The sequence below is a fragment of the Pseudomonas triticifolii genome, assembly GCF_014358015.1.
Lineage (GTDB): Bacteria > Pseudomonadota > Gammaproteobacteria > Pseudomonadales > Pseudomonadaceae > Aquipseudomonas > Aquipseudomonas triticifolii.
Window position 1 is genome coordinate 115,344 of sequence record NZ_JACONV010000006.1, and the last position, 115,343, is coordinate 230,686.

Consider the following 115,343-nt stretch of genomic DNA (forward strand, 5'->3'; position numbering starts at 1 on the left):
CGGCTCATCCACTTCAATGGGCTTCACGATCTTTTCGACAGCATCCACGGCGACGATAAAGCAGTCGAAGACCTGCTGAATATCATTTGCAAAGAGACATAGCTCTTTCCAGCTGAATATCCACCCTGTGTCCAGAGCTTGTATACGGTCCTCAAAGTCAGCCATGTGCAACCCGGCCGGCGCGATGCCCGCTCCGTAGAATTCAAGCACAGCCCGCACCCAGTCGTTTTCCGGGACAAGGGAGGTGACATCCTTGAGATTGGCTATGTAGCCTGAACGTGAAGAAGCAGGTAATTTTAGTGAAACCATCACTGCCTTAAACTTCTACGTTGTGTGGAGTTAACGTTCAAGCCTTGCACAACGTCACCCAAACCTCGTCAAGCTCGTCATCGACTAACAGTTTAGCCTCAAAACCTGAGCCAGGAAATTTCATATTGAGTTTCAACTCCCAGCAACTGCGCACAACACTTCCTACCTTAATAGCTTCCTCATAGCTTATATCGCCAAATAAATTCGTGACTTCGACCCTATTCAACCAATATGAAATCTCGGGCACATCCGCTGTGTGCGCTACAGCGTCGTCATATCGAGCCTGTGTGTAGTTCTCACTAACAAAATACCCGCCATCAAGAAAAAATATTGTCGGATCATACAAGGAAGCAAAAATACACATAAAATCGTCATGAAGCTGCCGACTTTCCTTTACACGATAAAGGTATTTGAATTTTGACACCCTCCCCCTGTTAAGAGACAAGTAGTCGGCATAACCGATATCTGTATTTAATTCACTCATCACTCGGGCATCTCATCTGGCTTCGGACAGCGAGCATAGAAGCGACGTAGGCTTTACAGGCTCGTCAGGCCTCGGCGAATAGTTGCCTCTGGTGTCGTAAACACCCATGACAGCGAACTCCTTGTATCAATGATCGCATCCATGCGCTGAGGCAGTGCCGTTCAGTTGGCCGTGAGGCTTTGAACGAACGGAAGCAGATGAAAAACAGCCGGCGAGTTTATGGGCTGGCGCGAGGGCGTCCAGCGTCAAAAAGTATCGGCAGATTTCGGTTCGGCGTGCTGAAACGCATTCAGCGCGATGCCGCCTGGGGATAGCGGCAGTCGTCAGTAGAGAGGGTTAAAACGTATCAAAAGATGAATCAGCGGACCGCTTCAAACTCATGCCCACACGCCAGGCAGTGGCTCAGCCATTCACCCAAAAACAGGTTGAGCTGGGCTTTTTCGTCCGGCTGGTGCATGTCGGCGTTGGGGTACGGATAGATTCCCCGGAAGCGGCGAGCGTGTTCGGCGCCGATGACTTCGGCCATTCTCGCGTCGTGGTAGACCTGCACTTCCAGCTTGGGCACCGGCAGCCAGGGCAGGCTGTGTTCCTGTCGCACTTGCAGGGTGGTGGTGTACGGGCAGTCGAGCAAAACTTCGACAGCCAGTACGCCCAGCATTTGATCACCCTGAGTCACCGCCACACGGCGTGAGCGCTGTTCGTTGCGCATGTCCGGCAGCAGACGCATCAAGCGCGCGTAGTTGGCCTCGCAGGCAGCCTGCAGCCCGGCGAGATCAACACGGTAGCGCTCGCGCAGTAGATTCACGACCATAACCCCCTTATTTCAGCGCGGTTCAACGCCAGCCATTGCAAGGCGATGATGGTTGCCGCGTTCATGATTCTTCCATCCGCTACGGCCTGCATCGCATCGTCGAACGACCAGACTGTCACGCGGATGTCTTCGCCTTCGGATTCAAGCCCGTGCAGACCGCCTACCCCTTGGCTGTCGCACTGCCCCATGAACAGGTGAACGAACTCGTCACTGCCGCCCGGCGAAGGAAAATACCGGGTAATTGGCCATAACGCACCGAACACAAGCCCAGCTTCCTCTTCTGCCTCACGATGAGCAACTTCTTCCGGCTGCTCATCCTTGTCGATCAGTCCGGCCACCAGTTCGATCAACCAGGGGTTGCCGGTCTTCTCGACCGCGCCCACACGAAACTGCTCGATCAGCACCACTTCATCACGCTTGGCGTCATAAGGCAGGACGCAGACGGCGTCGTGGCGAACGAACAGCTCGCGGCTGATTTCCTGACTGGTGCCGCCATCGAACAACTCGTGGCGCAGGTACAATTTGTCCAGCTTGTAAAAACCTTTGAAGCAGTTTTCCCGCCTGGTGATCTCAAAAGCCGTCGGTACCGATCGGGTGGTCTGGGTCATGGGTTTCTCGCTTGCGGCTATCTTTAACTTGCGGCCATCCTAACGCGCATTGACCACCCGATGCAGCCCCCTTAAATAAGCAGGGTAGACGGCTGCCCTGTAAAACAATTCTAATCCGCCCAGTGGCGAACCGAACCGGGCGTTTGCAGTCCAACCAGCCTGGATACGCACAACACGACCGCCTTTACTGACTCTGCCAAGGATCAACATGTCGTTACTGAGGATCACTTCACTGGCTTGCCTGGCCCTGTTGCTGGGCGCCTGCCAAAGCCTCTTCACGCCCAACATGCGCGCACCATTGCCGGTCCAGCGTGATGCTTCCGAGCTTATAAAGCCGGGCTGCACCAGCGCTGATTGCCCGCTGGTGAACATCGACACCGTGCATTTCCCTGATGAGCCGAAGCTGGACGCCATCGTTCAGAAGACGCTGTTGCAACTGACCGTTGCCGACAGCAGCGCGCCGCCACCGGCGTCGATCAAGGCCTATCAGGAGCAGTTCCTGAGCCGCGCCCAGGGCCGCAACAGCAGTTATCTGCAAGCCAAGGTACGCGAGCAGCATGACGGTATCGTGGTCGTCGAGCTGTCCAGCTATCTGGACAATGGCGGCGCTCACGGCAATCCCGGTCGGGCGTTCATCAACTATTCGCGCCAGCAGCAGAAGGTGCTGACGCTGGCCGACATGGTGATTCCAGGCAAGGAGCAGGAGTTCTGGCAGAAAGCCGAGCTGGCTCATCAGGGCTGGCTGGTGTCGAGCAAGATGATTGAAGACGCCACGTTCGTGCAGACCTGGCCGTTCAAGCGCACGCCGCATATTGCCCTGACTTACGGCGCTGTGATCCTCAAGTATCCGGTGGAAACCATCGCGCCCTACTCCATGGGCCACATCGAGCTGAAGATTCCGTACCCTCAGCTCAATGGCATCCTCAAGCCGGAACTGTTCCCCGGCCGCGGCTGATCGCACCGCCGATCAGCAGTTGCAGCACGCCAGCGACGATGAGCGCTGGCAGTGTTGCCCCCACATCCGGGTACAGATTGGCCAGCAGGTGGTAGGTGCTGATACCGCCCAGCCAGGCCAGCAGATTCATCCAGCGCAAGCCGTTCGCCGCCACCTGACGGCCGCGACGCCTCAGGATGAAGTGGTCCACCAGCACCACGCCGAACAGCGGCGCGAACACCGAACCGATCAACAACAGAAAATTCTGGTACTGCGCCAACGGCGCGAGGCAGGCGATCAGCGTGCAGACGATGCCGATGGTCAACGCCAGGTGCTCGACCTTGATCCGCGTCAGAAGCGCCGTCGACACTGCGGCCGAGTGAATGTCAGCGAAGGCATTTTCCGACTCGTCCAGCAGAATCAATAGCAACGGAATCCCCAGACCTGCACCGGCCAGCGCCAGCAGCAGCGCATTGGTCTCGCCGCTCGGCGCAAACGCCAGGGTATAGGCGACGCCAAGACCCATCAGCCAGAAGTTGCCGATGAAGAATCCTAAGGCCGTACCGCCAAACACGTTGCGTGCGCGCTGGCCGAACCGGGAGTAATCGGCAATCAACGGCAGCCAGGACAGCGGCATGGCGATGGCGATGTCGAACCCCACGGCAAACGGCATCGACCCGTCACCGGTACGCGCCCAGAGTGCGGCCAGGTCGGCTTTGGTCAGCAGGTTCCAGGTCAGCCACAGGCAGGCGGCGAGTAACAGCCAGATACCCCAGCGACGCAGAATCTGACGCACGAAGGTCAACGGCCCGCCGACCGCCAGCAGCGTGGCCAGCGCGCCGAAGAACAACGTCCAGAGCAAGGGATTGGCCCACAGGCTGCCTTCTGCAAAGGCTCGAGCGCCCAGCAGGCTGGCGGCATCGCGCATCACAATGATTTCGAACGAGCCCCAGCCGATCAGTTGCAGCAGGTTCAACACCGCGGGTAAGGACGCACCCTTGCTGCCAAGGCTGAGCTTGAGGGTTGCCATGGACGACAGGCCGGTGTCAGTACCGATCACCGCCACGCTGGCCAGCAGCATGACACCGACCAGCGTGCCGAGAACGATCGCCAGCAACGCGCCGGACATGCCCAACCCCGGAGCCAGCAAGGCTCCGGTCTGCAGCACCATCAGGCCGATGCCTAACGAGAACCACAGGGAAAACAGATCGCGCCCGCCGAACACCCGCTGGTTGGCAGCGATGGGCGTGTCGGGGGAATAGGTGCCGGGTGTGTTCACGGTGCTGTCTCGGTAAGAAATGAGTGATGTATCGTCTTGTGGTCCGCACGCGGAGCGTCCTGAGCGGCATCCCCACGCGGGAGCGTGGGAGGCCTCACCACGTCTTCGACGTAACGCTGTCGCGCAGCAAACTCAGTGGGAGCGGACCGGGCGGCGTTCCGCTTGTCCGCGAAAAGGCCATTACATCCGATGAATATTCATCGACTGAACTACAGCATTCGCGGACAAGTCCGCTCCCACAAAATCGCGTTTACTCAATGGGTTACAGGTTGTTTGATAAAAGCGATCTGTGTCAGTGCGCGAGCGCGCGCACTGACAACCGGCGTGTCAGACCTTTTTATAGAGCTGACTGCCTTCCTGTTTGAAGCGCTCGGCCTGCTCCGCCAGCCCCTGAGCGACGTCCACGTCCACCGCCTCGATCCGCTGATTGGCCGCGTATTCGCGCACTTCCTGAGTGATTTTCATCGAACAGAATTTCGGGCCACACATGGAGCAGAAGTGCGCGACCTTGGCCGAGTCCTTGGGCAGGGTTTCGTCGTGGTAGGAGCGCGCGGTATCGGGGTCAAGACCCAGGTTGAACTGGTCTTCCCAACGGAATTCGAAGCGTGCCTTGCTCAAGGCGTTGTCGCGGATCTGGGCGCCCGGATGCCCTTTGGCCAGGTCCGCCGCGTGGGCGGCGATCTTGTAGGTGATGATCCCGGTTTTCACGTCATCCTTGTTCGGCAGGCCCAGATGCTCTTTTGGCGTGACGTAGCAAAGCATGGCGCAACCGAACCAGCCGATCATGGCCGCACCAATGCCCGAGGTGATGTGGTCGTAGCCCGGCGCGATGTCTGTGGTCAGCGGGCCGAGGGTGTAGAACGGGGCCTCGTCGCAGCATTCCAGCTGCTTGTCCATGTTCTCCTTGATCAACTGCATCGGCACGTGACCCGGGCCCTCGATCATGGTCTGCACATCATGCTTCCAGGCGATCTTGGTCAGTTCGCCGAGGGTTTCCAGCTCGCCGAACTGCGCCGCATCGTTGGCATCGGCAATCGAGCCCGGACGCAGACCATCGCCCAGCGAGAAGCTGACGTCGTAGGCCTTCATGATTTCGCAGATGTCTTCGAAATGGGTGTAGAGGAAGTTTTCCTTGTGATGCGCCAGGCACCACTTGGCCATGATCGAACCGCCACGGCTGACGATACCGGTCACGCGCTTGGCCGTCAGTGGTACGTAGCGCAACAGCACGCCGGCATGGATGGTGAAGTAATCGACGCCCTGTTCGGCCTGTTCGATCAGCGTGTCGCGGAACAGCTCCCAGGTCAGGTCTTCGGCCGCACCGCCGACCTTTTCCAGCGCTTGATAGATCGGCACAGTGCCGATGGGCACCGGCGAGTTGCGGATGATCCATTCACGGGTTTCATGGATGTGCTTGCCGGTGGACAGGTCCATGACCGTGTCCGAACCCCAGCGAATGCCCCACGTCAGCTTGGCGACTTCTTCTTCGATGGAAGAACCCAGTGCGCTGTTGCCGATATTGCCGTTTATCTTCACCAGGAAGTTGCGGCCGATGATCATCGGCTCAAGCTCGACGTGGTTGATGTTGGCCGGAATGATCGCGCGGCCACGGGCGATTTCTTCACGCACGAACTCGGCGGTGATTTCCTTCGGGATGCTGGCACCGAAGCTGTGCCCGGCGTGTTGCTGAGTCAGCAGGCCAGCGGCACGGGCCTCCTGAAGCTTCATGTTTTCGCGGATGGCAACGTATTCCATCTCGGCGGTGATGATGCCCTGACGCGCATAGTGCATCTGACTGACGTTGGCGCCCGCCTTGGCCCGGCGCGGGTTGCGCACGTGCGCAAAGCGCAGCGCGGTCAGCTCGGCGTCACTCAGACGCTGCTGGCCGAAGTGGGAACTCAGACCCGGCAGGCGCTCAGTGTCGTTGCGCGAGTCGATCCAGGGCGAGCGCACGTCGGCCAGGCCTTTGCGCACGTCGATGATCACGTTGGGGTCGGTGTAGGGGCCAGAGGTGTCGTAGACCGTGACCGGGGCGTTGATTTCACCGCCGAAGTCAGTCGGCGTGATATCCAGGGTGACTTCGCGCATCGGCACGCGGATGTCGGGACGTGAGCCCTGAACGTAGATCTTCTGTGAACGGGTGAACGGCTGTACCGATCCGGAATCGACCTGCGCCGACTCGCTCAAATGGGGTGCGTTTTTTGGTTTTATGCTCATCACGGTCTCTCCAGACATCCACTGTGGATTTATTGTCGGAGTAACCTGATCGGGACGGACGGGTGCACTGAAGCAGTGCTGAGTATCGAGAAGGGTGTACTGTTCATTTTTTGAACAATCGACCCCGGACGACACTCAAGAGGACTCGCCGGGAGACGAGAAATCTTGTTCCCTACGCAGGCGCTAACCTGATCAGGTTCAACGGGATCCGGTTTAACCGATCTCAGCCTCACAGCAAGGCACCCCGACAAGAACGGCGTCAGTCTATGCCGCGTCGAGGCTGTAACGCCAGCGCAATTGCGCGGCCATCGATAAATGGCTGAAATGTCCGATTGTTGCGTAAAGCGTCTGGCTCTACACTCGCTATCCCGGTTTTTTCGTCAGACCGTGACTATTTTCTTCATGAACAGGGAATGCCTCATGTTGCGCAAGCTTTCGTTGCTCGTGGTTGTTTCGTGTGCGTCCAGCGGACCGACCTGGGCAGCCGATGTGCCACTGCCGACCAAGACCGGCCTGGTTAACGTCTACGAGCAGGCGGTGGACAACAACGCCGATCTGGCTGCAGCACGCGCCGATTACGCTGCGCGCAAAGAGGCCGTGCCGCAGGCGCGGGCCGGTCTGCTGCCCAATATTTCCGGCAGCGCACAAGCCAATAACACCCGCACCAGCATCGACCAGCCGCGCGCGACCGCGACCCGCAGCGGCACGGTGTATCAGGCAACCCTGAGCCAGCCGATCTTTCGTGCCGACCGCTGGTTCCAGCTTCAGGCGGCTGAAGCGGTCAACGAACAGGCCGCGCTTGAGCTGTCGGCCACCGAGCAAAACCTGATTCTGCAATCGGCGCAAAGCTATTTCAGCGTGCTGCGTGCACAGGACAATCTGGCCGCGACCAAGGCCGAGGAATCGGCGTTCAGACGGCAGCTGGATCAGGCCAACGAACGCTTCGATGTCGGCCTTTCCGACAAGACCGATGTACTGCAGGCACAGGCCAGCTACGACACCTCGCGTGCCAGCCGCATCCTGGCCCAGCGGCAGGTGGACGATGCGTTTCAGGCGCTGGTGACCCTGACCAATCGCGAATACAACTCCATCGAAGGCATCGTCCACACGCTGCCGGTGCTGGCTCCGACGCCCAACGATGCCAAGGCCTGGGTCGATACCGCCGCGCAGCAGAACCTCAACCTGCTGGCCAGCAACTATGCCGTCAACGCCGCCGAGGAAACCCTGCGCCAGCGCAAGTCCGGGCATGCACCGACACTCGATGCGGTCGCAACCTATCAGCGTGGCGACAACGACGCGCTGGGTTTCAACAACCCCAATTACACCGGGCAGAATTACAGCGGCGACGTCGAGCAACGCACCATCGGCGTTCAGTTGAACATCCCGATCTACAGCGGCGGCCTGACCAGCTCGCAAGTGCGCGAAGCCTACTCACGGTTGAGTCAGAGCGAGCAGCGTCGTGAAGCCCTGCGCCGTCAGGTGGTGGAAAACACCCGTAACCTGCACCGCGCCGTGAATACCGACGTGGAGCAGGTTCAGGCACGCAAGCAGTCGATCATCTCCAACCAGAGCGCGCTGGAGGCCACGGAAATCGGCTATCAGGTGGGGACACGCAACATCGTTGACGTGCTGGATGCCCAGCGTCAGCTATACGCATCGGTGCGTGATTACAACAACACGCGTTACGACTACATCCTCGACAACCTGCGCTTGAAGCAAGCCGCCGGAACGCTGAATCCTGGCGATCTGCAGGACCTGTCGCGTTATCTGAAATCCGACTACAACCCGGACAAGGACTTCCTCCCGCCGGACCTCGCAGCCGCAGCGCGCAAGAACTTCGAAAGACAGCCACAGCGCTGAGTGCGCGCCAGGACCGGACGCGCAGCATCCTGTGAGGCGCTCCCACGCAGAGCACTCATCGTGATACACGTCTGAACTGACGGAATGCAAAACCTGTGGGAGCGAGCTTGCTCGCGAAGGGGTACGTCCGCCCAATCGAGAGGTTGTGCTTGAAACACAGCCTTCGCGAGCAAGCTCGCTCCCACTGGAACTTCGTTGTTCAGCCGGTTGCCTGTCGAGTGATCAGTTTGATCGCTGCCAGAAAACACCATGATCTTACGGACGAAATACACAACCTGTGGGAGCGAGCTTGCTCGCGAAGGCTGTGTTTCAAACACAACCTATCGATTGGACGGACGTGCCCCTTCGCGAGCAAGCTCGCTTGTATGGTTAGACTTGAAGGGGTGGTGGGACGAACAGTTCGCATCTGACTGCTGTAACAGTACAGACCGTGGGAGACCTCGCCCCACCCCTTCCACCAAAAGCGCCGATAAAGAATGCTTCGTTCAAGCGACGATAGAAACAAGCCTGCGCCTCTGGGTGAAACCCCTCCAAGCCGTAAAACCTTAACGTGGAGAACTGTCCATGGCAATGCGCGTTTCGAAGTCAATCGTGGGCGTGGATGTCGCCAAAGTTGAACTCGTTATTTATGAGCCAGATCAGGATCTGCTCACCTCGATAACCAACGACAAGCCCACCATAAAACGCTGGCTTAAAACGTTGCCGAGGCCTGCCGCGGTTGCAGTTGAAGCAACAAATGTTTATCACATCGACCTGATCGAGCTGGCTCACGAGGCGGGTCTCGACGTTTACATCATTGATGGCTACCAGCTGAGTAATTACCGTAAAAGTGTTGGCGTGCGCAGTAAAACGGACGCCTCCGATGCTCGTCTTCTTGCCCGCTATCTAAAGAACGAAGGCGAAGATTTACACCCCTGGACGCCACCTCCCGCCGTCTACGGCAAGCTGCAAAGTCTTCTGCGGCGCAGGGCTTCGCTGGTTCAGGCCAAAACCAGCCTGACCCAGAGCTGGGCAAATGACGCCAGTTTGAAAGCTGTGTTTGCCACTTTTCTCAAGTCCGTTGAACGCCTGGACCTGCTGGTCCAGAAAAAACTTAAAGATGTTTTGCGCGAAGCCGGTCTGCTCGAAGAAGTCGCTCGCTGCCAAGCCATTGAAGGTATCGGTTTTCTGACTGCAACTGCTTTGGTCATGGCGTACAACCGAGGCGACTTTAAAAGCAGCGATTCTTTCATCGCTTTTTTGGGCATGGATCTGAGGGTGAGTGACTCGGGCCAAAAAAATGGTCGTAGATCCTTAACCAAGCGAGGGTGCTCGGAAGTTCGTCGATTACTGCACAACGCAGCCATGTCGGCCTGCCGATCAAGTACCTGGAAAGGGTTCTACAACGAACACCTGAGCAGCGGAAAAGCGACTACCCAGGTGCTTGTCATGCTAAGCCGTAAGCTCGCTCGGATCGCGTTCTCCCTGATGAAAAATCAGAGCGAGTACCAACCGAAAGGGCTGATTATGGCTTGATGACCACCATAGAATCTCCCACAGGTTGTGTATTTCGTCCGTAAGATCATGGTATTTTCTGGCAGCGATCAAACTGATCACTCGACAGGCAACCGGCTGAACAACGAAGTTCCAGTGGGAGCGAGCTTGCTCGCGAAGGCTGTGTTTCAAACACAACCTATCGATTGGACGGACGTGCCCCTTCGCGAGCAAGCTCGCTTGTATGGTTAGACTTGAAGGGGTGGTGGGACGAACAGTTCGCATCTGACTGCTGTAACAGTACAGACCGTGGGAGACCTCGCCCCACCCCTTCCACCAAAAGCGCCGATAAAGAATGCTTCGTTCAAGCGACGATAGAAACAAGCCTGCGCCTCTGGGTGAAACCCCTCCAAGCCGTAAAACCTTAACGTGGAGAACTGTCCATGGCAATGCGCGTTTCGAAGTCAATCGTGGGCGTGGATGTCGCCAAAGTTGAACTCGTTATTTATGAGCCAGATCAGGATCTGCTCACCTCGATAACCAACGACAAGCCCACCATAAAACGCTGGCTTAAAACGTTGCCGAGGCCTGCCGCGGTTGCAGTTGAAGCAACAAATGTTTATCACATCGACCTGATCGAGCTGGCTCACGAGGCGGGTCTCGACGTTTACATCATTGATGGCTACCAGCTGAGTAATTACCGTAAAAGTGTTGGCGTGCGCAGTAAAACGGACGCCTCCGATGCTCGTCTTCTTGCCCGCTATCTAAAGAACGAAGGCGAAGATTTACACCCCTGGACGCCACCTCCCGCCGTCTACGGCAAGCTGCAAAGTCTTCTGCGGCGCAGGGCTTCGCTGGTTCAGGCCAAAACCAGCCTGACCCAGAGCTGGGCAAATGACGCCAGTTTGAAAGCTGTGTTTGCCACTTTTCTCAAGTCCGTTGAACGCCTGGACCTGCTGGTCCAGAAAAAACTTAAAGATGTTTTGCGCGAAGCCGGTCTGCTCGAAGAAGTCGCTCGCTGCCAAGCCATTGAAGGTATCGGTTTTCTGACTGCAACTGCTTTGGTCATGGCGTACAACCGAGGCGACTTTAAAAGCAGCGATTCTTTCATCGCTTTTTTGGGCATGGATCTGAGGGTGAGTGACTCGGGCCAAAAAAATGGTCGTAGATCCTTAACCAAGCGAGGGTGCTCGGAAGTTCGTCGATTACTGCACAACGCAGCCATGTCGGCCTGCCGATCAAGTACCTGGAAAGGGTTCTACAACGAACACCTGAGCAGCGGAAAAGCGACTACCCAGGTGCTTGTCATGCTAAGCCGTAAGCTCGCTCGGATCGCGTTCTCCCTGATGAAAAATCAGAGCGAGTACCAACCGAAAGGGCTGATTATGGCTTGATGACCACCATAGAATCTCCCACTGGGTATACATCAGCACCTCGCGAAGCGGCCTGTTTATCCGCTAGCATGACGCTCTGTTTCCCTGCCTCTGCGACACGCCATGCCTTCCCCACGCACGTCTGCCGTTAAACGCATCACTCTGGCCAACGGCCTGAGCGTGGTGCTGTGTAATGAACCACGGCTCAAGCGCTGCGCCGCTTCGTTGCGGGTCGCGGCGGGCAGTCATGATGTGCCGCGGGCATGGCCGGGGCTGGCGCATTTTCTGGAGCATCTGTTCTTTCTGGGCACCGAGCGTTTCACCGACGAGCAGAACCTGATGACCTACGTGCAGTGCCACGGCGGTCAGGTCAACGCCAGCACGCGAGAACGCACCACTGACTTTTTCTTCGAGCTGCCGCCCGCCGCTTTTGCCGATGGTCTGGAACGCCTGTGCGACATGCTCGCTCAACCGCGCATGGCCATGGCGGACCAATTGCGTGAACGCGAGGTGCTGCATGCCGAGTTCATCGCCTGGCGCGGGGATGCCGAGACCCGCCAACAACGCCACCTGCTGGCCTCGATCAACCCACACCATCCGTTACGCGGGTTTCACGCGGGCAATCGCTACAGCCTGTCGGTGCCCAACCCTGCGTTTCAACAGGCATTGAGGGACTTCTACCAACGGTTTTATCAAGCCGGGCAAATGACGCTTTGCCTGAGCGGCCCGCAGTCACTGGCTGAACTGGAAAGCCTGGCGACCCGTTACGGCGTGTTGTTCGCAGCGGGCAAGCGCGTCGAACAGTTGCCTGCACCTTCGCTGACTGAGCACGCCACTCCAGTGCTGGAAACCGATGCGCAGCGCCTGCATCTGCTGTTCGCCTGCGACGGCTTGCCGGAAAAGGCTGACGAAGCCGTGGCGTTTCTGTGCCATTGGATGAACGCCGCCAAACCGGGCGGGCTGGTGGCCACGTTGAGTGAACGAGGCCTGACTGACGCGTTGAAAGCCACGCAGCTGTACCTGTTTGGCGGGCAATTGTTGCTGGAGGTGACCTTTGAAAAAGGCTTCGCGAGCAAGCTTTCGCCCGCAAAAGCGGCGGGACTGTCACTCCATTGGCTCGCTTTTTTCAAATCGAAATGGTCGTCTCTGGTAGAGGAATACCGGCGTATTCAGCACCGTCAGTTGCAGGTCTGCGGTGCCTTGGCGCTGGCGCATCATTATTGCCGCGATCTTCCGACAACGCTCAGTGAGCAAGGCGGCGAGGCGTTGCGAGTGTTGCTGGATCAACTCGGCCCTGAAACGCTGATCAATGTGCAGGGTGTGGATAACCCGGCAGGCGAGCCTGGCGACTGGCACCTGCCTGCGCCCAACCCGTTTTTACTGACCGATTCAGAATCTAGGCCGGCCGCCGTCGAGGCCGCTGTGTACCTGCGCTGGACGTTGCAGCACCCACAACCCAGGCTCTGGCAGGTACTCAACGACAGCCTGAAAGACCTCATTGAGGAGGCCCGACAAGCCGGGGTTGCGCTGGCGTTCAGTGAATATGGGACGTACTGGCAGCTCAGGCTGAACGGCCTGCACGAGCCATTCGCTGCCATTATCAAACACTGCCTGCATTGCTTGCGGCATCCGGCACCGGAAGCGCTGGCCCGTTACGCAGAGCCTGCAAACGAACCGGCGTTGATCCCGATTCGTCAGTTGCTCAAACGCTTGCCTGATTATTTTTTAGCCAGCGGGTCGAGCCAGGAAACCGATGACCTGCACAGCGTCTGGGCCGGTGCAAGCTGGACACGCTTCGCCACAGGGTTGCCCACCGACGCCCGGAACCGTGTCGAAGCGGCGCTGCAAGGCATGCCCGGCAAACCGCAGGCACAGCCAGCGATGTCAACAACCCGTAACCCGGGCAAGCATTGGCAGACAGAAGCCTCGTCTTCCTCAGAAAGCGCCGTGCTGTTGTTTTGCCCCGCACCCAGCGCATCGGCCCGGGATGAGGCCGCCTGGCGCCTGCTCGCGCATCGAATTCAAGCGCCTTTCTACCAACGGCTGCGGGTCGAATTGCAGTTGGGTTACGCGGTGTTCAGCGGCATCCGGCAGATCGACGGGACGACAGGGCTGCTGTTTGGCGTGCAATCGCCGTCGTGCAGCGTCGATCAACTGGTCGCGCACATCGAGGCTTTTCTGGAAGGGCTGCCTGAGCTGATACGCAACGCCGATCTGGCCGAACAGCGCCAGGCCTTGATCACGCAGCAGGACGTTTCCACGCTGCCTTACGAGCAAGCCGCAGAAACGCGCTGGCAGGCGCACCTTGCTGGCCACACCGAGGGGCACGGGCTTGATCTGCACGGTGCGCTGTCAAATCTGGATACACACTCTTTAAACACGGCCGCCCGCGCCCTGTGCGATGCCAGCGCGGGCTGGCTGATCCTGGCCAATCGCCCGCCAGCCGCGGCTTTCAAGGATCGTTACCTGAACGGTAACGGTCTTTCATAAAGATTTGAGCGCTGCCAAATTGTTAAATTGAGTAACATAGCTCCCTAAGCATCTGAACGTATGCCGTTGCTGGCGCACTAAGATGTAGTCACCAACCGCTGCACTATCTGAAGGAGTATTTTTATGTCGTGGACTAAACCTGCTTACACTGATCTGCGTATCGGCTTCGAAGTCACCATGTACTTCGCCAGCCGTTGATTTCAGTGCGCTGCAAAGCCTCGGTTCGCCGGGGCTTTTTTTATTGTCAGACTGCTTTTGTTTTTTGTTTCGGGTCATGTGGTAGGGAGCTGACATGTACATCCAGATTCTAGGTTCCGCTGCCGGCGGTGGTTTTCCCCAGTGGAACTGCAACTGCGTCAACTGCGCAGGCTTTCGCGACGGCAGCCTGCGGACGCAGGCGCGCACTCAATCCTCTATTGCGCTGTCCGACGACGGCGTGAACTGGGTGCTGTGCAATGCCTCGCCGGACATCCGCGCTCAACTGCAGAGCTTTGCGCCGATGCAGCCGGGCCGTGCGCTACGCGACACCGGGATCAGCGCCATTGTGTTGATGGACAGCCAGATCGACCACACCACCGGCTTGTTGAGTCTGCGTGAAGGCTGCCCGCATCAGGTATGGTGCACCGACATGGTCCATGAAGACCTCAGCACGGGCTTTCCGCTGTTCGAGATGCTCAAGCACTGGAACGGCGGCCTGGACTGGCACCGCATCGAGCTGCAAGGCAGCTTCGTGATTCCGGCCTGCCCGAACCTGCGGTTTACACCGTTCCCGCTACGCAGCGCCGCGCCGCCTTACTCCCCGCACCGTTTCGACCCGCATCCGGGCGACAACATCGGTTTGCTGGTGGAGGACACCCGCACTGGCGGCAAGCTGTTCTATGCGCCGGGCCTGGGCAAGGTCGATGAAGCGCTGGCCGACAAGATGCGCGACGCCGACTGCCTGCTGGTCGACGGCACGATGTGGGACGACGACGAAATGCAGCGTCGCGGTGTGGGCACTCGCACCGGCCGGGAAATGGGCCATCTGGCACAAAACGGTCCTGGCGGCATGCTCGACGTGCTGGAAGGCTTCCCGACCCAGCGCAAGGTGCTGATCCACATCAACAACACCAACCCGATCCTCGACGAAGACTCTCCCGAGCGCGCCGAACTGGTCCGCCGCAACGTTGAAGTTGCTTTCGATGGCATGAGCATCGAGCTTTAGGAGCCGACATGAGCGAAGCCACTGCGCTGTCCCCCGCCGAGTTCGAGCAGGCCTTGCGGGCCAAGGGCGCGTATTACCACATCTACCACCCCTATCACGTCGCGATGTATGAAGGCCGTGCGACCCGCGAGCAGATTCAAGGATGGGTCGCCAACCGCTTTTATTATCAGGTGAACATTCCGCTCAAGGATGCCGCGATTCTGGCCAACTGCCCGGACCGCGAAATTCGTCGCGAATGGATTCAGCGTCTGCTCGATCACGACGGCGCGCCCGGCGAAGACGGCGGCATTGAGGCCTGGCTGCGTCTGGGTCAGGCGGTCGGCCTGGACCCTGATCAGTTGCGCTCCCAGGAGCTGGTGCTGCCGGGCGTGCGCTTTGCCGTGGATGCCTACGTGAATTTTGCCCGCCGTGCCAACTGGCAGGAAGCGGCCAGCAGCTCGTTGACAGAGCTGTTCGCGCCGCAGATTCACCAGTCGCGCCTGGACAGCTGGCCGCAGCATTACCCGTGGATCGACCCGCAGGGTTACCACTATTTCCGCACGCGCCTGGGCCAGGCACGTCGCGACGTAGAACATGGCCTCGCGATTACGTTACAGCACTACACTACGTATGAAGGCCAGCAGCGCATGCTGGAGATCCTGCAGTTCAAGCTCGATATTCTGTGGAGCATGCTCGATGCCATGTCCATGGCTTACGAATTGAACCGCCCGCCCTACCACAGCGTCACAGACCAGAAGGTCTGGCATAAGGGAATCGCGCTATGAACGTTCTTCACGAGAAAGACAAGTCGAACCCGGAACGCCTGTCATTTCGCAACAAGGTCCCACACTGGCGTCAAGGCTATCGCTTCCAGTTCGAACCGGCTCAGAACGGTAACGTGTTGCTGTACCCGGAAGGCATGATCAAGCTCAACGACAGTGCTGGTTTGATCGGCGGTCTGGTCGATGGAAAGCGGACCATCGCTGCCATCATTCAAGAGCTGGAGCACAAATTCCCCAACGTCCCCGAACTGGGCATGGATGTCGATGACTTCATGAAGGTCGCCCAGGAAAAACACTGGATCACCCTTGACTGAACTGACACTCGCCACCGCCAACCCACTGATACCGCCCAGGCCGGAAACCGGCCTGCCGCTGTGGCTACTGGCTGAACTGACCTACCGCTGCCCGCTGCAATGCCCGTATTGCTCGAACCCGCTCGACTTCGCGAAACAGGGTCAGGAGCTGACCACCGAGCAGTGGTTCAAGGTGATGCAGGAAGCCCGGCAGATGGGTGCCGCGCAGATCGGTTTTTCAGGCGGCGAACCGCTGGTGCGCCAGGACCTGGCCGAACTGATCGCTGAAGCGCGACGGCTGGGCTTTTACACCAACCTGATCACCTCAGGCATCGGCCTGACCGAAGAGAAGATCATCGCGTTCAAGGAAGCCGGTCTGGACCATATTCAGATCAGCTTTCAGGCCAGCGACGAGCAGGTGAACAACATGCTCGCGGGCTCGAAGAAAGCCTTCGCGCAGAAGCTGGAAATGGCCCGTGCGGTGAAGAAGCACGGCTACCCGATGGTGCTGAACTTTGTCACCCACCGGCACAACATCGACAAGATCGACAAGATCATCGAGCTATGCCTGGCCCTTGAAGCGGACTTCGTCGAACTGGCCACCTGCCAGTTCTATGGCTGGGCGCACCTGAACCGTATCGGCCTGTTGCCGACCAAGGATCAACTGGTACGCGCTGAAGCGGTGACCAATCAGTACCGAGAACAGCTCGAAGCGGAAAATCATCCGTGCAAGCTGATCTTCGTCACACCCGATTACTACGAAGAACGCCCCAAAGCCTGCATGAACGGCTGGGGCAGCATCTTCCTGACCGTCACGCCGGACGGCACCGCACTGCCTTGCCATGGCGCACGTCAGATGCCGATCCAGTTCCCGAACGTGCGCGATCACAGCATGCAGCACATCTGGTACGACTCGTTCGGTTTCAACCGCTTTCGCGGCTACGACTGGATGCCCGAGCCCTGCCGTTCCTGTGATGAAAAGGAAAAGGATTTCGGCGGCTGCCGCTGCCAGGCCTTCATGCTGACCGGCGACGCGGCCAACGCCGATCCGGTGTGCAGCAAGTCCCCGCACCACGGGATGATCACGCAGGCTCGCGACGAATCCGAGACCGCTACCCAAACCATCGAAGAGCTGGCCTTTCGCAATGAACGAAACTCACGACTCATCGCCAAATCATCCTGAACGGCTTTCTGCCGCCCAGGCGGTCGCCGCGGGCGTAGATTTCGCCGAACTGGATGTCAGCTCGGCGGGCCTGTTCTGGAATGAATACCGACCCGCAGACGGCGCGTGCCGCCTCTGGCATTGGTACGCGGGCACCACGCGCTGCCTGACGCCTGATGGCTTCAGTGTGCGCAGCCGTGTCTATGAGTATGGCGGCGGTTCGTTCTGCCTGGCCGATGACGCTCTGGTGTTCGTCAACGAACGCGACCAGCAGCTCTATCGCCAACCCCTGGATGGCAGCACGCCTGTTCCGCTGACTCAGGGCGATAAGCGTTATGGCGGGGTGTTTTACACCAACGGCCAGATTCTCGCGGTCGAGGAAGACCACAACATTCATCGACTGGTCGGCATCGAGCTGGCTGACGGCCAACGCGAACTGTTGGCTGAGGGTGCGGACTTCTATGCCTCGCCCGTGGTCAGCGCCGACGGCAAGCGACTGGCGTGGATCGAATGGCAACGCCCACATCAGCCGTGGACATCGACCCGACTCCTGTGTGCACAACAACAGGATGACGGCAGTTGGGGCAAGGCACGCTGCATCGCTGGCGATGAGACCGAAGAGTCGCTGCAACAGCCGCGCTTCGACGCTCAAGGCCATTTGTACTGCCTGACGGATCGGGCCGGGTTCTGGCAGCCGTGGGTCGAATCATCGACAGGGTTTGCGCCCTTGCCCGCCGCTCAGGCGGACCACTCCCCTGCCCCTTGGCAGCTCGGAGGCTGCACCTGGTTGCCACTCAGCGACGGTTTTCTCGCCAGTTGGTCGCAGAATGGCTTGGGGGTATTGGGACTGAGTCAGGGCGAGGGTTCGGTCACTGATTTCAGCGCTGGCTACAGCCGCTTTCGCAGCCTGGCGATGGATGAGGAATACATTTATTGCATCGCCGCCTCTGCCGTGAGCACGTCGGCGGTGCTGGCCATTTCACGAAGCGACCAAAGCGTGCAGGTTCTGGCGGGCGGCGGTGCGCCGTTGCCGCCGGAACAGATCAGCCGACCCGAACCGCTTCGCTATCCGAGCGGCGGCTCAGAGGCCTTCGGCTATTTCTATCCAGCGATGATGGACGCAGACACGCCGCCGTTGGTGGTCTTCATCCATGGCGGGCCTACCTCTGCGTGTTACCCGGTTCTGGATCCGCGCATCCAGTACTGGACCCATCGCGGGTTTGCCGTGGCCGATCTCAACTACCGGGGCAGTACCGGTTATGGCCGTGACTATCGCCAGAGCCTGCACCTGACCTGGGGCATAGCTGACGTCGAAGACGCCTGCGCGGTTGTCGCCCACCTGTCGGAGCGAGGCTTGATTGATGCCAGCAAGGCATTCATTCGAGGCGGCAGCGCCGGGGGCTACACCACGCTGTGTGCGCTGGCGTTTCAGAAGGTTTTCCGTGCAGGCGCAAGTCTGTATGGCGTCAGCGATCCAATCGCACTGGCACGTGCAACACACAAGTTCGAGGGCGATTATCTGGATTGGCTGATCGGTGATCCGGTGAAGGACATCGAACGCTACAAGGAGAGAACGCCCTTGTTGCATGCCGACACCATCAATGTACCGGTCATCTTCTTCCAGGGAGAGCTGGACGCCGTCGTCGTTCCCGAGCAGACCCGCGACATGCTAAAAGCCTTGCAGGACAGAGGCATCAAGGCTGAGGGTCACTTTTACCCGGACGAGCATCATGGCTTCCGTAAGGCTGCCAACCTGGCAGATGCACTGGAGAAAGAGTGGCGTTTTTATCGTGAGGTGTTAGACGGGGCCGTTTGATCGTTCCCGCATCGGGAACGATCAAACCTGGTGCAGCACGGCGCAAGGCCGGGCTGCTGCACCACAGGCTACTTACGCGAAACGATGATGTAGATCGCGTGGATGATGCCCGGGATGTAACCCAGCAGGGTCAGCAGGATGTTCAGCCAGAAAGCACCGCCCAGACCTACTTGCAGGAACACACCCAGCGGGGGCAGCAGAATAGCGAAGATGATACGAATGATGTCCATGGGAAGCTCCTGATTGATTGGCTCTGATTGGCCATACAGCTAATCGACCCTGGGCATCAATGAGGGTTCCACCCGCTCTGGCACCAAGCCATTATTCTTGCGAATAAGAGGCTCGAAACGCCTGCTTTTCAGTACCTAAAACGCCGCGACAAGCGACCTGCAAAAAACGCAGACAAAGAAAACCCCGCATAAGCGGGGCTTTCCAGACTGTTTCCCTGACATCCCTTTCTCCCCACCATCCTGGCAGGCATCCCTACGTGTCCCTTTTATGTCTTATTGCGCATCCTGCGCTACGTCCATGGATTTAGAGTAACTTTGGATCCTACCTAAGGGAAGAGGCCAATTGGCAGCACGACGTGTAAGCATTTGCTTACACGTCGTCATATTTCAAAACTGCTCGGCCTTCAACATGAACAATGACTCGCTACCCGCACGCACCGACGCGTTCAACGAATGGATACGCGGCAGCAGACGTGCGAAGTAGAAACGCGCCGTGCCCAGCTTGCTGACGTAAAAATCTTCCTGCGCTTCCTTGCCGACAGCGGCTTTGGCCATCATCGCCCACATGTAGGCATAAGCCGTGTAACCGAACAGATGCAGATACTCCACAGACGCCGCACCAATCTCGTTGGGGTTGGTGCGTGAGCGATCCAGAACCCAGTCGGTCAGTTCGTCGAGCATGTCGAGCGCCACAGCCAGCGGGCGAGTGAGTTCGCCAAGCGAGCTGTCGGCACCGGAAATGAACTGACGCACTTCATCGGAGAACAACTGGTAGAACGCGCCACCGGAACCGACGATCTTGCGACCGACCAGATCCAGCGCCTGAATGCCGTTGGTGCCCTCGTAGATCTGCGTGATGCGTACGTCGCGCACCAATTGCTCCTGGCCCCACTCGCGAATGTAGCCATGACCACCCAACACCTGCTGACCATGCACGGTGGTTTCCAGTCCCACATCGGTGAGGAAGGCCTTGGCGACCGGCGTCAGCAGCGCAACCAGATCGTCGGCGCGCTTGCGATCCGCGTCGTTCTCACTGAACTTGGCGATATCCAGTTGCAGCGCAACGTAGCTGGAGAACGCACGACCGCCTTCGTTGAAGGCTTTCATGGTCAGCAGCATGCGCCGCACGTCTGGATGAACGATGATCGGATCAGCCACCTTGTCCTTGTTCTGCGCACCAGTCGGTGCCCGGCTTTGCAGACGGTCGAGGGCGTACTCCACGGCGTTTTGATACGAACGCACGCCAGAGGCCAGGCCTTGAATGCCAACACCCAGACGCTCGTAGTTCATCATCGTGAACATTGCCGCCAGCCCCTTGTTGGGCTCGCCAATCAGGTAAGCGGTGGCGCCATCGAAGTTCATCACGCACGTGGCCGACGCCTGAATACCCATCTTGTGTTCGATGGAGCCGCAGCTCAAGGTGTTGCGCTCGCCCACGCTGCCGTCGTCACCGACCATGAACTTGGGCACCAGGAACAGAGAGATGCCTTTCGGGCCTGCAGGCGCGTCCGGCAGCTTGGCGAGGACCAGGTGGATGATGTTTTCGGTCAGGTCGTGCTCGCCGCCGGTGATGAAAATCTTGCTGCCGGTGATCTTGTAGGAACCGTCGGTCTGCGGATCAGCCTTGGTGCGGATGATGCCCAGATCGGTCCCGGCGTGGGCTTCGGTCAGGCACATCGATCCACACCATACGCCCGAATACATGTTCGGCAGGTACTTGGCCTTGATCGCTTCAGTGGCGTGGGTGTCGATCGAGACACAGGCCCCTGAGGTCAGCATCGGGTACAAGCCGAATGCAAGGCTTGCCGAGTTGAGCATTTCCTCGACCTGGGCCGAGACCACCTTGGGCATGCCCATGCCGCCGAACTCGGGGTTACCGCCAACACCAACCCAGCCGCCTTCGGCGTAGGTGCGGTAGGCTTCAGGAAAACCCGCCGGGGTGGTCACGACGGTATCTTTCCAGTGGCAGCCTTCCTCGTCGCCACTACGACTCAATGGCGCGATGGTCTTGCTGGTGACTTTACCGGCTTCTTCAAGAATGGCGTCGACCGTTTCAGCGTCGACCGTGTCGGCCAGGGCCGGCAGTTGAGCCCAGAGTCTGGAAACCTCGAACACTTCATTGAGGACGAAGCGCATATCGCGCAGTGGCGCTTTATAGTCAGCCATGGCAAACCTCGTGAACACGGAGCAGGAGACCTGTAGGTGCTGATCTGCCCCGGTCAGGAATGCGGATCAGCCGTCGTTAGTCACGAGTCTACCCGAACAACATTTCAGACACATAGGGTCGTGTCATGACTATAAAGTCATAACAGGTCACTGCCTGGAAACACTGTATTCAGGTGGCGGCTTCCGTGGTTCGTACGGCGCCACGGCGGTTTTGCTGCTGGTGAGAAATGACGCAGTTGCGCCCGGCACCTTTGGCGGCGTACAGCGCCTGGTCTGCTGCTTTCAGGACCTCTTCGGGCGTGCGGTGCTCCGGCTGACGTTCGGCGACGCCTATGCTGACCGTCACCGATACCGTGCCGGAATGCGCGCCGCTGCGGCGCTGCCTTCCCTGCTGGTCATCCTGAGGCCGACTGTCTTTGTTGCGCAGTTGAATTTCGTAATTGGCGATGGACTCGCGAATCGCTTCCAGATGCGGCAAACACTCATCGATGGTCTTGGCAGCAAACACGATGGCGAATTCTTCGCCGCCGTAGCGGTAGGCCTTGCCGCCGCCATTGCTGATCTTCGACAGCTTGCTGGCCACCAGACGCAATACCTGATCGCCTACGTCATGGCCGTGGGTGTCGTTGAATTTCTTGAAGTGGTCGACGTCACTCATCGCCAGCACGTAATTGCGCCCCAGGCGCTGCATGCGCTCGTTGAGCGCGCGACGTCCAGGCAAGCCGGTCAGCTCGTCACGGAAGGCCATCTGATAGGCCTCGTGGGCGACAGCAGCGGCAATCATCAGCATCACCTGGCTGCACAGAATGTTCAGCGTGAAGGGCAGGATAAAGGTCTTGGGCAATGCCCAGAACAACCCCAGCAGCCCGACGATCTGCGCCGCATGCAGCGGCCGGGGCTTTTCCAGGTACTGCCAGATCAACACTGCGAACGAAATCAGAAACATCGCGTACGACAACTGGATCAGGCTCATCCACGCGCCGTGCAACGCCGGCCAGCGGATGTCGGCCAGCCAGGCCTGCAATTCCACCGGATAGCTCTGCTCAAGCCCCAGCGCCACACTGCCTAAAGCCAGCAGCACAGCGATCCGGGCAACCATGTCCTGGAACAAATGCGTGCGCTCCTCCCAGGCGGCATACAACCCGTAGAGCACCGGCAGCAACAGGCAGATCAGATGGAAGATCACTGCGGCGTCTTCGCGAACCTTGCCGAAGTCGCGGTAATAGTCAGTCTGGGTGTCGAGCAGGTAATAAGCGATGTACACGGTGATCATCAGGAACAGTTCGCGCTGACGCCGGTAAACACCACAGTAGGCACCGCCCAACAGCAGCACCAGCGTGGGCAGCACGTTGAACAGTGAGGTGAAGAACACGTTCAGGTCTTTGACGTAAGCAGCCGCCAGCCCCGCCACCAGCAACGCCAGTGACGGTAGAAAATGACTCAGTCGCGCAGCAGATGGACGTAACAAAAGAGGCTGTCTCCTTGCCTGAACCCGAGTCATCACCCGAATTAATAGCATTGTGCCTTCATCCTGAAAACAATGCATTCAGCAGGATTGATCAGTGACTGAATCTGTAACGGCAGGAGAGTGAAAAGGTTTATGAAACGAGGGCAGATAGCCATATCACGCTGAATGATTACAGACTGGAGGCGTCAGTCCGTTCCTCACGCGCTGAGCGCAATCAAAACCAAACGCCCATAAAAAAGCCGCCGGATCAGCGATCCGGCGGCCTGGGTGAATCGGACCGGACTCAGTAAGCCAGACCGAAATCCTCTTCTTTCATGTCCATCAGGTTGCCTGCACCCGAGAGGATGGCGGCGACGTGAGTGCGGGTGCGCGGCAGAATGCGCTGGAAGTAGAAGCGCGCGGTCTGGATCTTGGCGCGGTAGAACGCTTCGTCCGACGTGCCGGCTGCCAGCTTCTCGGCGGAAAGACGCGCCATGTCAGCCCAGAAGTAGGCAAGGCACGCGTAGCCCGAATACATCACGTAATCGACCGACGCAGCGCCGACCTCTTCGCGATCCTTCATGGCGGCCATGCCCACTTTCATGGTCAGTTCGCCCCACTCCTTGTTCAGCGCCGCCAGCGGGGTCACGAATTCCTGGACGGATTCGTTGCCTTCGTTGTTCTGGCAGAACTTGTGCACGATTTTGGTGAAGCCCTTGAGCGCCTCGCCTTGAGTCATCAGGACCTTGCGGCCCAGCAGGTCAAGTGCCTGAATACCGGTGGTGCCTTCGTACAGCATGGAAATACGGCTGTCGCGAACGTTCTGCTCCATGCCCCACTCGGCGATAAAGCCGTGGCCGCCGTAGACCTGCACGCCGTGGTTGGCGGCTTCAAAGCCCACTTCGGTCATGAAGGCCTTGGCGATCGGGGTCATGAACGCCAGCAGTGCATCGGCTGCTTTGCGCTGGTCGGCGTCTTCGCTGTATTTGACAATGTCGACCTGCTTGGCCGTGAAGTACACCATGGCACGTGTGCCCTCGGCGAAGGCCTTCATGGTCAGCAGCATGCGACGTACGTCCGGGTGGACGATGATCGGGTCAGCGGCTTTTTCCGGCGCTTTAGGGCCAGTCAGCGAGCGCATCTGCAGACGCTCGCGGGCATATTTCAAGCCGCCCTGGAACGCGATTTCAGCGTGCGCCAGACCTTGCAGTGCAGTGCCCAGACGCGCCGTGTTCATGAACGTGAACATGCAGTTCAGGCCCTTGTTGGCAGGGCCGATCAGGTAACCGGTAGCGCCGTCGAAGTTCATCACGCAGGTGGCGTTGCCGTGGATGCCCATCTTGTGTTCGATCGAACCGCAGTTCACCGCGTTGCGCTCGCCAACGCCGCCATCGGCAGCCGACAGGAACTTGGGCACGATGAACAGCGAAATGCCTTTGGTGCCCGCAGGAGCATCCGGCAGGCGCGCCAGCACGATGTGGACGATGTTATCGGCCATGTCGTGTTCGCCAGCGGAGATGAAGATCTTGGTACCGGACACTTTGTAGGTGCCATCAGCCTGAGGCTCGGCCTTGGTGCGCAACATGCCCAGGTCGGTGCCGCAGTGTGGCTCGGTCAGGCACATGGTGCCGGTCCATTCGCCGGACACCAGTCGGGTCAGATACGCCGCTTGCTGCTCGGGCGTGCCGTGCTCGGAAATGGTGTTCATCGCGCCATGCGACAGGCCTGGGTACATGCCCCACGACCAGTTCGCTTCGCCAACCATCTCGCTGACCGCCAGACCCAGCGACTCAGGCAAGCCCTGACCGCCATGCTGGACGTCGTGCGCCAGGCTCGGCCAGCCGCCTTCGACGAATTGCTGATACGCCTGCTTGAAACCGGTCGGCGTCTTAACGCCCGACTCGCTCCAGGTACAGCCTTCGGTATCGCCTACCCGGTTCAGCGGAGCCAGCACCTGTTCACAGAACTTGGCGCCCTCCTCAAGAATGGCGTCGACCATATCGGGGGTAGCGTCCTGGCAGGCGGGCAGACTCTGATAGTGCGCTTCGTAGCCGAGCAGTTCGTCACGAACGAAACGAATATCACGCAAGGGGGCCTTGTAATCAGGCATAGCGATAAACCTCTGCTGATGAATCCTGGAACGAATGACCGGGCGGTGACTGGAAGCATACTCCCAGGACCAGACAATCTCGTATGCCTTACGGTCAAACAGGTGTTTGAAACATACGTTTACGCCCAAATCTTGTCAATAGCCACACATGAACCATTCGTCCACGCTGCTGCAGACCGCGCAGGCAAAGGCGCGCCACGTCATGCGGACGATAAGCGAAAGTCTAGTCGAGTGCAGAAGGGTTGCAGCGGCGATACAGGGCGGTGATACAGGGAGATTCAGAAGATAACGCCGTGCACGGAAGGCACGGCGCGAGGGCAGGACAAGCCGTTACTCAGGCAAAGGTGTCGATCAACGTGCCAAGTGCTTCATCGCTGGCGCGCTGTGAAGCGAGCCCGGCTTCGATCTGCGATTTGCCCGCAGCCATTTCAACGATGTTGGCAGGCAGGTCGGAGCGCTGGCTACGGTCGACCGAACGCAGGTTCTCGAGCTGGAAGTCCGAAGACTGGCTTCTGCCCGACACTTCGATGTTGCTGCTGGCGATCTGCGTGGCCGCCTGATCGACACGGCTCTGCCCGACCTGCATGGCGCTCAGACCTGGGTAGAGGGTGTTGTTCATGGTGATTTGCATAAGCCGATCCTCAGTTCAAAAAGCGAACACGTGCCATTGAACCAGCAAATGCCCGGAAACGCTCGACAAATAGACTAATGGCACTAGGCCTGTTAATAGCCTCAGTCTTGAAAATTTCAAAACAGTCATACGCGTCAGCAACATAGCCGTGCTGTCAGTCGAGCAGCTCAAGATGAAGACATTGCGCCACATTGTCGGCGCTCGCCTTCTTCAGTCGCGGCACACGCCCCAGACAAGGCGCAGGCAGACGCTCGGCCAGGGTGGCGAGATTCTCTTCGAGACGCGAGGTCTTGCCATCCGTGACGTTCGCGACCCAACCAGCCAGGTGCAGCCCGTCTCTGGCAATAGCCTCGGCCGTCAACAATGCATGGTTGATACACCCCAGGCGCACGCCCACCACCAGAATCACCGGCAGGCCCAGCGCGATGGCGAGGTCGGACAGGTTGCTCTGATCGGCCAGCGGCACTCGCCAGCCACCAGCGCCTTCGATCAGGGTGAAGTCCGCCTGCTTGCTCAGAATATGTTGCATGGGTTGCAGCAGGGAACGGACGGTCAGCGCCACGCCAGCCTCGCGAGCTGCCAGATGCGGGGCGATGGCCGGTTCAAACGCCACCGGGTTGATCTCGTCGTAGCTCAGCGGGATGGAACATTCGGCCTGCAACGCCAGTGCGTCCGCATTGCGCAGCCCTTGAGGCGTGACCACGCAACCTGACGCCACGGGCTTGCCTGCAGCCGTACTCAGGCCGTTCAGTCGCGCGGCATGCAGCAACCCCGCCGCGACCGTGGTCTTGCCGGCATCGGTGTCGGTTCCGGTGATGAAATACGCAACGCTCATCTCGGCGGTCTTCCCTTGTGACGTGAACCCGGTCAGGGCTTTTCAAGTACCGCGTAGACCACTTGATACGTGGCGGGCAGTCCTGCGTCCTGGCGAAAGCGCTCGTACGCTCGCACCAAGCCTAGAATCCGTTGACGTCCCGTCAAGCCGCTGGGCCTTCCCGGGTTTAAATTGTGTGCACCCAGTGCCTTCAGTTCATGAGTCAGGCTGCGCACATCAGGGTAATGCAGCACGTGCGGGCGGACCTCAAGGCGGGAAACACGCAAACCACTGGCGGCGCACAACTGACGATAGTCGTCTTCATGCCGGAAGCGGTTCACATGTACGCGGCCATCGACGGCCTGCCAGCTTTCACGCAGCTCATACAGCGTGCCGGTACACAGACTGGCGAAGGCAAACACGCCGCCAGGTTTGAGCACCCGAAAAACCTCGCTGAGTACCGCCCTGAAATCCGCACACCATTGCACGGCCAGGCTTGAGAACATCAGCTCGCAGCTCTGATCGGCCAATGGCAGGCGCTCGGCATCGCCTGCCACGAAGTGACGCGCGCCACCCAGCGGCTGGGCATGGCGCAACATGCCTTCGGCGATATCCAGCGCGACGCCTTCGCTTTCAGGGAAGGTCTGGGCCAGCACTCGACTGAAATAACCGGTGCCGCTGCCCAGGTCGAGCCAACGTGCGGGGCAGAATTCGGCAGGCAGCCGTGACATCAACGCGTGACCGACCGAGCGCTGCAATTCGGCGACGCTGTCGTAACTGCCCGCCGCACGGGAAAAGGAAGCCGCCACCTGGCGTTTGTCAGGCAGACCCGTCGACAATACGGCCTGTGAAAGGTCAGTCATGGTCCGACTCGTGTTCCGATTCATGTAGAAAAGCCTGGATTGCAGCCGCCACGCCGTGGGGGTTTTCGAGGAGAAACGCGTGGCTGGCCTGCTCGATCACGCCGACTTCGACGTCCGGCAGCAGGTCCAGCAGATCGCTTGCGGCCTCGGCAGGCACGAACGCATCGAGCCCGGCGAACACATGCAACTGCGGTCCACGGTAGGTCTGCAAGGCGCTGCGGGTATCAAGCTGTTGCAATATTTTCAGTCCGTCGACCAGCGCCGTGGGCGAGGTATGCGGCGCACCGGCCTTGAGCAGACGGGCCAGACCACGCGGATCCTCTGCGCCTTGGGTACACAGCAGACTGAAACGCTTGAGGGTAGCGTCGGGATCGGCAGCGCAGCCAGCCAGAAACGCCTCGAAGTCCGGCACCGGCATCGCATGCGGCCAGGCACCCTGCGTCACGAAACAGGCATTGCTGGCCAGCGTAAACAGACCGCAACAACGTTCGCCCCGGCGTGCCGCCAATTCTGCTGCGAGCATGCCGCCCAGCGACCAGCCGCCCAGCCAGGCGTCATCCGACAGGTTGGCGTCCAGTTCATCGAGCCAGTCCGCCAGATCGCAACTGTCGATGTCAGGCAACGGTTCGACCTCGACACGCAAATGCTCGTCCAGTCCGCGCAACGCAGCCGCCAACGGTTCGAGTGGCGAAACACCCAGGCCCCAGCCCGGCAGCAGGATCAGACGGTCACGCATGATCGGGCTCCTTGGTTTCAATCGCATCCAGCAGCGGGTAGCACTGCTCCAGTGCATTCAACAATAGCTGCACCTGCGCTTCGGTGTGAGCCGCTGACAGCGTCACCCGCAAGCGGGCGCTACCGACCGGCACGGTGGGCGGACGAATCGCGGTCACCAACACGCCCCGCTCGCGCAGCAGCTGCGACAGGCGCAAGGCGCGCCCGGCATCGCCAATCAGAATCGGCTGGATGGGCGTGAAGCTGTCCATCAGTTGCAGGCCAAGCTGCTCGGCACCCTGACGGAACTGGCGGATCAGGTTGGCCAGGTGCTCTCGACGCCAATGCCCGGCGCGCAGCAATTCCAGACTTTTCAGCGTGGCGCAGGCCAACGCAGGCGGCTGGCTGGTGGTGTAGATGTAGGGCCGGGCAAACTGGATCAGGGTTTCGATCAGCTCTTCACTGCCCGCTACGAACGCCCCGGACGTACCAAAGGATTTGCCGAGGGTGCCGATCAGCACCGGCACATCTTCCATGCTCAGGCCAAAGTGCTCGACGAGCCCGGCACCGTTGGCGCCCAGCGGACCGAAGCCATGCGCATCATCGACCATCAACCACGCGCCTTTGGCCCTGGCGGCACGCGACAGCGCAGGCAGGTCGGCCACATCGCCGTCCATGCTGAACACGCCGTCGGTGACCACTAATGTATCGCCCACGGCTTTTTCCAGGCGGGATTCGAGGCTCGCCACCTCGTTATGCCGATAACGGGAAAACCGCGCGCCACTGAGCAGTCCGGCGTCCAGCAACGAGGCATGGTTCAGACGATCTTCCAGCACCGTATCGCCCTGCCCGACCAGCGCCGTGACGGTGCCCAGGTTCGCCATGTAGCCGTTGGAGAACAGCAGCGCACGTGGTCGGCCGGTGAGGTCAGCGAGGGCTTCTTCCAGCTCATGGTGCGGCGTGCTGTGGCCGATCACCAGGTGCGATGCGCCGCCGCCCACGCCCCAACGCTCCGCCCCGGCCTGCCACGCAGCGATCACCTCGGGGTGATTGGCCAGCCCCATGTAGTCGTTGTTGCAGAACGCCAGCAGCGGTTTGCCATCGACCACCACCTGCGGACCTTGCGGGGTCTGCAGCAGCGGTCGCTGGCGATAGAGGTGTTCGTGACGACGAGCCTCAAGTCGGGTACGCAGATCGAAAGACATGCAGGCTCCGTTGCAAAGATCAGGCGGACGCGGCGTCGTAGAACATCGCGCTGCTTTGCTGTTCGACCAGTGCCTGCTCGATGGCGGCCTGATGCACTTCGTCAGGATGCTCTTCGCCCGCTTCAGGCTTGATGCCCAGACGGGAGAACAGCAGCATGTCCTTGTCGGCTTGTGGGTTGGCGGTGGTCAGCAGTTTGTCACCGTAAAAAATCGAGTTGGCACCGGCAAGGAATGCCAGCGCCTGCATCTGCTCGTTCATCGCCTCGCGACCGGCAGACAGGCGCACGTGGGATTTGGGCATGAGAATCCGCGCCACGGCCAGCATGCGGATGAAGTCGAACGGGTCGACGTCTTCGGCATTTTCCAGCGGTGTACCGGCGACCTTCACCAGCATGTTGATGGGCACGGATTCCGGATGCTCTGGCAGGTTGGCCAGTTGAATCAGCAGACCGGCGCGATCGTCGAGCGACTCGCCCATGCCCAGAATACCGCCCGAGCAGATTTTCATCCCGGCATCACGCACATACGCCAGGGTTTGCAGGCGCTCGCTGTACGTGCGGGTGGTGATAATGCTGCCGTAGAACTCAGGCGAGGTGTCCAGGTTGTGGTTGTAGTAATCGAGCCCGGCGGACGCCAGTGCGGCGGTCTGATCCTGATCCAGACGGCCCAGGGTCATGCAGGTTTCCAGGCCCATGGCCTTCACGCCTTTGACCATTTCCAGCACGTACGGCATGTCTTTGGCCGAAGGGTGTTTCCAGGCCGCGCCCATGCAGAAACGCGTCGAGCCGATGGATTTGGCGCGAGCGGCTTCTTCCAGCACTTTCTGTACTTCAAGCAGCTTCTCTTTTTCCAGACCGGTGTTGTAGTGGCCGGACTGCGGGCAGTACTTGCAGTCTTCCGGGCACGCACCGGTCTTGATCGACAGCAGGGTCGAAACCTGGACGCGGTTGGCGTCGAAATGAGCGCGGTGCACGGTCTGCGCCTGAAACAGCAGGTCATTGAATGGCTGTACGAACAGCGCCTTGACCTCGGCTAAAGTCCAGTCGTGACGCAGAGTGGCGGTGATGCTGGCGCTCATCGGGCGGCTCCTTGGTGTTTCTGGGGGGGCTGTGCGCAGCGGCACAAAGACCACAAGCGCGACACGGATGTTCGGCATATTTAAGGAAGAGCGATGCGCTGTCAACCAAACAGCAAGCAAGAGGTTTACATCTGGTTAAAAAACAAACAACCCTGTTTGTTATGCGATGAGGTTACCGACGTTGCACTGCCCATTTGCGTACCGTGCGAAAGCGAATTGCCGTGGCTGGGTGACCAGTGCGAGTCCTGCGCCCTGCCCTTGCCGACGTTCGGGATGAGCTGTGCGCAGTGCATCAGCAAGCCGCCAGGCTTTACCCAGGTCGTCGCGCCCTGGCGGTATGACTTTCCGGTCGACAGCCTGATTACCCGCTTCAAGCACCACGGCAAGTGGCCCATGGGCCGCCTGATGGCGCAATTGCTTGGTCAGTTTTTACAGCACCGATTTGACGAAGGCCTGCCTCGTCCCGACTGCCTTGTGCCGGTGCCACTGGCCAACAAACGCTTTCGCCAGCGCGGCTACAACCAGGCGGCCATGCTCGCCGGATGGCTGAGTGAACCGCTGCAATTACCGGTGGATGAGCGCCGCGTGCTGCGCAGCCGGGAAACACCCAACCAGCAGGGCCTGGACGCCAAAGCCCGCAAGCGCAACCTGCAGGGGGCGTTTACCTTGATCGACCCCGAAGGGTTACGTGGCAAGCACCTGGCGCTGGTGGACGACGTGCTGACCACGGGCTCCACAGCGCACGCTCTTGCTCGCTTGCTGACCCGCGCTGGCGCCAGCCGTGTGGACGTCTACTGCCTGGCCAGAACCCCGAAACCCCGGGATTGATCATAGCGCCCAAGCAGACGGATCCTGCGCATGCTCCGCGCGGGGACGTTCAGTGCTAAGGCCTTTTCGCGGACAAGTCCGCTTTCACGTTTTACACTCGCGTGATCTGCCAGAGCGTTCAAATCACAATGCCTTTACCACCCCTGCTCACCCAACACATGACCCGTCGCCCGCAACGCATCGCGCTGTTGCAGCACATTGCCGAACAGGGCTCTATCACCCGCGCAGCAAAGAGCGCCGGGCTTAGTTACAAAGCCGCGTGGGATGCCATTGATGAGTTGAATAATCTGGCGCACCAACCTTTGGTCGAGCGCAGCGTCGGCGGTCGTGGCGGCGGTGGCGCGAAGCTGTCGGCCGAGGGCGAGCGCGTGCTGCGTCTCTACCAACGCATCCAGGCGCTACAGGCTCAGGTACTGGAAGCGGCCGAGGACAGCAGCGATCTGGAGCTGCTCACTCGCCTGACCCTGCACACCAGTGCGCGCAATCAATTGCTGGGGCGAATCGTGAGCATCACTCGCCAGGGCCATAACGACACCATTCGCCTGCATCTGGCTGATGAGGTGTTCATCGACGCGCAAATCACCCATGACAGCACCCTGCGCATGGACCTGGATATCGATACGCAAGTCGTCGCCTTGATCAAGGCAGGCTGGCTGGAACTGTTCGCTGCGGACCATCTTGAAACATCAGGAAACAATTACCTTTTCGGCCAGATCGAGGACGTCATCGACGCGCAGGACGGCCCCAGCGAAGTGCGCATTCTTTTGCCCAGCGGCCATACGCTGTGCGCCCTGGCGAGCCGCGACGCATTGCTGGCGCAGCAGTTGGGAACCGGCAAACCGGTGAACGTCAGCTTCGCTCCGTCACGGGTGCTGCTGGGCACGCCGCTCTAGCGATTCGGGGTCATCGCCGCGACACAATTCCGTCATACACGCGCTTTAAGGTAGCGACCACATTTGTGGGAGCCGTGATGATGAAACTATTAGAAGAAAATCAAACCACCGATCTGGAAAACATGGTCGGACTCACCCGCCGAGGCTTTATCACCGCTGGTGCCCTGTGCGGCGCAGCGATGTTTCTGGGTGGCAACCTGTTGACCCGTAGCGCACTCGCCACCGGTATCAGCGCGGCTTCCGGCAGACTGCTGGGCTTTGAAAGTATTCCCACCGCAACGGCTGACAGCATCAGCCTGCCGCCAGGCTACAACGCCTCTGTACTGATCAGTTGGGGCCAGCCGTTGCAGGCAGGCGGCCCGGCGTTCGACCCGAGCGGCAAAGGCACGGCCAAGGCGCAGGAAGTCCAGTTCGGCGACAACAACGACGGCATGAGCCTGTTCCCGATGCCGGGTCACAAGGATCGCGCGTTGATGGCGATCAACAACGAATACACCAACTACCGCTACCTCTTCGATCACGGCAAAGAGCCACAGTCGGCCGAAGACGTGCAGAAAGCCCTCGCTGCAGAAGGTGTCTCGGTGATCGAGATCCAGCAGAAGAACGGCAAGTGGCAGTTCGTGCAGGGCTCGCGCTACAACCGCCGCGTGCACGGCAACACGCCAATCACCCTGAGCGGACCGGCCGCCGGGCATGAGTGGCTCAAGACCGACGCCGACAAGACCGGCACCCGCGTGCTGGGGACCTTTCAGAACTGCGCCAACGGCAAGACGCCTTGGGGCACCTACCTGACCTGTGAAGAGAACTTCACCGACTGCTTCGGCAGCAGCAATCCAGAGCAGACCTTCGACGCGGGCATGAAGCGCTATGGCGTGGTCGCGGCCAGCAAGGACATCAACTGGCATCAGCACAACCCGCGCTTCGACATCGCCAAGAATCCCAACGAGGTCAACCGTCACGGCTGGGTCGTCGAGATCGATCCGTTCGCACCCGATTCCACGCCGGTCAAACGCACCGCGCTGGGCCGCTTCAAGCACGAAAACGCCGCCTTCACCCTGAGCAAGGGCGGTCGTGCCGTGGTGTACATGGGCGATGACGAGCGCGGCGAGTTCATCTACAAATTCATCAGCCGCAACATGATCGACCGCATCAACCCGAAGAATAACCGCAGCCTGCTGGACCACGGCACGCTGTACGTGGCGCAGTTCGACGGCGGCGACAGCAACCCGGATCACCCGAAAGGCAAAGGCCAGTGGATCGAGCTGACCCACGGCAAGAACGGCCTCGACGCGGCAGCGGGCTTCAACAGCCAGGCCGAAGTGCTGATCCATGCACGCCTGGCGGCCAGCGTTGTGAAAGCAACGCGCATGGACCGCCCGGAATGGATCGTGGTCAGCCCCAAGGATGGCCAGGTCTATTGCACGCTGACCAACAACGTCAAACGTGGCGACGACGGCCAACCGGTCGGCGGCCCTAACCCAAGGGCGAAGAACCAGTACGGGCAGATCCTGCGCTGGCGTGAAAGCGAAGATAACGCGTCGGCCATGACGTTTGAGTGGGACCTGTTCGTGGTCGCGGGCAACCCGACTGTGCATGCTGGCACGCCGCAGGCTGGCTCCAGCAATATCAACGCACAGAACATGTTCAACAGCCCGGACGGCCTGAGTTTCGACGAAGCCGGACGCTTGTGGATCCAGACCGACGGCGACTCCAGCAACAAGGGCGACTTCGCGGGCATGGGCAACAACCAGATGCTGTGTGCAGACCCTGCAAGCGGAGAAATCCGTCGCTTCCTGGTCGGCCCGGTTGGTTGCGAAATCACCGGCATCAGCTTCACGCCGGACTACCGCACGATGTTCGTCGGTATTCAGCACCCCGGCGAAAACGGCGGCTCCACCTTCCCCGAGCACCTGCCCAACGGCAAACCGCGTTCCTCGGTGATGGTGATTACCCGTCAGGACGGCGGCGTTATCGGCGCCTGACAGAGACTGATCGCTTCCACGCTCCAGCGCTCATCGTTATACGCACGTATTGATGAGTGCTGGAGCGGGGACGGTTTCAGACCTCCTGTCGAACACGACGCAACTTGCTGAATAAAGGCGCTTTTCGTGGGAGCGAGCTTGCTCGCGAAAGAGCCAGTACATCCGACAGACATTCAGCGACTGAAACACAGTATTCGCGGACACGTCCGCCACCCGCATCCCGAGCGTTGGCACGATCAGGTACGGCCAACCTCAGTCAATCAACCCGTTCACATCATAGAACGGGTACGGCCCTTCATACTCCCCGAACACTGCGTTATGGCTGACCAGCCCTTCCTGGGGATGCCAGCGGTGCAGCACATAACCGGCAGGCTCCAGGTTGAAATGCGCAGGCGCGGCGGCATCCAGGTCGAGCACGATCTGATGCGAAGTGCCGGGGCAGACACAGGTCAGGCTGCCGCCGAACCGACGCTGCATCGGCCGGTGCAAATGCCCGCATAACAGACGCTCCACCTGCGGATGCCGAGCGATGATCCGCTCAAGCTCCATGGCATTGCCAAACGGCTGATGATCCATATGGCCAATACCGGACATGAACGGCGGGTGATGCAGAATGACCACGGTCGGCACATCAGGCCGACGCGACAGTTGCGCATGCAGCCAGTCGAGCTGGCAGAAATCCAGGTGCCCGCCATGCTCGCCCGGAATGGTCGAGTCCAGGCCGATCAGCCGTACCGGGTGCTGTTCCACCACCCAGTCCAGCGGGCCGGTGGCCGACAGCGGCAGGTACACGTGGTCCGCAAAGGTAGCCAACAGGTGTTCGCGGTCATCGTGATTGCCGGGCACCAGGTAGAACGGCATCTGCAAGCGGTCCAGTTCCGGCTTGAGCACCGCGTATTCGTCGGCACGGCCAAAGTCCACCAGGTCACCGCTGATCACCACAATATCGGGGCGCTGTTTGCTGGCATTGATGTGTTCGACAGCGCGGCGAAGCGCGCCCAGCGTGTCGACGATGCCATAGGTCAGGCGGCCGTCGGCCTTGAGGTGCAGATCGCTGATCTGGGCGATAAGAAACGGACGATTCAAAATAATCTCTCGACAGAAAACGGCTTACGAATTCAGGGTGAACAGCACGCTGTGGTCGACACTCAGTCCCAGGTGCGCGCCTGCTGCATGGATCAGGTTGTCAGGGCTGTCGACCAGCAAGGGCTGAGCGCCGCCGACGTCCACCAGCAGCCGACTCTGCGCGCCCTGGAAGAACTGACCGACCAGCAGCCCCTGCAACTGCCCGCGCTCGGGTGTCAGGCGTAGATGCTCGGGACGGCAATACACCGTGCCCGGCAGATCAACACGCGACCACGGCAACTCGCCGCCACTGACCTTGAGGCCAGACGCCGTGCGCCCGAGCACGCTGAACGCGTTGAGGTTGCCCACGAAGCCGGCCACGAACGCATTGGCAGGCTGTTGATAGATTTCCCTGGGCGTTGCCAGTTGCGACACACAGCCTTTGTCCATGACCAGAATCCGGTCACCCAACGCCATGGCTTCACCCTGATCGTGGGTCACGAACACCGAGGTGATGCCCAGCCCGCGCAGCAACTGATCCAGCTCGCTGCGCAGGCGCTCGCGCAGTTGGGCATCCAGAGCGGCCAGCGGCTCGTCGAGCAGCAACACCCGAGGACGCGGCGCCAACGCACGCGCCAGGGCAACGCGCTGGCGCTGGCCGCCAGACAATTCGTGAACACGGCGCTTGCCGTGATCGGTCAGCCCGACCAGCTCAAGCAATTCATCGCAGCGCTTGTTCCGCTCGGCGTGCGACAGGCCTCGAATCTTCAGGCCATAGACGATGTTCCCCGCCACATCGAGATTGGGAAACAGCGCGTAGTTCTGAAACACCATGCCGACGTCACGCCGCTCGATGGGCAGGCGCGTGACGTCCTGATCGTCGAACAGCACCTGCCCGACATCGGGGCGCTCAAGACCGGCGATCAGGCGCAGCGTGGTGGTTTTGCCGCAGCCGGACGGACCGAGAATCGCCAGCGTTTCGCCGGGCTCAATGGTCAGGTGCAGGTCCTGTAACGCAACGGTGCCGTCGGCAAATGCCTTGCGGCAGCCCTTGAGGCGAATGGTCGTGCCGCTCATCGGCTGTCTCCTCGAGCAAGTCGGGCGCTGATGGCCTGCAACGCAATCAGCAGCGGCACAATCAGCAACAGAAAAAGAAGGGTGTAGGCGCTGGCGACTTCCAGCCGCGCCGAGGCATAGCTGTCGGCAAGGCCGACCGGCAAGGTCTTGGTCATGGGCGTGTGCAACATCCAGGTCAGGTTGAATTCGCCCAGCGACAACGTCACCACCATCAGCACACCCGCCAGGATCCCGGCGCGGCAGTTGGGCACCACCACGCTGAAAAATCGCTTGATCGGCCCGGCACCCAGGCTTGCCGCAGCCTCTTCCAGCACCGGCAACTGCTGGCGCTGCATCACGGCCATCACCGGACGCACAAGAAACGGCAACGTGAACAGCACGTGGCCGACCAGAATGAACAGCCAACTGCCTCGAAAGCTGCCGAACTGGCCGTAGGTCAATAGCAGCGCAAGGGCACTGGCCAGGCCCGGCATGGCGACGGGCAACACCATCAGTTCTTCAAAAGCGCGACTGAAGCGATTGTTCATGCGCACCAGCGCATACGCGGCCGGCACGCCAATCAGGCATACGCACAATGCACAGGCCACGGCCAGTTGAAGCGACAGCCAGACCGTCGGCGAATAGGCCTGCCAGACCTGCACCAGCCAGTCAAAGGTCAGCCCGCTCGACAGGCCCTGAAAGTAATTGCGCGTCAGACCTGCCAGCAGCGACAGCACTACCGGGACCAGCATGAACGCGCAGACCAACAGGGTGAACAGCAATTGTGCAGCAAACAGCGGAGAACGTTTCACAGGGCGATCCCCGAGTGTTTGACCAGACGGCGCGCCAGCAACAGCACCGCCCAGGTCACCAGGCCGAGAATCACCGACAACGCAGCGGCGACCGTAAAGTTGGCGTAGTTGGTGAACACGTTGTAAATCGCCACCGGCGTGACATTCAGGCGCGTGCCCAGGGTGAAAGCTGTACCGAATGCGCCCATTGACGTCGCAAAGCAGATCGCCCCACAGGACACCAGTGCAGGCATCAGGCCCGGCACGATCACGTCGCACACCACACGCCAGTGTCCGGCACCGAGTGAATGCGCAGCTTCCTCAAGACTTCGGTCCAGACTTTCACACGCTGCCATCACCGTAAGGATCACGCGCGGAATCGAGAAATACAGGTAGCCAATGAACAGCCCGGTCAGCGAATAGGCGAAGATCCACCGCTCGCCGGCCAGTTCCAGACCGAGCGCGGCGAAGATGCCTTGCCGACCGGCCAGCAGGATCACCAGAAAACCCACCACCACGCCGGGAAACGCCAGGGGGAAAGTCAGCAACGCAACCAGCGCCGAGCGGCCGAAGAACTGATTGCGGGCAAGAAACACACCGCTGATCCCGCCGACCAGCAAGGCCGCCAGCGTCACTACGGTAGCCAACACACAGGTCTGCGCCAGACTGCCCATGTATTGAGCGCTGCTCAGCACCTGCCAGTAACCGCTGCCATCGACTTCGTTGCCCTGCGCGCCGAGCACGATCAAGTGCGTCAGCGGCAGCAGCCAGAATGCGAGCAAAACCGCCATCGCCGGGGCAAGCGCCACGGCAGCGGACGGGCGCAGACGCAGCCTGGACAATCCGCTCGAACGCAAAGCAATGACACTCCCCAGCGAAGCGGACATTACTTCACCTCTCGCAGGTAACGAGCCGCGAACGCTTCCTGCACGGCCGCCATGTGCTGGTAATCCACCACACCGGCGCGGGCGTAGTCGCTGTCCGGCAGGAATTGCGCTGCCACATCAGCAGGCATGGTGGAACGTACCGGACGCAGATACGCCTTGGCCCACAGCGCCTGACCTGCGTCGGACAGCACGAAGTCCAGTACCTTCTCGGCATTGGCACGATGCGGTGCCTTGGCGACCAGGCTCATCACGTACGGCACGCCGATGGTGCCTTCCTTGGGGATCACGAACGCGACGTTAGCCTTGTCCTTGTAGCGAGCGCGATAGGCATTGAAGTCGTAGTCGACCAGGATCGGCAGCTCACCGGACAGCACGCGGGCATAAGCCGTCTGTTTGGGCACGATGGGCGAGTTTTTCGCCAGTTTCTGGAAGTAGTCGATGGCGGGCGCGAAGTTGTCCAGAGTGCCGCCCATGGCCTGGTTGATCGCTACGGCCGAGACGTACCCGACGAATGCACTGGAAGGATCCAGGTAGCCGACCATGCCTTTGTACTCAGGCTTGAGCAGGTCCGCCCAGCTCTGCGGCACAGGCAAACCGCCCAACGCATCGACGTTGACCATGATGCCCAACGTCCCGGAATGGATGGCGAACCAGTGCCCGGCCGGGTCTTTCAAACCTGCGGGGATTTCATCCCAGTGCTTGGGTTTGTAGGTGTCGACCACGCCAGCCTTCTGTGCCTGCAGGCCGAAGGTCACGCCGTAATACACCACGTCGGCCACCGGCGCGGCCTGCTCGGCGACGATTTGCGCCAGCGCCTGCCCGGAGTTCTTGTTGTCCAGCGGCACCTGCACGCCCGTGCTGTCGGCAATCGCCTTGAGCTGCGAACCCCAATCCGCCCACTCGGGCGGGCAGTTGTAGCAAATCGCGGTTTCGGCGGCCTGGGCAAGGCTGGCCGCACCACACAACAACAGTGCCGCGAGGGTTTTACTGAAGCTGAGCATGAAGCATCTCCTGATAGGACTGGATACTTTCGCCGAGCCGGATATGGCACGGCAGGCAATGGGAAACCGGCGCAGCGCCGGCAATCTGGGCCAACAACTGGTCAATGAGGGTGTGCGCCAGTTCGGCAATGGGCTGAACGACGGTGCTTAAGGTGGGGTGCATCTGGGTGCCCAGGGCGATGCCATCGAAGCCCATCACCGACACGCGCTGAGGCACCTCCAGCCCGTTGCGTCGCAACTCGGCAATCAGGCTGATGGCCAGCAGGTCGTTGGAGCAGACCAGCGCCGTCGGCGCATCGGGGCCGCGCAGCAGGGGTTCGAGCGCGGCAAAATCAGCCTGGGTGTGAGCAGGCATTTCGATGACCGGCAGTTGCTCAAGGCCATGCTCGATCATCGCGTCGCCATAGCCCGCATAGCGCAGGCGAGCGCGATCCGACTGCATGGCCGGACCTGCGACCATGGCGATACGCTTGTGCCCCAGCTCAATCAAATGGCGGGTGGCCAGCGCCATGCCTGCACGGTTATCCACCGAGACAGCGCTGTAGTCCGGGTTGTCGGTCTGGTGGTAAGCCAGCACGAAAGGCGTGTCTTCGTTGATCAGGCCTTGCAGCACCTGATTGTGCTCGGCGTCGGTCACTGTCAGCACCAGCCCGTCGACCCGTTGGCGCAGCAGCTCTTCCACCACGTCACTTTCACGCTCGCTGGCGTAGTCGGTGGTGGCCAGCAACAGGTTGTAGCCGCGCTGACGAGCAGCACTCTCCATGGCCTGAAACTGTTCGGCAAAAACGGGGTTGTGAAGATTGGGGACGATCACGCCGATGAGGTTGGTGGTCTGCAGGCGCAACTGACGACCCAGCCGGTTCGGCCGGAAGCCCAGCTCGCGAGCGGCAACGAATACCTTTTCGCGGGTATCGGAACGCACCACATCAGGCGTGGCAAAAGCACGGGCAGCCGTGGCCCGGGAAACCCCCGCCAGGCGTGCCACCGTTTTCAGATCCGTCATTGTCGCCCCCGTTTGAGATCGATCTCATTGGCGGCGACTGTAAAGCCCCAAGATGGCTGAATAGCGAACGGACGATGACCGTTTGGTGACAAACCCGCCTTTGCACAGATTAAACATCCAGGCTTTTAGCGAACCGGGACCGGTCTGCGTTAACATCAGCGGTCCGACGCGGCAACCTGCTGCGCGCAGGAGTAGTCATGGCTCATCCGTTCGCAACACTTACTCCCGACCTGGTCCTCGATGCTGTCGAAAGCATCGGTTTTCTCAGCGATGCGCGCATTCTGGCGCTCAACAGTTATGAAAACCGGGTGTATCAGGTCGGTATCGAAGACGGCCAGCCGCTGATCGCCAAGTTCTACCGCCCGCAACGCTGGACCAACGAGGCGATCCTCGAAGAACACAGCTTCACCCACGAGCTGACCACGGTCGAAGTGCCGGTGGTCGCCCCCATGGTGCACAACGGTGAAACCCTGTTCGAACATGCAGGCTTTCGCTTCACGCTGTTTCCGCGTCGTGGCGGACGTGCGCCCGAGCCGGGCAATCTCGACCAGTTGTACCGTCTGGGGCAGTTGCTCGGCCGCATTCACGCCGTGGGCGCAACCAAGCCATTCGCGCACCGCGAGGCGCTGGGCGTGAAGAACTTCGGTCGTGATTCGGTCAATTACCTGCTGGAGAACGACTGCATCCCACGCAGCCTGCTGCCCGCCTACGAGTCCGTGGCGCGTGACCTGCTCAAGCGTGTCGAGGACGTTTACGCCACAACGCCCCACACCAACATCCGCATGCACGGCGACTGTCACCCCGGCAACATGATGTGCCGCGACGACGTGTTCCACATCGTCGACCTGGACGATTGCCGCATGGGGCCTGCGGTGCAGGACATCTGGATGATGCTGGCTGGTGATCGTCAGGAACGCCTTGGCCAATTGTCCGAGTTGATGGACGGCTACAACGAATTCCACGACTTCGATCCGCGCGAACTGGCCCTGATCGAACCGCTGCGCGCCCTGCGCCTGATGCATTACAGCGCATGGCTGGCCAGGCGCTGGGATGACCCCGCGTTCCCGCACAGCTTCCCCTGGTTCGGCACCGAGCGTTACTGGGGCGACCAGATCCTGGCCCTTCGCGAGCAAATGTCAGCGTTGAATGAGGAGCCGTTGAAGCTGTTTTGAACGTTCCCCTACACGTATACGCACATCTGGGCGAATCGACGCGGGCGTTGGTGGGAGCGAGCTTGCTCGCGAAGAGGCCGGAACAGCTCCGGAAGAAGAGTCGCCTGAAGGCTGGCCTTCGCGAGCAAGCTCGCTCCCACAAGTCCTTGTATCTATCGAGCAAAACTGTTCAAGAGCCTCGGCGCGAAGCCTGGGTACAGTCAGCAACTCACTACTAAAAACCGGAACAACCTGCTTTTAAGGGACGACCCATGCAAGCTGCCAATCCGCGCCGCGGATACATCCTCGGCCTGAGTGCTTACACCATCTGGGGCCTGTTCCCCCTCTACTTCAAAGCCATCGCCGCCGTACCCGCCATTGAGATCATCATCCACCGGGTGCTGTGGTCCGCGCTGTTCGGCTCGATTGTGTTGATGTTCTGGAAGCATCCCGGCTGGTGGCGCGAGCTGCGGGACAACCCGAAGCGCCTCGCGGTGCTGGCCCTGAGTGGTTCACTGATCGCCGCCAACTGGATTGTGTACGTGTGGGCGGTGAACAACGGACGCATGGTCGAAGCCAGTCTGGGCTATTACATCAACCCGCTGGTCAACGTGCTGCTCGGCATGGTGCTGCTGGGCGAGCGGCTCAGGCGTCTGCAATGGCTGGCGGTCGGGTTCGCCGCAGCGGGCGTCGCGCAACAGGTCTGGCAGGTCGGCAACCTGCCCTGGGTCTCGCTGGTGCTCCCGCTGACCTTCGGGTTCTACGGGCTGATCCGCAAAAAAGCCCCGGTGGCCGCATTGCCCGGCCTGGTCGTGGAAACCTGGATGCTCGTGCCGCTGGCGTTGATCTGGCTGGCACTCAACCCGACCGCGCTCAGCGCACAAGCCGAATTCTGGACCACCTCGCAAGCCATCTGGCTGGCTGCTGCAGGTCCGGTGACGCTCATACCGCTGGTGTGTTTCAACGCCGCGGCCCGTCACCTGCCCTACACCACACTGGGCTTTCTTCAATATCTGGCGCCGACGCTGGTGCTGCTGTTGGCCGTGCTGCTCTACGATGAGCACATGAGCGCCAGCACCATCATCACGTTCGCCTGCATCTGGGCGGGTCTGGCGATTTACAGCATCGACGCCTGGCTGAGTTTACGCCGGCGAGCCTGATCAAAAAACATACAAACCTTCGCAAGCCACGTTCTGCGTGGCCTGCAAAGGGTTCTCCAACGGTTATCCACAGGCAGGCTCACGCTATTTGTGCACAAGCCGTTGAAACTGTTGGTTTTTTGATCAAATTCCGCAAAGCCTTGCCACGTCTGGCATACAAGGCGATTCCCCCAGCTTATCCACAGGCAGGCGCAGGATAAGCGTGGATAAGCTTGAGCATGACTCAAGCGTCCGTGCGCAGCACCAAATCCACCATCAAATCATCCGCCAGCGTTTCCAGCCGCGCCTGCAAGTCGTCCAGCGCCAGACTCACCGGCACGCCCAACACGGCCTCGGCGTGGAACAGCAGTTCGCTGCTCATGGGCGCGGGCGAGACGTCGGTGATCAGCCGTTCGACGTTGACGCCCTGCTCGGCCAGCACGCGGGTGATGTCGCGCACGATACCGGCGCGGTCGTTACCGACCAGTTCCATGCTGATAGGACGGGTCTGGCCTGCGGTCTCGACCACGCTTTCGGCCAGCAGCATGCGGATGCCATGGGCCGAGAGTGCATTCAACGCGGCGATAAGGTCATCGTATTGTTCAGGCTCTACACCCACTTTCAGGATGCCTGCGAACTGCCCGGCCATGCGCGACATGCGGCTCTCCAGCCAGTTACCGCCCTGCTCGGCGATGCACTGAGCAATGCGCTCAACCAGCCCGGGCTTGTCAGGGGCAATCAGCGTTACGACGAGATGATCCACGGTCAATTCCTCTTCTTGTTCACAATGTGGGGGGTTGGATGAGTATAGGCACGGTTGCGCAGCGAACCTGATACGGCAAATCGTGTACCGTTCAGCATGACTTATGGAACAATCCGGCCTGTTTTTTGAGTACAGACCGGAAATCGTGACTGGATCGGAAAATCCAGTCGTTTTAATGACATATTCGCCAGCGTTTTCACAACGCTGTTGCTCATGTAGTATTCCGCGTCGCGCACTACATAACATCAAAACCAATGACAGAGCGCTCCTTGAGTGAGCTCGACCCTGCTGAGCAGAGTGAGGCAAGTGCAATGACTGAGTACGTTCAAGTCGGTGACCTGCGGGTTGCCAAAGCCCTGTTCGACTTCGTGCAGAACGAAGCCATCCCCGGAACCGGCGTCGATGCCGGCGCATTCTGGGCCGGTGCGGACAAGCTGATTCACGATCTCGCCCCCAAAAACAGGGCTCTGCTCGAAAAACGTGACGACTTGCAGGCAAAAATCGATGTCTGGCACCAGTCCCATGCCGGCAAGGCCCACGATGCCTCGGCTTATAAAGCATTCCTTCAGGAAATCGGGTATCTGCTGCCAGAAGTGGCAGACTTCCAGATCACGACGCAAAACGTCGATGAAGAAATCGCCACCATGGCAGGCCCGCAGCTGGTCGTGCCAGTGATGAACGCACGCTTCGCACTTAACGCTTCCAACGCCCGCTGGGGCTCGCTGTACGACGCGCTTTATGGCACCGATGCCATCAGCGAAGCGGACGGTGCCGAGAAGGGCAAAGGCTACAACAAGGTACGTGGTGACAAGGTCATTGCCTTTGCCCGCGCGTTCCTGGACGAAGCCGCTCCCTTGTCGGCCGGTTCGCACGTTGACTCGACGGCTTACAAACTGGTCGACGGCAAGCTGGTGGTCAGCCTCAAGGGCGGCAGCAACACCGGGCTTAGAAACGACACGCAGTTGATCGGTTTTCAGGGCGACGCGTCAGCACCGATCGCCGTTCTGTTCGAACACAACGGCCTGCATTTCGAACTTCAGATCGACGCGTCCAGCCCGGTGGGTCAAACCGACCCTGCGGGCGTCAAAGACATTCTCATGGAAGCTGCGCTGACCACCATCATGGACTGCGAAGACTCCATTGCAGCCGTCGATGCCGACGACAAGGTCATCGTGTACCGCAACTGGCTGGGCCTGATGAAAGGCGACCTGGCTGAATCGGTGTCCAAGGGCGGTGAAACCTTCACCCGCACCATGAACCCTGATCGGGTGTACACCACGCCCAAGGGCGGTGAAGTCACGCTGCACGGACGTTCGCTGCTGTTCATTCGTAACGTCGGTCACCTGATGACCATTGATGCGATGCTCGACAAGCACGGCAACGAAGTGCCGGAAGGCATTCTCGACGGACTGCTGACCAGCCTGGCGGCGATCCACAACCTCAACGGCAACACATCACGCAGCAACAGCCGCCGCGGCTCGATGTACATCGTCAAACCGAAGATGCACGGCCCCGAAGAAGCTGCGTTCACCAATGAACTGTTCGGCCGTGTCGAGCAGGTATTGGGGCTGCCGCACAACACGCTGAAAGTCGGGATCATGGACGAGGAGCGCCGCACCACGGTCAACCTCAAGGCCTGCATCCAGGCGGCCAGCGAGCGCGTGGTGTTCATCAACACCGGCTTCCTGGACCGCACAGGTGATGAAATCCACACCTCGATGGAAGCCGGTCCGGTGGTGCGCAAAGCGCAGATGAAAGCCGAGAAGTGGATCGGTGCCTACGAGAACGCCAACGTCGATGTCGGCCTCAAGTGCGGCTTGCAGGGCAAGGCGCAGATCGGCAAGGGCATGTGGGCCATGCCGGACTTGATGGCCGCGATGCTCGAGCAGAAAATCGCTCACCCGCTGGCCGGTGCCAATACGGCCTGGGTGCCGTCGCCGACGGCGGCTGCGTTGCATGCGTTGCATTATCACAAGGTCGATGTGCACGCCCGCCAGGCCGAACTGGCTCAGCGCGAGCAAGCCTCGGTGGACGACATCCTGACCATTCCGCTTGCCCCCAATACTGACTGGACGCCTGACGAGATTCAGAACGAACTGGACAACAACGCCCAGGGCATTCTGGGTTACGTCGTGCGCTGGATCGATCAGGGCGTCGGTTGCTCGAAGGTGCCGGACATCAACGACATCGGCCTGATGGAGGACCGCGCGACGCTGCGCATTTCCAGCCAGCACATGGCCAACTGGCTGCGCCACGGCGTGGTCACGCAAGCGCAGGTGCTGGAAAGCCTCAAGCGTATGGCACCCGTGGTGGATCGTCAGAATGCGGGTGATGCGCTGTATCGTCCGTTGGCACCTGACTTCGACAGCAACATCGCCTTTCAGGCAGCCGTTGAGTTGGTCATCGAGGGCTCCCGCCAGCCGAACGGCTACACCGAGCCGGTGCTGCATCGTCGTCGTCGCGAGTTCAAGGCCAGAAACGCTCAGTAACACCGCACCAAGAGCGCTCCAGGGTTCAGGCCCTGGTAGCGCAGGTGCTCATCAAGCGACAGGTCATTTACTGGGAAAATGTCGTTTGCCGGCGACCCGGTTTCCAAAGCGCCCTAGCTGCGACTGAATAAACGCCATCGCCGGCAAGCCGCCTCCCACAAGGTCTGCATTCCTCCAGCAAGACCTGTTCATAGCGCTGAGCGTGGCAACGTGTATGGGTCGTCCCTTAAAGGCAGGTTGCTCCGGATTTTTAGCAGTGAATTGCTGATTGTGCCCGGGCCTCGCGCTGGCTGAATAAAGATCCCGTGGGAGGCGGCTTGCCGGCGATGCAAATTTTCAGTTGGCCCTTCACTGCCCGGCCTGACGCTATCGCCGGCAAGCCGCCTCCCACAGTTCTGTGTTTGCTACGAAACGGCGCGGTATCAGAGCCATTGAGGCGGCTGTTACATCCCCAGCTCTCGCCTGATCAGCTTGACCAGTTGCTTGGTATTGAGCGGCTTGAGCAGAAAATCCACCACGTTCAGGTGCATGGCGTCGATGGCGTCACGCACGTTGGCGTCGCCGGAAACAATGATAATGGGCAGTTCGGCGCGCTCGGATTCCCTGACCTGACGTATCAGGTCCAGGCCGTCGGCCGGTGCCATGCGCAGATCCGTGATCAGCAGGCCGATGGAATCACGCGTCGCTATCAGCGCCATTGCGCTTTCAACGTCTGGCGCTGTCAGGCAACTGATGTCATTGAGGCTCAGAATTTCGGCCAGCAGTTCGCGCGCGTCGTTGTCGTCGTCGACGATCAGCACGCGTTGCGGCGTATCGCGGTTCGGTTCCAGCATGACCTCAGTGAGGGCAATGCGCTCTTCGTCGCTGAGTATGTCGTGGTCAATCATCGCAATCTCATCATTCCCTGAACCCATTCCGACAGCAGACCGCGCAAGATCTGCGATGTATTTCGTCGGCTTCCCGGCCAATGATCGTTCGCGCTCCAGTGCGTTCGTCAATCACTTATCTGGCATCAAGATGACCATGGCGTTCAACCCAGGCGTAAGACTTACGTCCAATGGGCACTGTGCTACAAGCGGCCGACCATGGGCACCAATAACAAGAACGTGGAACAGCTCATGAGTAAAGCAGACGCTTTCACCCAGGCAGGCAAGACGGCCGTGCTGCAGAACATCCACGGCACCATGCAGTTCCTGCAGCGATTCCCGCCTTTCAACCAGATGGAAAACGCCCACCTGGCGTACCTCGTCGAACAATGCCAGCTCAGGTTTTACGCTGCCGATGAGAGCATCATCAAGCCTGGCGATGGGCCAGTAGAACACTTTTATATCGTCAAACAAGGCCGAGTGGTAGGCGAACGTCCTCATTCAGCCAAAGGCGGTACGGAAACGACATTTGAGATCACCACCGGCGAGTGCTTTCCGCTTGCGGCCCTGCTGGGCGAACGGGCGACACGTACCGAGCATCTGGCGGCTGAAGACACCTTCTGCCTGCAACTGAACAAGCAGGCGTTCATCAAGCTGTTCGCACTGTCCACCACCTTTCGCGACTTCGCCCTGCGCGGGGTCAGCAGCCTGCTGGATCAGGTCAATCAGCAGGTCCAGCAACGCGCCGCCGAGACCCTTGGTACCCAGTATTCCCTGAACACGCGGCTGGGCGAGCTGGCCATGCGTCACCCGGTAATGTGCAGCCCCGAGATGCCCATGCGCGAGGCGGTGAAGCTGATGCACGAGCAGCAAGTGGGCAGCATCGTGATCGTCGACGAGCGTCAATCTCCACTAGGAATTTTCACCCTGCGTGATCTGCGCGAAGCGGTCGCGGATGTGAACACTGATTTCGGTGCCGAGATTCGGCACAGCATGAGCCTGGCACCCTTTCACCTGAGCCCGGATGCCAGCGCGTTCGATGCCGCCATCGCCATGACCGGGCGGCACATCGCCCATGTCTGCCTGGTGAAAGACGGACGGCTGTGCGGCGTGGTCTCCGAGCGTGACCTGTTCTCCCTGCAACGGGTCGATCTGGTGCACCTGGCACGTACTATCCGCAATGCGCCGCGCATTGAGGCACTGACGGGTCTGCGCGGCGATATCGTTCAACTGGTGGATCGCATGCTGGCCCATGGTGCGTCCTCGACCCAGATCACACAGATCATTACCCTGCTCAACGACCACACCGTCTGCCGGGTCATCGAGCTGACGCTTGAAGAACACGGTGATCCCGGTGTGCCGTTCAGTTGGTTGTGTTTCGGCAGCGAAGGCCGACGCGAGCAGACGCTGCACACCGATCAGGACAACGGCATTCTGTTCGAGGCCGCCGACGCGGCAGAAGCCGCCCGGATCCGCACCCTGCTGCTGCCGATTGCCGAGCGCATCAATCAGAGCCTGGCGCAGTGCGGGTTCACGCTCTGCAAAGGCAACATTATGGCCAGCAACCCGGACCTGTGCCTGTCACGCGCCGAATGGTCCAGACGGTTCGCGGCGTTCATTCGCGAGGCCACGCCCGAGAACCTGCTGGCATCGAGCATCTATTTCGACCTTCGGGTGGTGTGGGGCGATGAAAGCGGGGGCGATCAACTGCGCCGGGGCATTCTCGACCAAGTGGCGGACAACCGATTGTTCCAGCGCATGATGGCTGAAAACGCACTGCGCCAACGCCCGCCCGTGGGCCGTTTCAAGGATTTCGTGCTGGCCCGCAAAGGCAGCGAAAAAGACACGCTGGACCTCAAGACCGAAGGCCTGACGCCATTCGTGGATGGCGCACGTCTATTGGCGCTGGCCAACGGCATTGGCGCCAACAACACCCTTGAGCGCTTGCGGCAACTGGTCGAGCGCGAGGTCATCGACCCGCTGGACGGTGCGGCTTATGAAGAGGCCTATCACTTTATCCAGCAGACGCGCATGCAGCAGCATCAATTGCAGAGTCGCCAGAACCTTGCGTATTCCAACCGCATCGACCCGGACACCCTGAACCATCTGGACCGGCGCATCCTGCGTGAATCGTTTCGTCAGGCGCAGCGTTTACAAACCAGCCTGACGCTGCGTTACCAACTGTGAATATCGACGCCTTATGAATCTGTTCGAATGGCTGCGGCCACGCCCCAAAAGGACTCCACTGGAAAGCCATCAACTGCAGCGGCTCAAGGCGCTGCCGACCTGTGCGAGGTTGAGCGACAAGCCGTTGCGCCAGCAGCGCTGGGTGGTGCTGGACCTGGAGACCAGCGGCCTGAACATGAACCGCGATCAGGTCCTGTCCATCGGCGCCGTGGTAATCGAGGACGGTGCCATTGATCTGGGCCAGCAGTTCGAGCGCACGCTGTTGCGCGTCGATCACAAGGTCAGCCCGGCGGTGTTGATTCACGGCCTGGCCCCCAGCGCCATTGCGGCGGGCAGCGAGCCGGTCGACGCGCTGCTGGACTTCATGGAGTTTCTGGGCGACAGCCCGGTGCTGGGGTTTCATGCGCCGTTCGACCAGCACATGCTGTCGCGTGCACTGAAGGACAGCCTGGACTATCGACTGCAACATCCTTTTTTCGATGTCGCAGAAATCGCCCCGATGCTCTGCGAACAGGCCAATCTGCGTCATGCGGGCCTGGACGACTGGACCCGCTTCTTCGGCCTCCATGCCGAGGAACGTCACAACGCCAGTGCCGATGCCCTGGTGACCGCCGAGCTGGCCCTGATCCTCTTCAGCCATGCCCGCCGCCAACAGATCGATAGCCCCGTCCGGCTGGAGGAATGCCTGGGACAATGGCGCAGACGCAAGCAGTCGCATTCTTTTTGATCATGTGATCGGCACCATTGAGACGCAGATTGTCCCGGGCTGCATTCCCACGCTGAAGCGTGGGGACGATCATCAAGGCGTCGGACTGAACGCATACCCCGTGGGAGGCGGCTTGCCGGCGATGGCGTCAGTTCAATCATCGCTATGGCGCTTCAGAAAAAAATCGCCGGCAAACCGACTCCCACAATCCGTTGGTTGCAGCAAGCCTGTATAGAACGATGAGCGCAGGAGCGTGGGAACGATCAGGCAGTCGAATGTCACTCCTCAGCCGACAGACGCCAATTGCCACTACCCACGCGCCCTGTCACAATCGCGAATGATTCTCTTTAGTTCGATTCTTCTCATCGAGGCCGTTCGTGTCGTCAGTCCCAAGCCCTCATAGCGAGATCGTTGGTGCGTTGTATCGCGATCATCGCGGCTGGCTGCTGGCCTGGCTACGGCGCAATGTCGCCTGTCCGCAGCGTGCTCAGGACCTGAGTCAGGACACGTTCGTGCGCTTGCTGGGCCGTGACGAACTGCAGTCGCCCAGAGAGCCCCGAGCGTTTCTGGCGACCATCGCCAAAGGCTTGATGTTCGACTATTTCCGCCGTGCTGCGCTGGAGCAGGCGTATCTCGGCGAGCTGATGCAGGTCCCGGAGGCCGAACAGCCCTCGCCCGAAGAGCAACTGTTGATCCTGGAAGACCTGAAAGCGATTGACCGCCTGCTGGACACCTTGCCCGGCAAAGCGCGCGCAGCCTTCCTCTATAACCGCCTGGACGGGCTGGGCCACGCCGAGATTGCCGAGCGGCTGGGCGTGTCGGTATCGCGGGTCAGGCAGTATCTGGCCCAGGCCATGCGTCAGTGTTACGTGTTGCTGTATGGCGAGCCGACATGAACACCCGACCGGTATCCGCCCGCGTACTGAACGCGGCCATCGAGTGGCAACTGAATCTGGACTCGGCCGACGGCAACGACGGCGAGCGTGCCGAATTCGCCCGCTGGCTGGCAGCGGATGAGGAACACGCACGCGCCTGGAGCCAACTGGGCATGGTCAATCAGCGCTTTGCCGTGCCCTCAGGTCCGGCGCGCAAGGCCTTGCAACAATCACCCGGTGCTCTGCGACGCAGCTTGCGCAAGCTCGGCGGCGGTCTGGCTGGCGTGTTTCTGGCCTGTGGTCTGGCGCTGTTCACCGCTGATCGTTACCTGGGGCTGGACTACTGGCTGGCCGATCAGCGCACGGCGACCGGCGAACAACGCGACGTGCGCCTGGCCGACAACACCCTGATTCGCCTCAACACCCACAGCGCAATCGACGTGCGCTTCGATGCCAGACAGCGCAGGGTCATTCTGCAGGACGGCGAAATACTGGTGCAGACCGGCGATCATGACGACCCTCGGCCCTTCATCGTGGAAACCCCGGACGGCAAGATGCGTGCGCTCGGCACGCGTTTTCTGGTCAGGCGCGACGCAGACGGAACGTTGCTCAGCGTGTTGCAATCGGCTGTCGCCGCCAACGCCCGTGATCTTCCTCAGGAACAGATCCTGCGCGAAGGCCAGCAGATTCGCCTGACCCGAGACAGCCTGGGGCCGCTGCTCGCGCTGCCAATGGGCGCAGACGCCTGGACGCGCGGCATGCTGGTGGTGGACAACGCTCGCCTGCAGGACATGCTGGCGGAGTTGGGCCGTTATCGACAGGGGCATCTGGGTGTCGATCCGCAAGTCGCAGACCTGCGCATCACGGGCAGCTTCCCGCTGACCGATACCAACCTGGCGCTCAAGGCGCTGCTGCCGACATTGCCGGTGCGTATCGAGCAGCACACGCCGTGGTGGATCACGGTGCTGCCCAGACATGACGCTGCGGCTGCAAAACCCTGAAACACAGCGGCAAGGCTTCACCCTGCGCCGCGCTGACACTTTTGCGATTTCATGCGGCTTAGGTTTTGTACGAAAAGTCGGCGAGCGAAGGTCAGGCAAGGCAAAAACAGGCGAGGAACGGCCGGGGTCGCGTTCGACTCTACGTGTTGTAAATGAGCATTCCGAGCCTGTTTTTAACGCAGCATCACCGAGCGCAGCCACTTTTCGTACAGAGCCTAGCCTTAACGAGCCCTGTCCTTTCGTCTGTGGATACCCCATGAAAAGCCAAACCGTGCGTCGCTGGTCTGTCGTCCATACCTGGAGCAGCCTGATCTGCACACTGTTCCTGTTGATGCTGGCCATCACCGGCCTGCCGCTGATCTTTCACCACGAGATCGACCACCTGCTGGGCGATGCGCCGCATTACAAGGACATGCCGGTCGACACGCCGCACCTGAACCTGGAGCAACTGGCCAGGGCGGCCGAAGCGCATCGTCCGGGTGAAGTGATGCAGTACTTTGGCTGGGATGACGAAGAACCGAACGGCGTGATGGCAATCACGGCGGCAACGGCTGGCACCGAACCAAACTCGTCCCACACCTTCGCGCTGGATGCGCGCACCGGCGAAGCGCTGGAAATGCCCTCGGCCAATGGCGGGTTCATGATGGTCATGCTGCGCCTGCACGTGGACATGTACGCCGAACTGCCGGGTAAACTGCTGCTAGCGTTCATGGGGCTGCTGTTCGTGGTGGCGATTGTGTCCGGGACGGTCCTGTACTCGCCGTTCATGCGCAAGCTTGAGTTCGGCACGGTCCGGGCCAGCAAATCCACACGCACCCGCTGGCTGGACCTGCATAACCTGATCGGCGTCGTGACCCTGACCTGGGCGCTGGTGGTGGGCGTCACGGGGGTAATCAGTGCCTGCGCCGACCTGCTGATTGCCTCGTGGCGCAACGACGCGCTGGCCACCATGATTGCGCCCTACCGCGACGCGCCACCCCTGACTCAACGCGCACCGGCCACGCGGCTGCTGGAGATCGCGGAATCGGCGGTGCCCGGCATGCAGGTCGACTTCATCGCCTTTCCCGGCACGCGCTTCTCCAGCGAGCATCACTACGCCGTGTTTCTCAAGGGCAACACGCACCTGACCGCGCACCTGGCGACCCCGGTGCTGATCGACGCGCAGACCCTGAAAGTCACCGCAGTGGTCGAACGGCCCTGGTACATGGACGCGCTGGGCATGTCACAGCCGCTGCATTTCGGTGATTACGGCGGCATGCCGATGAAGATCCTCTGGGCCATGCTGGACGTGCTGACCATCATCGTGCTCGGCAGCGGCGTTTATCTGTGGTGGGTCAGACGGCGTGCCGCCCGCACAGTGAGCATGGGTCAGGCGCAGGTAACGCAATGAGTGGCAAGCCGTCGCGGTTCTGGAACACCTTCGCCAAGCCTGCATGGATCGCGCTGCTAACGGGGGTAGGTCTGTTCGCGGCGCTGCTGGGTGATGGCGCATGGGATGCCCTGGCGTGGGCAGGCATGGGGGTCGCGGCGGGGTTGAGCGTCAGAGGATTGCTGACTCGGCGGTGATGACATCGGTAGGTGCTGTATTCATCGTTCCAGAACGATTTCAGTGGATAGCCGCCTCCCACAGAATCTGAATTCAGCCAGCCTCTACGGTTTCAGACCCGCTTTGCGGGCTATTCACAACGTGCGTATGAAAGATGAGCGCATAGCCCGTGCATGATCGGAATGCTTGTGACCCATGATTGTTACCTCCGATTGCAGTCCCGTCCCTCGCTGACTAGTCTATGGGACTGTCCCAGCGAGGAACACTCATGTCTGCGCCCACGATGACGTTGTATTTCAACGCCGCTTCTCCCTTCGCCCGCAAGGTGGTGGTGATGCTTCACGAAACCGGTCAGTTCGACCGTGTGCACTTGCATCCCACGGTACTGACGCCTGTCAATCCGTCTGCCGAACTCAATGACGACAACCCGGCAGGCAAGCTCCCGGCCCTGCGCCTGGCCGATGGCAACGTGATCCACGACAGCCGTGTGATCCTTGATTATCTGGACCATCAGCATGTCGGCAATCCACTGATCCCGCGCGAAGGGTCGGCGCGCTGGCGGCGCCTGACCCTGGCATCACTGGCCGACGCATTGCTCGACGCTGCTGTACTGATCCGCTACGAAACCTTCCTGCGGCCTGCTGAAAAGCACTGGGACCTGTGGCTGAACAGCCAGCAGGGAAAAATCGAGCGCACCCTCAGCTATTTTGAGCAGGACGCCATTACCGAACTCAGCTCGTCATTCGATGTGGCGTCCATCAGCGTCGCAGCGGCGTTGGGTTATCTGGATTTCCGCCAGCCCGACCTGCGCTGGCGTAGTGCCTACCCTCGCCTGGCGAGCTGGTATCTGGAGGTCAGCCAGCGCCCTTCGATGCTGGCAACTCAGCCACCGGCCTGAGGCTGCGTGATCGGTTGTCGGGGCATGCACGGGATCGTGGCGGCTCCGGTAACTGACTGACGATGATGGAGATCAGGCAGCGCGCCCGTGCCTGATCCTCGCGCAAACCGAGCCATTTACTCATGGCGCACCTCCAGACCGGCATCGAGCGGCTGGCTCGGGCGACTGATCGCAATGCCATACCAGTCCAGCTTGCGGGTCAGCACCATGAACACGGCCAGCAGGCCAAACAGCAGCAAAGCGCCCATCAGCAACGCATAATCTTCAGCACTGAGCAGGCCGTAGAGCAACCCGTACAACGCCGTCAGCCCGGCCGCAAAGCCCGCCCCATGACCCACGCTGCGCAGCACGTGACTGACATAAAAACCGATCAGACACACACAGGCACTCGCCGACAGCACGTAGGCCATGGCAAAGCCCAGATGCTCGGACAGCGATAGCAACATCAGGTAGAACAACGCCAGCGCCGCGCCCACCAGTGCGTATTGAACCGGGTGCACCGCCATACTTTTAAGGACTTCGAAAAGGAAGAATCCGGCGAACGTCAGCGCGATGAACAACAGCGCGTATTTGATCGCTCGATCACTCTTGAGGTACTGATCCACAGGATCGACAAAACTCACACCGAAGCTGCGGCTCTTGAAGTCTTCACATGCCTGCGCTGTCAGGCAGCGGCTGAGCGCGTCTTCCAGATTGGTGGAAAAGAACGAGGCCTGCCATGCAGCACTGAAGCCCTGATCGGTGATCTCGCGCTGGGTCGGCAGGTAATTGCCGATGAAACTGGGGTGTGGCCAGTCGGCGTTCAACTGCACGCGGCTGGACTTGCCCACCGGCGCAACCTCGAATTGGCCGGTGCCCTGCAAACGCAGATCGAACGCGAAATCCAGCGTGACCTGCTCGCGACCTTCCAGCATCGGCAGGTTGGCACTCACGCCTTCGCCCAGCCACTCGACTCGTGAACCGGGCAACAGGTCCAGCGTCTGTCCGTTGATCTGCAGTTTGGGAGCGCTTTCGATACCCCGAATATCACTGATGCCCAGCGCCAGATAAGGCTTCTCGAAGGTGTAATCGTCAAAGTCGCCCGTCACACCTAACTGCTCAGGCAACACGAACTGGCCGCTGATGTGGTTATCGGCGTGATAAAGACGCGCCTCATAGATGCCTCGGGCGCGCAGCTCGGTCTGCACCTTGCCATCGAGTTCGAACCGCTCCGGCAGAAAGTACAGATACCCTCGCTCAGAGGCGTTTTCAACATAACGCTCTTCGGTCTGGGCGTTGGTTTTCGAGATCCGCACGATCTTGCGATACGGCACGACCAGAATCGGGCCAGTCAGACGCTGACTGAAGCTGGAACTGCGCGCAATGTCCTCAAGCACCCCGTCGCGTTGCAACTGTCGGTCTGTGATCAGACTGCCGATCATCAACAATGGAATCAGCAACAGCAGGATCAGCAGCGCAATGGTGCCCAGTTTTACAGCCAGATTTCGGTTCATGGGGCTCTCCCTGTTTTTCGATGGGGAGAGTCTGGAATGGGCATGTGGAGACAGGATGGGGGTTGTGTGGAGATTGTGTGGTGGTGCACCACACTTTCAGCCGCGTTGTCCTGGGCAGTTCACGGGCATGTGGGATTTATTAGAGGGCAGACGGCAGCAACAGCCTCACCTCGACCCCGCCCTCGACATTCCCGATGTGCATTTCACCTGCATGCAACTGCACGACTTCTTCTACGAAATTCAGTCCCAGCCCAGTGCTTTTGCGGCCGCTGTCCGGACGCGGCAGGGAATAGAAACGTTCGCTCAGCCGAGGCAAGGCGTAGTCGGGAATCGGAGCGGCGTCGTTGTACAGGGTGAAAAGGATCCGCTCACCATCACGCATGGCCTCCAGACTCAACCTGCCATTGACGGGCGTGAAATCCAGCGCGTTGTCGATCAGATTGGCCAGCGCCTGGCTCAACAGGAAGCGCTCGCCCAAAAGCTGCAGGCCGGGATCGATCTGGATGTCGATGCGCAAGCCCTGACGTTCTATGCGCGTATTTCTGGCCGTCAGCAGTTCATCGATCAGATCGGCCAACGCTATCGCGACCTTTTCTTCCAGACCCTGGCGCTGTTCGACCATCGCCAGGTTCAGCAGCCGTTCGATCAGTTGCTGCAAACGGGCGCTTTCGCCCTCGATGTTACTGACGAAACGTTTTCGCTGTTCGCTCGGCATCTCATCCTGCAACAGCTCGGCAGCACCGCGGATCGCCGCCAGCGGGCTTTTCAGTTCGTGGGTCAGCGTGTGCACGTAGCGCTCGACGTAAGCTTTGCCTTCCAGTTGAGTGCGCATGTGTTCGACCGCCGCAGACAGTTGCTCAAGCTCGCCACCCCGATAATGCGGCAGCGCTGCGCGACGTCCTTCACTGACGGCCTGGGCATAGCCAGTCAGCCGTCTCAATGCCGAACCCAGCCACCAGGAAAACAGGCCGCCCATGCAGAGGCCCAGCACCATCAGGCCGCCGCCGTACCACAGCAGCCTGCGCTCGGCGCGGTCAACGTAGGGTTGCAACGAGCTGTTGGGTTTGGCGACCGTGACCACACCGATGATCGCCCCTTGATCGCGAATCGGCGCACCGACGTGCATCACCGATGAGTTAGGGTCGTCCGGGTCACTGCGGGTCGAACGCGCACCGTACTCGCCCCGCAAGGTCAGGTACACGTCATTCCAGCGCGAGTAATCCTGACCCACCGCCTGATCGCTGGAGTCGAGCAGGACGATGCCGTGGGCGTCGGTCACGTAAATGCGGTTATTGACCTGATTCTTGGCCAGCCCCCATATATTCGCAGCAGGCTGACGCAGACCGTAGGCCTTGAGTGCGTCTGGCAAGCGGCTTTGGTTCAGGGTGCCGTTCTTGACATTGTCATGAAGAATCTCGGCCAGCAGATTGGCCGTGTCTACAAGCGTTTCCTCGGTGGACTGACGCACGCCGGGACGCACTTCCTTCATCACCGTGTTGAGCACGAAGTAGCCGGTCAATGCGATGAACACCGCGTAGACCAGAAAAATCCGCATGCTCAACGGCATCAGCTATGGCCCGGGCTGAAGCTGTAACCTAGGCCGCGATGGGTCTGGATCGGCTCGGCATCGGCCGCGACGACACGCAGCTTGGCACGTACGCTCTTGATGTGGCTGTCGATGCTGCGCTCGTAACCTGCATCCGCCGCAACCCCCATCGCATCAAGCAGTTGCTCGCGGCTGAACACGCGCTCGGGCTGGGCAAGCAGGCACTGCAACAGGCGGAATTCGTGACGGGTCAGGCTCAACGGCTGGTTGCGGTAGCTGATCTGGAAACGCTCAAGATCAACCGTGAACGGCTGGTTTTCCGAAACCGTGACAGAGCGCGGCTGCATGCGTTTCAGGATCGCCCGAACCCTTGCAGCGACCTCTCGCGGGCTGAACGGCTTGACGACATAGTCATCCGCGCCGATTTCAAGCCCCACGACGCGGTCGATTTCAGCGTCGCGCGCGCTCAGGAAAATCACCGGCACGTCGCTGAAACGCCGTAGCTGTTTGCAGGCCTCGAACCCGGTGATATCCGGCAACCCGATGTCCAGAATGATCAGATCGGCCGGCGACACGCGCTGCTGCTCGACGGCCTCCTGGCCCAGACTGAGCCAAGAGGTGGTAAACCCTTCGCTTTGCAGCACATAGATCAGCGTGTCGGCAATCGCGGCTTCGTCTTCGACAATCAATATGTGCGGCATGGCATCCGGGCGCTGGGAGAGAGGGCGAAACGTTGCGCGATTTCAGCCCTCTGCGTCAATCAGCAATCGGGTTTATCAGCGGTATAACGGCGCGCCGGATTGACCGCTGCGTCGAACTCGCGCAGCGCCTTGGCGCCGATCAGCAACGGGTAGTTGAAGTGGCTGCGGTCCACCAGATTGACCTCAACAGTGCGCTTCTTGTCACCCAGGCACAGCTCCATGTCCACCACCGGGCGCTTGGTCGGGTCGATCACTTCGTCGTCTTCGTCATCGCCCTCGGAGCGGCCCTTGATCTTGCTGATCCGCGAGACCTTGTGCTCGTAGACCTTGCTGTCGGCGTCCTTGGTCGCCAGACGGAAACGCACCCAGTCATCGCCATCACGCTTGAACAACTCGATGTCTTTGGCCGACAGCGAAGCGGTCAACGCACCGGTGTCCATCTTGGCCTTGAAGGTCTGGCCGACATCCACCACCTTGATGTTTTCATAGCGACCATACAGCGTCGGTTCGGCTGCCATGACAGGCAGAGCGAGCAGGGACAACAGCGCCAGAATCGGTTTCACGTGCAAGGTTCCTCACAAGGGACAACGCCTGATTGGCGCCCGGTTTTAGACAGCGAACCTGCCGTTGGTTCGGCAGCTCAGTGTTCGGCGAGCATAATCCCTCGCACGTGAAACATTTGTAAGTACCTGTGTAATTGGCGTAAAACGCGATGATCTTTATCATTGCCGGCCCAGCCCCCTCAAGAGCCTTTTATGCGCCGTGTACTCACCGGCTGTTTTGCCACCCTCCTCCTGCTGATCAACACACTGGTGCTGATTGGCCCGTTACTGGTTTTCGCCCTGCTCAAGCTTTTGTTCAGAGGCCGCATGCGGGATCACTGCTCCCATGCCGTGATGTGGATTGCCGAAACCTGGGCCGAGATCGACAAACTCATTTTCGCCGCCTGCATTGCGACGCGATGGGATATTCGCGGCGATGAGGGCCTGCGCAGCGACACGTCGTATCTGGTGATCAGCAACCATCAGTCGTGGGTCGATATCCCCGCACTCATTCAGGCACTTAACCGACGCACCCCGTTCTTCAAGTTCTTTCTGAAAAAAGAGCTGATCTGGGTGCCGCTGCTGGGTCTAGCGTGGTGGGGGCTGGATTACCCGTTCATGAAACGTTACACCAGGGCTTTTCTGGCCAAACACCCGGAACTCAAAGGCAAGGACCTGGAAATCACCAAGGCCGCCTGCGAACTGTTCAAACGCCAGCCAGTGACCATCGTCAACTACCTGGAAGGCACGCGCTTCACGCCGGCCAAGCATTCGGCGCAAGCCTCGCCCCACACCAGCCTGCTCAAACCCAAGGCGGGTGGCGTGGCATTCGTGCTGGCCGCCATGGGTGAGCAGCTGGATGCGATTCTGGACGTTACGGTGGTGTATCCCGGCTCAACCATCCCGGGCTTCTGGGACATGCTCTGCGGACGGGTCTCGAACGTGATTGTCGATATCAAGACCCGCGAACTGGAACCCTGGCTGTGGCAGGGAGACTACGAGAACGATCCGGTGTTTCGCGAGAAGGTACAGGGCTGGGTCAATCAGCTCTGGACCGAGAAGGATGCACGGATTGCAGCGTTAAGGCTGGAGGCACAGCAACACTAACGATTTTGACAGGTAGACAGCATGGCACCGGCTGAAGAATGCTGACCTCGAACACCTCAAGAGGTCACACTCATGCCAATGTCCGCCGCCACGCTGCTTGGTTCCTATCGCTACGATGCCCTGAATCGCCTGGCAGACTGTACGCCAGCGGGCATGGATGCTGTCAGACGCTTCTACCTGAAGGACCGTACCGCCTGCGAGCTTCAAGGACGTTCAGGACGCAGCATTGCGCAGGCAGAGCATTGGTTACTTGCGATCATCGCCACCGATGCCGCAGTCAACCAAAACGCTCTACTGGCCACCGATCAGTCACGTTCTGTGCTGCACAGCCTCAACGATCAGCAACGCCATACATGCGCCTACCCGCCTTACGGCACGTCCGCACAAACGGCACCGTCCGTGTTGACCGGCTATACGGGTCAGATACCTGATCCGGTGACCGGGCATTTCCTGCTGGGCAATGGCTACCGGGCATTCAATCCTGTTCTGATGAGGTTCAACAGTCCTGACACGGTAAGCCCGTTCGATGAGGGCGGGTTCAACGCCTACGCCTATTGCCAAGGTGACCCCGTCAACTACATGGACCCCAGCGGGCGCTTTCCGATAGGTGCTTTAGGAATGCTTTCCGTACGGTTGAGAAAAGTCCTTCCGGCGGTGGTGAAGAGGGCAAGCCTGAGCGATGAAGACGGTATCTTTCAAACGGTGCGCCAAGCGCTGGAGAGAAAAGTAGTCGCACCAGCACCGATAACCCCCACCAGAGAATACCTACGCAGCGCCACACAGGGACTGGACAAACAATCGCCGTTTGTCCAGAAGCTCGCTTCAGTCAACCTCAACCTCGCCAGTCACGGCGACACTAACCTGACATTGCAGCAGGCAATGGACTACGCCGCTTTGGCGAAACAGGTGAGCACAGGCAAGATGAGCAATTCAGGCGCTCATATACATGCGGCGGCGATGTGGGCGCAAAAGCTGCGCACCGAGGGTAAGAGCCCGACCTCTATGGTGGGACTGGCCTTCAACCTCGCGGGCGCCATGACTTCAGGAGTGCACGATCATGCGCTCCTCAAAACCGGTGCTTTATTACGCAGAGGATCATGACAGGGGGATCCGCGCCCCAGGCAATCAGCTACCCGCCCCCCACAGCCCGCTCAGGCTCTGCAGCGCGGAGCCGCTGGCGCCTTGTTGCCCCAGGTATTGCAGGATGACAGGGACGAATTGGCTGACCATGTTGCTGTCCATGCCCAGCGCCTTGAACGCGTTGTTCACGTCACCCATGTTTTGCACATTGCCCAAGGCACTGTTGAGCATCGAGTTGTCGCCTGCCTTGTTTGCGCCCAGCAGCTTGCCCAGGCCGTTAGCGCCTCCGAGGCTGTCGAGCGCAGAGACACCTGACAGTTGCTCCAGGCCGGGAACCGACTGGGCCAGTTGCGAGTAATCGTTGCCAGCCAGTTTGTTCTTCGCCAGCCCCAACAATGCACCCGTCCCGCCTACCGCCTGTTCGGGAGTGACATTGAGTTGGGAGCCTAGCGCGTTCAGCAAGCCGGCCGCCTCGGGTGCGGCTGTAGCTTTCTGATTCCCGCCGGTGGCGTTGGAAACCGCATTCGCTGCGTCATTCAGGTTGAAGGCAAACACCGGGCTTGCTGCCAGGCCCATCAACGTTGCCAGTGCCATCACGCGTGCAGTCTTCATTCGGTCAACCTCATCAAACTGAACCGCCCGTGAGTGGGCGGTAAAACAGACGTTTTGACTGAGTGAGCCAAGGCTTGTTCCCGATGCCTCACAGGAGATAGCGGTTATTTCCGATTGTGACGTGTGAGCATGACGTCCAGACGGGCATTACCTGACAGTTCTGATAGCTAGGCTGCGATCAAAGTCATGCACACACTGAACCTCAATGGTCCGTGCCACCGAGGAAAGCCTGATGACTTCCATCGATTCTACCCTGCTGTGCCGTTACAGCTACGACCCTGGCGATCGTCTGGCAAGCGCTTCGCGTGCAAATCAGGACACTGCGCAGCATTTCTATATAAAGAATCATTCGACTATGCAGATTCAAGGTCAACACCGAAATAGACAGCTACACGTGGATGGCTACTTGCTGGCGCAACAGAATCAGCAGGATCATCAAGCCAGCTTTACGCTGCTTGCCAGCGACCAACAGCGTTCCGTCATTGCGATGCCTGGGGCCAGTGTTTCGTATACGCCGTATGGCAACAGGAACTCATCGGCCATCCCTCCAGACCTACCGAGTTTCACCGGGCAGCATGCGGACCTCGTGACCGGGCATTACCTGCTGGGCAATGGCTATCGGGCGCTTAATCCGGTATTGATGAGGTTCAACAGTCCGGACAGTTTGAGCCCGTTTGGTGAAGGTGGATTTAACGCGTATGGTTATTGCTCTGGGGATCCGGTCAACAGTGTGGATGAGAACGGACATCTAACAACCAGAGTGTTAGCCAGCATTTTCAAAGGATTAAGACCCTCATCGACGGTTAGAAACAAAACCAGCATAACTCGACATGCGTCTGTATTATCGCCGGAATCGAATTCGGATGTTAAAACGCTTGCTGGAATGATACAGGGTGATGTAACCAACAACGTCTCAGAAAGAGTGCATAAGGTAAAGTCTCTCGGCAAAGTCCCTAGCACAAAGGACGGGCGACTTATCAAAAAGAAACCTAAGCACTACAAGGAGCGCTTGAAGCAGGCTGGTACGTTCAGCGAACCAGAGCAGAGAGCCATACAGCTGCAGATGCGCCCCCTTCCTCCCACTCCTGATGGCCGATGGCTCCGCACCCGTCCGAGCCACAAGAGAACAAACGAAACGCACGTGTATGAACAGGTCTCATCCGAATATCTCCAGGATGCAACCGAGGTCATGAGCAATGCCATGCGCCCAAAAAAGCGAATAGACATCGTCTTTAGCGAGACAGAAACCGCAACAATTCGAGGCTCGAACCAAGCCGTGACACCTGGCGATTCTGATAGCTAGGCTGCGAACCGGACTTCGAGCAGGCTCAAACCTGAACGATTCACGCCAGAGAAGGTAAGCCCCATGAGCTCGATCGCACCGGCCCTGCTTTGCCGTTATCACTATGACCCTCTGGATAGGCTGGTCCTCAGCGCACAGGCGGGACAGGAGAGCGTGCAGCGTTTTTTTCAAAAGAACCGCCTGACGACACACCTTCAGGGCCAGGCGCAGCGCACACTGCTGCACGCTGATGAACAGTTGCTGGCGCTTCAGCCTGGACAGAATCAAACGACAACGTCTGTATTGCTCGCGACCGACCAGCAGGCATCGGTCATTGTGACACCTGAGGAGAGGGCTTCATTTACGCCGTACGGTCATCGGCATCCTCAAGCCAAACTCATGGATCTGCCCGGCTTTACAGGTCAGCAGGCAGATCCGGTAACCGGGCACTATCTGATGGGTAACGGCTATCGGGGGTTCAACCCGGTGCTCATGAGGTTCAACAGCCCGGACCGTTTGAGCCCGTTTGGCGACGGTGGTTTGAATGCCTATGCGTATTGCAAGGGGGACCCGGTTAATCAGATAGATCCGACAGGGCACATACCTGCGTTCATGAAGCCTTTTCGCAAATGGCTAGCGCGCATGAATACACCGCCTCCGGAGGCTAAAGACGCCTTCGTGCGCCTGGATCTGAGCAATAAACGAACCGTAAAGAAAGAGATTAATATCTACGATCACGATATCGGGCCAGGACAAAAACAGCTGGTCGTTAACGCACATGGCGCACTCCCCGGTATTGCCGATAACAGCACGCTGTACGCGGACCATCAGTACATCGGTGCAGAGCATCTGAGCGCTGAACTAAAGAAACAAGGCGTCGTGTTCGAAAACTACAAAAGTGCTCACATCATCGCGTGTCACTCTGCAGACACCAGTATGCCGTTCGCAAAACAATTCTCACGTCAAACGGGCCTCCCCACGTTGGGCTACCAGGGTGTTGTCAATGCTGAAGAAAAGCTGAGTGGCGACACCGTCACAATCGAAATCATGCGTAAGAATCTGTTCGTGCGCTCTTCTTCAAAAGAACACAAAGCGCGTGGCGCAAGGTTTAGCTATGCACCCGTCTGGTTTGGCCGACGCGACTCGTCCACTGCCCTGTAATCTGGAGCGGGCAGCCTGAGCTGCCCGCCCACCGACATCACGCTGCGCTGAACAACTTGTGCGGATCAATCACAAACTTCTTCGGTACACCCGCATCGAACTCGCCGTAGCCACGCGGTGCATCATCAAGGCTGATGACTTCGACGCCGACCACGTCAGCGATCTTGATGCGATCCCACATGATGGCTTGCATGAGTTGGCGGTTGTACTTCATGACTGGCGTCTGCCCAGTGTGGAAGCTGTGGGATTTGGCCCAGCCCAGGCCGAAACGGATGCTGAGGCTGCCCATCTTCGCAGCAGCGTCCACGGCCCCCGGATCTTCGGTAACGTAAAGGCCGGGAATACCAATCTTGCCAGCCACGCGAACCACGCCCATGAGCGAGTTGAGTACGGTTGCGGGCGCTTCCGACTGCGCACCGGCATGGCCGTGGCCTCGGGCTTCGAAGCCTACCGCATCGATGGCGCAATCCACTTCCGGCTCGCCCAGCAGCGCTGCGATCTGCTCGTGCAACGGCGTGTCCTGGGACAGGTCGGCAATCTCGAATCCCTGAGCCTTGGCGTGAACCAGACGGGTCGGATTGACGTCACCGACGATCACCACGGCTGCGCCCAGCAGACGCGCCGACGCAGCGGCTGCCAGACCGACCGGCCCGGCACCCGCCACATAGACCGTGCTACCCGGCCCTACACCGGCAGTCACTGCGCCGTGGTAGCCGGTGGGCAGAATGTCGGAGAGACAGGTCAGGTCGCGGATCTTCTCCATCGCGGCGTCGCGATCCGGCAGTTTGAGCAGGTTGAAGTCCGCATAAGGCACCAGCACATATTCCGCCTGGCCGCCGACCCAGTCGCCCATGTCGACATAACCATAGGCACCACCGGCGCGGGCAGGGTTTACGGTCAGGCAGACACCGGTGTGCTGTTCCTTGCAACTGCGGCAGCGGCCGCACGCCACGTTGAAGGGCACGGAGACCAGATCGCCGACTTTCAGATGCTCCACGTCACGGCCGGCTTCGAGCACTTCGCCAGTAATTTCATGACCGAGCACAAGCCCGGTCTGGGCAGTGGTGCGGCCGCGAACCATGTGCTGGTCCGAGCCGCAGATGTTGGTGGACACCACGCGCAGGATGACACCGTGTTCGATGCGCTTGCCGCGTGGATCTTCCATTTTGGGGAAAGGAATGCTTTGCACTTCGACCTTGCCAGCGCCGAGATACACTACACCGCGATTACCAGACATGCTTTCACCTCGCTTTTATTGTGTTGTAGCGGAGAAATGCGCTGCTTTGATGGGTGTTACGGCAACGCATCGATTGCTCTGGGTTGCTTGTGTCGTAACTTGCCGAGAAACCATGACGGTGGGAGGAGCTTGCCCGCGATGCCTGTTTTCAGGCGACCTGCGGATAACCGGTCTGACGCCATCGCCGGCAAGCCGCCTCCCACGGTTCGGTGATTCCTGTGATTGTGTTGTGAAACCCTACAAAACCACCGTCCTGTTGGCGTTGAGAAACACCCGCCGTTCAATGTGATAGCCCACTGCGCGAGCCAGTGTCAGCCCTTCAATGTCCCGGCCCTTGGCGATCAGGTCTTCGGGGTAGTGACTGTGATCGACCACTTCGACGCCCTGCGCAATGATCGGACCTTCGTCCAGGTCGTTGTTGATGTAATGCGCCGTCGCCCCCACCAGTTTCACGCCCTTGTTGTAGGCCTGATGGTAGGGCTTGGCCCCTTTGAAACCGGGTAGCAGCGAGTGGTGAATGTTGATCGCCTTGCCATCGAGCTTGCGGCACAGATCCGGTGACAGCACTTGCATGTAGCGGGCAAGGATCACCAGTTCGGCACCCGATTCTTCGATGACCTGCCAGACTCTGGCCTCCTGCGCAGGCTTGTCGTTGGGGTCGAGTGGGAAATGGTAGTACGCAATTCCATGCCACGCTGCCAACGGCTCAAGATCGGGGTGATTGGACACCACCGCGACCACGTCCATGGACAGCTGATTGATGCGCTGGCGGTACAGCAGGTCATTCAGGCAATGGTCCGCCTTGGAAACCATGATCACCACTTTCGGCCGGTAGTTGGGTGCCGTCAGTTCGAAGATCATGCCGAACGCACTGCCCCGCTCGGCCAGGCCTGCCCGGAAACCTTCCTCGTCGAAGCCTTCTGGCTGACGAAATTCGACGCGAATGAAAAAGCGCCCCGACAGGCGATCATCGAACGAATGGTGCTCGGTCACGTAGCAACCCTGCTCGAACAAAAAGCGGGTCACGGCATCCACCGTACCCAGCACACTGGGGCAGTCGGCAGTCAAAATCCATGTATCGGGGGCACGACTCATTACGCGATTACTCCTGGATCCTCATCGCCTGTCAGGTCTTTGCAAAGACGCTGGATCAGACACCACTCACTTCACGCCTGAATACTCAAACCATATTCTGCTGACGCATCCTGCAACCACAGCCACCAGTAATCGGCGAAGCTGCGACGAATCAGCAACTCCCAGGTTTCTTCGCCCGTGCGACGGATCACCAGTTGCGACTTGGCGAACACCGTGCCGACGGCCTTGCCCACCGGAAAGTTGTCCGGGTGTACGTCGTAGCTGGTGGACTTCATCAAGACCTGACGCACCTTTGGCCCGGTCAGCTCAAGGATCGACTGGCCGCCGCTGACGTTGACGATTGCGATGTGCAAACCGGCCAGCGCTTCACGCAGTTTCTGTTCGGCAGCAAGCTCTTCGCCGGTCGGTACGATCAGCAGCCACTCATCCGGGCCCATCCACTGCAGCGAGCTTTCACCCCGGGTGACCAGCATCAGTGCGGCAGGCAACTCCATACCGAGCGCCTTGTGCACGCCAGCGGCAAACGCAGGATCGTGGGCATCACCCCGAAGGGTCAGATGGCCCAGCAATTTCTTCTCGCGCAAAAACACACCCGGATTGGCGCGGCCTTTGCCGACGAGGCTTTCAAGACTCGCATGGAACAACGGCGACTCGGCTTTGACGTCGGTGGTCGGGCGTTGTGGGTAAACATTGACTGTGGTCATGGATCACCTGCTTTGAATTCTGTTGTACAGCCCAGCGTGCGGAAACGACCGTTTATTCGACGTTCTGATGATCGCCCTTCGGATCGAAGAACACCGACGAAACGATCTCGGCTTCAATCACGCTGCCATCGGCCAACGGTGCGAATACCCGTTCGCCCATGCGGTTCAGGCCGCCCTTGACCACGCCCAGCGCGAACGAATAGCCCAGCGAGTTGTGCGCGTAGCTGGAGGTCACGTGACCGACCATGCTCATCGGGATTGTCTGCTTGGTGTCGAACACCAGTTGCGCGCCTTCCGGCAGCCATTTGGTCGGATCAACCGGCTTGAGCCCGACCAGTTGCTTGCGCTGTTCGCGCACGCAGTCTTCCCGGTTCATGCCGCGCCAGCCGATCCATGAAAACGGCTTGGTACGACCGACACACCAGCCCATGTTCAGGTCGTCCGGCGTCATCGAGCCGTCGGTGTCCTGACCGACGATGATGAAACCCTTCTCGGCCCGCAGCACGTGCATGGTTTCTGTGCCATACGGTGTCAGGTCGTACTGCTTGCCTGCCTCGATGATCTTTTCCAGTACGCCCATCGCGTAGTCGGCCTGGACGTTGACCTCGTAGGACAGCTCGCCGGTAAAGGAGATGCGGAACACCCGGGCCGGTACGCCTGCGACCAAACCTTCTTTCCAGGTCATGAACGGGAACGCTTCGCGGCCCAGGTCGATATCGGTGACTTCACTGAGCAGTTTGCGGCTATTGGGGCCGGACAGCGTCAGGGTCGCCCAGTGGTCGGTCACCGACGTGAAGTACACCTTCAGGTCTGGCCATTCGGTCTGCTGATAGATTTCCAGCCATTGCAGAACGCGTGCAGCGCCGCCGGTGGTGGTGGTCATCAGGAAGTGGTTGTCGGCGATGCAGGCCGTCACGCCGTCATCGAAGACCATGCCGTCTTCCTTGCACATCAGGCCGTAACGCGCCTTGCCCACGTCCAGTTTGGTCCAGGCGTTGGTGTAGATGCGGTTCAGAAACTCACGGGCATCGGGCCCTTGAATGTCGATTTTGCCCAGTGTCGAGGCATCCAGCAGACCCACGCTGGCGCGCACAGCCTTGCATTCGCGGGCGACGGCAGCGTGCATGTCTTCGCCATTTTTCGGAAAGTACCAAGGACGCTTCCACTGACCGACGTCCTCGAACTCGGCACCGTTTCGCACATGCCACGCGTGCAACGCAGTGAAACGCACCGGCTCGAAAACATGCCCGCAATGCCGACCGGCAATCGCGCCGAAGGTCACCGGCGTGTAGTTGGGACGGAACATGGTGGTGCCCATTTCCGGGATCGACACGTTCAGCGAGCGAGCGGCAATGGCCAGACCGTTGACGTTACCCAGTTTGCCCTGATCGGTGCCAAAACCCAGCGCGGTGTAGCGCTTGACGTGTTCGACGGACTCGAAGCCCTCACGGGTCGCCAGCTCGATAGCGGCTGCGGTCACATCGTTTTGCAGATCGACGAATTGCTTGGGCGCACGAGCGGTACCTTTTTCGTGCGGTACCTGGAACAGCGCCAGGGTCGGTTCTTCAGCGCGGGTGAGGGCTTTGGGCATGACGCCTTCGACCACCTTGAAACCCGCTTCGCTGGCCGCGCGCACGCCACCTTCGAAACCATCCGCCAGGCTGTCCGCCAGGCTGTAGACACCATTTACGCCGCCGACACACACTCGCCTCTGCGGCGCTTCGCCCGGCACGAAACCGAGAATGTCTTCACGCCAGACCGGCTTGCCGCCCAGGTGCGATGCCAAGTGAACGATCGGGCTGTAACCGCCAGAGCTGGCCACCAGGTCGCACTCCAGCCATTCACCGGGACTGGTCACGTTGTGTGATTTGACGTCGATGGCGGCGACACGTGCAGCCGTCACGCGCTTGGTGCCCCGGGCTTCGATCACTGCGCTGCCGGTCAGGATGCGAATGCCTTTGGCGCGCGCCTCTTCCACCAGCGGACCACGCGGGTTATGACGTGCATCGGCAATCGCCACCACGGGCAGACTGGCGTCGAGCCAGTCCAGTGCAACGCGATAGGCATGGTCGTTGTTGGTGGACAGCACAAGCTTTTTGCCCGGTGCCACGCCGTAGCGACGCACGTAGGTGGAGACCGCGCCGGCCAGCATATTGCCGGGCACATCGTTGTTGCCGTAGACCAGCGGACGTTCGTGGGTGCCGGTCGCCAGCACCACGCGCCTGGCACGGACGCGGTGCATGCGCTGACGCACCATGCCGATCGGCGCACGGTCGCCGAGGTGATCGGTCAGGCGCTCGTGAATCGTCAGGAAGTTGTGATCGTGATAGCCGTTGACCGTGGCGCGAGGCAACAGGGTCACGTTACGCAGGCCTTTGAGCTCGGCAACCACAGTAGCGACCCATTCAACGGCCGGTTTGCCATCCAGGCTCTCACGGCTGTCGAGCAGGCTGCCGCCGAACTCCTCCTGCTCGTCGGCCAGAATCACACGAGCGCCACTGCGCGCTGCAGCCAGCGCTGCCGCGAGGCCTGCAGGGCCTGCGCCGACAATCAGCACGTCGCAGTGCTGGTTCATCGCATCGTAGCTGTCAGGGTCGTTCTCGGTCGGCGAGCGGCCCAGGCCTGCGGCCTTGCGGATGTACTTCTCGTACGTCATCCAGAACGACTGCGGGTACATGAACGTCTTGTAGTAGAAGCCCGGCGGCATCAGCTTGCCGCCGACCTTGCCGAGAATGCCCATCACATCGTTGTTCACACTCGGCCAGCCATTGGTGCTGGTCGCGACCAGACCCGAATAGAGAGCTTGCTGAGTCGCTCGCACGTTGGGAATCTGCGTGGCTTCGGTCGCGCCGATCTGCAATACGGCGTTCGGCTCTTCGGAACCTGCCGCGAAAATGCCGCGTGGTCGCGAGTACTTGAAGCTGCGACCGATGATATCAACACCATTGGCCAGCAGCGCGGACGCCAGGGAGTCACCCTCAAAGCCCTGATAGGTCTGACCGTTGAAGGTGAAATTCAGCACCTTGCTACGGTTGATACGGCCGCCGTTGGGCAGTCGGTTGTTCTGGCTCATACCTTGTCTCCCTTGTCCGTGAACTGCGGCTTGGCGCCGATCGGATAGGTCTCGAGAATCTCGTAGGTCACGGTGTTTCGCGTGGCGTTGAAGTACTGACGGCAACCGGCTGCGTGAATCCACAGCTCGTGGTGCAGGCCACGCGGGTTATCGCGGAAGAACATGTAATCGCCCCACTGCTCGTCAGTGCAGGCACCCGGATCGAGCGGACGCGGAATGTGCGCCTGGCCTGATGCGTGAAATTCCTCTTCGGAGCGCAGTTCGCCACAGTGAGGACAGAAGATATGCAACATGGGTATTTCTCCTGTTTAGTGGGCGACCGCGGCTGCGCCGTGTTCGTCAATGAGTGCGCCGTTGTGAAAACGATCAATGGAGAATGGCTTGGCCAACGGGTGCATCTCGCCTTTGGCCAGGCTTGCGGCAAATACGTTGCCCGAGCCTGGTGTGGCCTTGAAGCCGCCCGTGCCCCAACCGCAGTTGAAGAACATGTTCGGGACCGGCGTCTTGGAAATGATCGGGCAGGCATCCGGCGTGGTGTCGACGATGCCGCCCCACTGGCGGTTCATGCGCACGCGCGACAGCACCGGGAACATCTCGACGATGGCCTGGATGGTGTGTTCGATCACCGGATACGAACCGCGCTGGCCGTAGCCGACCCAGCTGTCGATACCGGCACCGATCACCAGGTCGCCCTTGTCGGACTGGCTGATGTAGCCGTGTACGGCGTTGGACATGATGACGCTGTCGATGATGGGTTTGATCGGCTCGGACACCAGCGCCTGAAGCGGATGAGACTCGATCGGCAGACGGAAGCCGGCCAGTTTGGCCATGTGGCCCGAGTTGCCTGCGGTCACAACGCCGACGCGCTTGGCCCCGATGAAACCCTTATTGGTTTCGACACCGATGCACACGCCGTTTTCCTTGCGAAAACCGATCACTTCGGTCTGCTGGATCAGGTCCACGCCCAGTGCATCGGCGGCACGCGCAAAGCCCCAGGCCACGGCATCGTGACGGGCAACGCCACCGCGGCGCTGAACGGTCGCGCCGATGATCGGGTAACGGGTGTTCTTCGAGCAGTCCAGATACGGAATTTCTTGCGCAACCTGCTGGCCGTTGAGCAACTCGCCATCCACGCCATTGAGGCGGTTGGCGCTGACACGGCGCTCGGAATCACGCATGTCCTGCAGGGTATGGCAAAGGTTGTACACGCCACGCTGGGAGAACATGACGTTGTAGTTCAGGTCCTGTGACAGGCCTTCCCACAACTTCATCGCGTGCTCATACAGGTGAGCCGATTCGTCCCACAGGTAGTTGGAGCGCACGATGGTGGTGTTACGCGCCGTGTTGCCGCCGCCCAGCCAGCCTTTCTCAACCACGGCAACGTTGGTGATGCCATGCTCTTTGGCCAGATAGTAGGCCGTGGCCAGACCGTGCCCGCCGCCGCCAACGATGACCACGTCGTACACCTTCTTCGGGGTCGGCGTACGCCACATGCGCTGCCAGTTCTCGTGGTGGCTGAGGGAGTGCTTGAGAAGGCCGAAGCCTGAGTAATGCTGCATGTAGGGCTACTCCTGACTCAGCGATAAACCGGGAAATCGGAACACAGTGCGGCGACCTGACTCGCAACGTTGGCCTCGACATCGGCGTCACCGAGGTTGTCGAGGATGTCGCAGATCCAGCCCGCCAGTTCGATGCACTGAGTCACCTTGAAACCGCGACTGGTCACCGCCGGGGTGCCGATACGCAGACCGGACGTCACGAACGGCGATTGCGGGTCGTTGGGCACCGAGTTCTTGTTGACGGTGATGTGCGCACGCCCCAGTGCAGCGTCGGCGTCCTTGCCGGTCAGGCCCTGACGGATCAGGCTGACCAGAAACAGGTGGTTGTCAGTGCCGCCGGAAACGACATCGAAGCCGCGATCAATGAACACCTGTGCCATGGCCTGGGCGTTATCGATCACTTGTTGTTGATAGGCTTTGAAACCTGGCTCCATGGCTTCCTTGAAGCACACAGCCTTGGCGGCGATGACATGCATCAGCGGGCCGCCCTGACCGCCGGGGAACACGGCGGAGTTGAATTTCTTTTCGAGCTCTTCGTTGGCCCTGGCCAGAATCAGGCCGCCACGCGGGCCGCGCAGGGTCTTGTGGGTCGTGGTGGTGACGACGTCGGCATAAGGCAGCGGGTTCGGGTACAGGCCTGCGGCCACCAGACCTGCCACGTGAGCCATGTCGACTAACAGGTAGGCACCGACCTTGTCGGCGATTTCCCGGAAGCGCGGGAAATCCAGCGTCTTGGAGTAGGCCGAGAAACCGGCAATGATCATCTTCGGCTTGCTTTCCAGCGCGAGACGCTCGACTTCGTCGTAGTCGATCAGGCCGGTGTGAGTGTCGATGCCGTATTGCACAGCGTTGTACAGCTTGCCGGAGAAGCTGACTTTCGCGCCGTGAGTCAGGTGACCGCCATGGGCCAGGCTCATGCCCAGCACGGTGTCGCCAGCCTGCAGCAGCGCCAGATAGACCGAAGCGTTTGCCTGACTGCCGGAGTGCGGCTGGACGTTGGCGTAATCGGCACCGAACAGTTGTTTGGCGCGCTCGATGGCCAGTTGCTCGACCTTGTCGACATGCTCGCAACCGCCGTAATAGCGCTTGCCGGGATAGCCTTCGGCGTACTTGTTGGTCAGGCCGCTGCCCTGGGCCTGCATGACGCGCTTGCTGGTGTAGTTCTCCGAGGCGATCAGCTCGATATGGTCTTCCTGACGCTGCTCCTCGGCATTCATCGCCGCCAACAGTGCGTCGTCATAACCCTGGATCTGGTCTTGCTTGCTGAACATCGCGGTTCTCCCAGCGGCGGCGCTGCGCCTGTCTTATCGGTAGGGCGTGTGAATTGCCCCCTGGAAGCGATGGTATGGCCGACGACGCCCGCCCAGATGCCTACGGACGCCACACAAAGGTGCGTTTACGACATTGCCCGGATCGGCCCCACTGATCGTTCCTCCGGCTCCGCGCTCCGACGCGAGCACGATTGGAGACCGAGGGCGCGGACTTGTCCGCAAAAAGCCCGTTGCATCCGACGCAAACGTAGCGCATGAGCGCAATCAAGGCAGAGCACCTGCCAGTTCTGACAGTAGACGGGGGCAGACGCAGAAACCTAATCTGGCGATGTAAAGCGGTCGATGGCGCTGGAACAACAGAGCCTGTAACAACGCGGACAGATCACTCTTTTTTATTCAACGGACTGAATTCGCCGACACCTGGAAGGAGACCATGATGGGCCTGATCGCAAGAACGCATACCCTGACGCCAGCACTATGGAAAGCGCTGAGCGCTCAAAAAAGCCACCCGATGCCCGCTCTCGATCCGTGGCTCTTCCTTTCTCAGGGCGTGCTTCATGATTCGAATCTGCTAGGCCGGGTCAAGCTGAGGACTATCCAGGAACTGCCTACTCTCGAGGCGCTGGTCACGGTCTACATCGAGGGCATGGAGACGACACTTACCACCACAACGTCGATAACCGACGCCAGGCTTTACGCGACCACTCAAGACATCATTCATCAGAACGATGTCTTTAACTCCGTTATCTTCAAGGTCATTTCCTATTCAGATGGCACCGTCATAGCCGACATCTACCTGTGGGAAATACCCGCGCCCGTCGCACCCGACGCCATCGAATCGGACACACCTCTTTACCTGCCTAAAGGTTCGACGTTTTACGAGGGTGAATCCGAGCAAGATATTGTGATGGACAGAACCATCAGAATGTCTGAAGACCACCGCGCCGCGATCAATATCCGGACCGTTGAAGGAAGAAGCTACTCAATAACCGTAACGGCAGCTGAAGCGGTCCGGTGTGCAGTGCCGGGCGACTATTACGTGGAGAGCGGTTCGGCTGAACTGTCCGTGGTGTACGGCGTAACCACGCTGTCTGAAACGCCGTTCACACCGGTCATCCAGCATACGCCTTTACCCGCGGGGCCGGCCCCGACCCCGAATTCACCAGCGCAAGCGTGAGAAACGCCAAGGTGTCGTCGCAACCCTGGCGTATGAGCGATGGCGGTCAGCTTTTCGGCGTAACCAACGCATCCGCCCGGAACATGCCGCGAATCCCGCGCACCGCCTGACGAATCCGGTCCTGATTCTCGATCAGCGCGAAACGCACGTGATCGTCGCCGTACTCACCGAACCCGACGCCGGGCGAAACGCACACCTTGGCTTCGGCCAGCAGTTTCTTGGCAAACTCCAGTGACCCCAAGTGTGCATAAGCTTCAGGGATCTTCGCCCAGACGTACATCGACGCCTTGGGATTTTCGACCATCCAGCCCAGTTCATGCAGGCCTTTAACGAGCACGTTGCGACGCTGGCGATATTGCTCGGCGATGTCGAGCACGCACTGCTGATCCCCTTCCAGCGCGGCAATGGCGGCCACCTGCAGCGGCGTGAAGGTGCCGTAGTCGTGATAGCTCTTGATCCGCGCCAGCGCATTGACCAGTTCGGGGTTGCCGACCATGAAGCCGATCCGCCAGCCCGCCATGTTGTAGCTCTTGGACAGGGTGAAGAACTCCACGGCAATGTCCTTGGCACCGGGAACCTGCATGATGGACGGTGCTTTCCAGCCGTCGTAGACGATGTCGGCGTAGGCCAGGTCGTGAACCACCAACACGTCGTACTGCTTGGCCAGGGCCACGACGCGCTCGAAGAAGTCCAGTTCTACGCACTGCGCGGTCGGGTTGGACGGGAAGCCCAGAATCATCATTTTCGGCTTGGGAATCGAGCCGCGAATGGCTTTTTCCAGCTCGGCGAAGAAATCCACACCCGGCACCAGCGGCACAGAACGCACCTGGGCACCGGCAATCACCGCACCATAGATGTGGATCGGATAGCTAGGGTTGGGCACCAGCACAGTGTCGCCCTGATCCAGCGTGGCCAGCATCAGGTGCGCCAGGCCCTCCTTGGAACCGATCGTGACAATGGCTTCGTTTTCGGGGTCGATATCGACCTCGTAACGTTTCTTGTACCAGTTGGAAATCGCCCGACGCAGACGCGGAATGCCACGCGAAGTCGAGTAGCCGTGAGTGTCTTCACGTTGGGCGACGGTCACCAGTTTTTCGACGATGTGCGGCGGCGTGGCCCCATCGGGGTTGCCCATGCTCAGGTCGATAATGTCCTCACCACGACGACGGGCGGCCATCTTCAGCTCGGCGGTGATGTTGAACACGTAAGGGGGGAGTCGATCAATGCGCGCAAAGCGGCGCGGCGAACCTTGGTCAGCCATGAGAATCTCGCAGACGTAAGCGCCCGGAACCGTCCGAGCGACGTTGGCCACATGAGGCGGCCTGCTGCGGAAGATAAATGCAGTAATGGCGTTTTGTCTATAGCGATACGCTGATCGTACCTACACTCCGCGCTCATTGTTATACACACGTCTTGCTGCAAGCAGCGGACTGTGGGAGCGGACTTGTCCGCGAATGCTGTCGTTCAGTCGATGAATATTCGTCGGATGTAATGGCCTTTTCGCGGACAAGCGGAACGCCGCCCGGTCCGCTCCCACTAAGCTTGATGCCCGACAGCGCTACGTCGAAGACGTGGTTAGGCCTCCAATGGGTACGCATCTCAGGACGATCCACGTCCAGACGTCACCACAGCAACACCTCACGCAACCCCAGCAACGCCAGAAAATGCAGCGGGTAGATCGCATACGCCCAGCGCCGCATCGGCATGACCCTGAAACCCGGTTTGCTCCGCAACATCGCCAGGCCCAGCACCGGCGCAAGCAGACACGCGATCAGCGAACCGATGGAAATCGGATCCCCCCACGCAGCACCGGCAAACATCTCGGGCCAGGCATTGCCCGCCACGCAGAACACAGCCGGAAAAATCGCGTAACCAAGCGATCTGTCGAGCACCCAAACAAACACCAGGGGCAGCAACACGCCCGCCACCCCGAACATCAGGTATTGCTGAAACATCACCGCCAGCAGCAACGCGACAATCGCCATCACCCGCGTCACGGCCGTACGGTGCTGCCAACCCTGCGCAATCAGCAAGCCGAGCAGCAGCGTCGGCATGACGTTGAGCACCGTTGCATCGGCCATGAACAGGCGATAGGGAATCTCTGACAGCGCAGCAAACGCCAGCAACCACAAGAGGTATCGCCATTGCACACGCGGCGCGACCACCGCCGCGCTGCGCCGTGAAAGATTGACCGCAATGGCCAGGCAGAAAAAGGGAAAGGCAAAACGCCCCGGCACATACAGCTCGTTGATCGACCAGCCTACGTAGCGCAGATGATCGAGCACCATGCTCAGCATCGCCAGCCACTTGAGCAGGTCCAGCGCCTTGTTGCGTCCCGGCAGAAAAGGCGGGTTGGAAAGATCCATAGCACTCCTGATGTTATCCGCGCGTCACGTCGTCGAGACATGACCGCACCCCTCATTATTCGGTACAGTGCGCACCATAAGCCCACAAGGAATCGGCCATGACAGACCAAAGCCAACAGTTCGCCAGTGACAACTATTCCGGTATCTGCCCCGAAGCCTGGGCAGCCATGGAACAGGCGAACAAGGGTCATCAACGTGCCTACGGCGACGATCAATGGACTGCGCGGGCGTCGGATGATTTCCGCCGCTTGTTCGAAACCGACTGCGAGGTGTTCTTTGCCTTCAACGGTACGGCGGCCAACTCACTGGCGCTGTCTTCGCTGTGTCAGAGTTACCACAGTGTCATCTGTTCGGAAACGGCACACGTCGAAACCGACGAATGCGGCGCGCCGGAATTTTTCTCCAACGGTTCCAAGCTGCTGACCGCTCGCAGCGCAGGCGGCAAGCTGACCCCTGAATCGATCCGCGAAGTGGCGCTCAAGCGTCAGGACATTCACTACCCCAAACCCCGGGTCGTGACCATCACTCAGGCCACCGAAGTGGGCGGCGTCTATCAGCCGGACGAACTCAAGGCGATCAGCGCCACCTGCAAGGAACTGGGCCTGCATCTGCATATGGACGGCGCACGTTTCTCCAACGCCTGTGCGTTTCTGGACTGCTCCCCGGCTGAACTGACCTGGAAATCGGGCGTGGATGTGCTGTGTTTCGGCGGCACCAAAAACGGCATGGCAGTGGGCGAGGCGATTCTGTTCTTCAACCACGACCTGGCCGAAGACTTCGACTATCGCTGCAAACAGGCCGGACAGCTGGCCTCGAAGATGCGTTTTCTGTCAGCGCCGTGGGTCGGCCTGCTGGAAAACGACGCGTGGCTCAAGCACGCACGCCACGCCAACCACTGCGCGCAGCTGCTGGCGGATCTGGTCAAGGATATTCCCGGCGTGGAGCTGATGTTCCCGGTGCAGGCCAATGGTGTGTTTCTGCAACTGTCGGAAGCGGCAATTGCCGCCCTGACGGCCAGAGGCTGGCGCTTCTACACCTTCATCGGCAACGGCGGCGCACGCTTCATGTGCTCGTGGGACACCGAGGAAGAACGCGTTCGCGAACTGGCAGCCGACATCCGGCTTGTGATGCAGGGCTGACCTGCACCACCTGAGCAGACCTCAATACTCGATCCGCACGTCCCCTTTGGGTACGCTGCAGCAGGACAGGATGTAGCCTTCAGCGACGTCGTCGTCGGTGATGCCGCCGTTGTGCTCCATCTCTACTTCGCCGCTGACTTTCATCACCTTGCAGGTCCCGCAGATCCCCATGCCACAGGCTTTGGGGATCATCAGGCCCAGCTTGGCGGCAGCCGCGTGGACGGTTTCGCCCGGCCCCACGCGAATGCTCTTGCCCGTGTCGGTGAACTCGACCTGATGCAGATCGGCGACATCGACATCGGGGGCATCGGCGGCGATTTCGGCTTGTTCCACTGCGTCGGCGCGGGCTTCGGGCGGCGTGGCACCGAAGGACTCCTCATGGTACTGCGCCATGTTGAAGCCGTTTTCCTGCAACAGGCGTTTCACAGCCGCCATGTATGGCGTAGGCCCGCAGCAGAACACCTCGCGGTCCATGAAGTCCGGAGCCATGAGTTCGAGCATTTTCAGGTTCAGGTAGCCGCGATACCCCGCCCACGGCTCGCCAAGGCCGTGTTTTTCACAGACCAGGTGCAGGCTGAAGTTGTCGATTCGCGACGCCATGTGTTCCAGCTCGCGGTGGTAGATGATGTCCTTGGGCGAACGGGCGCTGTGCACAAACACCATGTCGACGTTGGCGTTGGTGTCGTAGAACCAGCGCGCCATGGACATCACGGGCGTGATACCGACGCCACCGCTGAGGTAAAGAATCCTGGGGTTCGGGAAGTCGATGGCGTTGAACAGCCCGACCGGCCCGTGCACCGCCAGCTCCTGGCCTTCATGCAGCGTGTCGTGCAGGTAGTTGGAGACTTTACCGCCCGGGACGCGCTTGACGGTGATCGAGAAGCTGTATGGCACCGAAGGCGAACTGGAGATGGTATAGGAGCGCATGATCGGCACGCCGTCGATTTCCAGCTCCAGGGTCACGAACTGCCCGGGCTTGAAAAAGAACAGGATCGGCTGGTCGGCCATGAAGCAGAACGTGCGTACATCCCAGGTTTCCTGAATGACTTTGACGACCCTTACCAGGTGGCGCCCGTTGGCCCATGTCTGGGTCGTGACCGGGCTGAGGAAACTTTGGGACATACATGATCTCCACGGCCGACTGTCGGCCTCTTATGGTGCGGATTCTGCTTAACAGAAGACACCGTCACTTATCCATCAACGACATTCACGTACTTACGGCGACCAGCCCCCAAAGACAAGGTGTTTCGCGTCGGGAACGGATTCGGCCATGTCGCCCATGGATAAGGTTCGCCACGCGCTCGCCCCCACACTCGCCACAAAGGGTAGCCACACATGGACGACACATCCGCTGCCCGGCGTGCAACGCGACAACAACCGTATCAGCCACATTCGCAGGCCGCCTTCAGACGCGGTCATGAGGGATTTTAACGATGGACGTCACCGCAACCCTGAGCCTGGGCGACCTGCTGGAACCTGCACGCAAGGCCACTGCCGAGATGCTGCAGAATCGCGAACGCACGTATTCGCTGCCGCAGCCTTTCTACAGTGATGAACGGCTGTTTGAAATCGACATGCAGGAAATTTTCCAGAAGGAGTGGCTGATTGCGGGGATGACCTGCGAAATCCCGGCCAAGGGCAACTACCTGACACTGCAGATCGGCAAGAACCCGATCCTGGTGGTGCGTGGTCCGGACGGTGTCGTGAATGCCTTCCACAACGTGTGCCGTCACCGTGGCTCGCGCCTGTGCACCGCCGAGAAAGGCAAAGTGGCCAAGCTGGTCTGCCACTACCACCAGTGGACTTACGAGCTCGATGGCCGCCTGCTCTACGCAGGCAGCGAGATGGGCGATGACTTCGACATGACGCAGTTCGGCCTCAAGCCTGTGAACGTGAAAACCGCTGGCGGCTACATTTTCATCAGCCTGGCGGAAAACCCGCCGGCCATCGACGAGTTCCTGGCGACCCTGCGTCATTACATGGAACCCTATGACATGGAAAACACCAAGGTGGCGGTGCAGACCACCTTGATGGAAAAAGCCAACTGGAAGCTGGTGCTCGAAAACAATCGCGAGTGCTACCACTGCAACGCATCGCACCCGGAACTGCTCAAGACCCTGCTGGAATGGGATGACGTGACGGATCCGCGTGCCGACCAGGCGTTCAAGGACCACGTGGCCGCCTCCGCTGCGGCCTGGGATGCCGAGAAGATTCCTTACGCACACGCAAGCTTCGGCCTGCGTAACCGCATCGTGCGCATGCCGCTACTCAAGGGCACGGTGTCGATGACGATGGACGGCAAGGTCGGCTGCAAAAAGCTGATGGGGCGCATTCAGAACCCGGATCTTGGCTCGATGCGCATCCTGCACCTGCCGCACTCCTGGAACCACTGCATGGGCGATCACATCATCGTGTTCACCGTCTGGCCGATCAGCGCGCAGGAAACCATGGTCACCACCAAATGGATCGTCCACAAGGACGCCGTGGAGGGTGTGGACTACGACGTGGAGCGCATGCGCCAGGTCTGGGACGCCACCAACGATCAGGACCGACGTCTGGCCGAAGAGAACCAGCGTGGCATCAACTCCACCGCCTATGAGCCAGGTCCTTACTCGAAGACCTACGAGTTCGGCGTGGTCAACTTCGTCGACTGGTACAGCTCGCGAATGCTGGAAAACCTCGGAGCGGAGCCTGCGCCCTATCTGAAGGGTGTGGCGGTCAACCACGAGTAACTTTCAAGGCCAGCCATTCAGGCGTTCAGGTCATTCCTGAACGCCGTGATGACAATTAACTTACGACTACCACTGCACACCGTCCATTGGTCTAGAACCCTTTAAAACCCACCTCCATTTTATAATAGGCATCGAACAGTTTTCTCTGGCTAAACTTATCTGACGTCCCAACGGAATGGAGACGAACGGCGTACGCACGCGTACGTTACTAAGTGCATGGAGAAAACTATGTTCACTCGCTACTTATTCAAAAAGTACATAAAACGCTACCTCTCCCGTTTCAAAAAACGCAGAGACGATGCGGCGTCCGGGATGCCGGAGTTACCAAAAAACATCCTCATGGGTTTCTGGCATAACTGGGGACCTGAACCTGGCCAGGGTTATCAGCAGGGCATGTTCAAGGAAATGTCCCTGAGCGAGGTTCCAGAAGCCTACAACGTGGTGGCGGTCGCCTTTATGAAGGGCAACGGCATCCCGACCTTCAAACCTTACAAAGGCACCGATGCTGAGTTTCGTGCCGAGGTCGCCAAGCTGAATGCACAAGGCAGAGCCGTACTGATCTCTCTGGGTGGCGCTGATGCCCACATTGAGTTGCACGCGGGTCAGGAAGCCGCACTGGCTGCTGAAATCTGCCGACTGGTCGAGGTCTATGGCTTTGACGGCCTGGATATCGATCTTGAACAGACTGCCATCACGTATGCCGATAACGCGACGGTATTACCTGCGGCACTGAAGCTGGTGCGTAAACATTACGAAACTGAAGGCAAGCACTTCATTATCAGCATGGCGCCAGAGTTCCCTTATCTCAGGGACGCCGGCGCTTACCTTGATTATGTCTCAGCGCTGGAAGCGTACTATGACTTCATTGCGCCGCAATATTATAACCAAGGCGGTGATGGCATATGGGTTGATGAACTGAATGCCTGGATCACTCAAAACAATGATGATCAGAAACGGGAATTTCTTTATTACCTTACTGACAGTTTGATCCACGGCACCCGGGGGTTTTCGTCTATTCCTGCCGACCGTCTCGTCATTGGCTTGCCCAGCAACAATGACGGGGCCGCGACGGGCTATGTGATTGACCCTGAGGATGTAAACGATGCGCTGGTCGCTCTGGAAAGCGACGGCAACCCGATTCGAGGATTGATGACCTGGTCAATCAACTGGGATGACGGCATCGATAAAAATGGCACGCCTTACAATTGGGAATTCCATGATCGATACAAGTATTTGACCGAGATCGAGCAGCCAGAACCGGACGAACCACCCGCGCCAGCGGGCCTCACATCATCGCAACAAACCACGACGTCAATCACCCTGAGCTGGTCGCTCTCGGAATGGGAGAAACCGGTCCTGCGATACGATCTCTATCGAGATGGCGTTCACGTGGGCGAAACCGCACGCCCTCCATTCGTCGATGAGGACCTCCAACCGGGTACTCTCTACACCTACTACGTCACAGCGACCGACAGTGAGGGTGCCACCTCCAAGCCTTCTGACGAGCTCAGTGTGGGCACGAAGACCGAAAGCGGAGAAGACCAACGGCCAACGGCGCCCAGTGATTTGCACACGACCGAGATCACGGCGAACAGTATTTCGATCATGTGGAACGCGTCCTCTCCCGGTACGCACCCGATTATGGAGTACGCAATCATTCGCAACGAGGGCCAGATCGCAGCGGTCAAGGCACCTGCCACGACGTTCACCGATACAGGACTGACTGCCAACACGCCCTATCAATATGTCGTCTTTACGCGCGACACCGCCAATATGTTCTCCTCTCCCAGCAACATATTGAAAACATCAACCAAACCCGAGGACGGCGGGGGTGAGATATCAGACTGGGTGGTGGACCACAGCTACAAGATTGACGAGCTGGCCAGGTATGAAGGCATTGTTTATATCTGCATCCAGGCCCACGTTTCAAATCCGGCGTGGACACCAACCGCAGCATTCACCCTGTGGTCGCCTTACGCACTCCGGGGTGATCGCCGCAAAGCTCAGAGACGCTAGCTGAACCGAAGTGACTGACCCGCTTTCGGACGGGCGTCAGGACGGAAACGACTTATCCACAGAGTAATGTGCTGAGTACTGCGGACAGGTCGTTTCACTGACGACAAAAAAGGAAGGGAAAACCGGTACTTATCCACCACACCCTTTCGAACAAGCCCTGTACATTTTTTAACCAGAACGCCAAACACCACGGATTTAGAGGCCTGCAGAAGACCGCGAACACGTTATCCACAGAAGCACCAACAGACTTTGGGTACAACTTTGCCGGTTGCGGAAAAGATCTGTGGAAAACTCTCTTTTTCTTCGATTTACGGGTTTTACAGGCGCCGAACCGCTTGGCTGACTATTTTTTGTACAAATCCGTAAAAGCCTCGTATTTAAAGGCTCACAGAGGATCACGAACAACTTGTCCACAGAGCCGCTCACAGAGATTGTGGGCAGTTATCAAATCACTGACAGGCTCGTGGGTTACTTATCCACACCGAAATGCCTGAAAAATCGGCCACTTAGCCTGATCATTAATTGATCAGGCTCCTGGAGGGCACGGTTTTCAAGGGGTATAGCAAGGCGCGAACACCTTATCCACAGGCGCACGCACAGGGAATGTGTGTAAGTCTTGCCGCAGTACTTAGCGGATGACGCCTTCTTCTATCAACAACTTGAGAATCGCGGCGGCACCTTCTTCAGGGCTCACGCCTTTGAACACCTGCCCACCGCCGCCGCTGGCCTTGGCAGTGGCGGCCTTCATGCGATCGGCTCCACTTTTGGCCTTGATCACTTTCAAGCGTTTGGGACGCGACTTGGCCGGTTGCAGCGCCTGAACTGTGAGTAACTCATCGATGACCACTTCGACGTCTTCCACACCCAACGCGCCGCGCTGTGCAGGCCCATAGGCGCTTTGACGCGGCTTGGGAGCCGCGTTATCCACAGTAGCGAGAAACGGCAGGCGTACTTTCAGACGACGACGCTGCCCACGTGGCAGCGTCTGCAGGACCAGGGCCGTACCGTTGGCCAGCGATTCGACCTCGGCAAGCCCGGTCACCAGCGGCCAGCCGAGCCGCTCGGCAAGCAGGAAGGGCAGCATGCCCGAACCTTCGCCGGTTTCAGCCTGGCTGCCAGCAAGCACAACCTGAGCAGAGGAATCGCGAATGTAGTCCGTCAGGCTGATCAGAGCATCTGCGCCCTGCGGCTGCTCCAGCACATGCAGTTCGCTGAGCCCCATGCCCAGATAAGCGCGTAATGCCGGCTCCTGCGCATCACCCGCGTGCAACACCTGCAACCGATCCCCAACCAGTTGCAGCCCCATTTCGACCGCTCGTGCATCCTGTTCGGCGCGACGCGCCCGACCTGACGTCGGGTGCGCACCCACAGACACCAGACTGATGATCTGCACGCCCGAGTTATCCACCGCTTGTCTGGCTTGATCAGGCTGCATTACGTTTCTCCCCGTTGCGCCAGGCTTCGACAGCTGCGATCAGCGCATCGAGAATGGCAGCACTCTCACCGATAACCGACAGATCAGCCCGCTTGACCATGTCGCAGCCTGCATCGAGATTGATCGCCACGACTTTGTCGCAAGCCCCGATCCCCTGAAGGTGCTGGATGGCACCCGAGATACCCACCGCCACGTAAACACGCGCCGTGACCCAGGTGCCGCTGGCGCCGACCTGACGCTCACGGCCCATGAAACCGTCGTCCACGGCCACGCGCGATGCGCCTTCGGTCGCGCCCAGCGCAGAGGCTGTGCGATGAAACAGCGCCCAGTCCTTGACCCCGTTGCCCCCGGAGAGAATGAATTCGGCTTCGGCCATGGGGATAACTGCCGGGTCGACGGTCACAGCGCCCAAGTCCTCGATACGAGGCAGGCTGCGCGCCACCGTTGTGGATAACTCCACTGTGGACGCTTCATGCCGGGTTTCGCTGACAGGCTCTGCACATTCGGCAGCCGCCAGAATCAATCTGGCGATAGGCCGGACCAGATCTTCACGTCCCGCCCCTGCGCGTCCAATACACTGCTCATCCTTGACCTGCCAGACGCGGGTGGCCGGACGTTCACCGATACTGGCCGCAAACCGGCGGCCCAACTCCCCGCCACCGGTACGGCTGTCGGGCAGCAACCAGTGGCGTGGACTGAACTGGTTATCCACAGCCCGCAATCCCTGCACGCGCTGTTCAGGGGAATAGCCGCTGAACTGGCTGCCGTCCAGAATCAGCAAGCGGTCAACCCCTGCGGTCTCGAAGGTGGTTTCCTTGTGTTCGCCGAACACCACGGCCAGAACAGCGCCTTCCGTGCCTGCCAATTGACGAGCGAGGCCCAGCAGGTCACGGTCGTGGCTACTCAGGCGGCCACCCACCATGTCCGGCACTACGCTGATGTAAAACGCCGGATCGAGAACCTGATGCAACGGCAACGGCACTTCAGAGGCAGCCGAGCGCTTGACTGCGCCACCCTGTTGCGCACCGCTGCGGTCGATGCGCTTGATGCCGTTGGGACCGATGAAACCCACGCCATGCACGTTCTTGCGCATCAGGCCGTTAGGCCCCATCCAGCTGGTTTGTGGGGGCTGCATCGCCGCATGCAGCGGGTGCAGCCGGTTACGGGCAATCCACTCGGCACGCGGGTCGCGGCGGATAATGTCGCTCATCAGTGCACCTCCGCAGGTTCACGTTTCGCCGGGGTGGTCTTGCTGGGGATAACGTCGTCCTCCAGCAGCGCGTCGGCCACCAGTTCGGCGATGTCCTTGATCAGCGGTCGTGGTTCGACAACGCCTTCGAGCATCGCCGTACATTGCGGACACCCTACCGCCACCAGTTCAGCACCGGTTTCACGTATGTCTTCCATGCGCATGTCGGGAATGCGCTGCTTGCCAGGAATGTCGGTGATCGGCGCGCCGCCACCGCCGCCGCAGCAACGCGAGCGGAAGCCCGAACGCTGCATTTCCTTGATCTCGATGCCCAGCGCACGCAGCACTTCACGGGGTGCTTCGTACTCGCCGTTGTAGCGGCCCAGGTAACACGGATCGTGATACGTCACGCGGGTGCCTTTGTGCTGCCCCAACCGCATGGATCCACCCTGAATCAGCTCGGCCATGTACGTGCTGTGATGCTGCACGTGATAGTCGCCGCCGAACGCGCCGTATTCGTTTTTAAGCACATGAAAGCTGTGCGGGTCACAGGTCACGATGCGTTTGAAGCTGTACTTGGCCAAGGTCTGGATGTTGCGCCGGGCCAGCATCTGGAACGTCGCTTCATCACCCAGACGACGCGCCACGTCACCGCTGTCGCGCTCTTCCAGGCCCAACACGGCAAAGTCAACGCCAGCCGCTTTCAGAACCTTGACGAACGCACGCAAGGTGCGCTGGTTGCGCATGTCGAATGCGCCATCACCCACCCAGAACAGCACGTCTGCGGTCTTTTTCTCGCTGAATAGATTCAGGTTCAGATCTGCCGCCCAGTTCATACGCCCGCCCGGCGCAAAACCGCCCGGGTTGTCGGTGGCGATCAGGTTATCCAGCACTTCGGCACCTTTGTTCGGCGTTGCGCCTTTTTCCAGGGTCAGGTGACGACGCATGTCGACGATGGCATCGACGTGCTCGATCATCATCGGGCATTCCTCGACACAGGCCCGGCAGGTGGTGCACGACCACAGCGTCTCGGCATCCACCAGACCGTTGACGATTGGCTGATGTGGATGGCCGCCGTGCTCGCCGATCGGTTTGCCCTTGCCGTCCAGTGACGGATACGGGCTGCCCGCAAAGTTCGCATCGGTGCCGCCCGCCAGGCCAACGACCATGTCCTGAATCAGCTTCTTGGGATTGAGTGGCTGACCTGCAGCGAACGCCGGACACGCAGCCTCACACTTGCCGCACTGCACGCAGGCATCGAAGCCCAGCAGCTGGTTCCAGGTGAAGTCCTTGGGTTTTTCCACGCCCAGCGGTGCGGTCGGGTCAGTCAGATCCAGCGGCTTGAGGCCCGTGGAGCGGCCACCACCGAAGCGCTCGGCGCGACGGTGCCAGGCCAGGTGCAGCGCGCCGGCAAAGGCGTGCTTCATTGGCCCGCCCCAGGTCATGCCGAAGAACAACTCGCTAACGCCCCACAGCACGCCAGCGCCCAGAATCGCGACCAGCACCCAGCCGCCGAAGTGTTCCGGCAGAATGCCGGCCACCGGTAGCGTGACGATGAAAAAACTGGCGGAGAACGCCATCAGGCTTTTCGGCAGGCGCATCCAAGGACCTTTGGACAGGCGCGCAGGCGGGTTCAGGCGACGGCGGTAAACAAAGATTGCGCCGACAAACATGACCGCTGTCATCAACAGCAACGCATAGCCGAGCAGCCGGTTATGCAAACCGAAACCGTGCACCAGAATCGCCAGAATGATCGATGCCACCGCACCGCCTGCCGTGGCGACGTGGGTGTTGGCGATGTATTTATCGCGGGCGACCACATGGTGCAGATCGACCATGTAGCGCTTGGGCATGGCCAGCAACCCGCCCAGCCAATCGACTTTAGAGGCCCGGCCATTGCGCCACAGGTTGACCCGCCGCATTGCACCCAGCACCGCAAGGGCCAGCGCGCTGAACAGCAGGATGGGAAGAAGAGTGTCTAGCATCTGAAGCTCCCAAAAGCCAAGCGGTCTTGCAGGCCAAATCGTCTGACTGTCGCAACGTACTGAATGAACGCTATGCCTTGTGGGAGGGGGCTTGCCCGCGATGAACGATTACGAGGCACTCCTGATGCACCGCGTCGACTGCATCGCCGGCAAGCCGCCTCCCACAGTCCAGTGCTTACTGCGCGAAAGCGCTGTGTCATGGACATAGCGATAGCTCCCACAAAACCGTGACACCTCAAAAAAACCTTCAGAAATCCTTACAAAGGCGCAAGCCGTCGTAGATCGCCGCATGGGTGTTGCGCTGTGCCACACAGTCGCCGATCCGGAACAACAGGTAGCCCTCGCCCGGCTCGCCCAAAGAAGGCTGCGGTTGAATGGCGAACAGGGCATCAATGTCGATCTGGCCTTTATTGCGTGAGCCTTCCTTGAGCGCGTAGTAAATCGCCTCGTCCGGACGCACGCCGTTCTCCACCACCACCTGATCGACCACGCGCTCTTCCTTGGCCCCGGTGTATTCGTTCTCCAGCACCGCCACCAGCTTGTCGCCCTCGCGGTAGACCTTTTCCAGCATCATGTCGCCGGTCATGATCACTTCCTTGGGGTACATGCTGCGGTAGTAAGTCGGGAACGACGTACCGCCGATTGCCACGCCGGGCTTGATGTCGTCCGTGACGATTTCGACCTGGCAGCCCTTGTCGGCCAGGAAGTCGGCGACAGACATGCCGGTGAACTCGCAAATGGTGTCGTAGACCAGCACGTTCTTGCCCGGCGCAACCTTGCCGTCCAGCACGTCCCAACTGCTCACCACCAACCCTTCGGCGGCGCCCCAGTGCTCGTTCTGCTCCACAAACGGATGGCCACCCACTGCCAGCACCACGATGTCGGGTTGCAGGTCGAGGATGGTGGCTGCATCGGCTGCCGTCCCCAGGCGCAAGTCGACTTTCAGGCGCGCCAGTTCCAGCTGGAACCAGCGAGTGATCCCGGCAATCTGGTCACGCTGGGGTGCTTTCGAGGCCGTCGTGATCTGCCCGCCGATGAATTCCTTTTTCTCGAACAGCGTCACGTCATGTCCGCGCTCGGCAGACACCCGCGCCGCTTCCATGCCCGCAGGACCGGCTCCCACGACCACGACCTTGCGTTTCGGTCCGGTGGATTTCTCGATGATGTGCGGCACACCCATGTATTCGCGTGACGTCGCCGCATTCTGGATGCACAACACGTCCAGCCCTTGATACTGGCGGTCGATGCAGTAGTTGGCACCGACGCACTGCTTGATCTGGTCGATCTGTCCCATCTTGATCTTGGCGATCAGGTGCGGGTCGGCGATGTGCGCGCGGGTCATGCCGACCATGTCGACATAGCCGCCTTCCAGAATCCGTGTGGCCTGGTTCGGGTCCTTGATGTTCTGCGCATGCAGCACGGGGGCCTTCACCACTTCCTTGATACCGGCCGCCAGATGCAGGAACGGCTCCGGTGGATAACTCATGTTGGGAATCACGTTGGCCAGGGTGTTGTGCGTGTCGCACCCAGAACCCACGACACCGATGAAGTCGATCATGCCGGTGTCGTCGTAGTACTTGGCGATCTGCTTCATGTCCTCGTGGCTCAAGCCATCGGGGTGGAACTCGTCTCCACAGATCCGCAGGCCCACGCAGAAGTCGGGACCGACTTCCTTGCGCACGGCCTTGATCACTTCCAGGCCGAAGCGCATGCGGTTCTCGAAGCTGCCGCCCCACTCGTCGGTACGTTTGTTGACCCGCGGGCTCCAGAACTGATCGATCATGTGCTGATGCACGGCCGACAATTCCACGCCATCCAGGCCACCGGCCTTGGCCCGCGCCGCAGCGCTGGCGTAGTTGCCGATCACGCGCCAGATTTCCTCGGGCTCGATGGTCTTGCAGGTAGCGCGGTGCACAGGCTCACGAATGCCAGAGGGCGACAACAGCGTCGGCCAGTGGTCGCCATCCCAACGCGAGCGTCGGCCCATGTGGGTAATCTGGATCATGATCTTGGCGCCGTGCTTGTGCATGGCATCGGCCAGATTCTGAAAGTGCGGAATGATCCGGTCGGTCGCCAGATTGACCGATTTCCACCAGCCTTGCGGGCTGTCAATCGCGACACTGGACGAGCCGCCACAGATAGCCAGACCGATACCGCCCTTGGCTTTCTCTTCGTAATACTTCACGTAGCGGTCGGTGGTCATGCCGCCATCGGTGGCGTAAACCTCCGCATGCGCGGTGCTGAGCACGCGATTGCGGATGGTGAGCTTGCCGATCTGGATCGGCTGAAACATCGCTTCGAAAGCCATAACGCGATCCTCGATTTACAGCGGCTTGACGACAAAGAGTCCGTCGTCATGACCTTCTTCGGAACCACCGTAGACCTGCTCGGCAACCGTGCGGACCGAGCTGCCGCTGGCAGCCAGAATCTGGTCCATGGCACCCGCGAACCAGCCGGTGAACATGTAATCAACCTTGCGACCGACCTTGCCGTAGACGTACACGAAGCAGGAGTGTTCAAGCTTGACGCTGGCGGTGCCTTTTTCGAGGTCGATGTCCTGAATCTTGAACAGACCCCAGCCGCGCTGCGACAGACGCTTCATGTAGTGCTCGAACACCGCGACGCCTTCAATACCGTGGCATTCGGCTTCTTTTTCACACCAGTGCCAGGCGGATTTATAGCCCGCCTTGTAGAGGATCTCGGCATAGGCATCAGCCCCCAGGACTTCCTCGATACCCATGTGGTTGTTGACGAAGAAGTGGCGTGGTACGTAGAGCATCGGCAAAGCGTCGGACGTCCAGACACCGGTTTCGCTGTCGACTTCGATAGGCAATTGCGGGGCGATTTTGGCCATGAGGAACAAACTCCGGATGATTCGGGTTACACCCACGGCAACAAGGGTCGTGGGCGTGTAATGGGTTTGGGTGTATCGGGCGGCTTATTCGCCCCAGACGTCGGCCAGGACATTGACCCAGTTCTCGCCCATGATCTTGCGCACCACGCGCTCGGGATGGCCGCGCTTGAGCAGGGTTTCGGTCAGGTTGGGGAATTCGCCCACGGTGCGGATGCCCAGCGGGTTGATGATCTTGCCGAAGTTGGTCAGACGCCGGGCATAACCCTTGTCGTGGGTCAGGTACTCGAAGAAGTCCTGGCCATGCCCTTGAGTGAAATCGGTGCCGATACCGATGGCGTCTTCGCCGACGATGTTCATCACGTATTCGATGGCTTCGGCGTAGTCGTCGATGGTCGACTCGATGCCCTTGGCCAGAAACGGCGCGAACATGGTCACGCCCACGAAGCCGCCATGATCGGCAATGAACTTAAGCTCCGCATCGGACTTGTTGCGAGGGTGTTCTTTGAGGCCGGAAGGCAGGCAATGGGAGTAGCAGACCGGTTTTTTCGATTCGAGAATGACTTCTTCGGACGTCTTTGAGCCCACATGCGACAGGTCGCACATGACGCCCACACGATTCATCTCGGCCACGATCTCGCGACCGAAGCCTGAGAGGCCGCCGTCACGCTCATAGCAGCCGGTGCCCACCAGATTCTGGGTGTTGTAGCACATCTGCACGATGCCGACGCCCAGCTTCTTGAAGATCTCGACATAGCCGATCTGATCTTCGTAGGCGTGGGCGTTCTGGAAGCCGAACAGGATGCCGGTCTTGCCCAGTTCCTTGGCCTTGCGGATGTCGGCCGTGGTATGGACCGGCATCACCAGATCGCTGTTTTCGCGCATCAGTTTCTGGCTGGTGCAGATACTGTTGATGGTGGCCTGAAAGCCTTCCCATACCGACACGGTGCAGTTGGCCATGGTCAGGCCGCCCTTGCGCATGTCTTCAAACAGCTCACGGTTCCACTTGGCGATGATCAGCCCGTCAATAACGATGCTGTCGGCGTGCAGTTCGGCTGGGCTCATCAGGCTGTCCCCTTTTAGGTTCTTGCGCACCGAATCGGCTGTCGGCGCTAATGGGGTCAGCATATGCCGGAGGGTCGGGTGAGCCGGGTGCAAAAACGACAGGGGGTTTGCCGAAAGCGTCAAGAAACGACAAAGGCTGATGGCACGTCATCAGACCCTGTCGTAAACCTGTTCATTGTCACTCGGTTAAGACAGAATTCATTGAATCAATGGATCGGAGCGACTCGATGAAAACGATTTTCCTGACCCTGGCCCTGATGGCCACGGCCGTGACAGGCGCGCAAGCCGCTCAGAACCCGGACAGCACGCCATGCGATGGCGTGGACAGCGATAACCAGACCCTGGAATGTTCGGCTTACAGCAGGCATACCGCCGAAGAACTGCTCAAGGAAAACTTTCAAAACCTGCTGCAGCGGGTTCAGTCGCAATTCGTCGCCAACAAGACGCAATTCAACGACTTCACCAGCAAGCTCAAGTCCGCCCAGCAGGCATGGGAAAAACTGCGTGATGCTGACTGTGCGGTCGAAGTGTTCCCGTCAGCGGCAGGCAGCAAGGCCTTCACCATCAGCGAAAACGACTGCGTGGCGCGCATGAGCGATGAACGTTCGGAGTATCTGGAGTCGATTGCACAGGAATAATGCCCACGATGAGATAACCTGTTTCTTTTATGAATCATTTCATCAGGTTTTCTCATGATTATTTGCGGTGTAGAAATCAAAGGCAGTGAAGCCATCTTTGCTCTCGCCACGCGTCAGCAAAGCGGCATCGCACACCTGCCCCTGGCGACCAAAAAGATTGCGCTGGAAGATGACGACGAGCCTGCCAACGTCAAAGCGTTCGCAACACAGATCGCCAGCTTCGTCCGTGAAAACGGCATCAGCCATGTTGCGATCAAGAAACGCAGCAAGAAAGGCGAGTTCGCCGGCGGCCCGACCACGTTCAAGATCGAGACGGTGTTTCAGTTACTGTCCGATTGCGACGTGCTGCTGATTTCGCCACAGACCATCAACGCCCAGAACAAAAAACACGCGTTCGCCCTGCCCGACACGCTGAACAAATATCAGCACGAGGCGTACAAGACCGCGTGTGCGGGCTTGATGAAGTCGGCGTAAGACTCCGTCTTCCCACGTCGTTCATGCGCCTGCTCCGCATACCCGGTGGGAGCGAGCTTGCTCGCGAAGATACCCGTACAGCCGCTGACCATCGGGCGACTGAGCCATAGCTTTCGCGAGCAAGCTCGCTCCCACTGGGTTTGGGTTGCGCCTGATAGCTTGAGCAGGGCACTCATCCTCTTGGTGGGAGCGGACCGGGCGGCGCTCCGCTCCCACAGGGCTTTGAACTGCACCAAGCTATCAGGCGCAACTCAAAACCGTGGGAGCGGACCGGGCGGCGCTCCGCTTGTCCGCGAATACAGTGGTTCAGTCGCTGAATAGTTGTCGGATGGACTGGCCCTTTCGCGGACAAGTTCGCTCCTTCGCGATTTTGCTCGTGCCATGCTTCACATTGAAGCAAACATAAAAAAACCCGCATCGCTGCGGGTTTCTTCAAGGCTAAATCAACTCAGTTGACCTTGGCATCCAGCTCGCCACGGGCGTAGCGTTCGAACATGGCGTCCAGGGAGATCGGTTTGATCTTCGAGGCGTTGCCAGCGGTGCCGAAGGCCTCGTAGCGGGCGATGCATACGTCGCGCATGGCAACGACGGTCTTGGCCAGGTACTTGCGCGGGTCGAACTCGCTGCGGTTCTTGGCCATGAATTCGCGGATGGCACCGGTGGAGGCCAGACGCAGGTCGGTGTCGATGTTGACCTTGCGCACGCCGTGCTTGATGCCTTCAACGATCTCTTCGACCGGCACACCGTAGGTCTCTTTGATGTCGCCGCCGTATTCGTTGATGATTTTCAGCCATTCCTGTGGAACGGACGAAGAACCGTGCATCACCAGGTGGGTGTTCGGAATACGCTTGTGGATCTCTTTGATGCGCTCGATCGCCAAAATGTCGCCGGTAGGCGGCTTGGTGAACTTGTACGCACCGTGGCTGGTGCCGATGGCGATAGCCAGGGCATCGACCTGAGTCTTCTTCACGAAGTCAGCGGCTTCTTCAGGATCGGTCAGCATCTGGCTGTGATCCAGAATGCCTTCAGCACCCACGCCGTCTTCTTCACCGGCCATACCGGTTTCCAGAGAACCCAGAACGCCCAGCTCGCCTTCCACGGAAACGCCACAGGCGTGAGCAAAGGCAACCACGCGACGGGTCACGTCAACGTTGTACTCGTAATCAGCTGGCGACTTGCCGTCTTCCTTCAGCGAGCCGTCCATCATGACCGAGCTGAAGCCCATCTGGATGGAGCGCTGGCAGATGTCAGGGCTGGTGCCATGGTCCTGGTGCATGACCACCGGGATGTGCGGAAACTCTTCGATTGCCGCGAGGATCAGGTGACGCAGGAACGGGGCACCGGCGTATTTGCGGGCACCGGCCGAAGCCTGAACGATCACCGGGGAGTCGGTCGTGTCGGCCGCTTCCATAATGGCGCGCATTTGTTCCAGGTTGTTTACGTTGAAAGCTGGAACGCCATAGCCGAACTCGGCTGCGTGGTCCAACATCTGGCGCATGCTGATAAGTGCCATTGTCTGTGTCTCTCCCGGTAGGGTCGTTAATCGTGCAAGCCTGCCGTAGTGGCGGCTGCTATTCAAGTTATACGCAGAGGCCACAAGCCCTGCGGGTGGTACATCGGCTACGGCTTATCTGGCCTTGCAGCCGCGACCGATCAAGTCGTTGGTAGCGTCCCAGTAGACAAGGCCTTCGCTGCCCTTGTTGTCGAACGCCAGCACATTATTGCTATAAAGCGTGCCACTGGAAGCGCCCGGTTCGGCCTTGAGGCGGAATACCTGATCGCTCTGATTCAGACGCGCATCCACCTCTTTTTTAGCTGAATCGATATAGCGCCAATGAATCTCGGCCTTGCTGTCGCAGACCCAGTGGTTCCAGGGGTCATTTTGTTGCGGCGTGCTCATGCTGGAGCAGCCACCAAGCACCGCCAATATCCCGAGGGCAATCAAGCCTTTCATGACTTCTCCTGGCCTGCCCCGCGAAACCCGGCCTGTGCCTGGGGTTTCAATACGTCAGGGGCAGTTCTGTTCCTGTTTACGGTCGTCGGCCGGTTCACCCGTGACCCGCGCCTCGACCCGCTGAGTGTTCTCGGCCGTCGGCACATCCACGGAGGCCGGGCTGAGTACCTTGCAGGCTCCGGCATGTGAGCCGGAACCGGTGCAGCCGGCTAATACAACACAACTTACAAGTGCCAGGGCAGCGATCTTCATGGCAAAACTCCTTCTTGATAAAAAGATGTCCACCCATTAATGACCGCGTGAGCCCGCCGATGTTGCTGAAACGGACTCAACCTGGCTCAAGGACAGCCCGTCAACCCTGCCTTGGGCATGAATTCGTACCGATCCCATACCTCCTGACCGCCGCGTTTGTAGATCACCGGCACCGTCTCGGCCTGCCATCCCGCCTGGTAACAACTCAAATGAAGCACATCGGTCCGGGAAGCGCTCTCGGCCTCTTCGGCTTCAGGCTTGCCTGCACAACCGCTCAGCAACCCTGCGATGAGGAACCACGGTAACGCCCTGACCATGTAAGACTCCTTCTCCAAAAACCTGGATTCAGGCCTTGGCGCGTTGTTCAAGCATTTCAACCGCGGGCAGAACCTTGCCTTCCACGAACTCGAGGAACGCACCACCGCCTGTGGAAATGTAGGAAATCTGTTCTGCCACGCCGTACTTGTCGATGGCCGCCAGCGTGTCACCGCCCCCCGCGATGGAGAACGCCGTGCTTTCGGCAATCGCCTTGGCCAGCGTCTTGGTGCCTTCGCCGAACTGGTCGAATTCGAACACGCCGACCGGGCCGTTCCACAGAATAGTCCTGGAAGATTTCAACAAATCGGCAAAGTGCGCAGCGGTCTGCGGACCGATGTCCAGGATCATGTCGTCATCGGCCACGTCGGCAATCAACTTGACGGTGGCGGTGGCGTTCTCGGCGAACTCCTTGGCGACCACCACATCGGTCGGCAACGGCACGCTGACCTTGGCAGCGATGGCGCGCGCAGTGTCCAGCAGGTCCGGTTCGTACAACGACTTGCCCACTTTGTGACCGGCTGCGGCCAGGAAGGTATTGGCAATGCCGCCGCCGACGATCAACTGGTTGCAGATTGCGCTCAGGCTATTGAGCACATCCAGTTTGGTGGAGACCTTGGAGCCGGCCACGATGGCGGCCATCGGCTGGGCCGGTGCGCCAAGCGCCTTGCCCAGTGCGTCCAGCTCTGCAGCCAGCAGCGGGCCTGCAGCGGCGACCTTGGCGAACTTGGCCACGCCGTGGGTCGAGCCTTCGGCGCGGTGTGCAGTGCCGAAAGCGTCCATCACGAATACGTCGCACAGGGCAGCGTATTTCTGCGCCAGTTCGTCGGCGTTCTTTTTCTCGCCCTTGTTGAAGCGCACGTTCTCGAACAGCACGATATCGCCCGGCTTGACGTCAACGCCATCCAGGTAATCGGCAACCAGCGGAACGTCACGACCCAGCGCCTTGCTCAGGTAGTCGGCAACCGGCTTGAGGCTGTTCTCGGCAGAAAACTCGCCCTCGGTCGGACGGCCCAGGTGCGAGCAGACCATCACGGCCGCCCCCTTTTCCAGCGCCAGCTTGATGGTCGGCAGCGAAGCGAGGATACGTGCATCGCTGCTGACGACGCCGTCCTTCACAGGAACGTTGAGGTCTTCACGGATCAGTACACGTTTACCTTGCAGATCGAGGTCGGTCATCTTCAACACGGTCATGAGGCGTTCCTGTTTTTTACTGTTGTTGGTCAGCGACGTGCAGAAAGTGCTCTGCGACGTCGAGCATTCGATTGGCAAAGCCCCACTCGTTATCGAACCAGGCCAGCAGATTCACCAGCCGGGGTCCCGAAACGCGGGTCTGACTCGCATCGACAATCGCCGAATGCGGGTCATGATTGAAATCGCAACTGGCGTGCGGCAACTCAGTGTAGGCCAGCAGGCCCTTCAGCGGGCCGCTGGTGGCGGCCTCGCGCAGGATTCGATTGATCTCCTGAGCATCCGTATCGCGTGCCGTCTGTACGGTAATGTCCAGACAGGACACATTGACGGTCGGTACGCGAACAGCTTTGGCCTGAATTCGGCCGGCAAGTTCCGGAAGCAGCCTTTCGATGCCGCGCGCCAGACCGGTGGACACCGGAATGATCGACTGAAACGCCGAGCGCGTACGGCGCAAATCCTCGTGGTGATAGGCGTCGATCACTGGCTGGTCGTTCATCGCCGAGTGGATGGTGGTGATGGTGACGTATTCAAGCCCCACCGCCTGATCCAGCAAGCGCAGCAAAGGCACGCTGCAGTTGGTGGTGCAGGACGCAGCCGACACCAGCAGCTCACGGCCCGTCAGCTTTTGCTGGTTGATGCCGAACACCACCGTGGCATCGACATCGCCTTCACTGGCCATCGGTTGCGAGAACAGCACGCGCGGCGCGCCAGCATCGAGAAACCGCTGGCCGTCTTCACGGGTGTTGTAGACACCGGAGCATTCGAGCACCAGATCGACGTCGAGCGCCGCCCAGTCGATCTCTTCCGGGGTGGAACTGCGCAGCACCTTGATCGTGTGATCATTGATGTGCAGATACTGCCCTTCGACCCTGACCTGACCGGGAAACCGGCCGTGGGTGGAATCGAAGCGCGTGAGGTATTCGAGACTGGCCATATCCGCCAGGTCATTGATAGCAACCACTTCAAACCCGGCTTTCGTCCCTCGCTCACACAGCGCGCGCACGACACAACGACCGATGCGGCCGTAGCCGTTCAGAGCAACTTTATAAGCACGGGGCTGAGGCATGAGGTTCTCTCGGATTTAAGCTGAACCCGCAAGAACGCACTTGCCCGCTATCGCGACTGTTCAAACAACGAGCTGTCGTCTGAACAGTGTTTTGGCGGGCAAGCGCGCTCCTGCGAGGAGACACACGTCTTGCTTAGTCTTCGAGCAGCTCTTCAGCCGTGCTCAGGACATTTTCCAGCGTGAAGCCAAACTCTTCGAACAGCGCAGGCGCAGGCGCCGACTCGCCGAAGGTGGTCATGCCAATCACGCGGCCTTCCAGACCGACGTACTTGTACCAGTAGTCGGCATGCGCGGCTTCGATGGCGATACGTGCGCTGACCTGCAGAGGCAGAACCTTCTGCTTGTACATGGCGTCCTGAGCTTCGAACACGCTGGTGCATGGCATGGAGACCACGCGCACCTTGCGGCCCTGCTCGATCAGCTTGTCGTAAGCCTGCACAGCCAGGCCGATTTCCGAGCCGGTCGCGATCAGGATCAGCTCCGGCTCGCCCGCGCAGTCGCGCAGCACGTAGCCACCGCGAGCGATGTCAGCCAGTTGGGCTTCGTCACGCGCCTGGTGAGGCAGGTTCTGACGCGAGAAGATCAGCGCCGAAGGACCGTCGTTGCGTTCAATGGCGTACTTCCAGGCCACGGCCGATTCAACGGCATCGGCTGGACGCCAGGTGTCCAGGTTCGGCGTGGTGCGCAGGCTGGTCAGTTGCTCGATTGGCTGGTGAGTCGGACCGTCTTCACCCAGACCGATGGAGTCGTGAGTGAACACGTAGATCACACGCTTCTTCATCAGCGAAGACATGCGCACGGCGTTACGGGCGTATTCCATGAAGATCAGGAAGGTGGCGCCGTACGGCACGAAACCGCCGTGCAGGGCGATACCGTTCATCATTGCGCCCATGCCGAACTCACGCACACCGTAGTGCAGGTAGTTACCGTTCGGGTCTTCGCCGGTGATGCTCTTGCAGCCTTTCCAGATGGTCAGGTTGGAACCGGCCAGGTCAGCCGAACCGCCAAGGATCTCAGGCAGCAACGGGCCCAGGGCGCTCAGTGCATTCTGGCTGGCCTTACGGCTGGCGATGGTCTCGCCCTTGGCGTTCACTTCAGCTACATAAGCAGCCGATTTTTCGGCGAAGTCAGCGGGCAGCTCGCCGCTCATGCGACGGATGAAATCATTGGCCAGTTCAGGGTGCGCAGCGGAATAGGCAGCAAAACGCTGATCCCATTCGGCTTCGGCAGCCAGGCCTTTTTCTTTCGCATTCCATTCGGCGTAGATATCAGCCGGAATTTCGAAAGGACCGTGGTTCCATTTAAGGGCAGCACGGGTCAGGGCGATTTCGTCAGCGCCCAGCGGAGCGCCGTGGGATTCTTCCTTGCCCTGCTTGTTCGGCGAGCCAAAACCAATGGTGGTCTTGCAGCAGATCAGGGTCGGCTGATCGCTCTTGCGAGCGGTATCGATAGCGGTCTTGATCTCGTCGGCGTCATGACCGTCGACATTGCGGATGACCTGCCAGCCGTACGACTCGAAGCGCTTCGGCGTGTCGTCGGTGAACCAGCCTTCGACTTCGCCGTCGATGGAGATGCCGTTGTCGTCGTAGAACGCGATCAGCTTGCCCAGTTGCAGCGTGCCGGCCAGCGAGGCGACTTCGTGCGAGATGCCTTCCATCATGCAGCCGTCACCCATGAACACATAGGTGTGGTGATCGACGATGGAGTGGCCCGGACGATTGAACTGCGCCGCCAGCGTCTTCTCGGCAGCGGCGAAACCCACGGCGTTGGCGAAACCCTGACCCAGCGGGCCGGTGGTGGTTTCGACGCCTGGGGTGTAGCCGTATTCCGGGTGGCCCGGCGTGCGGCTGTGCAGTTGGCGGAAGTTCTTCAGGTCATCGATGGACAGGTCGTAGCCGGTCAGGTGCAGCAGCGAATAGACCAGCATCGAACCATGTCCGTTGGACATGATGAAACGGTCACGGTCGGCGAACGAAGGGTTGGCCGGGTTGTGCTTCAGATAATCGCGCCAAAGAACCTCGGCGATATCCGCCATGCCCATTGGGGCACCCGGATGGCCGCTGTTGGCTTTTTGCACGGCATCCATGCTGAGGGCACGAATAGCGTTGGCACGCTCACGACGGCTTGGCATCGCTGATCTCCTGGGAGTAAAGGATTAGGATCTGAAAAAGGCGACCATTTTCCCTCAGGGACCGGCCGGGAGCAATCACAGATAGTGGACCTTAGGCTTTTTTCCTCTGTCATGGACATTAATTAGCCTGTTATCACTGGATAACAGCCGCGCGTGACAAGTTCAGCAGGATCGACCGACGCCACCCATCGAGCAATATCAAAACTTTTTGATATTGCCCTTGCGGCATCAGGGATCGCTCACTAGACTGCGGACCCTATGAACCTGCGCGTGCCTGCAATTCGCCATGATGCATGCGACGACCTCTCTGCATTGTGCAAGGCCGGCGGAGATCCGTTGCGACTGAACGTTCTGCGCGCGCTGACCAACGACTCGTTCGGCGTCCTGGAACTGGCGCAGATTTTCGCCATTGGCCAGTCGGGCATGAGCCACCATCTGAAGGTGCTGGCGCAGGCTGATCTGGTGGCGACACGGCGTGAAGGCAACGCGATTTTCTACCGTCGTGCCCTGCCCCACACCGAGTTGCCGGGCGGCAGGCTGCACGCCGCCTTGCTTGATGAAGTGGACACCCTGGCATTGCCGGATGAGGTTCAAGGGCGTATTGGTCTGGTGCATCGTCAACGGGCGCTTGCCAGTCAGGACTTCTTTGCCCGTACGGCGGAAAAGTTTCGCGCCCAGCAGGATCTGATTGCGGGCCTTGCCCAATACAGCGAAAGCCTGCTGACGCTGCTCGACAAGCTCAGCTTCGGCAGCGAGGCAACGGCACTGGAAGTAGGCCCCGGCGACGGCGGATTTCTTCCTGAACTGGCGCGGCGTTTCAAGCATGTGATCGCGATGGACAACAGCCCGGCAATGCTGGAACTGGCCCGCGAGGTCTGCGAGCGCAAGGCGCTGGTTAATGTCGAGCTGACGCTGGCCGATGCACTGACAGACCGTAAAGTGAGCGCCGATTGCGTCGTCTTGAACATGGTGCTCCATCATTTCGCCGCACCGGCCGAAGCGCTGGCGCAACTGGCTGAATGCGTACGACCCGGCGGTAGCTTGCTGGTAACAGAATTGTGTAGTCATGACCAGAGCTGGGCCAGGGAGGCCTGTGGCGATCTCTGGTTAGGTTTCGAGCAGGAAGACCTGGCCCGTTGGGCCATCGCTGCGGGGCTAGTTCCCGGGGAAAGCCTCTATGTAGGCTTACGTAATGGTTTCCAGATCCAGGTTCGCCATTTTCAGCGACCGGCTGGCGACACTCACCATCGGTAAAATGAAGGAAACCCGTAGAGATGAGCGAATACTCACTTTTCACCTCCGAGTCCGTGTCCGAAGGGCATCCGGACAAGATCGCCGACCAGATTTCCGACGCGGTTCTGGACGCCATCATCGCTGAAGACAAATACGCCCGTGTGGCTTGCGAAACACTGGTCAAGACCGGTGTGGCAATCATTGCTGGCGAAGTGACAACTTCGGCCTGGGTCGATCTGGAAGACATCGTGCGTAACGTCATCCTCGACATCGGCTACAACAGCTCGGACGTCGGCTTCGACGGCGCGACCTGCGGCGTGATGAACATCATCGGCAAGCAGTCGGTGGACATCGCCCAGGGCGTTGACCGCAGCAAACCTGAAGATCAGGGCGCTGGCGACCAGGGCCTGATGTTCGGCTACGCCAGCAACGAAACCGACGTGCTGATGCCTGCACCGATCACCTTCTCGCACCAACTGGTCGAGCGTCAGGCACAAGCCCGTAAATCCGGCCTGCTGCCATGGCTGCGCCCGGATGCGAAATCCCAGGTCACCTGCCGTTACGAAAACGGCAAGGTCGTGGGCGTCGACGCGATCGTGCTGTCGACCCAGCACAACCCGGACGTTTCCTACGCTGACCTGCGCGAAGGCGTGATGGAACTGATCGTCAAGCACGTCATTCCAGCGCACCTGCTGCACAAGGACACCCAGTTCCACATCAACCCGACCGGCAACTTCATCATCGGTGGCCCGGTGGGTGACTGTGGCCTGACCGGCCGCAAGATCATCGTCGACACCTACGGCGGCATGGCCCGTCACGGTGGTGGCGCGTTCTCCGGCAAGGATCCATCGAAGGTTGACCGTTCGGCTGCCTACGCTGGCCGTTACGTGGCCAAGAACATCGTTGCTGCAGGCCTGGCCGAGCGTTGCGAGATTCAGGTGTCCTACGCCATCGGCGTCGCCCAACCGACTTCGATCTCGCTGAACACCTTCGGCACCGGCAAGCTGTCCGACGACAAGATCATCGGTCTGGTCCGCGAGCACTTCGACCTGCGTCCGTACGCGATCACCACCATGCTGGATCTGCTGCACCCGATGTACAAGGCCACTGCGGCCTACGGCCACTTCGGTCGTACCCCGGTCGAAATGACCGTTGGCGATGACACTTTCACCGCCTTCACCTGGGAAAAAACCGACCGCGCCGACGCCCTGCGCGCTGCTGCCGGTCTGTAAATTTTCCTGCGGCCATAAAAAGCCCCCGGCGACGTGAGTCTCCGGGGGCTTTTGTTTAGGGGGTGTCCCGTGCTCACTCAGTCAGTATTTTTACTCAAAGAGGGCCTGTACTCGGGCAAGAACATCGTTGATCACGACATCAGGAGCGGCCTCGATACACTTTGCCCCGCGAGCCTCCAGGTCAACCGTGCGAATCTGGTTACACAGAACTACACCCTGCGTCTCGGTGCCTGAACCGCTCAGCGGGACTGCGAATCCGGCATAGCGGGCGAAGTCACCACCTTGCGTTATCGGCGCGACGATTGCCAGGCCCGAGACGTTATACGCTGCGGGAGTAAGAACAAGCGCAGGGCGAAAATCTCCCTGCTGCTCCCGGCCAGCGGTCGGATTCAAATTAATGCGGACGATATCCGCGCGATTGAATCTGGGCCGCTTCACACTTCGCGCCCTGTCGGCTGCATGGCGTTCCAATCAGACAACTCTTCAGACTCGGCTGCATCCAAATCGCACTGCGCCATCAGGTCGGTCAGCCGATAATGCAGCCTGGACTTGGCAGGCTTGAGCGTCATCACGTCGGTAGAAACATCGAGCACCAAGACGTCGCCGCTGACAAGGCTCATCTGCTTGAGAACATTGGCTGGCAATCGTATCGCTGCGCTATTGCCCCATTGCTGAATTTTGACTTCCATACACCACCCCGCCAAATAGTAGATACATTGTAGAAACATCACAGCCTATGCGCAAACCGTTATTTACACGAACATCGGCGCTCATCATCGACCCTTTTTGTAACAGCGAACGAACCTTACCGACTGGATACGAACGCCATTACCTGCAATGCACCAGGGTCGCAAAACCTCGTAACCATCCCGATCAGCCACGCAGCACAGCAACAGCTAGCCTTCCCGAGCCAATCCCAAGCAAGGATGCTTCGATGCTGTCTGTTAACCGCCTGATGAGCTTCGCCCTCCTGATCGCCCTTTCCCCGCTCGCAACCGCCAGCCAATGCCCGAACTGGGCTGCCGACAAGGCACAGACTGAAATTCTGTCGCTTCAACAACAGATCGCCGCGTGGGATGACAGCTATCACCGCCTGGGCATCTCGCAAATTCCCGATGAGCTTTACGATCAGTCCCGCCAGAAACTGAAGACCTGGCGCGGATGCTTTGCCGTTTCGACGCCGAGCGACAATCCACTGAAGACCGCGGGCGGCACGGTGGCGCACCCGATTGCGCACACGGGTGTAAACAAACTGGCTGACGAGGCGGATGTCAGGAACTGGCTGCAAGGCCGGAACGACCTGTGGATTCAACCCAAAGTCGACGGTGTGGCCGTCACGCTGGTTTACGCCAAAGGCAGACTGACCCAGGCCATTAGCCGGGGGGATGGCGTGAAAGGGCAGGACTGGACGCCTCAGGCGCTGCTGATCAAGGCCATTCCTGAGCAATTGCCGTGGCCGGACGACATCATCCTGCAAGGCGAGCTGTACGAGCGGTTACCTGACCATGTTCAAGCCTCATCGGGCAGCGTCAATGCCCGCAGCAAGGTCGCAGGCCTGCTCGCACGCAAGACGCTGAGCCCCGCACAAGCCGACACCATCGGGCTGTTCGTCTGGGACTGGCCCAACGGGCCGATCACCATGAGCGAGCGTCTGGCCGGACTCAAGGCGCTGGGATTTGCCGACAGCGCCGCCTACACGCTGCCGCTCACCCATCCCGATCAGGCCGCAGAACGGCGCGAACACTGGTTTCGCAACCCGCAGCCCTTCGCCACGGATGGTGTGATCATGCGCCAGGGCGAACGCCCTGCTGCCGAACGCTGGCAGGCAAAAGCGCCGTACTGGATCGCAGCCTGGAAACACCCGCATGCACAGGCGCTGGCGCAGGTGCGCAAGGTCAGTTTCACCATCGGGCGCAGTGGCAGGATCACGCCCATTCTTGAGCTGATGCCCATCCGGCTGGACGATCGCACCATCACTCGCATCAGCGCAGGCTCACTCAAGCGCTGGCAGACCCTGGACATCCGTCCCGGAGACCAAATAGCAGTCAGTCTGGCAGGGCTGACGATCCCGCGACTTGATGGCGTGATTACACGCAGCGTGGAACGTGTCCCCATCAGCATTCCGCAAGCCAGCGACTTTCATGAACTCAGCTGCTGGCAACCCACGCCAGGCTGCGACAGTCAGTTTCGTGCGCGGCTGACCTGGCTCAGCGGCAAAAAAGGCCTGGCCTTGAGTGGCGTGGGCCCCGGGACCTGGGACAAGCTCATTGAAAGCGGGAAAATCAACGGTCTGGTCGATTGGATGACCCTCGATCAGGCTGAGCTTGCTAACATTTCCGGCCTCGCCGAGCGCAGCAGCGCTAAACTGTTAGTCAGCCTGCAAACGGCCCGCGAGCAACCCTTTCAGACATGGCTCAAGGCCATTGGCTTGCCGCCTGCCGGAAGCGCCGACCTGAACGCTGACTGGGAAACGCTGGCCGCGCGCAGTGTCGAGCAATGGCAGGTGGAACCGGGCATAGGCCCGGGACGAGCTGCAAAACTCAGTGCATTTTTCAAGGACCCACAGGTACAGGCATTGAGCCAGCAATTGCGTGCTCAAGGTATTTCAGGTTTCTAGAGTCCGGGTTTCATTCTTTATGCCCGGACGTTGTCGCTTTCAACAGGAGTTCATATGAAGTTTTTATCACCGCTGGTTCTTTTCACCAGCTGCACGTTGTTGGCTGCTCCGCTGTGGGCCGCTGAACAAGCGCCTCCTTCCGAATGCCTGCTCAAGAGCCAGGACATCACCAGCAAGATTCAGGACGCCAAAACCGAAGGCAACAAGGCCGAACAGGCAGGCCTGGAAAAAGCACTGGCCGAGGTCAACGCCAACTGCACCGAGACGTCACTGCTTAAACAGCGTGAACAGAAGGTGCTGGACGCCAAACGGGAAGTCAGCCGGCGTCAGACCGACCTGAACAAGGCGATGGACAAAGGCGATCCGGAGAAGATCAACAAACGCAAAGACAAGCTCGCCGAATCTCGCAAGGAATTGCAGGATGCACAGGCAGAACTTGAGAAGGTGCAGCAGGACGATTGAGCGGCAGACCACTTGCGCTTATTCACATCACCTGATGAGCATACGCTGAAGTCTGCTTCTGCCCGAAGGACGTGGGAGCTCTCGGAGGTTACGACGCCCCATGTTTCGGCTCATGCACCGAGTCTTCGGGTTTTACTGCAGGTTCCCGGCAGATCGCCAGCAAGCCGCGTTTTGTCAAACAACCTGTAACTTACTGAAGAAATGCGATTCTGTGGGAGCGGAACGCCGCCCGGTCCGCTCCCACTCAGTTTGCTGCGAACCTGCGCTCTCTCACGGATGCCGGGTGGAATCCGTCGCAAAGCCTGATCCAGGCACAGCTTGCAGTCGACAGTGTTTCAGCCAATCACGCCGCAGCCGGGAATGCCGAAACCCCGAACAGCGCAATGATCAACCCCATCCCGACCAGCCAGATAATGGAGCGCATCGCTGCCAGATCGGCCAGGTAGAAGATGATGTAGAGCAGGCGGCTGGTAATGAACAGCACTGCCAGCACGTCGATAGTGACCAGCTGCGCATTGCCCGCGATGTGAGCAATGATCACCGCGGCTGCAAACGCAGGCGTCACTTCATAACTGTTGAGTTGCGCAGCGTGGGCGCGCTTCGGAAACCCTTCCAGCTTGTCGAGGAAGGCACGAGGGTCGTGATTGTTACCCATCTTGAACTTGCCGCTGCCAGCCTTGGCGATGCCTGCGCAGGCGATCGGCAACAGGATCGCGACCAGCACGCACCAGAAAGCTACTGTCATACATCCATCCTTATCATGTTTGGCTTCACGTCGAAGCCTGCCAGGCCGGACAGCCTACAACCTCAGAACCGTAAGCGGGCGAAAGGTTCTTGCGCTTATGACAGCCGGGGGAAAATCAGGCTGAAGGTCGTGAACTGTCCTGGCTCGCTTTCGACCTTAACCTGCCCTTCGTGCAGGCTCATGATCGAGCGAACGATGGCCAGTCCCAGCCCTGTGCCACCCTGCTGGCGGGCGCGACTGACGTGGACCCGGTAGAACCGGTCGAACAGACGCGGCAGGTGCTCGGCATCGATGCCTTCCCCGACATTGCGTACCGCCAGCGAGATGTCTTCGGGATGGGTGGCGATTTTGATCGTGATGGTGCTGCCACTCGCTCCATGCCGAATAGCGTTGGACAACAGGTTGGAGATCGCCCGCTGAATCATCAGCCGGTCGCCCATGGCCCGACCGGTCCCCTCGACCTGCAAGGTGATGTCACGGTCTTCGGCCGACGCCGAAAACAGCTCGGCCACTTTCTCCGATTCCTCGCGCAGGTTGATGGCTTCGAGCGCCAACGGTGCCGAGGGCTGGCTGACGCTGGCCAGGAACAGCATCTGGGCGATCATGCGTGACATGCGCTCCAGCTCTTCGGTGCAGGATTCCAGCGCCTGTCTGTATTCCTCCGGGGGACGAGGCCGCGACAGGGTGACTTGCGCCTTGCCCATCAGGTTGTTCATCGGCGAGCGCATCTCATGCGCCAGATCGTCCGAAAACTGCGACAACTGCTGAACATCGCCGTCCAGCCGGTGCAGCATGAAATTCACGGCATGGGCCAGATCGCGCAGCTCGTCGGGGAGGCCGGTCACTTTCATGCGGTGAGACAGGTCTCGGGCCGAGATCAGCGCCGTCACCTTTCTGAAAGCACGCAACGGCCTCAGGCCACGCCGCACGATCCACCACGCCCCGAAACCCACCAATAGCAGGATCAACGGCAGGACCAGGAACGTCGATCTCACGTAGGCATGCAGCAATGTGGCGTCGCTTTCCCTGTCCATCGACAGCACGACCAGAATGTTCTCGTCGGTCTTGAGGCGAATCTCCCGATAGCCCACCAGCAAGTGGTTGCCCGCACTGGACGTCACTTCCTGAAAGCCTTGAGGCAGAACGCCGGACGTCGGCATCGGCAACTCCCGGCCTTGCTGATTGCCGATGCTCATCAACGTCTGCCGGGGCGTGCGCGAATCCAGAACAGTCAGGGCAAAGCTGTCATGACCCACAATCTGATCACGCAAGGTATGCGGGTACTGAACGATATCGCCGATCGACAGAAACCCCTCGCTCAGGCTGTGCTCGATCTGCCCGAACTTCTCTTTCAGGCCGTCTTCGGCACGCATGTCCAACTGGTGGGAAATGGACGCGTAAGCGAACACCTCCATGATCACCACCAGAAACGCGCTCAGCGCAGTGACCGTCAGGCCCAGCCGCGTCGAGAGGCGCGTGGGTTTCATTCGCGCACTTCCAGCACATAACCGACACCGCGCAGGGTGTGGATAAGTTTGGTCTCGAACGGATCGTCGATCTTGGCGCGCAGGCGGCGGATCGACACCTCGACCACATTGGTGTCGCAATCGAAGTTCATGTCCCACACCAGCGAGATAATCTGAGTGCGCGACATCACCTCCCCGGTGTGACGCATCAACAGGTGCAGCAGCGCGAATTCCTTGGTGGTCAGGTCGATGCGCTGCTTGCCGCGAAATGCCCGATGACGGCCCTGATCCAGTTCCAGATCACCGACCTGCAGGACCTGAGGCGCCGTCGGCTGCTCACAGCGACGCATCAACGTGCGCACCCGAGCCAGCAGCTCGGGGAACTCGAAAGGTTTGACCAGATAATCGTCAGCGCCCATTTCCAGGCCCTTGACCCGCTCTTCGAGGCGGCCGCGCGCGGTGACCATCATGATCCGCGTATTGACGGTTTTCCTGAGTCGGGTAAGGACTTCCCAACCGTCCATTTCAGGCAGGTTCACATCCAGAATAACGACGTCGTACGCCTGATGCTGCGCAAGGTACAGCCCATCGAGCCCGGTGGCAGCGATGTCCACCACATAGCCGCTCTCGGTCAACCCCTGATGCATGTACTCGGCAGTTTTAGGCTCGTCCTCTACTACCAGGATTCGCATGGATAGGTGTGTCCTGTCTGATGGGCAAATCCCTGCCGATGGTTTTGGCTATGGAGCCATGTGACCCGCAGTGTACGGGCAAAGAACCGCCCTCCCCAGTAGATAACGGAATTGTAATTTTCCGGCAATCCCTCTGATAACTGCCATTGCATAAAGTCCCCGCATCCAGATTCAACAGCCCCTATGGCGCGGTTGTTCTTTTTATTTGATGGGGGTGATGTATGCGACGGGAGAGCCACGAACGTGCTCGGGTCTAGACTGGCATTGGCCATGCCGCCGATAAGAACCGGCACGCTGTGCGTGCTGCTGATGATGACGCCCATGGTGAGCGTCGCCCAGGGTTTGAGTCTGCCACAGGCGCTCGCAGCAGCCTTCGAGCAGAACCCTGATCTGGCTGCCGCCCAATGGGAAATCGGTGTGGCCGAGGGCGAGCGCCAGCAGGCGGGCCTGATCCCCAACCCCGTAGCCTCCTGGGAAGCGGAGGACACCCGCAGCGAGACCCGTACCACCACCGTGATGCTGAGCCAGGCGCTGGAACTGGGCGGCAAGCGCGGCGCGCGGATCGAGGCCGCCAGCCGTGGTCAGGACGCTGCCCGGATAGAGCTCGAACGGCGCGGCAACGAACTGCGTGCCGAAGTCGTCCAGGCGTTCTATGCGGCTGCCCGTGCGCAGGCCGGTCTGGATCTGGCGCGTCAGTCCAGATCCCTGGCCGAGCGTGGCCTGCAAGTGGCGGACGGTCGAGTGCAGGCGGGCAAGACGTCGCCGGTGGAAGCGACACGCGCTCAGGTGCAACTGGCTGAAACCGACTTGCTGGTGCGCCGCGCCGAGACCCTGAAGATCAACAGCTACCGCGAACTGGCCCGAGCCACAGGCTCGCCGACGGCCTCGTTCAGTCGGTTGGAGTACAGCGACCTTTCGCCCGGCAATGCGCCGCCCTCGGCCAGAATCCTCACGGCCATCAACCAGACCGCCGAGCTACGCCTCGCCCAGGCCCAGATCGATCAGCGCGAGGCCGCGCTGGGTTCGGAGCGTGCCAAGCGCGTGCCGGACCTGACCGTCAGTATCGGCAGCCAATACAGCCGCGAAGACCGCGAGCGCATCAATGTGGTCGGCCTTTCGATGCCGATTCCGCTGTTTGATCGCAATCAGGGCAATGTCCTGTCTGCGGCCAGACGCTCGGACCAGGCACGCGACCTGCGTAATGCCGTAGAACTGAAGCTGCGCACGCAGGTCCAGTCGGCGCTTGATCAATGGGCCAACGCCGCACGGGAAGTGGAGTCGTTCAATCAGGTCATCCTGCCCGCCGCGCAGCGCGCCGTCGATACGGCGACACGCGGTTTCGAGATGGGCAAATTCGGGTTCCTCGACGTACTGGACGCCCAGCGGACCCTGATTTCAGCCCGCAGCCAATACCTGGAATCGCTGGCCATGGCCACCGACGCCAGCGTCACCGTTGAACGCATCTACGGCGACCTCGACCGCTTCAGCCGCACACCCTGACACCCCTTTTTCTGCCTCTACCGAGCGCATCCCAGTGTGCGCTGCACCTACATGATTGCCGGGAGCACCCATGGACAACAAACGAAGCATTGGCATCGCCCTGGCGGTGGTGGTCATCATTGGCCTGGGCAGCCTGACCCTCAACCCTGGAATGCTGCCCTTCAGCGCCCAGGCCGGAACCGACCCACACGCCAACGAATCGGCCGACGCCCACGCCAAAGAAGAAGCCCACGCTGACGAAGAGCATGGCGAGGAAGGCCACGGCAGCGAATCCGAGAAGCAAGGTGCGGCCGCGCCGCAAGCCGCACACGAGGAAGAAGAAGGCCACCTCGAACTCACTGCCGAGCAGATCAAGGCGGCCGGCATAGAACTGGTCGCCGCGGAACCCCGGCCGATGAGCACGTCAGTCACCTTCCCCGGCGAGATCCGCTTTGATGAAGACCGCACCGCACATGTCGTGCCTCGAGTAGGCGGCGTCGTCGAATCGGTCAAGGTCGAGCTGGGCCAGAGTGTCAAGAAAGGCCAGGTGCTGGCGATCATCGCCAGCCAGCAGATTTCCGATCAACGCAGTGAATTGAGCGCCGCTCAGCGCCGCCAGGAACTGGCGAGGCTGACCCTGCAACGCGAGAAAAAACTCTGGGAAGACCGCATCTCGGCCGAGCAGGACTATCAACAGGCTCGTCAGGCCTTTCAGGAAGCGGACATCAGCCTGTCCAACGCCCGGCAGAAGCTCAGCGCCATCGGTGCCAGCGTCAGCCCCACGGCAGGCAATCGTTACGAGCTGATCGCCCCGTTCGACGCCATGGTCGTGGAAAAACACCTGGCCATCGGCGAAGTCGTCAGCGAGGCGAGCAACGCGTTCACGCTGTCGGACCTGTCCCGCGTCTGGGCCACCTTCGGCGTCGCGCCCAAGGATCTGGACAAGGTGATCGTGGGTCGCCCCGTTACCGTCAGCGCGCCCGACCTGAACGCTCGTGTTGAAGGCCGCATCGGTTACGTCGGCAGCCTGCTGGGTGAGCAGACTCGTGCTGCCACGGTTCGCGTGACCCTCGCCAACCCTAACGGCGCGTGGCGTCCGGGGCTGTTCGTCTCGGTTGATGTAGCGGCACAACAGAGTCAGGTCGCGGTCAGCCTGCCTGATTCAGCCATCCAGACCGTCGAAGACAAACCGTCGGTGTTCGTGCGCAATGACGAGGGCTTTCAGTTGACCCCGGTCACGCTCGGTCGCAGCGATGGCGGCTACGTGGAAATCGTCAAAGGCCTGGCCGCAGGCACTCAAGTGGCCGCCGCTGGCAGCTTCATCCTCAAGTCGGAGCTGGGCAAAGGCTCCGCCGAGCACGCCCATTGACCTGCGTCGTACGAGTATTCCTCCATGTTTGAACGGTTGATCAAATTCGCGATTGAACAGCGCATCGTTGTGATGTTCGCGGTCCTGCTGATGGCAGGGCTGGGCATCGCCAGCTACCAGAAACTGCCCATCGATGCCGTACCCGACATCACCAACGTGCAGGTGCAGATCAATACCTCGGCTCCAGGCTTTTCGCCGCTGGAGACCGAACAACGCATCACCTTTGCCATCGAGACCAACATGGCCGGCCTGCCCGGCCTGCAACAGACGCGCTCGCTGTCACGCTCGGGGTTGTCGCAGGTTACGGTGATTTTCGAGGACGGCACCGACCTGTTCTTCGCCCGTCAACAGGTGAACGAACGGCTACAGATTGCCAAGGACCAATTGCCCGAAGGCGTCGAGACCATGATGGGGCCGGTCTCTACCGGTCTTGGCGAGATTTTCCTGTGGACCGTCGAAGCCCGTGAAGGCGCATTGAAGGACGACGGCACGCCGTATACGCCGACCGACTTGCGGGTGATTCAGGACTGGATCATCAAGCCGCAGTTGCGCAACGTGCCGGGTGTGGCCGAAATCAACACCATCGGCGGGTTTGCGAAGCAGTATGAAATCGCCCCGGACCCCAAGAAACTGGCAGCCTACAAGCTGACGCTGAACGATCTGGTGGCTGCGCTGGAGCGCAACAACGCCAACGTCGGCGCGGGTTACATCGAACGCGGCGGCGAGCAATTGCTGATTCGTGCGCCGGGTCAGCTGCAAACAGTGGACGATATCGCCAACATTGTCATTGCCAACGTACAGGGCACGCCCATCCGGGTCAGCAGCGTGGCCGACGTCGGCATCGGCAAGGAAATGCGCTCCGGTGCCGCCACTGAAAACGGCCGCGAGGTGGTGCTCGGCACCGTGTTCATGCTGATTGGCGAAAACAGCCGCACCGTTTCCCAGGCCGTGGCCGCCAAACTCGCCGACATCAACCGCACGTTGCCCGAGGGCATCGAAGCGGTGACGGTGTATGACCGCACCCATCTGGTCGAAAAAGCCATCGCCACGGTGAAGAAAAACCTGATCGAAGGCGCGATTCTGGTCATCGCGATCCTGTTTCTGTTTCTGGGCAACATCCGTGCTGCGCTCATCACCGCCATGGTCATCCCGCTGGCGATGCTATTTACCTTCACCGGCATGTTCGCCAACAAGGTCAGCGCCAACCTGATGAGCCTCGGCGCGCTGGACTTCGGCATTATCGTCGATGGTGCGGTGGTCATCGTCGAAAACTCGATTCGCAGGCTCGCCCACGCCCAGCAGAAACACGGCCGGATGCTGACGCGCATGGAGCGTTTCCATGAAGTGTTTGCCGCCGCCAGAGAAGCACGCCGTCCGCTGATCTTCGGCCAGTTGATCATCATGGTCGTGTACCTGCCGATCTTCGCCCTCACCGGCGTTGAAGGCAAAATGTTCCACCCGATGGCGTTTACTGTGGTCATCGCCCTGCTCGGCGCCATGATCCTCTCGGTCACTTTCGTGCCTGCGGCCATCGCCATGTTCGTGACCGGCAAGGTCAAGGAAGAAGAAGGCCTGGTGATGCGCACGGCTCGCCAGCGTTATGCGCCGGTGCTCGGCTGGGTCCTGGGGCATCGCTGGATTGCCTTCACCCTGGCGTTCGTGGTGATGGTGCTGTCCGGTTTTACCGCCAGCCGCATGGGCAGCGAGTTCATCCCGAGCCTGAGCGAAGGCGACTTTGCGCTGCAGGCCCTGCGCGTGCCGGGCACCAGCCTGACGCAATCGGTGGACATGCAGCAGCGCCTCGAAAAGGCCGTGATCGAAAAAATGCCGGAAGTGGAGCGCATGTTCGCCCGCACCGGCACTGCCGAAATCGCCGCCGACCCGATGCCGCCAAACATTTCCGACAGCTATGTGATGCTCAAGCCGCAAAGCGAATGGCCGAACCCCGACAAGTCGCGGGAAACCCTGATCGCCGAACTGCAACAGGCCGCAGCGAGCGTACCGGGCAGCAATTACGAGCTGTCCCAGCCGATCCAGTTGCGTTTCAACGAACTGGTATCGGGTGTGCGCAGCGACGTAGCGGTCAAAGTGTTCGGCGATGACATGAACGTGCTCAACCAGACCGCCGCCAAAATCGCTGCCGCGATGCAGAAAGTGCCGGGCGCGTCCGAAGTGAAGGTCGAACAGACCACCGGCCTGCCGGTGCTGACCATCAACATCGACCGCGATAAGGCGGCGCGCTATGGCCTCAACGTCGCCGACGTGCAGGACGCCATCGCCATTGCGCTGGGTGGGCGTCAGGCCGGCACGCTGTACGAAGGTGATCGCCGCTTCGACATGGTGGTGCGCCTGTCCGAACAACTGCGCACCGATGTGGCCGGACTGTCCAGCCTGCTCATCCCGGTGCCCGCCAGTGCGGGCAGCAGCAACCAGCAGATCAGCTTCATCTCGCTGGCTCAGGTCGCCAGCCTGGATCTGGTGTTAGGTCCGAACCAGATCAGCCGCGAAAATGGCAAGCGTCTGGTGATCGTCAGCGCCAACGTGCGCGGCCGCGACCTGGGCTCGTTCGTCGAGGAGGCGGGCCAGACCCTGGACAGCAGCGTGCAGATTCCGGCGGGCTACTGGACCAACTGGGGCGGTCAGTTCGAACAGCTGCAATCGGCCGCCAAACGCCTGCAAATCGTTGTGCCCGTTGCGCTGCTGCTGGTGCTCGCGCTGCTGTTCCTGATGTTCAACAACCTCAAGGACGGCCTGCTGGTCTTCACCGGCATCCCGTTCGCCCTCACCGGCGGCGTCATGGCCCTGTGGATGCGCGACATTCCCCTGTCGATCTCCGCAGGCGTGGGTTTCATCGCCCTGTCAGGCGTCGCGGTGCTCAACGGACTGGTGATGATCTCGTTCATTCGCAACCTGCGCGAAGAAGGTCGCTCACTGCACGACGCCATTACCGAAGGCGCCCTCACCCGCCTGCGTCCGGTGCTGATGACTGCACTGGTGGCCTCGCTGGGCTTCATCCCGATGGCGCTGGCCACAGGCACCGGAGCCGAAGTGCAGCGGCCGCTGGCGACGGTGGTGATTGGCGGGATTCTTTCGTCTACAGCGCTGACGCTGCTGGTGCTGCCAGCGTTGTATCAGTGGGCGCATCGGCGGGAGGAGGAAGCGGTCGAAGCCAAGTGATTGACTGAGCCATGACGCATAACGAAAAAACGCCCCTCGGGGCGTTTTCTTGTTGCTTGGCGAACAGTCAGAGCACGCTCAACGGGTATTCAACGATCACCCTCACCTCATCCAGATCCGATTCGAACGCCGTCGCTCGGGTCGTGGCCTGACGAACGCGTACGGACAGATCCTTCATGGTGCCGGTCTGAACGATGTACTTGGCTTCGATGTTACGCTCCCAACGCTTCTGATCGGTCAGCGGGTTGCCCTGAGCGTCGCGGCGCATGTAGGTGCTGTTGGCGTTGGAGTAGTCTGCATCCGTGCCTTTGCCGTAGCGGGTCATGAATGTCAGGCCGGGCACGCCGTAGGTCGCCATGTTCAGGTTGTAGGTGACCATCCATGAGCGTTCGTTGGGTGAATTGAAATCGCTGTACTGGATGGAGTTGGCCAGATAGATCGAATCGGACTGCCTCAGGTAGTCGAAGTCGTCATCGCCCTGGTTGCGCTGGTGAGAAAGCGACACGGTGTGTGCGCCGTATTGCAGGGCGAGCTTCGCGCTCCAGATGTCGTTGTCGAACTCGCCGAGTAGCCGTTTGCCTTCGTCGGTCGCGTTGTAATAGTTCAGGCTGCTGGTCAGAGACAGGTCATTGGTGATCGGCAATACGTAGGACGCCGATCCGTACTTCTGATCCCAGGCATCCTTCAACCGGCTGGTGTACAGCGAGAGACTCAGCCTGTCGGTGGCCTCGTAATCGCCGCCGAAATAGGCGAGCCAGGGCGAATCGACCGCACCACCGTAAAAGGCAACGAAGCCGTCGCGCATGTTGCTGGACACCGGCTGGCTCATCGAATGCAGACGCCCGCCTTGCAAGGTCAGGCCGCTGATGCTGGTGTTGAGGGCGGTAACGCCGCGAAAGCTTTCCGGCAGCAGGCGGGCATCGCCATACGCGACAACGGGCGTCACCGGAAACACATCGCCCACGTGGACCACGGTGTCGAACGCACGGGCTTTCAGCGCGCCGCCGACCTTGGTGTATTCGTCGCGAGCATTGCCTTGCCCATCCACAGGCAACACATCGAACGCACTGCGGCCGCCGTTTCTTCCATCGCCGGTGTCGAGCTTGATGCCCATCATGGCGAATGCATCCACGCCGACGCCGAACGTACCTTGGGTAAAGCCCGACTGAAACCGGCCAATGATTCCTTGCGCCCAGGCTTCGGAGTAGCCGTTACCCGTCGGGCTCGACTCGCCGTTGCGATGGTCGCGGTTCATGTAGAAGTTGCGATTGAGGATTGTCAGCGTGCTGCCTTCGACAAAGCCTTCTTTCTGCTCTTCGGCAACGGCGGCAAGCGGCGTAATACCCGCGAGCGTTGAACATAGGGCGAAGGAAAAACGTTTAAGTGGTGTCATGTGCGCTCCGTTGATTGGGCAGATCGTTAAACCTGTCGGCCTGGCCTGTTTTTATAGGGGCTCTATTGATCAATAGAGGGCTGCCAGTGGGGCACAATCTTGAAGAGACGAACATAACGTGAAGATGACGGCGAGATTACAAATATGAAAGAAACATGGAATAACTTAATGGCCGAACGGTGGACTCACAAAAACAGAATAGACTCAATATGCCAACTGGCCTATTAAATAGTCACCCATAAAAAAAGCGTCCCGAAGGACGCTTGAAGATTCGCCTCAACCAAAGGAGCCGGAAAGCTACTAAAGGCGAACAGGGTGCTGCTCGGTAAGGGCCAACTGTTTTTAGCCCTCGGACTTGATGGACTTCTCAGACGTGGATTTCTCGTCAGAGTTGACATACTGCTCGTTCTGGCTGGCACGCTGCTGCTCGTTAAAGCGCTGCTCCTGAGCCGCGCGCATCTTGTCTGCCGCGATACTTGCGAATTCATTGCCGTCGTCAGCGAACGCACTTGTAAAGGACAAGGCCGCCACGGCGAAGACCATCGATTTAATCAGTTTCATCGTCATTTCCTCTTCTCTCGTTAATGTCTGAGTCCTGTGTTGCGCTGGGCGCTTGTCAGGAATGAGGCCAGCTTACGGTGCGGTAGCTAACAGGAAGGTGAGCAGAGAATGACAATCTTGTTAGAAACCTGACATCTTGAAGATTACCAACTTGTAATGTTATCGCCACCTTCCGGTTAACCGGCAACCCTTAACATGGGCTCACATTCAAAAACGGAGACAAAGAACATGCGTACTGCCAAATCGTTATTGCTGGCCCTGGCCATCCTTTCACCGCTGAGCGCCTTTGCTTACACCAGCGATGAAGTAAAAGCAGAGACCCTGATCAAGGATCACCAGGCCAGCGTGCAGAAGTATGCAACCACCCATAACAAGCCCATGCCGGAAATCCAGGAATACAAGTACGGCATGAAGCTGGACGTTGCCAAGGTGATCCGCAAATCACCGGATATGAAAACCTGTAGCGTCATGCCCAAACTGATGACCTACCAGGATTCCAAGGGTGATCTGAAGACCGTTCAGTACCAGATCCTCAGCGGGTGCAGAAACAGCCAATGATTCCAGACCCGCCAGGAGGCCACCCCGAAACGCTGAACCCCACGCTCCACCCACCGTCAGCCCGGACAATCGTCCGGGCTGACTTTTTTGCGTCTTTCCGTTGTGCCTGCCCTCGTATGTCCAGCCTGCTCGGTCCTTGATCAGGGTGTTTTTTGCAACACCCACGCATTTACGTGGTCAACGCAAGCCCTCGTGCGTGTTCGACGCAATGTGCCTGAGCGGCTGCCCGGGCCATCACAGTCTGCCTGGGCATGGCTCGGCCGGGATGCTCGTTGCCGACCACGCTGGAATTGAAACTGGATTCACGGATTTTGGAATGACGGATGCTTGAACTTGTTGCTGCTTTTATCTGCCTCACTTCGCTGCTGACCTATGTGAACTTTCGCTTTATCGGTCTGCCTCCCACCATCGGCGTGATGGTCACGGCGCTGATGTTCTCACTGATTCTGCAAGGCCTG

General features: G+C 59.8%; 101 protein-coding genes, 1 pseudogene and 1 riboswitch (2 of these 103 cut by a window edge). Of the genes and pseudogenes, 43 read left to right on the forward strand and 59 right to left on the reverse strand.

From position 1 onward, the window contains the following. From H8S56_RS11715 to H8S56_RS11730, 4 genes are all read right to left on the reverse strand, one after another. Window positions 1–312, reverse strand: partial view of a hypothetical protein gene (locus H8S56_RS11715; RefSeq protein WP_187518725.1) — the 5' portion only. It extends 114 nt beyond the left edge of the window; 312 of the gene's 426 nt are visible here — the first part of the coding sequence; its start codon is at window positions 310–312; its stop codon lies beyond the left edge, outside the window. A 34-nt stretch (window positions 313–346) separates the two neighbouring features. Then, complete coding sequence (locus H8S56_RS11720; RefSeq protein ID WP_187518726.1) at window positions 347–793, reverse strand: hypothetical protein; 447 nt, start codon at window positions 791–793, stop codon at window positions 347–349. A 358-nt stretch (window positions 794–1,151) separates the two neighbouring features. Beyond that, window positions 1,152–1,604: a DUF1249 domain-containing protein gene (locus H8S56_RS11725; RefSeq protein ID WP_024652407.1), complete on the reverse strand. Its 453-nt coding sequence runs from the start codon at window positions 1,602–1,604 to the stop codon at window positions 1,152–1,154. Continuing rightward, complete coding sequence (locus tag H8S56_RS11730; protein WP_024685965.1) at window positions 1,595–2,212, reverse strand: NUDIX domain-containing protein; 618 nt, start codon at window positions 2,210–2,212, stop codon at window positions 1,595–1,597. The genes H8S56_RS11725 and H8S56_RS11730 overlap by 10 nt, the downstream gene beginning before the upstream one ends. 208 nt (window positions 2,213–2,420) lie before the next feature. Between H8S56_RS11730 and H8S56_RS11735 the strand changes: the two genes are divergently transcribed. Further along, window positions 2,421–3,167, forward strand: coding sequence for an RsiV family protein (locus H8S56_RS11735; protein ID WP_187518727.1), 747 nt, complete (start codon window positions 2,421–2,423; stop codon window positions 3,165–3,167). Here H8S56_RS11735 and cytX read toward each other — a convergent pair. Together cytX and thiC are read right to left on the reverse strand one after the other, a co-directional pair. After that, window positions 3,136–4,425, reverse strand: coding sequence for a putative hydroxymethylpyrimidine transporter CytX (cytX, locus tag H8S56_RS11740; RefSeq protein WP_187518728.1), 1,290 nt, complete (start codon window positions 4,423–4,425; stop codon window positions 3,136–3,138). The two genes, H8S56_RS11735 and cytX, sit on opposite strands and share 32 nt — an antisense overlap. A 327-nt stretch (window positions 4,426–4,752) precedes the next feature. Further along, the gene (gene thiC / locus H8S56_RS11745; protein WP_024687550.1) at window positions 4,753–6,642 is read right to left on the reverse strand and encodes a phosphomethylpyrimidine synthase ThiC; all 1,890 of its coding nucleotides are present in this window, start codon (window positions 6,640–6,642) and stop codon (window positions 4,753–4,755) included. Between the two features lie 152 nt (window positions 6,643–6,794). Next, window positions 6,795–6,899: riboswitch (TPP riboswitch) on the reverse strand. Between the two features lie 163 nt (window positions 6,900–7,062). Here thiC and H8S56_RS11750 point away from each other — a divergent pair. From H8S56_RS11750 to H8S56_RS11795, 10 genes and pseudogenes are all read left to right on the forward strand, one after another. Beyond that, window positions 7,063–8,502, forward strand: a complete 1,440-nt coding sequence (locus H8S56_RS11750) for a TolC family outer membrane protein (protein WP_187518729.1) — start codon at window positions 7,063–7,065, stop codon at window positions 8,500–8,502. Between the two features lie 564 nt (window positions 8,503–9,066). Beyond that, window positions 9,067–10,017 carry an IS110 family transposase gene (locus H8S56_RS11755; protein ID WP_187518730.1) on the forward strand — a complete coding sequence of 317 codons (951 nt, stop codon included), beginning with the start codon at window positions 9,067–9,069 and terminating at the stop codon, window positions 10,015–10,017. A 401-nt stretch (window positions 10,018–10,418) separates the two neighbouring features. Continuing rightward, a complete protein-coding gene (locus H8S56_RS11760) occupies window positions 10,419–11,369 on the forward strand; it encodes an IS110 family transposase (RefSeq protein ID WP_187518730.1) in 951 nt (316 codons plus the stop codon). A 102-nt stretch (window positions 11,370–11,471) separates the two neighbouring features. After that, window positions 11,472–13,825, forward strand: a pseudogene (pqqF, locus tag H8S56_RS11765) (pyrroloquinoline quinone biosynthesis protein PqqF). Window positions 13,826–13,961: 136 nt separating this feature from the next. Then, the gene (pqqA, locus tag H8S56_RS11770) at window positions 13,962–14,036 is read left to right on the forward strand and encodes a pyrroloquinoline quinone precursor peptide PqqA (RefSeq protein WP_003422658.1); all 75 of its coding nucleotides are present in this window, start codon (window positions 13,962–13,964) and stop codon (window positions 14,034–14,036) included. 94 nt (window positions 14,037–14,130) lie between these two features. Beyond that, window positions 14,131–15,042 carry a pyrroloquinoline quinone biosynthesis protein PqqB gene (pqqB, locus tag H8S56_RS11775; RefSeq protein ID WP_187518732.1) on the forward strand — a complete coding sequence of 304 codons (912 nt, stop codon included), beginning with the start codon at window positions 14,131–14,133 and terminating at the stop codon, window positions 15,040–15,042. Between the two features lie 8 nt (window positions 15,043–15,050). Further along, window positions 15,051–15,806, forward strand: a complete 756-nt coding sequence (gene pqqC / locus H8S56_RS11780) for a pyrroloquinoline-quinone synthase PqqC (RefSeq protein WP_024688161.1) — start codon at window positions 15,051–15,053, stop codon at window positions 15,804–15,806. Window positions 15,807–15,844: 38 nt separating this feature from the next. Next, window positions 15,845–16,117 (forward strand): pyrroloquinoline quinone biosynthesis peptide chaperone PqqD, encoded by a 273-nt coding sequence (gene pqqD, locus H8S56_RS11785; protein WP_024688162.1) that lies wholly within the window; start codon window positions 15,845–15,847, stop codon window positions 16,115–16,117. Continuing rightward, entirely contained in the window at window positions 16,110–17,279 is a 1,170-nt protein-coding gene (gene pqqE, locus H8S56_RS11790; protein ID WP_187518733.1) for a pyrroloquinoline quinone biosynthesis protein PqqE, read from the forward strand. The genes pqqD and pqqE overlap by 8 nt, the downstream gene beginning before the upstream one ends. Continuing rightward, entirely contained in the window at window positions 17,242–19,074 is a 1,833-nt protein-coding gene (locus H8S56_RS11795; protein WP_187518734.1) for a S9 family peptidase, read from the forward strand. The genes pqqE and H8S56_RS11795 overlap by 38 nt, the downstream gene beginning before the upstream one ends. A gap of 68 nt (window positions 19,075–19,142) precedes the next feature. On the opposite strand, the gene H8S56_RS11800 is transcribed toward H8S56_RS11795, so the two are convergent. From H8S56_RS11800 to bioB, 10 genes are all read right to left on the reverse strand, one after another. Next, on the reverse strand, window positions 19,143–19,304 hold the full coding sequence (locus H8S56_RS11800) for a YqaE/Pmp3 family membrane protein (protein WP_032610758.1): 162 nt from the start codon (window positions 19,302–19,304) through the stop codon (window positions 19,143–19,145). A 387-nt stretch (window positions 19,305–19,691) separates the two neighbouring features. Then, window positions 19,692–21,470: an acyl-CoA dehydrogenase C-terminal domain-containing protein gene (locus tag H8S56_RS11805; protein ID WP_187518735.1), complete on the reverse strand. Its 1,779-nt coding sequence runs from the start codon at window positions 21,468–21,470 to the stop codon at window positions 19,692–19,694. A 169-nt stretch (window positions 21,471–21,639) separates the two neighbouring features. Continuing rightward, window positions 21,640–22,938: a GGDEF domain-containing protein gene (locus tag H8S56_RS11810; protein WP_024688166.1), complete on the reverse strand. Its 1,299-nt coding sequence runs from the start codon at window positions 22,936–22,938 to the stop codon at window positions 21,640–21,642. 283 nt (window positions 22,939–23,221) lie between these two features. Continuing rightward, window positions 23,222–25,027: a phenylacyl-CoA dehydrogenase gene (locus tag H8S56_RS11815; protein ID WP_024688167.1), complete on the reverse strand. Its 1,806-nt coding sequence runs from the start codon at window positions 25,025–25,027 to the stop codon at window positions 23,222–23,224. Between the two features lie 334 nt (window positions 25,028–25,361). Beyond that, entirely contained in the window at window positions 25,362–25,658 is a 297-nt protein-coding gene (locus tag H8S56_RS11820; protein WP_024688168.1) for a hypothetical protein, read from the reverse strand. Window positions 25,659–25,812: 154 nt separating this feature from the next. Next, window positions 25,813–26,493, reverse strand: a complete 681-nt coding sequence (bioD, locus tag H8S56_RS11825; protein WP_187518736.1) for a dethiobiotin synthase — start codon at window positions 26,491–26,493, stop codon at window positions 25,813–25,815. Window positions 26,494–26,525: 32 nt separating this feature from the next. Then, on the reverse strand, window positions 26,526–27,335 hold the full coding sequence (gene bioC, locus H8S56_RS11830; protein ID WP_187518737.1) for a malonyl-ACP O-methyltransferase BioC: 810 nt from the start codon (window positions 27,333–27,335) through the stop codon (window positions 26,526–26,528). Continuing rightward, window positions 27,328–28,071, reverse strand: a complete 744-nt coding sequence (locus H8S56_RS11835) for an alpha/beta fold hydrolase (protein ID WP_024688171.1) — start codon at window positions 28,069–28,071, stop codon at window positions 27,328–27,330. Before H8S56_RS11835 ends, bioC begins: the two co-directional genes overlap by 8 nt. Next, window positions 28,064–29,254, reverse strand: a complete 1,191-nt coding sequence (gene bioF / locus H8S56_RS11840; RefSeq protein WP_187518738.1) for an 8-amino-7-oxononanoate synthase — start codon at window positions 29,252–29,254, stop codon at window positions 28,064–28,066. Before bioF ends, H8S56_RS11835 begins: the two co-directional genes overlap by 8 nt. 19 nt (window positions 29,255–29,273) lie before the next feature. Beyond that, entirely contained in the window at window positions 29,274–30,332 is a 1,059-nt protein-coding gene (bioB, locus tag H8S56_RS11845; protein WP_024688173.1) for a biotin synthase BioB, read from the reverse strand. 93 nt (window positions 30,333–30,425) lie between these two features. Here bioB and H8S56_RS11850 point away from each other — a divergent pair, with 93 nt between their 5' ends. The 3 genes from H8S56_RS11850 (at window position 30,426) to H8S56_RS11860 (ending at window position 34,035) form a co-directional block, all read left to right on the forward strand. Continuing rightward, the gene (locus H8S56_RS11850; RefSeq protein ID WP_024688174.1) at window positions 30,426–31,160 is read left to right on the forward strand and encodes a ComF family protein; all 735 of its coding nucleotides are present in this window, start codon (window positions 30,426–30,428) and stop codon (window positions 31,158–31,160) included. Between the two features lie 128 nt (window positions 31,161–31,288). Next, entirely contained in the window at window positions 31,289–32,053 is a 765-nt protein-coding gene (locus H8S56_RS11855) for a TOBE domain-containing protein (RefSeq protein ID WP_024688175.1), read from the forward strand. 80 nt (window positions 32,054–32,133) lie between these two features. Further along, a complete protein-coding gene (locus H8S56_RS11860) occupies window positions 32,134–34,035 on the forward strand; it encodes a PhoX family protein (RefSeq protein ID WP_187518773.1) in 1,902 nt (633 codons plus the stop codon). A gap of 252 nt (window positions 34,036–34,287) precedes the next feature. On the opposite strand, the gene H8S56_RS11865 is transcribed toward H8S56_RS11860, so the two are convergent. From H8S56_RS11865 to H8S56_RS11890, 6 genes are read right to left on the reverse strand one after another with little or no spacing between them, the layout of a single operon-like run. Continuing rightward, window positions 34,288–35,121 (reverse strand): phosphodiesterase, encoded by an 834-nt coding sequence (locus tag H8S56_RS11865; protein ID WP_024688177.1) that lies wholly within the window; start codon window positions 35,119–35,121, stop codon window positions 34,288–34,290. Window positions 35,122–35,145: 24 nt separating this feature from the next. Continuing rightward, the gene (locus H8S56_RS11870) at window positions 35,146–36,177 is read right to left on the reverse strand and encodes an ABC transporter ATP-binding protein (RefSeq protein WP_187518739.1); all 1,032 of its coding nucleotides are present in this window, start codon (window positions 36,175–36,177) and stop codon (window positions 35,146–35,148) included. Beyond that, a complete protein-coding gene (locus H8S56_RS11875; RefSeq protein ID WP_024688179.1) occupies window positions 36,174–36,968 on the reverse strand; it encodes an ABC transporter permease in 795 nt (264 codons plus the stop codon). Before H8S56_RS11875 ends, H8S56_RS11870 begins: the two co-directional genes overlap by 4 nt. Next, window positions 36,965–37,834: an ABC transporter permease gene (locus H8S56_RS11880; protein WP_024688180.1), complete on the reverse strand. Its 870-nt coding sequence runs from the start codon at window positions 37,832–37,834 to the stop codon at window positions 36,965–36,967. Before H8S56_RS11880 ends, H8S56_RS11875 begins: the two co-directional genes overlap by 4 nt. Continuing rightward, window positions 37,834–38,835, reverse strand: a complete 1,002-nt coding sequence (locus H8S56_RS11885; protein WP_024688181.1) for an ABC transporter substrate-binding protein — start codon at window positions 38,833–38,835, stop codon at window positions 37,834–37,836. Before H8S56_RS11885 ends, H8S56_RS11880 begins: the two co-directional genes overlap by 1 nt. Next, window positions 38,819–39,838 (reverse strand): substrate-binding domain-containing protein, encoded by a 1,020-nt coding sequence (locus tag H8S56_RS11890; protein WP_187518740.1) that lies wholly within the window; start codon window positions 39,836–39,838, stop codon window positions 38,819–38,821. The genes H8S56_RS11885 and H8S56_RS11890 overlap by 17 nt, the downstream gene beginning before the upstream one ends. Before the next feature lie 197 nt (window positions 39,839–40,035). Between H8S56_RS11890 and H8S56_RS11895 the strand changes: the two genes are divergently transcribed. Both H8S56_RS11895 and rarD read left to right on the forward strand, forming a co-directional pair. Continuing rightward, on the forward strand, window positions 40,036–41,010 hold the full coding sequence (locus H8S56_RS11895) for a serine/threonine protein kinase (RefSeq protein ID WP_187518741.1): 975 nt from the start codon (window positions 40,036–40,038) through the stop codon (window positions 41,008–41,010). Window positions 41,011–41,261: 251 nt separating this feature from the next. After that, entirely contained in the window at window positions 41,262–42,149 is an 888-nt protein-coding gene (gene rarD, locus H8S56_RS11900; RefSeq protein WP_024688184.1) for an EamA family transporter RarD, read from the forward strand. A 223-nt stretch (window positions 42,150–42,372) separates the two neighbouring features. Here rarD and H8S56_RS11905 read toward each other — a convergent pair whose 3' ends face one another. Further along, window positions 42,373–42,891 (reverse strand): glycine cleavage system protein R, encoded by a 519-nt coding sequence (locus H8S56_RS11905; RefSeq protein ID WP_024688185.1) that lies wholly within the window; start codon window positions 42,889–42,891, stop codon window positions 42,373–42,375. Window positions 42,892–43,202: 311 nt separating this feature from the next. On the opposite strand from H8S56_RS11905, the gene H8S56_RS11910 reads away from it, so the two are divergent. Further along, entirely contained in the window at window positions 43,203–45,380 is a 2,178-nt protein-coding gene (locus H8S56_RS11910; protein WP_187518742.1) for a malate synthase G, read from the forward strand. Window positions 45,381–45,823: 443 nt separating this feature from the next. Here H8S56_RS11910 and H8S56_RS11915 read toward each other — a convergent pair whose 3' ends face one another. Continuing rightward, on the reverse strand, window positions 45,824–46,267 hold the full coding sequence (locus tag H8S56_RS11915) for a response regulator (RefSeq protein ID WP_024686453.1): 444 nt from the start codon (window positions 46,265–46,267) through the stop codon (window positions 45,824–45,826). Between the two features lie 231 nt (window positions 46,268–46,498). On the opposite strand from H8S56_RS11915, the gene H8S56_RS11920 reads away from it, so the two are divergent. The 7 genes from H8S56_RS11920 (at window position 46,499) to H8S56_RS11950 (ending at window position 53,459) form a co-directional block, all read left to right on the forward strand. Further along, entirely contained in the window at window positions 46,499–48,433 is a 1,935-nt protein-coding gene (locus H8S56_RS11920) for a putative nucleotidyltransferase substrate binding domain-containing protein (RefSeq protein ID WP_024686454.1), read from the forward strand. A 13-nt stretch (window positions 48,434–48,446) separates the two neighbouring features. Beyond that, window positions 48,447–49,160 carry a 3'-5' exonuclease gene (locus H8S56_RS11925; protein ID WP_187518743.1) on the forward strand — a complete coding sequence of 238 codons (714 nt, stop codon included), beginning with the start codon at window positions 48,447–48,449 and terminating at the stop codon, window positions 49,158–49,160. Between the two features lie 356 nt (window positions 49,161–49,516). After that, window positions 49,517–50,035, forward strand: coding sequence for an RNA polymerase sigma factor (locus H8S56_RS11930; protein ID WP_187518744.1), 519 nt, complete (start codon window positions 49,517–49,519; stop codon window positions 50,033–50,035). After that, on the forward strand, window positions 50,032–51,015 hold the full coding sequence (locus H8S56_RS11935; protein ID WP_187518745.1) for a FecR domain-containing protein: 984 nt from the start codon (window positions 50,032–50,034) through the stop codon (window positions 51,013–51,015). Before H8S56_RS11930 ends, H8S56_RS11935 begins: the two co-directional genes overlap by 4 nt. 256 nt (window positions 51,016–51,271) lie before the next feature. Beyond that, the gene (locus H8S56_RS11940) at window positions 51,272–52,405 is read left to right on the forward strand and encodes a PepSY-associated TM helix domain-containing protein (protein WP_187518746.1); all 1,134 of its coding nucleotides are present in this window, start codon (window positions 51,272–51,274) and stop codon (window positions 52,403–52,405) included. Beyond that, window positions 52,402–52,581, forward strand: a complete 180-nt coding sequence (locus tag H8S56_RS11945) for a hypothetical protein (protein ID WP_024685150.1) — start codon at window positions 52,402–52,404, stop codon at window positions 52,579–52,581. The genes H8S56_RS11940 and H8S56_RS11945 overlap by 4 nt, the downstream gene beginning before the upstream one ends. Window positions 52,582–52,829: 248 nt before the next feature. Beyond that, entirely contained in the window at window positions 52,830–53,459 is a 630-nt protein-coding gene (locus H8S56_RS11950) for a glutathione S-transferase family protein (protein WP_187518747.1), read from the forward strand. 116 nt (window positions 53,460–53,575) lie between these two features. On the opposite strand, the gene creD is transcribed toward H8S56_RS11950, so the two are convergent. The 4 genes from creD to rloA2 form a co-directional block, all read right to left on the reverse strand. Further along, window positions 53,576–54,952 (reverse strand): cell envelope integrity protein CreD, encoded by a 1,377-nt coding sequence (gene creD / locus H8S56_RS11955; RefSeq protein ID WP_024695451.1) that lies wholly within the window; start codon window positions 54,950–54,952, stop codon window positions 53,576–53,578. Window positions 54,953–55,091: 139 nt separating this feature from the next. Continuing rightward, a complete protein-coding gene (gene creC / locus H8S56_RS11960) occupies window positions 55,092–56,519 on the reverse strand; it encodes a two-component system sensor histidine kinase CreC (RefSeq protein WP_187518748.1) in 1,428 nt (475 codons plus the stop codon). After that, window positions 56,519–57,199: a two-component system response regulator CreB gene (gene creB, locus H8S56_RS11965; RefSeq protein WP_187518749.1), complete on the reverse strand. Its 681-nt coding sequence runs from the start codon at window positions 57,197–57,199 to the stop codon at window positions 56,519–56,521. The genes creC and creB overlap by 1 nt, the downstream gene beginning before the upstream one ends. Before the next feature lie 59 nt (window positions 57,200–57,258). Then, window positions 57,259–57,762: a retropepsin-like aspartic peptidase RloA2 gene (gene rloA2 / locus H8S56_RS11970; protein WP_024685145.1), complete on the reverse strand. Its 504-nt coding sequence runs from the start codon at window positions 57,760–57,762 to the stop codon at window positions 57,259–57,261. Window positions 57,763–57,954: 192 nt separating this feature from the next. Between rloA2 and H8S56_RS11975 the strand changes: the two genes are divergently transcribed. Together H8S56_RS11975 and H8S56_RS11980 are read left to right on the forward strand one after the other, a co-directional pair. Then, window positions 57,955–58,848: an acyltransferase gene (locus H8S56_RS11975; RefSeq protein WP_024685144.1), complete on the forward strand. Its 894-nt coding sequence runs from the start codon at window positions 57,955–57,957 to the stop codon at window positions 58,846–58,848. A gap of 72 nt (window positions 58,849–58,920) precedes the next feature. Next, a complete protein-coding gene (locus H8S56_RS11980) occupies window positions 58,921–59,949 on the forward strand; it encodes an RHS repeat-associated core domain-containing protein (RefSeq protein ID WP_187518750.1) in 1,029 nt (342 codons plus the stop codon). 24 nt (window positions 59,950–59,973) lie between these two features. On the opposite strand, the gene H8S56_RS11985 is transcribed toward H8S56_RS11980, so the two are convergent. Beyond that, complete coding sequence (locus H8S56_RS11985; RefSeq protein WP_024685142.1) at window positions 59,974–60,540, reverse strand: DUF2780 domain-containing protein; 567 nt, start codon at window positions 60,538–60,540, stop codon at window positions 59,974–59,976. Between the two features lie 232 nt (window positions 60,541–60,772). On the opposite strand from H8S56_RS11985, the gene H8S56_RS11990 reads away from it, so the two are divergent. Both H8S56_RS11990 and H8S56_RS11995 read left to right on the forward strand, forming a co-directional pair. Further along, on the forward strand, window positions 60,773–61,843 hold the full coding sequence (locus H8S56_RS11990) for an RHS repeat-associated core domain-containing protein (RefSeq protein ID WP_187518751.1): 1,071 nt from the start codon (window positions 60,773–60,775) through the stop codon (window positions 61,841–61,843). 63 nt (window positions 61,844–61,906) lie between these two features. Then, a complete protein-coding gene (locus H8S56_RS11995; protein WP_187518752.1) occupies window positions 61,907–62,983 on the forward strand; it encodes an RHS repeat-associated core domain-containing protein in 1,077 nt (358 codons plus the stop codon). 37 nt (window positions 62,984–63,020) lie between these two features. Here H8S56_RS11995 and fdhA read toward each other — a convergent pair whose 3' ends face one another. From fdhA to glyA, 7 genes are all read right to left on the reverse strand, one after another. Next, entirely contained in the window at window positions 63,021–64,220 is a 1,200-nt protein-coding gene (gene fdhA / locus H8S56_RS12000) for a formaldehyde dehydrogenase, glutathione-independent (protein WP_004880185.1), read from the reverse strand. A gap of 237 nt (window positions 64,221–64,457) precedes the next feature. After that, window positions 64,458–65,315, reverse strand: coding sequence for a formyltetrahydrofolate deformylase (gene purU, locus H8S56_RS12005; RefSeq protein WP_187518753.1), 858 nt, complete (start codon window positions 65,313–65,315; stop codon window positions 64,458–64,460). 71 nt (window positions 65,316–65,386) lie between these two features. After that, complete coding sequence (locus tag H8S56_RS12010; protein WP_187518754.1) at window positions 65,387–66,019, reverse strand: sarcosine oxidase subunit gamma; 633 nt, start codon at window positions 66,017–66,019, stop codon at window positions 65,387–65,389. Between the two features lie 52 nt (window positions 66,020–66,071). After that, window positions 66,072–69,092: a sarcosine oxidase subunit alpha gene (locus tag H8S56_RS12015; protein WP_187518755.1), complete on the reverse strand. Its 3,021-nt coding sequence runs from the start codon at window positions 69,090–69,092 to the stop codon at window positions 66,072–66,074. Beyond that, window positions 69,089–69,385, reverse strand: coding sequence for a sarcosine oxidase subunit delta (locus tag H8S56_RS12020; protein WP_024685489.1), 297 nt, complete (start codon window positions 69,383–69,385; stop codon window positions 69,089–69,091). Before H8S56_RS12020 ends, H8S56_RS12015 begins: the two co-directional genes overlap by 4 nt. A gap of 15 nt (window positions 69,386–69,400) precedes the next feature. Then, entirely contained in the window at window positions 69,401–70,651 is a 1,251-nt protein-coding gene (locus H8S56_RS12025) for a sarcosine oxidase subunit beta family protein (RefSeq protein WP_024685490.1), read from the reverse strand. A 17-nt stretch (window positions 70,652–70,668) separates the two neighbouring features. Continuing rightward, window positions 70,669–71,922, reverse strand: a complete 1,254-nt coding sequence (glyA, locus tag H8S56_RS12030; protein ID WP_187518756.1) for a serine hydroxymethyltransferase — start codon at window positions 71,920–71,922, stop codon at window positions 70,669–70,671. 433 nt (window positions 71,923–72,355) lie between these two features. Here glyA and H8S56_RS12035 point away from each other — a divergent pair, with 433 nt between their 5' ends. Then, complete coding sequence (locus H8S56_RS12035; protein ID WP_187518757.1) at window positions 72,356–73,099, forward strand: hypothetical protein; 744 nt, start codon at window positions 72,356–72,358, stop codon at window positions 73,097–73,099. A gap of 46 nt (window positions 73,100–73,145) precedes the next feature. Here the strand turns inward: H8S56_RS12035 and alaC are convergent, their stop codons facing one another. Then, window positions 73,146–74,360 (reverse strand): alanine transaminase, encoded by a 1,215-nt coding sequence (gene alaC / locus H8S56_RS12040; RefSeq protein ID WP_187518758.1) that lies wholly within the window; start codon window positions 74,358–74,360, stop codon window positions 73,146–73,148. 361 nt (window positions 74,361–74,721) lie between these two features. Beyond that, the gene (locus H8S56_RS12045; protein WP_187518759.1) at window positions 74,722–75,465 is read right to left on the reverse strand and encodes a TraX family protein; all 744 of its coding nucleotides are present in this window, start codon (window positions 75,463–75,465) and stop codon (window positions 74,722–74,724) included. Between the two features lie 98 nt (window positions 75,466–75,563). Here H8S56_RS12045 and H8S56_RS12050 point away from each other — a divergent pair, with 98 nt between their 5' ends. Next, window positions 75,564–76,604 carry a threonine aldolase family protein gene (locus H8S56_RS12050; protein WP_024684809.1) on the forward strand — a complete coding sequence of 347 codons (1,041 nt, stop codon included), beginning with the start codon at window positions 75,564–75,566 and terminating at the stop codon, window positions 76,602–76,604. A 21-nt stretch (window positions 76,605–76,625) separates the two neighbouring features. Here the strand turns inward: H8S56_RS12050 and gbcB are convergent, their stop codons facing one another. Beyond that, complete coding sequence (gene gbcB / locus H8S56_RS12055; RefSeq protein ID WP_024684808.1) at window positions 76,626–77,726, reverse strand: glycine-betaine demethylase subunit GbcB; 1,101 nt, start codon at window positions 77,724–77,726, stop codon at window positions 76,626–76,628. Between the two features lie 311 nt (window positions 77,727–78,037). On the opposite strand from gbcB, the gene gbcA reads away from it, so the two are divergent. Continuing rightward, complete coding sequence (gene gbcA, locus H8S56_RS12060; RefSeq protein ID WP_024684807.1) at window positions 78,038–79,336, forward strand: glycine-betaine demethylase subunit GbcA; 1,299 nt, start codon at window positions 78,038–78,040, stop codon at window positions 79,334–79,336. 228 nt (window positions 79,337–79,564) lie between these two features. Beyond that, window positions 79,565–81,352 (forward strand): fibronectin type III domain-containing protein, encoded by a 1,788-nt coding sequence (locus H8S56_RS12065; RefSeq protein WP_187518760.1) that lies wholly within the window; start codon window positions 79,565–79,567, stop codon window positions 81,350–81,352. 628 nt (window positions 81,353–81,980) lie between these two features. Here the strand turns inward: H8S56_RS12065 and etfB are convergent. The 6 genes from etfB to H8S56_RS12095 all read right to left on the reverse strand — a co-directional run bounded on the left by etfB (window position 81,981) and on the right by H8S56_RS12095 (window position 89,877). Then, the gene (etfB, locus tag H8S56_RS12070) at window positions 81,981–82,787 is read right to left on the reverse strand and encodes an electron transfer flavoprotein subunit beta (RefSeq protein WP_187518761.1); all 807 of its coding nucleotides are present in this window, start codon (window positions 82,785–82,787) and stop codon (window positions 81,981–81,983) included. Continuing rightward, window positions 82,777–83,997 (reverse strand): electron transfer flavoprotein subunit alpha, encoded by a 1,221-nt coding sequence (gene etfA, locus H8S56_RS12075; RefSeq protein WP_187518762.1) that lies wholly within the window; start codon window positions 83,995–83,997, stop codon window positions 82,777–82,779. The genes etfB and etfA overlap by 11 nt, the downstream gene beginning before the upstream one ends. Continuing rightward, entirely contained in the window at window positions 83,997–85,961 is a 1,965-nt protein-coding gene (dgcB, locus tag H8S56_RS12080; RefSeq protein WP_187518763.1) for a dimethylglycine demethylation protein DgcB, read from the reverse strand. The genes etfA and dgcB overlap by 1 nt, the downstream gene beginning before the upstream one ends. Before the next feature lie 247 nt (window positions 85,962–86,208). Further along, complete coding sequence (gene dgcA, locus H8S56_RS12085) at window positions 86,209–88,269, reverse strand: dimethylglycine demethylation protein DgcA (protein WP_187518764.1); 2,061 nt, start codon at window positions 88,267–88,269, stop codon at window positions 86,209–86,211. Between the two features lie 15 nt (window positions 88,270–88,284). After that, on the reverse strand, window positions 88,285–88,815 hold the full coding sequence (locus H8S56_RS12090; protein ID WP_024684801.1) for a DUF5943 domain-containing protein: 531 nt from the start codon (window positions 88,813–88,815) through the stop codon (window positions 88,285–88,287). A gap of 84 nt (window positions 88,816–88,899) precedes the next feature. Further along, on the reverse strand, window positions 88,900–89,877 hold the full coding sequence (locus H8S56_RS12095; RefSeq protein ID WP_004880223.1) for a dipeptidase: 978 nt from the start codon (window positions 89,875–89,877) through the stop codon (window positions 88,900–88,902). Window positions 89,878–90,104: 227 nt separating this feature from the next. Here H8S56_RS12095 and H8S56_RS12100 point away from each other — a divergent pair, with 227 nt between their 5' ends. Beyond that, window positions 90,105–90,515 (forward strand): lysozyme inhibitor LprI family protein, encoded by a 411-nt coding sequence (locus H8S56_RS12100; protein WP_024684800.1) that lies wholly within the window; start codon window positions 90,105–90,107, stop codon window positions 90,513–90,515. Between the two features lie 54 nt (window positions 90,516–90,569). Then, complete coding sequence (locus H8S56_RS12105; protein WP_024694496.1) at window positions 90,570–90,989, forward strand: DUF3010 family protein; 420 nt, start codon at window positions 90,570–90,572, stop codon at window positions 90,987–90,989. 448 nt (window positions 90,990–91,437) lie between these two features. Here H8S56_RS12105 and fba read toward each other — a convergent pair whose 3' ends face one another. From fba to tkt, 7 genes are all read right to left on the reverse strand, one after another. After that, window positions 91,438–92,502, reverse strand: coding sequence for a class II fructose-bisphosphate aldolase (gene fba, locus H8S56_RS12110; protein ID WP_187518765.1), 1,065 nt, complete (start codon window positions 92,500–92,502; stop codon window positions 91,438–91,440). Between the two features lie 114 nt (window positions 92,503–92,616). Then, window positions 92,617–92,943 (reverse strand): MliC family protein, encoded by a 327-nt coding sequence (locus H8S56_RS12115; protein WP_024687822.1) that lies wholly within the window; start codon window positions 92,941–92,943, stop codon window positions 92,617–92,619. Window positions 92,944–92,997: 54 nt separating this feature from the next. Beyond that, on the reverse strand, window positions 92,998–93,195 hold the full coding sequence (locus H8S56_RS12120) for a hypothetical protein (RefSeq protein WP_024687823.1): 198 nt from the start codon (window positions 93,193–93,195) through the stop codon (window positions 92,998–93,000). A gap of 86 nt (window positions 93,196–93,281) precedes the next feature. Beyond that, on the reverse strand, window positions 93,282–93,512 hold the full coding sequence (locus H8S56_RS12125) for a putative periplasmic lipoprotein (RefSeq protein ID WP_024687824.1): 231 nt from the start codon (window positions 93,510–93,512) through the stop codon (window positions 93,282–93,284). A gap of 28 nt (window positions 93,513–93,540) precedes the next feature. Further along, window positions 93,541–94,704, reverse strand: a complete 1,164-nt coding sequence (locus tag H8S56_RS12130) for a phosphoglycerate kinase (protein ID WP_024695835.1) — start codon at window positions 94,702–94,704, stop codon at window positions 93,541–93,543. Between the two features lie 16 nt (window positions 94,705–94,720). After that, on the reverse strand, window positions 94,721–95,770 hold the full coding sequence (epd, locus tag H8S56_RS12135; protein ID WP_024687826.1) for an erythrose-4-phosphate dehydrogenase: 1,050 nt from the start codon (window positions 95,768–95,770) through the stop codon (window positions 94,721–94,723). Window positions 95,771–95,903: 133 nt separating this feature from the next. Next, complete coding sequence (tkt, locus tag H8S56_RS12140) at window positions 95,904–97,901, reverse strand: transketolase (RefSeq protein ID WP_024687827.1); 1,998 nt, start codon at window positions 97,899–97,901, stop codon at window positions 95,904–95,906. Window positions 97,902–98,159: 258 nt separating this feature from the next. Here tkt and H8S56_RS12145 point away from each other — a divergent pair, with 258 nt between their 5' ends. Then, a complete protein-coding gene (locus H8S56_RS12145; RefSeq protein ID WP_024687828.1) occupies window positions 98,160–99,155 on the forward strand; it encodes an ArsR/SmtB family transcription factor in 996 nt (331 codons plus the stop codon). Between the two features lie 20 nt (window positions 99,156–99,175). Further along, window positions 99,176–100,366, forward strand: a complete 1,191-nt coding sequence (metK, locus tag H8S56_RS12150; RefSeq protein ID WP_024687829.1) for a methionine adenosyltransferase — start codon at window positions 99,176–99,178, stop codon at window positions 100,364–100,366. 90 nt (window positions 100,367–100,456) lie between these two features. Here the strand turns inward: metK and H8S56_RS12155 are convergent, their stop codons facing one another. Then, complete coding sequence (locus tag H8S56_RS12155) at window positions 100,457–100,804, reverse strand: type II toxin-antitoxin system ChpB family toxin (protein WP_024687830.1); 348 nt, start codon at window positions 100,802–100,804, stop codon at window positions 100,457–100,459. After that, a complete protein-coding gene (locus H8S56_RS12160; protein WP_187518766.1) occupies window positions 100,801–101,055 on the reverse strand; it encodes an AbrB/MazE/SpoVT family DNA-binding domain-containing protein in 255 nt (84 codons plus the stop codon). The genes H8S56_RS12155 and H8S56_RS12160 overlap by 4 nt, the downstream gene beginning before the upstream one ends. Window positions 101,056–101,300: 245 nt before the next feature. Between H8S56_RS12160 and ligB the strand changes: the two genes are divergently transcribed. Further along, window positions 101,301–102,983 carry an NAD-dependent DNA ligase LigB gene (gene ligB / locus H8S56_RS12165; protein WP_187518767.1) on the forward strand — a complete coding sequence of 561 codons (1,683 nt, stop codon included), beginning with the start codon at window positions 101,301–101,303 and terminating at the stop codon, window positions 102,981–102,983. Window positions 102,984–103,037: 54 nt separating this feature from the next. Continuing rightward, window positions 103,038–103,445 carry a DUF1090 domain-containing protein gene (locus H8S56_RS12170; protein WP_024687833.1) on the forward strand — a complete coding sequence of 136 codons (408 nt, stop codon included), beginning with the start codon at window positions 103,038–103,040 and terminating at the stop codon, window positions 103,443–103,445. A 343-nt stretch (window positions 103,446–103,788) separates the two neighbouring features. Here H8S56_RS12170 and H8S56_RS12175 read toward each other — a convergent pair whose 3' ends face one another. The 3 genes from H8S56_RS12175 to H8S56_RS12185 all read right to left on the reverse strand — a co-directional run bounded on the left by H8S56_RS12175 (window position 103,789) and on the right by H8S56_RS12185 (window position 106,348). Continuing rightward, window positions 103,789–104,190, reverse strand: coding sequence for an MAPEG family protein (locus H8S56_RS12175; protein WP_024687834.1), 402 nt, complete (start codon window positions 104,188–104,190; stop codon window positions 103,789–103,791). A gap of 95 nt (window positions 104,191–104,285) precedes the next feature. Next, window positions 104,286–105,677: a heavy metal sensor histidine kinase gene (locus H8S56_RS12180; protein ID WP_187518768.1), complete on the reverse strand. Its 1,392-nt coding sequence runs from the start codon at window positions 105,675–105,677 to the stop codon at window positions 104,286–104,288. Next, window positions 105,674–106,348 carry a heavy metal response regulator transcription factor gene (locus H8S56_RS12185; RefSeq protein ID WP_024687836.1) on the reverse strand — a complete coding sequence of 225 codons (675 nt, stop codon included), beginning with the start codon at window positions 106,346–106,348 and terminating at the stop codon, window positions 105,674–105,676. Before H8S56_RS12185 ends, H8S56_RS12180 begins: the two co-directional genes overlap by 4 nt. A gap of 279 nt (window positions 106,349–106,627) precedes the next feature. On the opposite strand from H8S56_RS12185, the gene H8S56_RS12190 reads away from it, so the two are divergent. The 3 genes from H8S56_RS12190 (at window position 106,628) to H8S56_RS12200 (ending at window position 112,373) form a co-directional block, all read left to right on the forward strand. Continuing rightward, window positions 106,628–107,848, forward strand: coding sequence for a TolC family protein (locus H8S56_RS12190; protein ID WP_187518774.1), 1,221 nt, complete (start codon window positions 106,628–106,630; stop codon window positions 107,846–107,848). Between the two features lie 70 nt (window positions 107,849–107,918). Further along, a complete protein-coding gene (locus H8S56_RS12195) occupies window positions 107,919–109,196 on the forward strand; it encodes an efflux RND transporter periplasmic adaptor subunit (protein WP_187518769.1) in 1,278 nt (425 codons plus the stop codon). 24 nt (window positions 109,197–109,220) lie between these two features. After that, on the forward strand, window positions 109,221–112,373 hold the full coding sequence (locus H8S56_RS12200; protein WP_187518770.1) for a CusA/CzcA family heavy metal efflux RND transporter: 3,153 nt from the start codon (window positions 109,221–109,223) through the stop codon (window positions 112,371–112,373). 67 nt (window positions 112,374–112,440) lie between these two features. Here the strand turns inward: H8S56_RS12200 and H8S56_RS12205 are convergent, their stop codons facing one another. Beyond that, the gene (locus H8S56_RS12205; protein ID WP_187518771.1) at window positions 112,441–113,766 is read right to left on the reverse strand and encodes an OprD family porin; all 1,326 of its coding nucleotides are present in this window, start codon (window positions 113,764–113,766) and stop codon (window positions 112,441–112,443) included. Window positions 113,767–114,108: 342 nt separating this feature from the next. Beyond that, window positions 114,109–114,333 (reverse strand): hypothetical protein, encoded by a 225-nt coding sequence (locus tag H8S56_RS12210; protein ID WP_024687841.1) that lies wholly within the window; start codon window positions 114,331–114,333, stop codon window positions 114,109–114,111. A gap of 222 nt (window positions 114,334–114,555) precedes the next feature. Here H8S56_RS12210 and H8S56_RS12215 point away from each other — a divergent pair, with 222 nt between their 5' ends. Beyond that, entirely contained in the window at window positions 114,556–114,885 is a 330-nt protein-coding gene (locus H8S56_RS12215; RefSeq protein WP_024695843.1) for a DUF2790 domain-containing protein, read from the forward strand. Window positions 114,886–115,208: 323 nt separating this feature from the next. Continuing rightward, window positions 115,209–115,343, forward strand: partial view of a cation:proton antiporter gene (locus tag H8S56_RS12220; protein ID WP_024695844.1) — the 5' portion only. 1,122 nt of this gene lie beyond the right edge of the window; the window shows 135 of its 1,257 coding nt (coding positions 1–135); the start codon lies at window positions 115,209–115,211; the stop codon falls past the right edge of the window.

What these genes read in the sequence shown, in the direction of transcription:
- H8S56_RS11720 (WP_187518726.1), bottom strand. Translation starts at nt 793, where the DNA reads ATGAGTGAATTAAATACAGATATCGGTTATGCCGACTACTTGTCTCTT.
- H8S56_RS11725 (WP_024652407.1), bottom strand. Translation starts at nt 1,604, where the DNA reads ATGGTCGTGAATCTACTGCGCGAGCGCTACCGTGTTGATCTCGCCGGG.
- H8S56_RS11730 (WP_024685965.1), bottom strand. Translation starts at nt 2,212, where the DNA reads ATGACCCAGACCACCCGATCGGTACCGACGGCTTTTGAGATCACCAGG.
- H8S56_RS11735 (WP_187518727.1), top strand. Translation starts at nt 2,421, where the DNA reads ATGTCGTTACTGAGGATCACTTCACTGGCTTGCCTGGCCCTGTTGCTG.
- thiC (WP_024687550.1), bottom strand. Translation starts at nt 6,642, where the DNA reads ATGAGCATAAAACCAAAAAACGCACCCCATTTGAGCGAGTCGGCGCAG.
- H8S56_RS11750 (WP_187518729.1), top strand. Translation starts at nt 7,063, where the DNA reads ATGTTGCGCAAGCTTTCGTTGCTCGTGGTTGTTTCGTGTGCGTCCAGC.
- H8S56_RS11755 (WP_187518730.1), top strand. Translation starts at nt 9,067, where the DNA reads ATGGCAATGCGCGTTTCGAAGTCAATCGTGGGCGTGGATGTCGCCAAA.
- H8S56_RS11760 (WP_187518730.1), top strand. Translation starts at nt 10,419, where the DNA reads ATGGCAATGCGCGTTTCGAAGTCAATCGTGGGCGTGGATGTCGCCAAA.
- pqqB (WP_187518732.1), top strand. Translation starts at nt 14,131, where the DNA reads ATGTACATCCAGATTCTAGGTTCCGCTGCCGGCGGTGGTTTTCCCCAG.
- pqqC (WP_024688161.1), top strand. Translation starts at nt 15,051, where the DNA reads ATGAGCGAAGCCACTGCGCTGTCCCCCGCCGAGTTCGAGCAGGCCTTG.
- H8S56_RS11795 (WP_187518734.1), top strand. Translation starts at nt 17,242, where the DNA reads ATGAACGAAACTCACGACTCATCGCCAAATCATCCTGAACGGCTTTCT.
- H8S56_RS11800 (WP_032610758.1), bottom strand. Translation starts at nt 19,304, where the DNA reads ATGGACATCATTCGTATCATCTTCGCTATTCTGCTGCCCCCGCTGGGT.
- H8S56_RS11805 (WP_187518735.1), bottom strand. Translation starts at nt 21,470, where the DNA reads ATGGCTGACTATAAAGCGCCACTGCGCGATATGCGCTTCGTCCTCAAT.
- H8S56_RS11815 (WP_024688167.1), bottom strand. Translation starts at nt 25,027, where the DNA reads ATGCCTGATTACAAGGCCCCCTTGCGTGATATTCGTTTCGTTCGTGAC.
- H8S56_RS11820 (WP_024688168.1), bottom strand. Translation starts at nt 25,658, where the DNA reads ATGCAAATCACCATGAACAACACCCTCTACCCAGGTCTGAGCGCCATG.
- bioD (WP_187518736.1), bottom strand. Translation starts at nt 26,493, where the DNA reads ATGAGCGTTGCGTATTTCATCACCGGAACCGACACCGATGCCGGCAAG.
- bioC (WP_187518737.1), bottom strand. Translation starts at nt 27,335, where the DNA reads ATGACTGACCTTTCACAGGCCGTATTGTCGACGGGTCTGCCTGACAAA.
- H8S56_RS11835 (WP_024688171.1), bottom strand. Translation starts at nt 28,071, where the DNA reads ATGCGTGACCGTCTGATCCTGCTGCCGGGCTGGGGCCTGGGTGTTTCG.
- bioF (WP_187518738.1), bottom strand. Translation starts at nt 29,254, where the DNA reads ATGTCTTTCGATCTGCGTACCCGACTTGAGGCTCGTCGTCACGAACAC.
- bioB (WP_024688173.1), bottom strand. Translation starts at nt 30,332, where the DNA reads ATGAGCGCCAGCATCACCGCCACTCTGCGTCACGACTGGACTTTAGCC.
- H8S56_RS11850 (WP_024688174.1), top strand. Translation starts at nt 30,426, where the DNA reads ATGCGCTGTCAACCAAACAGCAAGCAAGAGGTTTACATCTGGTTAAAA.
- H8S56_RS11855 (WP_024688175.1), top strand. Translation starts at nt 31,289, where the DNA reads ATGCCTTTACCACCCCTGCTCACCCAACACATGACCCGTCGCCCGCAA.
- H8S56_RS11860 (WP_187518773.1), top strand. Translation starts at nt 32,134, where the DNA reads ATGAAACTATTAGAAGAAAATCAAACCACCGATCTGGAAAACATGGTC.
- H8S56_RS11870 (WP_187518739.1), bottom strand. Translation starts at nt 36,177, where the DNA reads ATGAGCGGCACGACCATTCGCCTCAAGGGCTGCCGCAAGGCATTTGCC.
- H8S56_RS11880 (WP_024688180.1), bottom strand. Translation starts at nt 37,834, where the DNA reads ATGTCCGCTTCGCTGGGGAGTGTCATTGCTTTGCGTTCGAGCGGATTG.
- H8S56_RS11885 (WP_024688181.1), bottom strand. Translation starts at nt 38,835, where the DNA reads ATGCTCAGCTTCAGTAAAACCCTCGCGGCACTGTTGTTGTGTGGTGCG.
- H8S56_RS11890 (WP_187518740.1), bottom strand. Translation starts at nt 39,838, where the DNA reads ATGACGGATCTGAAAACGGTGGCACGCCTGGCGGGGGTTTCCCGGGCC.
- H8S56_RS11895 (WP_187518741.1), top strand. Translation starts at nt 40,036, where the DNA reads ATGGCTCATCCGTTCGCAACACTTACTCCCGACCTGGTCCTCGATGCT.
- rarD (WP_024688184.1), top strand. Translation starts at nt 41,262, where the DNA reads ATGCAAGCTGCCAATCCGCGCCGCGGATACATCCTCGGCCTGAGTGCT.
- H8S56_RS11910 (WP_187518742.1), top strand. Translation starts at nt 43,203, where the DNA reads ATGACTGAGTACGTTCAAGTCGGTGACCTGCGGGTTGCCAAAGCCCTG.
- H8S56_RS11915 (WP_024686453.1), bottom strand. Translation starts at nt 46,267, where the DNA reads ATGATTGACCACGACATACTCAGCGACGAAGAGCGCATTGCCCTCACT.
- H8S56_RS11920 (WP_024686454.1), top strand. Translation starts at nt 46,499, where the DNA reads ATGAGTAAAGCAGACGCTTTCACCCAGGCAGGCAAGACGGCCGTGCTG.
- H8S56_RS11925 (WP_187518743.1), top strand. Translation starts at nt 48,447, where the DNA reads ATGAATCTGTTCGAATGGCTGCGGCCACGCCCCAAAAGGACTCCACTG.
- H8S56_RS11935 (WP_187518745.1), top strand. Translation starts at nt 50,032, where the DNA reads ATGAACACCCGACCGGTATCCGCCCGCGTACTGAACGCGGCCATCGAG.
- H8S56_RS11940 (WP_187518746.1), top strand. Translation starts at nt 51,272, where the DNA reads ATGAAAAGCCAAACCGTGCGTCGCTGGTCTGTCGTCCATACCTGGAGC.
- H8S56_RS11945 (WP_024685150.1), top strand. Translation starts at nt 52,402, where the DNA reads ATGAGTGGCAAGCCGTCGCGGTTCTGGAACACCTTCGCCAAGCCTGCA.
- H8S56_RS11950 (WP_187518747.1), top strand. Translation starts at nt 52,830, where the DNA reads ATGTCTGCGCCCACGATGACGTTGTATTTCAACGCCGCTTCTCCCTTC.
- creD (WP_024695451.1), bottom strand. Translation starts at nt 54,952, where the DNA reads ATGAACCGAAATCTGGCTGTAAAACTGGGCACCATTGCGCTGCTGATC.
- creC (WP_187518748.1), bottom strand. Translation starts at nt 56,519, where the DNA reads ATGCCGTTGAGCATGCGGATTTTTCTGGTCTACGCGGTGTTCATCGCA.
- creB (WP_187518749.1), bottom strand. Translation starts at nt 57,199, where the DNA reads ATGCCGCACATATTGATTGTCGAAGACGAAGCCGCGATTGCCGACACG.
- H8S56_RS11975 (WP_024685144.1), top strand. Translation starts at nt 57,955, where the DNA reads ATGCGCCGTGTACTCACCGGCTGTTTTGCCACCCTCCTCCTGCTGATC.
- H8S56_RS11980 (WP_187518750.1), top strand. Translation starts at nt 58,921, where the DNA reads ATGCCAATGTCCGCCGCCACGCTGCTTGGTTCCTATCGCTACGATGCC.
- H8S56_RS11985 (WP_024685142.1), bottom strand. Translation starts at nt 60,540, where the DNA reads ATGAAGACTGCACGCGTGATGGCACTGGCAACGTTGATGGGCCTGGCA.
- H8S56_RS11990 (WP_187518751.1), top strand. Translation starts at nt 60,773, where the DNA reads ATGACTTCCATCGATTCTACCCTGCTGTGCCGTTACAGCTACGACCCT.
- H8S56_RS11995 (WP_187518752.1), top strand. Translation starts at nt 61,907, where the DNA reads ATGAGCTCGATCGCACCGGCCCTGCTTTGCCGTTATCACTATGACCCT.
- fdhA (WP_004880185.1), bottom strand. Translation starts at nt 64,220, where the DNA reads ATGTCTGGTAATCGCGGTGTAGTGTATCTCGGCGCTGGCAAGGTCGAA.
- purU (WP_187518753.1), bottom strand. Translation starts at nt 65,315, where the DNA reads ATGAGTCGTGCCCCCGATACATGGATTTTGACTGCCGACTGCCCCAGT.
- H8S56_RS12010 (WP_187518754.1), bottom strand. Translation starts at nt 66,019, where the DNA reads ATGACCACAGTCAATGTTTACCCACAACGCCCGACCACCGACGTCAAA.
- H8S56_RS12015 (WP_187518755.1), bottom strand. Translation starts at nt 69,092, where the DNA reads ATGAGCCAGAACAACCGACTGCCCAACGGCGGCCGTATCAACCGTAGC.
- H8S56_RS12020 (WP_024685489.1), bottom strand. Translation starts at nt 69,385, where the DNA reads ATGTTGCATATCTTCTGTCCTCACTGTGGCGAACTGCGCTCCGAAGAG.
- H8S56_RS12025 (WP_024685490.1), bottom strand. Translation starts at nt 70,651, where the DNA reads ATGCAGCATTACTCAGGCTTCGGCCTTCTCAAGCACTCCCTCAGCCAC.
- glyA (WP_187518756.1), bottom strand. Translation starts at nt 71,922, where the DNA reads ATGTTCAGCAAGCAAGACCAGATCCAGGGTTATGACGACGCACTGTTG.
- H8S56_RS12035 (WP_187518757.1), top strand. Translation starts at nt 72,356, where the DNA reads ATGATGGGCCTGATCGCAAGAACGCATACCCTGACGCCAGCACTATGG.
- alaC (WP_187518758.1), bottom strand. Translation starts at nt 74,360, where the DNA reads ATGGCTGACCAAGGTTCGCCGCGCCGCTTTGCGCGCATTGATCGACTC.
- H8S56_RS12045 (WP_187518759.1), bottom strand. Translation starts at nt 75,465, where the DNA reads ATGGATCTTTCCAACCCGCCTTTTCTGCCGGGACGCAACAAGGCGCTG.
- H8S56_RS12050 (WP_024684809.1), top strand. Translation starts at nt 75,564, where the DNA reads ATGACAGACCAAAGCCAACAGTTCGCCAGTGACAACTATTCCGGTATC.
- gbcB (WP_024684808.1), bottom strand. Translation starts at nt 77,726, where the DNA reads ATGTCCCAAAGTTTCCTCAGCCCGGTCACGACCCAGACATGGGCCAAC.
- gbcA (WP_024684807.1), top strand. Translation starts at nt 78,038, where the DNA reads ATGGACGTCACCGCAACCCTGAGCCTGGGCGACCTGCTGGAACCTGCA.
- H8S56_RS12065 (WP_187518760.1), top strand. Translation starts at nt 79,565, where the DNA reads ATGTTCACTCGCTACTTATTCAAAAAGTACATAAAACGCTACCTCTCC.
- etfB (WP_187518761.1), bottom strand. Translation starts at nt 82,787, where the DNA reads ATGCAGCCTGATCAAGCCAGACAAGCGGTGGATAACTCGGGCGTGCAG.
- etfA (WP_187518762.1), bottom strand. Translation starts at nt 83,997, where the DNA reads ATGAGCGACATTATCCGCCGCGACCCGCGTGCCGAGTGGATTGCCCGT.
- dgcB (WP_187518763.1), bottom strand. Translation starts at nt 85,961, where the DNA reads ATGCTAGACACTCTTCTTCCCATCCTGCTGTTCAGCGCGCTGGCCCTT.
- dgcA (WP_187518764.1), bottom strand. Translation starts at nt 88,269, where the DNA reads ATGGCTTTCGAAGCGATGTTTCAGCCGATCCAGATCGGCAAGCTCACC.
- H8S56_RS12090 (WP_024684801.1), bottom strand. Translation starts at nt 88,815, where the DNA reads ATGGCCAAAATCGCCCCGCAATTGCCTATCGAAGTCGACAGCGAAACC.
- H8S56_RS12095 (WP_004880223.1), bottom strand. Translation starts at nt 89,877, where the DNA reads ATGAGCCCAGCCGAACTGCACGCCGACAGCATCGTTATTGACGGGCTG.
- H8S56_RS12100 (WP_024684800.1), top strand. Translation starts at nt 90,105, where the DNA reads ATGAAAACGATTTTCCTGACCCTGGCCCTGATGGCCACGGCCGTGACA.
- H8S56_RS12105 (WP_024694496.1), top strand. Translation starts at nt 90,570, where the DNA reads ATGATTATTTGCGGTGTAGAAATCAAAGGCAGTGAAGCCATCTTTGCT.
- fba (WP_187518765.1), bottom strand. Translation starts at nt 92,502, where the DNA reads ATGGCACTTATCAGCATGCGCCAGATGTTGGACCACGCAGCCGAGTTC.
- H8S56_RS12115 (WP_024687822.1), bottom strand. Translation starts at nt 92,943, where the DNA reads ATGAAAGGCTTGATTGCCCTCGGGATATTGGCGGTGCTTGGTGGCTGC.
- H8S56_RS12120 (WP_024687823.1), bottom strand. Translation starts at nt 93,195, where the DNA reads ATGAAGATCGCTGCCCTGGCACTTGTAAGTTGTGTTGTATTAGCCGGC.
- H8S56_RS12125 (WP_024687824.1), bottom strand. Translation starts at nt 93,512, where the DNA reads ATGGTCAGGGCGTTACCGTGGTTCCTCATCGCAGGGTTGCTGAGCGGT.
- H8S56_RS12130 (WP_024695835.1), bottom strand. Translation starts at nt 94,704, where the DNA reads ATGACCGTGTTGAAGATGACCGACCTCGATCTGCAAGGTAAACGTGTA.
- epd (WP_024687826.1), bottom strand. Translation starts at nt 95,770, where the DNA reads ATGCCTCAGCCCCGTGCTTATAAAGTTGCTCTGAACGGCTACGGCCGC.
- tkt (WP_024687827.1), bottom strand. Translation starts at nt 97,901, where the DNA reads ATGCCAAGCCGTCGTGAGCGTGCCAACGCTATTCGTGCCCTCAGCATG.
- H8S56_RS12145 (WP_024687828.1), top strand. Translation starts at nt 98,160, where the DNA reads ATGAACCTGCGCGTGCCTGCAATTCGCCATGATGCATGCGACGACCTC.
- metK (WP_024687829.1), top strand. Translation starts at nt 99,176, where the DNA reads ATGAGCGAATACTCACTTTTCACCTCCGAGTCCGTGTCCGAAGGGCAT.
- H8S56_RS12160 (WP_187518766.1), bottom strand. Translation starts at nt 101,055, where the DNA reads ATGGAAGTCAAAATTCAGCAATGGGGCAATAGCGCAGCGATACGATTG.
- ligB (WP_187518767.1), top strand. Translation starts at nt 101,301, where the DNA reads ATGCTGTCTGTTAACCGCCTGATGAGCTTCGCCCTCCTGATCGCCCTT.
- H8S56_RS12170 (WP_024687833.1), top strand. Translation starts at nt 103,038, where the DNA reads ATGAAGTTTTTATCACCGCTGGTTCTTTTCACCAGCTGCACGTTGTTG.
- H8S56_RS12175 (WP_024687834.1), bottom strand. Translation starts at nt 104,190, where the DNA reads ATGACAGTAGCTTTCTGGTGCGTGCTGGTCGCGATCCTGTTGCCGATC.
- H8S56_RS12180 (WP_187518768.1), bottom strand. Translation starts at nt 105,677, where the DNA reads ATGAAACCCACGCGCCTCTCGACGCGGCTGGGCCTGACGGTCACTGCG.
- H8S56_RS12185 (WP_024687836.1), bottom strand. Translation starts at nt 106,348, where the DNA reads ATGCGAATCCTGGTAGTAGAGGACGAGCCTAAAACTGCCGAGTACATG.
- H8S56_RS12195 (WP_187518769.1), top strand. Translation starts at nt 107,919, where the DNA reads ATGGACAACAAACGAAGCATTGGCATCGCCCTGGCGGTGGTGGTCATC.
- H8S56_RS12200 (WP_187518770.1), top strand. Translation starts at nt 109,221, where the DNA reads ATGTTTGAACGGTTGATCAAATTCGCGATTGAACAGCGCATCGTTGTG.
- H8S56_RS12205 (WP_187518771.1), bottom strand. Translation starts at nt 113,766, where the DNA reads ATGACACCACTTAAACGTTTTTCCTTCGCCCTATGTTCAACGCTCGCG.
- H8S56_RS12210 (WP_024687841.1), bottom strand. Translation starts at nt 114,333, where the DNA reads ATGACGATGAAACTGATTAAATCGATGGTCTTCGCCGTGGCGGCCTTG.
- H8S56_RS12215 (WP_024695843.1), top strand. Translation starts at nt 114,556, where the DNA reads ATGCGTACTGCCAAATCGTTATTGCTGGCCCTGGCCATCCTTTCACCG.